The 115343-nt window shown below is 60.2% G+C and carries 94 protein-coding genes, 3 tRNA genes, 3 rRNA genes and 8 pseudogenes (1 of these 108 running past the window's edge); 71 read left to right on the plus strand and 37 right to left on the minus strand.

Annotation, left to right across the window (positions count from 1 at the left end):
• Positions 1-868 precede the first annotated feature (868 nt).
• From B0G74_RS36220 to rrf, 4 genes are all read left to right on the plus strand, one after another.
• Positions 869-2385, plus strand: a 16S ribosomal RNA gene (locus tag B0G74_RS36220).
• A 67-nt stretch (positions 2386-2452) separates the two neighbouring features.
• Positions 2453-2529 (plus strand) — tRNA-Ile (locus tag B0G74_RS36225).
• A gap of 506 nt (positions 2530-3035) precedes the next feature.
• Positions 3036-5921 (plus strand): 23S ribosomal RNA (locus tag B0G74_RS36235).
• Between the two features lie 201 nt (positions 5922-6122).
• Positions 6123-6236: ribosomal RNA gene (gene rrf / locus B0G74_RS36240) — 5S ribosomal RNA — on the plus strand.
• The 16S, 23S and 5S rRNA genes sit together here with 1 tRNA gene alongside, the layout of an rRNA operon.
• Positions 6237-6490: 254 nt before the next feature.
• On the opposite strand, the gene B0G74_RS36245 is transcribed toward rrf, so the two are convergent.
• On the minus strand, positions 6491-6955 hold the full coding sequence (locus tag B0G74_RS36245) for a hypothetical protein (RefSeq protein WP_132381390.1): 465 nt from the start codon (positions 6953-6955) through the stop codon (positions 6491-6493).
• A gap of 434 nt (positions 6956-7389) precedes the next feature.
• The gene (locus B0G74_RS36250; RefSeq protein ID WP_132381392.1) at positions 7390-8238 is read right to left on the minus strand and encodes an FCD domain-containing protein; all 849 of its coding nucleotides are present in this window, start codon (positions 8236-8238) and stop codon (positions 7390-7392) included.
• A 275-nt stretch (positions 8239-8513) separates the two neighbouring features.
• On the opposite strand from B0G74_RS36250, the pseudogene B0G74_RS36255 reads away from it, so the two are divergent.
• The 9 genes and pseudogenes from B0G74_RS36255 (at position 8514) to dhaL (ending at position 18143) form a co-directional block, all read left to right on the plus strand.
• Positions 8514-9721 (plus strand): annotated as a pseudogene (locus B0G74_RS36255) (ABC transporter substrate-binding protein).
• Positions 9722-9813: 92 nt separating this feature from the next.
• Positions 9814-10676: pseudogene (locus tag B0G74_RS36260) on the plus strand (branched-chain amino acid ABC transporter permease).
• Entirely contained in the window at positions 10673-11728 is a 1056-nt protein-coding gene (locus tag B0G74_RS36265) for a branched-chain amino acid ABC transporter permease (protein WP_132381394.1), read from the plus strand. The pseudogene B0G74_RS36260 and the gene B0G74_RS36265 overlap by 4 nt, the downstream one beginning before the upstream one ends.
• Complete coding sequence (locus tag B0G74_RS36270; protein WP_132381396.1) at positions 11725-12492, plus strand: ABC transporter ATP-binding protein; 768 nt, start codon at positions 11725-11727, stop codon at positions 12490-12492. The genes B0G74_RS36265 and B0G74_RS36270 overlap by 4 nt, the downstream gene beginning before the upstream one ends.
• Complete coding sequence (locus tag B0G74_RS36275) at positions 12489-13190, plus strand: ABC transporter ATP-binding protein (protein ID WP_132381398.1); 702 nt, start codon at positions 12489-12491, stop codon at positions 13188-13190. The genes B0G74_RS36270 and B0G74_RS36275 overlap by 4 nt, the downstream gene beginning before the upstream one ends.
• Positions 13191-13223: 33 nt before the next feature.
• The gene (locus B0G74_RS36280; protein ID WP_132381400.1) at positions 13224-14504 is read left to right on the plus strand and encodes a Zn-dependent hydrolase; all 1281 of its coding nucleotides are present in this window, start codon (positions 13224-13226) and stop codon (positions 14502-14504) included.
• A complete protein-coding gene (locus B0G74_RS36285; protein ID WP_132381402.1) occupies positions 14501-15991 on the plus strand; it encodes a M81 family metallopeptidase in 1491 nt (496 codons plus the stop codon). The genes B0G74_RS36280 and B0G74_RS36285 overlap by 4 nt, the downstream gene beginning before the upstream one ends.
• A gap of 78 nt (positions 15992-16069) precedes the next feature.
• Positions 16070-16146, plus strand: a tRNA-Val gene (locus B0G74_RS36290).
• Positions 16147-16439: 293 nt separating this feature from the next.
• Positions 16440-18143: a dihydroxyacetone kinase subunit DhaL gene (gene dhaL / locus B0G74_RS36295; RefSeq protein ID WP_132381404.1), complete on the plus strand. Its 1704-nt coding sequence runs from the start codon at positions 16440-16442 to the stop codon at positions 18141-18143.
• A 179-nt stretch (positions 18144-18322) separates the two neighbouring features.
• Here the strand turns inward: dhaL and B0G74_RS47575 are convergent, their stop codons facing one another.
• The 5 genes from B0G74_RS47575 to B0G74_RS47720 form a co-directional block, all read right to left on the minus strand.
• Positions 18323-18457, minus strand: coding sequence for a hypothetical protein (locus tag B0G74_RS47575; protein ID WP_258194915.1), 135 nt, complete (start codon positions 18455-18457; stop codon positions 18323-18325).
• Between the two features lie 3 nt (positions 18458-18460).
• On the minus strand, positions 18461-19516 hold the full coding sequence (locus tag B0G74_RS36300; RefSeq protein ID WP_132381406.1) for a permease: 1056 nt from the start codon (positions 19514-19516) through the stop codon (positions 18461-18463).
• Positions 19517-19540: 24 nt separating this feature from the next.
• A complete protein-coding gene (gene mnmH / locus B0G74_RS36305) occupies positions 19541-20608 on the minus strand; it encodes a tRNA 2-selenouridine(34) synthase MnmH (protein ID WP_132381408.1) in 1068 nt (355 codons plus the stop codon).
• 129 nt (positions 20609-20737) lie between these two features.
• The gene (gene selD, locus B0G74_RS36310; RefSeq protein ID WP_132381410.1) at positions 20738-21802 is read right to left on the minus strand and encodes a selenide, water dikinase SelD; all 1065 of its coding nucleotides are present in this window, start codon (positions 21800-21802) and stop codon (positions 20738-20740) included.
• Positions 21803-21999: 197 nt separating this feature from the next.
• On the minus strand, positions 22000-22455 hold the full coding sequence (locus B0G74_RS47720) for a beta-xylosidase (RefSeq protein ID WP_342960068.1): 456 nt from the start codon (positions 22453-22455) through the stop codon (positions 22000-22002).
• A gap of 99 nt (positions 22456-22554) precedes the next feature.
• Between B0G74_RS47720 and fdnG the strand changes: the two genes are divergently transcribed.
• The 13 genes and pseudogenes from fdnG to B0G74_RS36380 form a co-directional block, all read left to right on the plus strand.
• Positions 22555-25623: a formate dehydrogenase-N subunit alpha gene (gene fdnG / locus B0G74_RS36325; RefSeq protein ID WP_165924004.1), complete on the plus strand. Its 3069-nt coding sequence runs from the start codon at positions 22555-22557 to the stop codon at positions 25621-25623.
• Positions 25624-25632: 9 nt separating this feature from the next.
• Positions 25633-26565 carry a formate dehydrogenase subunit beta gene (fdxH, locus tag B0G74_RS36330; protein ID WP_132381416.1) on the plus strand — a complete coding sequence of 311 codons (933 nt, stop codon included), beginning with the start codon at positions 25633-25635 and terminating at the stop codon, positions 26563-26565.
• Positions 26552-27208, plus strand: coding sequence for a formate dehydrogenase subunit gamma (locus B0G74_RS36335; RefSeq protein ID WP_132381418.1), 657 nt, complete (start codon positions 26552-26554; stop codon positions 27206-27208). The genes fdxH and B0G74_RS36335 overlap by 14 nt, the downstream gene beginning before the upstream one ends.
• Positions 27209-27318: 110 nt before the next feature.
• A complete protein-coding gene (fdhE, locus tag B0G74_RS36340; RefSeq protein WP_132381420.1) occupies positions 27319-28314 on the plus strand; it encodes a formate dehydrogenase accessory protein FdhE in 996 nt (331 codons plus the stop codon).
• Positions 28315-28349: 35 nt separating this feature from the next.
• Positions 28350-29780, plus strand: a complete 1431-nt coding sequence (selA, locus tag B0G74_RS36345; RefSeq protein WP_132381422.1) for an L-seryl-tRNA(Sec) selenium transferase — start codon at positions 28350-28352, stop codon at positions 29778-29780.
• On the plus strand, positions 29777-31687 hold the full coding sequence (selB, locus tag B0G74_RS36350) for a selenocysteine-specific translation elongation factor (RefSeq protein WP_132381424.1): 1911 nt from the start codon (positions 29777-29779) through the stop codon (positions 31685-31687). The genes selA and selB overlap by 4 nt, the downstream gene beginning before the upstream one ends.
• Positions 31688-31717: 30 nt before the next feature.
• A tRNA-Sec gene (locus B0G74_RS46000) sits at positions 31718-31813 on the plus strand.
• A 345-nt stretch (positions 31814-32158) separates the two neighbouring features.
• Positions 32159-33196, plus strand: a pseudogene (locus B0G74_RS36355) (pyruvate dehydrogenase (acetyl-transferring), homodimeric type); the annotation flags it as partial.
• 96 nt (positions 33197-33292) lie between these two features.
• Positions 33293-34618: a dihydrolipoyllysine-residue acetyltransferase gene (gene aceF / locus B0G74_RS36360; protein ID WP_132383189.1), complete on the plus strand. Its 1326-nt coding sequence runs from the start codon at positions 33293-33295 to the stop codon at positions 34616-34618.
• Positions 34619-34706: 88 nt separating this feature from the next.
• Entirely contained in the window at positions 34707-36455 is a 1749-nt protein-coding gene (gene lpdA, locus B0G74_RS36365; protein WP_132381426.1) for a dihydrolipoyl dehydrogenase, read from the plus strand.
• Between the two features lie 244 nt (positions 36456-36699).
• The gene (locus B0G74_RS36370; RefSeq protein WP_132381428.1) at positions 36700-37209 is read left to right on the plus strand and encodes an Lrp/AsnC family transcriptional regulator; all 510 of its coding nucleotides are present in this window, start codon (positions 36700-36702) and stop codon (positions 37207-37209) included.
• A gap of 198 nt (positions 37210-37407) precedes the next feature.
• Positions 37408-38556: a 3,4-dihydroxy-2-butanone-4-phosphate synthase gene (gene ribB / locus B0G74_RS36375; protein ID WP_132381430.1), complete on the plus strand. Its 1149-nt coding sequence runs from the start codon at positions 37408-37410 to the stop codon at positions 38554-38556.
• Between the two features lie 380 nt (positions 38557-38936).
• Positions 38937-39401: pseudogene (locus tag B0G74_RS36380) on the plus strand (acyl-CoA synthetase); the annotation flags it as partial.
• A gap of 35 nt (positions 39402-39436) precedes the next feature.
• On the opposite strand, the gene B0G74_RS36385 reads toward B0G74_RS36380, so the two are convergent.
• The gene (locus B0G74_RS36385; RefSeq protein WP_243658493.1) at positions 39437-40228 is read right to left on the minus strand and encodes a helix-turn-helix transcriptional regulator; all 792 of its coding nucleotides are present in this window, start codon (positions 40226-40228) and stop codon (positions 39437-39439) included.
• A gap of 248 nt (positions 40229-40476) precedes the next feature.
• On the opposite strand from B0G74_RS36385, the gene B0G74_RS36390 reads away from it, so the two are divergent.
• From B0G74_RS36390 to B0G74_RS36420, 7 genes are all read left to right on the plus strand, one after another.
• Complete coding sequence (locus B0G74_RS36390) at positions 40477-41247, plus strand: enoyl-CoA hydratase/isomerase family protein (protein ID WP_132381434.1); 771 nt, start codon at positions 40477-40479, stop codon at positions 41245-41247.
• On the plus strand, positions 41244-42023 hold the full coding sequence (locus B0G74_RS36395) for a creatininase family protein (RefSeq protein ID WP_132381436.1): 780 nt from the start codon (positions 41244-41246) through the stop codon (positions 42021-42023). Before B0G74_RS36390 ends, B0G74_RS36395 begins: the two co-directional genes overlap by 4 nt.
• Positions 42024-42310: 287 nt before the next feature.
• Positions 42311-43465, plus strand: coding sequence for an LLM class flavin-dependent oxidoreductase (locus B0G74_RS36400; RefSeq protein WP_132381438.1), 1155 nt, complete (start codon positions 42311-42313; stop codon positions 43463-43465).
• Positions 43466-43473: 8 nt separating this feature from the next.
• Positions 43474-44262: an enoyl-CoA hydratase-related protein gene (locus B0G74_RS36405; protein ID WP_132381440.1), complete on the plus strand. Its 789-nt coding sequence runs from the start codon at positions 43474-43476 to the stop codon at positions 44260-44262.
• Positions 44259-46166, plus strand: a complete 1908-nt coding sequence (locus B0G74_RS36410) for an AMP-binding protein (protein ID WP_132381442.1) — start codon at positions 44259-44261, stop codon at positions 46164-46166. Before B0G74_RS36405 ends, B0G74_RS36410 begins: the two co-directional genes overlap by 4 nt.
• Before the next feature lie 164 nt (positions 46167-46330).
• The gene (locus B0G74_RS36415; RefSeq protein WP_243658494.1) at positions 46331-46837 is read left to right on the plus strand and encodes a flavin reductase family protein; all 507 of its coding nucleotides are present in this window, start codon (positions 46331-46333) and stop codon (positions 46835-46837) included.
• Positions 46838-47655: 818 nt separating this feature from the next.
• On the plus strand, positions 47656-47946 hold the full coding sequence (locus B0G74_RS36420; RefSeq protein ID WP_132381446.1) for a DUF4148 domain-containing protein: 291 nt from the start codon (positions 47656-47658) through the stop codon (positions 47944-47946).
• A 79-nt stretch (positions 47947-48025) separates the two neighbouring features.
• Here B0G74_RS36420 and B0G74_RS36425 read toward each other — a convergent pair whose 3' ends face one another.
• Both B0G74_RS36425 and B0G74_RS36430 read right to left on the minus strand, forming a co-directional pair.
• Positions 48026-49192, minus strand: coding sequence for a porin (locus B0G74_RS36425; RefSeq protein WP_132381448.1), 1167 nt, complete (start codon positions 49190-49192; stop codon positions 48026-48028).
• Between the two features lie 75 nt (positions 49193-49267).
• Positions 49268-50617, minus strand: coding sequence for an MFS transporter (locus tag B0G74_RS36430; protein WP_132381450.1), 1350 nt, complete (start codon positions 50615-50617; stop codon positions 49268-49270).
• 834 nt (positions 50618-51451) lie between these two features.
• Between B0G74_RS36430 and B0G74_RS36435 the strand changes: the two genes are divergently transcribed.
• On the plus strand, positions 51452-52243 hold the full coding sequence (locus B0G74_RS36435) for a helix-turn-helix transcriptional regulator (protein WP_243658495.1): 792 nt from the start codon (positions 51452-51454) through the stop codon (positions 52241-52243).
• Between the two features lie 280 nt (positions 52244-52523).
• Here B0G74_RS36435 and B0G74_RS36440 read toward each other — a convergent pair whose 3' ends face one another.
• Entirely contained in the window at positions 52524-53420 is an 897-nt protein-coding gene (locus B0G74_RS36440; protein WP_243658496.1) for an MFS transporter, read from the minus strand.
• 79 nt (positions 53421-53499) lie between these two features.
• Between B0G74_RS36440 and B0G74_RS36445 the strand changes: the two genes are divergently transcribed.
• Positions 53500-54420: a restriction endonuclease gene (locus B0G74_RS36445; protein ID WP_132381454.1), complete on the plus strand. Its 921-nt coding sequence runs from the start codon at positions 53500-53502 to the stop codon at positions 54418-54420.
• Between the two features lie 310 nt (positions 54421-54730).
• Here B0G74_RS36445 and B0G74_RS36450 read toward each other — a convergent pair.
• Positions 54731-54799 (minus strand): annotated as a pseudogene (locus tag B0G74_RS36450) (IS6 family transposase); the annotation flags it as partial.
• A gap of 105 nt (positions 54800-54904) precedes the next feature.
• Here B0G74_RS36450 and B0G74_RS36455 point away from each other — a divergent pair.
• The 17 genes and pseudogenes from B0G74_RS36455 to B0G74_RS36535 form a co-directional block, all read left to right on the plus strand.
• A pseudogene (locus B0G74_RS36455) lies at positions 54905-55120 on the plus strand (IS6 family transposase); the annotation flags it as partial.
• A 447-nt stretch (positions 55121-55567) separates the two neighbouring features.
• A complete protein-coding gene (locus B0G74_RS36460; RefSeq protein WP_132381456.1) occupies positions 55568-56617 on the plus strand; it encodes a porin in 1050 nt (349 codons plus the stop codon).
• A gap of 181 nt (positions 56618-56798) precedes the next feature.
• On the plus strand, positions 56799-57542 hold the full coding sequence (locus tag B0G74_RS36465; protein ID WP_132381458.1) for a GntR family transcriptional regulator: 744 nt from the start codon (positions 56799-56801) through the stop codon (positions 57540-57542).
• Positions 57539-58318 carry an ABC transporter ATP-binding protein gene (locus B0G74_RS36470; RefSeq protein WP_132381460.1) on the plus strand — a complete coding sequence of 260 codons (780 nt, stop codon included), beginning with the start codon at positions 57539-57541 and terminating at the stop codon, positions 58316-58318. Before B0G74_RS36465 ends, B0G74_RS36470 begins: the two co-directional genes overlap by 4 nt.
• A 10-nt stretch (positions 58319-58328) precedes the next feature.
• Positions 58329-59138, plus strand: coding sequence for an ABC transporter permease (locus B0G74_RS36475; protein WP_132381462.1), 810 nt, complete (start codon positions 58329-58331; stop codon positions 59136-59138).
• A gap of 96 nt (positions 59139-59234) precedes the next feature.
• Complete coding sequence (locus B0G74_RS36480) at positions 59235-60248, plus strand: zinc-binding dehydrogenase (RefSeq protein ID WP_132381464.1); 1014 nt, start codon at positions 59235-59237, stop codon at positions 60246-60248.
• Positions 60249-60264: 16 nt separating this feature from the next.
• Positions 60265-60699, plus strand: a complete 435-nt coding sequence (locus B0G74_RS36485) for a PaaI family thioesterase (RefSeq protein WP_132381465.1) — start codon at positions 60265-60267, stop codon at positions 60697-60699.
• Complete coding sequence (locus B0G74_RS36490; protein ID WP_243658497.1) at positions 60699-61598, plus strand: VOC family protein; 900 nt, start codon at positions 60699-60701, stop codon at positions 61596-61598. The genes B0G74_RS36485 and B0G74_RS36490 overlap by 1 nt, the downstream gene beginning before the upstream one ends.
• Positions 61585-63120, plus strand: a complete 1536-nt coding sequence (locus B0G74_RS36495; RefSeq protein ID WP_132381469.1) for a class I adenylate-forming enzyme family protein — start codon at positions 61585-61587, stop codon at positions 63118-63120. The genes B0G74_RS36490 and B0G74_RS36495 overlap by 14 nt, the downstream gene beginning before the upstream one ends.
• 38 nt (positions 63121-63158) lie before the next feature.
• Positions 63159-64754, plus strand: coding sequence for a UbiD family decarboxylase (locus B0G74_RS36500; RefSeq protein ID WP_132381471.1), 1596 nt, complete (start codon positions 63159-63161; stop codon positions 64752-64754).
• A gap of 71 nt (positions 64755-64825) precedes the next feature.
• The gene (locus B0G74_RS36505; protein WP_132383195.1) at positions 64826-65830 is read left to right on the plus strand and encodes an ABC transporter substrate-binding protein; all 1005 of its coding nucleotides are present in this window, start codon (positions 64826-64828) and stop codon (positions 65828-65830) included.
• Between the two features lie 52 nt (positions 65831-65882).
• Positions 65883-66470 carry a UbiX family flavin prenyltransferase gene (locus tag B0G74_RS36510; protein ID WP_132381473.1) on the plus strand — a complete coding sequence of 196 codons (588 nt, stop codon included), beginning with the start codon at positions 65883-65885 and terminating at the stop codon, positions 66468-66470.
• Positions 66471-66606: 136 nt separating this feature from the next.
• The gene (locus tag B0G74_RS36515) at positions 66607-67335 is read left to right on the plus strand and encodes a GntR family transcriptional regulator (RefSeq protein ID WP_132381475.1); all 729 of its coding nucleotides are present in this window, start codon (positions 66607-66609) and stop codon (positions 67333-67335) included.
• Positions 67336-67477: 142 nt separating this feature from the next.
• Complete coding sequence (locus B0G74_RS36520) at positions 67478-68473, plus strand: ABC transporter substrate-binding protein (RefSeq protein WP_132381477.1); 996 nt, start codon at positions 67478-67480, stop codon at positions 68471-68473.
• A 73-nt stretch (positions 68474-68546) separates the two neighbouring features.
• Positions 68547-69821, plus strand: coding sequence for an aromatic ring-hydroxylating dioxygenase subunit alpha (locus B0G74_RS36525; protein WP_132381479.1), 1275 nt, complete (start codon positions 68547-68549; stop codon positions 69819-69821).
• Entirely contained in the window at positions 69814-70317 is a 504-nt protein-coding gene (locus B0G74_RS36530) for an aromatic-ring-hydroxylating dioxygenase subunit beta (protein WP_132381481.1), read from the plus strand. Before B0G74_RS36525 ends, B0G74_RS36530 begins: the two co-directional genes overlap by 8 nt.
• Before the next feature lie 13 nt (positions 70318-70330).
• Complete coding sequence (locus B0G74_RS36535) at positions 70331-71332, plus strand: D-2-hydroxyacid dehydrogenase (protein ID WP_132381482.1); 1002 nt, start codon at positions 70331-70333, stop codon at positions 71330-71332.
• 69 nt (positions 71333-71401) lie between these two features.
• Here B0G74_RS36535 and B0G74_RS36540 read toward each other — a convergent pair whose 3' ends face one another.
• A complete protein-coding gene (locus B0G74_RS36540) occupies positions 71402-72322 on the minus strand; it encodes an AEC family transporter (RefSeq protein ID WP_132381484.1) in 921 nt (306 codons plus the stop codon).
• Positions 72323-72568: 246 nt separating this feature from the next.
• Positions 72569-72817, minus strand: coding sequence for a hypothetical protein (locus B0G74_RS36545; RefSeq protein ID WP_132381486.1), 249 nt, complete (start codon positions 72815-72817; stop codon positions 72569-72571).
• Between the two features lie 305 nt (positions 72818-73122).
• Between B0G74_RS36545 and B0G74_RS36550 the strand changes: the two genes are divergently transcribed.
• A complete protein-coding gene (locus B0G74_RS36550; RefSeq protein ID WP_132381488.1) occupies positions 73123-73569 on the plus strand; it encodes a DUF1772 domain-containing protein in 447 nt (148 codons plus the stop codon).
• Positions 73570-73636: 67 nt separating this feature from the next.
• Here B0G74_RS36550 and B0G74_RS36555 read toward each other — a convergent pair whose 3' ends face one another.
• Both B0G74_RS36555 and B0G74_RS36560 read right to left on the minus strand, forming a co-directional pair.
• On the minus strand, positions 73637-74041 hold the full coding sequence (locus B0G74_RS36555; protein WP_132381490.1) for a GFA family protein: 405 nt from the start codon (positions 74039-74041) through the stop codon (positions 73637-73639).
• Positions 74042-74428: 387 nt separating this feature from the next.
• Positions 74429-75166 carry a hypothetical protein gene (locus B0G74_RS36560; protein WP_132381492.1) on the minus strand — a complete coding sequence of 246 codons (738 nt, stop codon included), beginning with the start codon at positions 75164-75166 and terminating at the stop codon, positions 74429-74431.
• A gap of 399 nt (positions 75167-75565) precedes the next feature.
• Here B0G74_RS36560 and B0G74_RS36565 point away from each other — a divergent pair, with 399 nt between their 5' ends.
• Positions 75566-76369 (plus strand): hypothetical protein, encoded by an 804-nt coding sequence (locus B0G74_RS36565; protein ID WP_132381494.1) that lies wholly within the window; start codon positions 75566-75568, stop codon positions 76367-76369.
• Here the strand turns inward: B0G74_RS36565 and B0G74_RS47145 are convergent.
• Positions 76274-76933, minus strand: a pseudogene (locus tag B0G74_RS47145) (LysR family transcriptional regulator). The gene B0G74_RS36565 and the pseudogene B0G74_RS47145 overlap by 96 nt on opposite strands.
• A gap of 38 nt (positions 76934-76971) precedes the next feature.
• Here B0G74_RS47145 and B0G74_RS46005 point away from each other — a divergent pair.
• The 4 genes from B0G74_RS46005 to B0G74_RS36590 all read left to right on the plus strand — a co-directional run bounded on the left by B0G74_RS46005 (position 76972) and on the right by B0G74_RS36590 (position 79890).
• A complete protein-coding gene (locus B0G74_RS46005; RefSeq protein ID WP_165924005.1) occupies positions 76972-77118 on the plus strand; it encodes a hypothetical protein in 147 nt (48 codons plus the stop codon).
• Positions 77099-78295, plus strand: coding sequence for an MFS transporter (locus B0G74_RS36580; protein ID WP_132381498.1), 1197 nt, complete (start codon positions 77099-77101; stop codon positions 78293-78295). Before B0G74_RS46005 ends, B0G74_RS36580 begins: the two co-directional genes overlap by 20 nt.
• Positions 78296-78387: 92 nt before the next feature.
• Positions 78388-79401 (plus strand): MBL fold metallo-hydrolase, encoded by a 1014-nt coding sequence (locus B0G74_RS36585; protein ID WP_243658498.1) that lies wholly within the window; start codon positions 78388-78390, stop codon positions 79399-79401.
• Positions 79402-79497: 96 nt separating this feature from the next.
• Complete coding sequence (locus tag B0G74_RS36590) at positions 79498-79890, plus strand: carboxymuconolactone decarboxylase family protein (RefSeq protein ID WP_243658499.1); 393 nt, start codon at positions 79498-79500, stop codon at positions 79888-79890.
• A 418-nt stretch (positions 79891-80308) separates the two neighbouring features.
• Here B0G74_RS36590 and B0G74_RS36600 read toward each other — a convergent pair whose 3' ends face one another.
• The 3 genes from B0G74_RS36600 to B0G74_RS36610 form a co-directional block, all read right to left on the minus strand.
• Positions 80309-81592: a cytochrome c gene (locus tag B0G74_RS36600; RefSeq protein WP_243658553.1), complete on the minus strand. Its 1284-nt coding sequence runs from the start codon at positions 81590-81592 to the stop codon at positions 80309-80311.
• Positions 81593-81660: 68 nt separating this feature from the next.
• Positions 81661-83439 (minus strand): GMC family oxidoreductase, encoded by a 1779-nt coding sequence (locus B0G74_RS36605; RefSeq protein WP_132381504.1) that lies wholly within the window; start codon positions 83437-83439, stop codon positions 81661-81663.
• Positions 83439-84164 (minus strand): gluconate 2-dehydrogenase subunit 3 family protein, encoded by a 726-nt coding sequence (locus B0G74_RS36610; RefSeq protein WP_132381506.1) that lies wholly within the window; start codon positions 84162-84164, stop codon positions 83439-83441. The genes B0G74_RS36605 and B0G74_RS36610 overlap by 1 nt, the downstream gene beginning before the upstream one ends.
• A 498-nt stretch (positions 84165-84662) precedes the next feature.
• Between B0G74_RS36610 and B0G74_RS36615 the strand changes: the two genes are divergently transcribed.
• Both B0G74_RS36615 and B0G74_RS36620 read left to right on the plus strand, forming a co-directional pair.
• Positions 84663-84929 (plus strand): hypothetical protein, encoded by a 267-nt coding sequence (locus B0G74_RS36615; RefSeq protein WP_132381508.1) that lies wholly within the window; start codon positions 84663-84665, stop codon positions 84927-84929.
• A gap of 142 nt (positions 84930-85071) precedes the next feature.
• Positions 85072-85260, plus strand: a complete 189-nt coding sequence (locus B0G74_RS36620) for a hypothetical protein (protein ID WP_132381510.1) — start codon at positions 85072-85074, stop codon at positions 85258-85260.
• Here B0G74_RS36620 and B0G74_RS36625 read toward each other — a convergent pair.
• Positions 85242-85496: an H-NS family nucleoid-associated regulatory protein gene (locus B0G74_RS36625; RefSeq protein ID WP_132381512.1), complete on the minus strand. Its 255-nt coding sequence runs from the start codon at positions 85494-85496 to the stop codon at positions 85242-85244. The two genes, B0G74_RS36620 and B0G74_RS36625, sit on opposite strands and share 19 nt — an antisense overlap.
• A 328-nt stretch (positions 85497-85824) precedes the next feature.
• Here B0G74_RS36625 and B0G74_RS36630 point away from each other — a divergent pair, with 328 nt between their 5' ends.
• The 7 genes and pseudogenes from B0G74_RS36630 to B0G74_RS36655 form a co-directional block, all read left to right on the plus strand.
• Positions 85825-86208, plus strand: coding sequence for a response regulator (locus tag B0G74_RS36630; RefSeq protein ID WP_132381514.1), 384 nt, complete (start codon positions 85825-85827; stop codon positions 86206-86208).
• Positions 86209-86429: 221 nt separating this feature from the next.
• Positions 86430-88631, plus strand: coding sequence for a PAS domain S-box protein (locus B0G74_RS36635; RefSeq protein ID WP_132381516.1), 2202 nt, complete (start codon positions 86430-86432; stop codon positions 88629-88631).
• Positions 88621-89295: a response regulator transcription factor gene (locus B0G74_RS36640; protein WP_132381518.1), complete on the plus strand. Its 675-nt coding sequence runs from the start codon at positions 88621-88623 to the stop codon at positions 89293-89295. Before B0G74_RS36635 ends, B0G74_RS36640 begins: the two co-directional genes overlap by 11 nt.
• Before the next feature lie 288 nt (positions 89296-89583).
• Positions 89584-90543, plus strand: coding sequence for an AraC family transcriptional regulator (locus B0G74_RS36645; RefSeq protein WP_132381520.1), 960 nt, complete (start codon positions 89584-89586; stop codon positions 90541-90543).
• Positions 90530-90697 carry a hypothetical protein gene (locus tag B0G74_RS46010; RefSeq protein WP_165924006.1) on the plus strand — a complete coding sequence of 56 codons (168 nt, stop codon included), beginning with the start codon at positions 90530-90532 and terminating at the stop codon, positions 90695-90697. The genes B0G74_RS36645 and B0G74_RS46010 overlap by 14 nt, the downstream gene beginning before the upstream one ends.
• A gap of 51 nt (positions 90698-90748) precedes the next feature.
• Positions 90749-91144: a DUF3331 domain-containing protein gene (locus B0G74_RS36650; RefSeq protein WP_132381522.1), complete on the plus strand. Its 396-nt coding sequence runs from the start codon at positions 90749-90751 to the stop codon at positions 91142-91144.
• 92 nt (positions 91145-91236) lie between these two features.
• A pseudogene (locus B0G74_RS36655) lies at positions 91237-91442 on the plus strand (alpha/beta hydrolase); the annotation flags it as partial.
• A 126-nt stretch (positions 91443-91568) separates the two neighbouring features.
• Here B0G74_RS36655 and B0G74_RS36660 read toward each other — a convergent pair.
• Positions 91569-91862: a hypothetical protein gene (locus tag B0G74_RS36660; protein ID WP_132381524.1), complete on the minus strand. Its 294-nt coding sequence runs from the start codon at positions 91860-91862 to the stop codon at positions 91569-91571.
• Between the two features lie 676 nt (positions 91863-92538).
• Positions 92539-92751: a flagellar transcriptional regulator FlhD gene (locus B0G74_RS36665; protein WP_243658500.1), complete on the minus strand. Its 213-nt coding sequence runs from the start codon at positions 92749-92751 to the stop codon at positions 92539-92541.
• Positions 92752-93205: 454 nt separating this feature from the next.
• On the opposite strand from B0G74_RS36665, the gene galU reads away from it, so the two are divergent.
• Positions 93206-94087, plus strand: a complete 882-nt coding sequence (galU, locus tag B0G74_RS36670) for a UTP--glucose-1-phosphate uridylyltransferase GalU (RefSeq protein ID WP_132381528.1) — start codon at positions 93206-93208, stop codon at positions 94085-94087.
• A gap of 88 nt (positions 94088-94175) precedes the next feature.
• On the opposite strand, the gene B0G74_RS36675 is transcribed toward galU, so the two are convergent.
• The 11 genes from B0G74_RS36675 to B0G74_RS36725 all read right to left on the minus strand — a co-directional run bounded on the left by B0G74_RS36675 (position 94176) and on the right by B0G74_RS36725 (position 109814).
• Positions 94176-95363 carry a polysaccharide pyruvyl transferase family protein gene (locus B0G74_RS36675; protein ID WP_132381530.1) on the minus strand — a complete coding sequence of 396 codons (1188 nt, stop codon included), beginning with the start codon at positions 95361-95363 and terminating at the stop codon, positions 94176-94178.
• A complete protein-coding gene (locus B0G74_RS36680; protein ID WP_132381532.1) occupies positions 95360-96523 on the minus strand; it encodes a glycosyltransferase in 1164 nt (387 codons plus the stop codon). Before B0G74_RS36680 ends, B0G74_RS36675 begins: the two co-directional genes overlap by 4 nt.
• Before the next feature lie 6 nt (positions 96524-96529).
• Positions 96530-97570: an EpsG family protein gene (locus B0G74_RS36685; RefSeq protein WP_132381533.1), complete on the minus strand. Its 1041-nt coding sequence runs from the start codon at positions 97568-97570 to the stop codon at positions 96530-96532.
• 49 nt (positions 97571-97619) lie between these two features.
• On the minus strand, positions 97620-99773 hold the full coding sequence (locus B0G74_RS47150; RefSeq protein ID WP_279388648.1) for a glycosyltransferase: 2154 nt from the start codon (positions 99771-99773) through the stop codon (positions 97620-97622).
• Positions 99770-101971 carry a polysaccharide biosynthesis tyrosine autokinase gene (locus B0G74_RS36695; protein ID WP_347814528.1) on the minus strand — a complete coding sequence of 734 codons (2202 nt, stop codon included), beginning with the start codon at positions 101969-101971 and terminating at the stop codon, positions 99770-99772. Before B0G74_RS36695 ends, B0G74_RS47150 begins: the two co-directional genes overlap by 4 nt.
• A gap of 59 nt (positions 101972-102030) precedes the next feature.
• Positions 102031-102603 carry a low molecular weight phosphotyrosine protein phosphatase gene (locus B0G74_RS36700; RefSeq protein WP_132381537.1) on the minus strand — a complete coding sequence of 191 codons (573 nt, stop codon included), beginning with the start codon at positions 102601-102603 and terminating at the stop codon, positions 102031-102033.
• Positions 102588-104246: a hypothetical protein gene (locus B0G74_RS36705; protein ID WP_132381539.1), complete on the minus strand. Its 1659-nt coding sequence runs from the start codon at positions 104244-104246 to the stop codon at positions 102588-102590. The genes B0G74_RS36700 and B0G74_RS36705 overlap by 16 nt, the downstream gene beginning before the upstream one ends.
• Positions 104247-104292: 46 nt before the next feature.
• Positions 104293-105417, minus strand: a complete 1125-nt coding sequence (locus tag B0G74_RS36710) for a polysaccharide biosynthesis/export family protein (RefSeq protein ID WP_132383201.1) — start codon at positions 105415-105417, stop codon at positions 104293-104295.
• A 113-nt stretch (positions 105418-105530) separates the two neighbouring features.
• The gene (locus B0G74_RS36715) at positions 105531-106913 is read right to left on the minus strand and encodes an undecaprenyl-phosphate glucose phosphotransferase (protein ID WP_132381540.1); all 1383 of its coding nucleotides are present in this window, start codon (positions 106911-106913) and stop codon (positions 105531-105533) included.
• 50 nt (positions 106914-106963) lie between these two features.
• Positions 106964-107908, minus strand: a complete 945-nt coding sequence (locus B0G74_RS36720; protein ID WP_243658556.1) for a helix-turn-helix domain-containing protein — start codon at positions 107906-107908, stop codon at positions 106964-106966.
• A gap of 910 nt (positions 107909-108818) precedes the next feature.
• A complete protein-coding gene (locus tag B0G74_RS36725) occupies positions 108819-109814 on the minus strand; it encodes a helix-turn-helix domain-containing protein (RefSeq protein WP_132381543.1) in 996 nt (331 codons plus the stop codon).
• A 921-nt stretch (positions 109815-110735) separates the two neighbouring features.
• Here B0G74_RS36725 and B0G74_RS36730 point away from each other — a divergent pair.
• Positions 110736-110921, plus strand: coding sequence for a hypothetical protein (locus B0G74_RS36730; RefSeq protein ID WP_132381545.1), 186 nt, complete (start codon positions 110736-110738; stop codon positions 110919-110921).
• Positions 110922-111153: 232 nt separating this feature from the next.
• Here B0G74_RS36730 and B0G74_RS36735 read toward each other — a convergent pair whose 3' ends face one another.
• The 3 genes from B0G74_RS36735 to B0G74_RS36745 form a co-directional block, all read right to left on the minus strand.
• Positions 111154-111399, minus strand: coding sequence for a hypothetical protein (locus B0G74_RS36735; protein ID WP_243658501.1), 246 nt, complete (start codon positions 111397-111399; stop codon positions 111154-111156).
• Between the two features lie 62 nt (positions 111400-111461).
• A complete protein-coding gene (locus B0G74_RS36740; RefSeq protein ID WP_132381546.1) occupies positions 111462-111716 on the minus strand; it encodes a hypothetical protein in 255 nt (84 codons plus the stop codon).
• Positions 111717-111886: 170 nt separating this feature from the next.
• Positions 111887-112114, minus strand: a complete 228-nt coding sequence (locus B0G74_RS36745) for a hypothetical protein (RefSeq protein WP_132381548.1) — start codon at positions 112112-112114, stop codon at positions 111887-111889.
• An 842-nt stretch (positions 112115-112956) separates the two neighbouring features.
• Between B0G74_RS36745 and B0G74_RS36750 the strand changes: the two genes are divergently transcribed.
• Together B0G74_RS36750 and B0G74_RS36755 are read left to right on the plus strand one after the other, a co-directional pair.
• A complete protein-coding gene (locus B0G74_RS36750) occupies positions 112957-115257 on the plus strand; it encodes an EAL domain-containing protein (protein WP_243658502.1) in 2301 nt (766 codons plus the stop codon).
• Between the two features lie 18 nt (positions 115258-115275).
• Positions 115276-115343 carry the beginning of a 3-oxoacyl-[acyl-carrier-protein] synthase III C-terminal domain-containing protein gene (locus B0G74_RS36755; protein WP_243658503.1) on the plus strand. 1075 nt of this gene lie beyond the right edge of the window, so only the first 68 of its 1143 coding nucleotides appear in the window; its start codon is at positions 115276-115278; its stop codon lies beyond the right edge, outside the window.

Genomic DNA, 115343 nt, shown 5'->3' on the forward strand with positions numbered 1-115343 from the left:
CGCCCTTGCCCTTGGCCGTACGGCCCGAGGGCGCTTTGGCGGTGTAGGCGGCGGTTTCGTGTTGCGAATCTTCGCGATCAAAAGGGTTCACGTATTCTCCTCTAGAGGCTTCGCTATGAGACGCAAGACGCGACCGTCAGGCGTTTCGAGCATGGCTCAACATCACCTGAGTGACTCAACGCGGTTGTTTGGCTGTGCTCTGGGAGCAAAAAAGATGAGCCCGCTCGAAGCGGGCCGATAGAAATGTGCGAAATTCGCGCGGCTCGCATTATATACGAGCTTGGGGCTTCGCGCTCATCCTGTGCACATCATTTCATCATGCGCGTTTGTCGCAGGTTCGTCCTTGGGCCGCTGGTCGGGCGTAGAGCGGTCGCCGGTTCGATGCATCTAGGTGCGTGCACATTCGCTGATTTCAAGCTTCTCACTATAGAGAGTTCGGTCGTCCTGACACGACGGGGTCGCGTTTGCACCACTCTCCCTATATATAGGGGACGCCTGTTTCTGGCGTCGATTGGCGTCTGGTCAAAAGAAAATTCACAAAGGGGGTTGACGACGTGTCAGTCGTTCTCATAATCTCGTTTCTCTGCTGCTGATGCAGCGACGCAGAACGAAGCGGTGCCGGGTGGTTGTGAGGTTGACGACGCGCGGCGCTGGTCCGGTGGTGAATGCGTAACCGATCTTTAAAAATTAACAGCCGATAAGTGTGGGCGCTTGATGCGCGACGCGAGGTGGATCTTTCGGGATCTGCTGAACAAGCGAAAGTATCAAGTCTCACACAGTATTAGAGGAAGGTTTGAGCAATCAAATCATCGTCAGTACGTTGAGTGAGCGACCGGTTCTTAAATGAACCGAAAACAGTAACAGGTTTGAACTGAAGAGTTTGATCCTGGCTCAGATTGAACGCTGGCGGCATGCCTTACACATGCAAGTCGAACGGCAGCACGGGAGCAATCCTGGTGGCGAGTGGCGAACGGGTGAGTAATACATCGGAACGTGTCCTGTAGTGGGGGATAGCCCGGCGAAAGCCGGATTAATACCGCATACGATCTGTGGATGAAAGCGGGGGATCTTCGGACCTCGCGCTACAGGGGCGGCCGATGGCAGATTAGCTAGTTGGTGGGGTAAAGGCCTACCAAGGCGACGATCTGTAGCTGGTCTGAGAGGACGACCAGCCACACTGGGACTGAGACACGGCCCAGACTCCTACGGGAGGCAGCAGTGGGGAATTTTGGACAATGGGCGAAAGCCTGATCCAGCAATGCCGCGTGTGTGAAGAAGGCCTTCGGGTTGTAAAGCACTTTTGTCCGGAAAGAAAACCTCGTGGTTAATACCCGTGGGGGATGACGGTACCGGAAGAATAAGCACCGGCTAACTACGTGCCAGCAGCCGCGGTAATACGTAGGGTGCAAGCGTTAATCGGAATTACTGGGCGTAAAGCGTGCGCAGGCGGTTCGCTAAGACAGATGTGAAATCCCCGGGCTTAACCTGGGAACTGCATTTGTGACTGGCGGGCTAGAGTATGGCAGAGGGGGGTAGAATTCCACGTGTAGCAGTGAAATGCGTAGAGATGTGAGGAATACCGATGGCGAAGGCAGCCCCCTGGGCCAATACTGACGCTCATGCACGAAAGCGTGGGGAGCAAACAGGATTAGATACCCTGGTAGTCCACGCCCTAAAACGTTTTGTTGGGATTCATTCCTTAGTAACGTAGCTAACGCGTGAAGTTGACCGCCTGGGGAGTACGGTCGCAAGATTAAAACTCAAAGGAATTGACGGGGACCCGCACAAGCGGTGGATGATGTGGATTAATTCGATGCAACGCGAAAAACCTTACCTACCCTTGACATGTATGGAACCTGGCTGAGAGGCCGGGGTGCCCGAAAGGGAGCCATAACACAGGTGCTGCATGGCTGTCGTCAGCTCGTGTCGTGAGATGTTGGGTTAAGTCCCGCAACGAGCGCAACCCTTGTCCCTAGTTGCTACGCAAGAGCACTCTAGGGAGACTGCCGGTGACAAACCGGAGGAAGGTGGGGATGACGTCAAGTCCTCATGGCCCTTATGGGTAGGGCTTCACACGTCATACAATGGTCGGAACAGAGGGTCGCCAACCCGCGAGGGGAGCCAATCCCAGAAAACCGATCGTAGTCCGGATCGCACTCTGCAACTCGAGTGCGTGAAGCTGGAATCGCTAGTAATCGGGATCAGCATGCCGCGGTGAATACGTTCCCGGTCTTGTACACACCGCCCGTCACACCATGGGAGTGGGTTTTACCAGAAGTGGCTAGTCTAACCGCAAGGAGGACGGTCACCACGGTAGGATTCATGACTGGGGTGAAGTCGTAACAAGGTAGCCGTATCGGAAGGTGCGGCTGGATCACCTCCTTTCTCGAGCTGACGTGTCAACCGCGTTGAGCGCTCACGCTTATCGGCTGTGAAATCAGGACAGACTCAGGGGTCTGTAGCTCAGTCGGTTAGAGCACCGTCTTGATAAGGCGGGGGTCGATGGTTCGAATCCATCCAGACCCACCAAAGTCCTTGTCTGGTGTGGCTGATCGATGATCCCGGGGTAATGCGTGCGCATAGAGAGTTTATCTGCGTATGACTGGGGGATTAGCTCAGCTTGGGAGAGCACCTGCTGTTGCAAGCAGGGGGGTCGTCGGTTCGATCCCTCATCCCTCCACCCAATCCTCAATGCCGGTTTTAACTGCGGCGGACCCTGAAAGGGGTTTGCGGTGTAAGTGAAACAGGCATTGGCGATTGAGCCAGTCAGAGTGATACGCGTTATAGCAACTGCGATATCGGCTGTCGTTCTTTAACAATCAGGAAGAAGTAGTTAAAAGAGATTCACGAAAGCATACTTAGAGATGGGTTGTGTGAGTAGGTGAATCAGGGTTGTGATTGTATCAATGTATTTTAAAGGTGATCGAAAGATTGCTTTGGAATACGGCGCAAACAACGAATACTTCAACCTGTAAGCGATTGTGGCGAGCACATGATTCCCCGTGGATCATGCACGAGGCACACACCCGTTATAGGGTCAAGCGAAACAAGTGCATGTGGTGGATGCCTTGGCGATCACAAGGCGATGAAGGACGCGGTAGCCTGCGAAAAGCGGTGGGGAGCTGGCAAAACGAGCTTTGATCCACGATATCCGAATGGGAAACCCGGCCCGTATGGGTCATCCATGACTGAATACATAGGTCATGCGAAGCGAAACGCGGTGAAACTGAAACATCTAAGTAACCGCAGGAAAAGAAATCAACCGAGATTCCCAGAGTAGTGGCGAGCGAAATGGGACCAGCCTGTACTCTTTATCTTCATTGTTAGTCGAACGCTCTGGAAAGTGCGGCCATAGCAGGTGATAGCCCTGTAGACGAAAACAGCGAGGAAGAACTGGGTGTACGACAAGTAGGGCGGGACACGTGAAATCCTGTCTGAAGATGGGGGGACCATCCTCCAAGGCTAAATACTCGTGATCGACCGATAGTGAAACCAGTACCGTGAGGGAAAGGCGAAAAGAACCCCGGGAGGGGAGTGAAATAGATCCGGAAACCGCATGCATACAAACAGTCGGAGCCTTCGCAAGGGGTGACGGCGTTACCTTTGTATAATGGGTCAGCGACTTACATTCAGTGGCAAAGCTTAACCGATTAGGGGCAGGCGTAGCGAAAAGCGAGTCCGAACAGGGCGTTCAGTCGCTGGGTGTAGACCCGAAACCAGGTGACTCTATCATGGCCAGGATGAAGGTGCGTAACACGTACTGGAGGTCCGAACCCACTAACGTTGAAAAGTTAGGGGATGAGCTGTGGATAGGGGTGAAAGGCTAAACAAACCTGGAAATAGCTGGTTCTCTCCGAAAAACTATTTAGGTAGTGCCTCGTGTATCACCTTCGGGGTAGAGCACTGTCATGGTTGTGGGTCCATTGCGGGATTACTACGCCATAGCAAACTCCGAATACCGAAGAGTGCAATCACGGGAGACAGACATCGGGTGCTAACGTCCGGTGTCAAGAGGGAAACAACCCAGACCGCCAGCTAAGGTCCCCAAATATTGCTAAGTGGGAAACGAAGTGGGAAGGCTAAAACAGTCAGGAGGTTGGCTTAGAAGCAGCCATCCTTTAAAGAAAGCGTAATAGCTCACTGATCGAGTCGTCCTGCGCGGAAGATGTAACGGGGCTAAGCAATATACCGAAGCTGCGGATGCATATTTATATGCATGGTAGGAGAGCGTTCCGTAAGCCTGCGAAGGTGCATTGAAAAGTGCGCTGGAGGTATCGGAAGTGCGAATGCTGACATGAGTAGCGATAAAGGGGGTGAAAGGCCCCCTCGCCGTAAGCCCAAGGTTTCCTACGCAACGTTCATCGGCGTAGGGTGAGTCGGCCCCTAAGGCGAGGCAGAAATGCGTAGCTGATGGGAAGCAGGTTAATATTCCTGCACCATTGTTAAATGCGATGGGGGGACGGATCGCGGAAGGTTGTCCGGGTGTTGGAAGTCCCGGTCGCTGCGTTGGAGAAGGCACTCAGGCAAATCCGGGTGCGCAATTCAAGGGCGTGGCGCCATTCACTTCGGTGAAGAAGCAACTGGAAGTGGTTCCAAGAAAAGCCTCTAAGCTTCAGTTTAACAAGACCGTACCGCAAACCGACACAGGTGGGCGAGATGAGTATTCTAAGGCGCTTGAGAGAACTCGGGAGAAGGAACTCGGCAAATTGGTACCGTAACTTCGGGATAAGGTACGCCCCTGTAGCTTGACTGGCCTGCGCCAGAAGGGTGAAGGGGTTGCAATAAACTGGTGGCTGCGACTGTTTAATAAAAACACAGCACTCTGCAAACACGAAAGTGGACGTATAGGGTGTGACGCCTGCCCGGTGCCGGAAGATTAAATGATGGGGTGCAAGCTCTTGATTGAAGTCCCGGTAAACGGCGGCCGTAACTATAACGGTCCTAAGGTAGCGAAATTCCTTGTCGGGTAAGTTCCGACCTGCACGAATGGCGTAACGATGGCCACACTGTCTCCTCCCGAGACTCAGCGAAGTTGAAGTGTTTGTGATGATGCAATCTCCCCGCGGCTAGACGGAAAGACCCCATGAACCTTTACTGTAGCTTTGCATTGGACTTTGAACCGATCTGTGTAGGATAGGTGGGAGGCTTTGAAGCGTGGACGCCAGTCTGCGTGGAGCCGACCTTGAAATACCACCCTGGTTTGTTTGAGGTTCTAACCTTGGTCCGTTATCCGGACTGGGGACAGTGCATGGTAGGCAGTTTGACTGGGGCGGTCTCCTCCCAAAGTGTAACGGAGGAGTACGAAGGTACGCTAGGTACGGTCGGAAATCGTGCTGATAGTGCAATGGCATAAGCGTGCTTAACTGCGAGACCGACAAGTCGAGCAGGTGCGAAAGCAGGTCATAGTGATCCGGTGGTTCTGTATGGAAGGGCCATCGCTCAACGGATAAAAGGTACTCTGGGGATAACAGGCTGATACCGCCCAAGAGTTCATATCGACGGCGGTGTTTGGCACCTCGATGTCGGCTCATCTCATCCTGGGGCTGTAGCCGGTCCCAAGGGTATGGCTGTTCGCCATTTAAAGAGGTACGTGAGCTGGGTTTAAAACGTCGTGAGACAGTTTGGTCCCTATCTGCCGTGGGCGCTGGATATTTGAAGGGGGCTGCTCCTAGTACGAGAGGACCGGAGTGGACGAACCTCTGGTGTACCGGTTGTCACGCCAGTGGCATCGCCGGGTAGCTATGTTCGGAAGAGATAACCGCTGAAAGCATCTAAGCGGGAAACTCGCCTTAAGATGAGATATCCCCGGGGCTTCGAGCCCCTTGAAGGGTCGTTCAAGACCAGGACGTTGATAGGTCAGGTGTGGAAGCGCAGTAATGCGTTAAGCTAACTGATACTAATTGCCCGTAAGGCTTGATCCTATAACCGGTGTGTTTTGCGATGACCGTCAGTGCTTCAGCACTTGCGCGCATCCCACCCCCGAAAAGGGGAGCACACAGGTTGAGATCGATGTTGTGCCAGAAACAGCACAGCCCAACGCTTTACCCCTGGTGAGCATCACCAGAAACTACTTCTTCCAGATTGGCTGTACTGCTCCACGGGCAGTGCGGCAACCAGTCATGCCTGATGACCATAGCGAGTCGGTCCCACCCCTTCCCATCCCGAACAGGACCGTGAAACGACTCCACGCCGATGATAGTGCGGATTACCCGTGTGAAAGTAGGTAATCGTCAGGCTCCCCCGCAGCAAACAGAAACCCCACCCCGAAAAGGTGGGGTTTCTGCGTTTACGGCGACGGAAAAACGCCCAAAGAACGAACGGGAAAACCGCCCTCACTCCTTGACCACCCGCAGCGCGTTCGCATAGCCCGTCAATACATCTACGCCTTCGTGGCTCACCGCGTCGCGCCCACCCAGTACACTGTGCGCCTCACCAGTCGCATGAACCTCGTCGACGAGGCTTCCCTCGTCGTCTCACATCACGTGATCAATCAAGCCCGCTTACGCGCCGGCGTCTGATACGACATGCCCGCGGTAAACCGATCGAGTCGTTCGCTCGCACCGGTGATCGCCCAAAGGGGCGCGCTGTGCAACTGCCGGTCGTAATTCGTCGCGATCGTCGCAAAAAGCGCGAATCCGGCGTCATCCAGTTTCCAATTGCCGGTTTCACGGCCGATATCGAACACCGCCGATACTGCGCGTTCCGCCGCACCCAGTTGCTCACCGGTCGCCGAGCCGAAACCCGATTCCGCCAGAAAGCCCGTCAACAGCATGATCTGCGTGAGCGTTTGCGCGTCGGTCATGCTGCCGGCGCCGCGGCGCAAGGCGTCGAGTGCCAGATGGACCCGCAGTGCGAGGTCGTCGGCGGTCTGCCGGGCGATCGGCAACAGCATGGCCTTGGCATGCCGGGCACGCGCAGCGCCAGTGTGGCGGGAGAACGGAATAGGTTGTGCCATGAAGGTCCAATGTTTATGCCTGTGCAGATGCAATAACGGCGCGGCTCGCAAAAGATTGAGCCCTCCGTCGTGCACGCCACAGGCGGACCGACTGGAACGCCGACTAGCTGCTGCTTTCGCCACGATCCCCTCTCGCGGGGCCCGGCGCCTGCATCCCCCTAACCTGAGCGCGATGCCTTTCGATCTTCCTTTATGCGAAAGACATTTCACCCACCCGGATCCCGCGCTACGTGGCGCCGATATCGCGAGCGCGCCAAGCCTTCTGCCCTATGCCGGGCGCATCAAACCATTTGCATCGCTTCGTCAGAGCAGACGGTCACCGCTCTCCAAGCAAGACGCCCGACCGGCGTCCATAGCGGAATTGCCCTCGGCTTGAAACCCGCAACTCGCAACCCACCCGCAACCCACCCGCAACCCGCATCGAAACCCCTTCTTCACTCCTCGTCACCCTCATCCGCAGACGGCGCCACACTTCGCGCCCGCACGCGCCGCCGAATCTCCGAATCCAGGATGAGACGTCCACGCAGCTTCCCCTTCATCCGCTTCACATAGCGTGGCGCCTCGGTCATATGAATCACCATCAACTCACGCACCTTCTCCACATCACGCTCACGCGCTGCCTTCGTAATCGCTTTGTGAATCTTGACGTTGGCCTGACCGAACCGCTCATGCTCAGCTTGCGGCGTGTCGTTACGAAACTCGATGAGTTGACGGATCATTTCATTGATCAACTCGCAACTAAAACGCAGGAACGGATTCGGATTCGCCGCCGCGAGGATGTCGTGGAAATTCACGTCCTCCTGACGTTGCCGCACGATATCCTGCCCGCCGTGTGACGAAGCCGGTCGGTCGCAACACGCAATGCTCGCGTCGAGCGCCTCGAAGTCCTGCTCCGTCAGATGCGGCACGGCCCCTGCCGCGAGCTCGGGCTCCAGCAGTTTGCGCACGGTATAGATGTCGTCGATCGATACGTCCTTGAAGAACAGATAGTTTTGCAGAAGTTGCAACGTGCGATCGAGTGGCACTTCCACCACCATGCCGCCGCCGCTCGGGCCGGTGGTCACTTTGATGAGACCTTGCACCTCGAGCGATTTCAACGCCTCGCGGATCGTGCTTTTGCTCACCGAAAAGAGCTGCTGCAATTCCACCTCGCGCGGCAGCCGGTCGCCTGGCTTAAGGTCTTTCTCGGTGATGAGCCGCTTGATTTCTTCCGCGACCAGATCGCCGCGTTTTTGCTGTTTGATCTCAATCGCGGCGCCAGCCTTGGCGCGGTCCATGGCCATATTCGATGCTCCCAGTTTGTCCTGCACGATCGTCGACCGATTCGCCGGCGCAGTCGCAGCCCGGCAGGCTGCCTCGATGCCGCCAGGAATTTTGCCTTATTGACACCCGAATTTATTGTACCTACGATCAAGTCCAACCTATTTATCATGATAAATAGAACAAAGCCGATGCGGTGGAAAACTTCACTGCGGCCAGCAAGCTCAAGTAGTCGTTCGCGCAATGCGTGCAGTTTCGTAGTCGGTCAGTGCGTGTCTCTCTCCTAAGGAGCGTCATTTTGAATCGCCGAAATATGTTGAAGCTGGCCGCGTTGTCGGCCGTTCCGGGGACGTTGGGTTCGCTGGTCGCGCGAAGCGCGTTCGCGCAGGCCGGCACCTTGCAGTTCGCCTGTCCGGTGCCGATGTCGGGTCCATTCGCGGCGAACGGCAAATACGCCGACCTCGGCATGAAGCTCGCTATCGAGCAATACGGCAAGGTGCTGGGTCAACCGCTTGCATATACGGTGCTCGACACGGAAGGCAAGCCCGCAACCGCCGTGCGCCGTGTGCAGGAAATCGCGCAACAGAAGAATGCGCGCTTCTTTGCCGGCGGTATTCTGTCCTCCGAAGCATTGGCAATGGGCAAGGAAGTCCAGAAAGCAGGCGGCATTTTCATCACGACGGCAGGCGCGGACGAAATCACCGGCAAGGACTGCAACGACGCCACGTTCCGCTGGTCCGTGCCGACCTACGGCGCGATCGAGCAGACCGTGCGTCCACTGATCCAGATGATGCCCAAAGCGAAACGCTGGTACACCATCACGCCGCAATACGTGTTCGGCGACGGTTTGCTCTCGGCAGCCAAGGCGATCTTCAAAGAGAAGGGCATCGAGCATGTGGGCAACAGCTACCACTCGCTCAATGAGAAGGAGTTCAGCGGCTACCTGACGAACGCAGTCGCTGCGAAGCCTGACGTGCTGCTGATTCTGAACTTCGGCTCGCAATCGTCCGATACGTTGCGCCAGGCCGTGAGCTTCGGCATGAAGAACAATTGCACGATTCTGATGGCCTGGGCGTCCGGACTCGAGCAATTCGAATCGCTCGGCGCGGACCTGTGCGAAGGCGTCTATTTCGGCGCACAGTATTGGCACGATATCGATTCACCGCTCAACCGCGATCTCGTCAAACGTTCGAACGCCGCATTCAAGGCAAACCCCAACTACAGCCTCGCAGGCTCGTATATTTGCACGAAGATCCTGCTCGACGGCATCGTAAAAGCAGGCAACGTCGATCCGAAGAAAGTGGTCGCCGCCTCGAAGGCATGAAATACGACGGTTTGACAGGCCCGGAAGAAGTCCGCAAAGGCGACCATCAGGTGCTGAAGAACTATTATCTGTTGAAGGGCAAGGCGAAGAACAAGATGAAAAACGCCGACGACTACGCAGATATCGTGAGCTCGGGCCAATCGTTCCTTCCGCTCGACAAGACCGGCTGCAAGATGGCCTGACGCATCCGTGCCGCACGCGAGCGCGGCGTAGCGCGAAAAAATCGCAACACCGCACCGTGACTCCCCTTCGCACCACCCTTTAGACGGACGCCATGAACGTTTATCTCCTGCAGATCGTCAACGGTATCGGAGTGGGGATGCTGTATTTCCTGCTCGCTGTCGGTTTGTCGATCGTGTTCGGCCTGTTGCGCTTCGTGAATTTCGCGCACGGTGCGTTCTATCTGCTCGGCGCGTACTTCTGCTATCAGGCGATGCAGTGGTCGATGAGCTTCTGGACCGCGCTCGTGGTCGTGCCGATCGTGGTGGGCGCGCTTGCGTGGGTCGTCGAGAAACTGATTCTGCGGCACGTCTATGCGCAGCAGCATGAGTTTCATATCCTCGTCACAGTCGGTCTCGCACTCGTCGTACAGGAATGCGCGATCCTGATCTGGGGACCGCTCGGCGATAACGTGGCCGTGCCCGACGTGCTGAACGGCGTGGTGATCTGGGGCAGCTTCGTCTATCCGAAGTACCCGTCTCTTCGTGATCGGCTTCACGGCGATATTGGGCCGCGCTTTTGTGGTGGGTGCTGGAAGGCACGCGGCTCGGCAGCGCGGTGCGTGCGGGCAGCGAATCGACGGAGATGGTCTCGCTGCTCGGCATCAACGTGCTGCGCGTTTTCAGCCTCGTGTTCGCGCTCGGCGCTGCGACTGCCGCGTTGGCGGGCGTGCTCGCCGCGCCGATTCGCGGCGTCGATCCGTTCATGGGTATCGAAGCGCTCAGCATCGCGTTCGTCGTGGTGGTGGTCGGCGGCATGGGTAATTTTCTTGGCGCGCTGGTCGGCGGATTGCTGGTGGGGATCGTGCAAAGCGTGATGAGCACGTTGTGGCCGGAAGGCGCGCGATTGATGATCTATGTCGCGATGGCCGCTGTCCTGTTGCTGCGACCGAACGGTTTGCTCGGGAGGGCGGCATGATCGATACGTCGAAACCTATCGTGCAGAGCGCTTCTTCCGCAAGGGCTCAATCGGGCCTGAAGCATTCATTGCATCGCTATCGTTTCCTGCTGCTGGCGTTGCTGGTCGTGTGCGTGTTGCCGCTGACGCTGCGCTCCGGATCGCTGGCTACTGAAGTGCTCGTGTTCGCACTTGCCGCCCTCGGCTGCAACTTACTGCTCGGGCACACAGGCTTGCTTTCGTTTGGACAGGGCATTTTCTTCGGGCTCGGCAGCTATTGCGCGGGACTGGTCCTCACCAAAACGGGCTTGCCGGTGTCTGTGGCGTTGCTTGCATCGGCAGTGATCGGCGCGGCGGCCGCGGCGTTGGTCGGCTGGTTTTCGATTCGCCAGCGCGGCACGTACTTCGTCATGCTGACGCTCGCGTTCGGACAACTGTTCTACTTCCTCGCCTACACCACGCCCGATCTGACCGGCGGCGACAACGGCTTGCTCGACATCCCGCGCCCGGCGCTCGGACTATTCGGCAAAACGATCGTGCCGTTGACCTCGCCGTGGCAGTACTACGGTTTCGTGGCCGTGTTGTTCCTCGTGGTCTTCTGGCTGTTGATGCGTGTATCGCACTCTGTATTCGGCCGCACGTTGCTCGCGATTCGCGACAACGAAGCGCGCGCCGCCGCGGTCGGCTACGACGTCAAACGTTTCAAGCTGATGGCGTTCGTGATCTCCGGCGCGGTCACGGGTCTGGCGGGCGCGCTGCACGCGCTGATGACCGGCATCGCGCCGCTCTCCAACATCGACTATCACACGAGCGAGATGATTCTCGTGATGACTGTGATCGGCGGCACAGGCAATCTGTTCGCCTCCGTATTGGGTGCCGCCTTCTACGTGCTGTTCGCCGACTGGCTTTCGACCTTATGGCCGCGCTGGCTGTTGCTGCTCGGCATCGTGCTGATCGCCGTCAGCCTGTTCATGCAGCGCGGTCTGTGGGGATTGGGCGAACGCATCTGGCAATCGCTACGCCGCAAATCATCCGCCGACGCAGGCAATGACGCAGACAAGGAGCCCGTATGAGCGAAGCCATTCTGCGAGCGAGTGGCGTTGTGAAGCGCTACGGCAAATTCACGGCGCTCTCCGATGTCACTTTGAACATCATGCCGCGCACGGTGCATTCCGTGATCGGTCCGAACGGCGCGGGCAAAACCACGCTCTTTCACGTGTTGACCGGCACGCTGCCGATCACCGAAGGCAAGATCGTTTTCGACGGCCACGACGTCACGCACGAGCCGGACCATAAACGCGTACGGCGCGGCGTCGCGCGTTCGTTTCAGGTGACGAGCCTGTTCGCCAATCTGAGCGTGCGAGAAAATCTACGGCTCGCCGCGCAAGGTGTCGACGCGGTGCGGGCGTTGAATGCGTGGACGCCGCCGCACGGCGCGCTCACGCATGCGGACATCGTCGACAGCGTGCTTGAGCGGCTCGCGTTGCAGCGGTTCAGCGAGGTGTCGGCGGGCGCGCTGTCGCACGGTCAGCAGCGACGGCTTGAAGTCGGCATGGCGCTCGCCGCGCGCCCCAAGGCGATCTTTCTCGACGAGCCGACCTCGGGCATGGGCATCGACGACCTCGACGACATGAAGCAGTTGATTCGTGGTCTGCGCGACGACTACACGGTCGTGCTGATCGAACACAACATGGGCATCGTGATGGACATCTCCGACACGATCACCGTCATGCAGCAAGGGCGAGTGCTGGTGGAAGGCCGTCCCGACGACATTCGCGGCGACGAGCGCGTACGCAGCGCCTATCTCGGCAACATGATCACCGGAGGCCGCGCATGATTCTCGACGTGCAGCAGATTCACGGCTTCTACGGCAAGAGCCACATCCTGCAGGGCGTGTCCTTGCAGATCAACGATGGTGAAACGGTCACGCTACTGGGCCGCAACGGCGCAGGCAAATCGACCACGCTGAAAGCGATCGCCGGTGTCGTCGCGCCGCAGCGCGGCACGGTCACGTTCAATGATGCCAGGATCAGCGGCCTGCCGCCGCACAAGATCGCGTCGCGAGGCGTCTGCTTTGTGCCCGAGCATCGCGGTATCTTTCGTCTGCTCACGGTCGAAGAAAACTTGCGGCTCGGCGCTCGCAAAGATTCGCCGTGGCAACTCGACGACATCTACCGCATTTTTCCGCGCTTAAAGGAACGGCGTACGAATGGGGGCGCGCAGCTCTCCGGCGGCGAACAGCAGATGCTCGCCATTGGCCGCGCGCTGATGAATCACCCGCGTTTGCTGATGCTCGACGAACCCGTCGAAGGCCTCGCGCCGGTGATCGTCGAGGAAATCGTCGCGCAACTCAAGCTGATTCGCGAGGCGGGCGTGGCGATTCTGCTGGTGGAGCAGAACCTCGAAGTCTGCACGCAACTCGCGGATCGGCACTACATCATCGAACAAGGCGTGATCGTCTATGCAGGCGACAACGCGTCGTTTGCCGCGGACGACTCGATCAAGGACCGTTATCTCGGCGTCGGCGTGGTCTGACGCGCACTCAGTCTTCAACACGAGGAAGCATCGATGCAAGTTCATGAATCAACAACCGTCGCGACGTTCGCCGATCTGCGAGTCGACGGCGCGCGGCTCTGGGACAGTCTCATGCAACTCGCGCGGATCGGCGCCACCGCGAAAGGCGGTGTGTGCCGGCTCGCACTCACGGAGTTGGACCGTCAGGCGCGCGACCTCTTTATCGCGTGGGCGAAGGAGATCGGCTGCAGCGTGCGGATCGACGCCATCGGCAATATCTTCGCGCGTCGCGCGGGTCTGCGTGACGACTTGCCGCCCGTGATGACCGGCAGCCACATCGACACGCAGCCTACAGGCGGCAAGTTCGACGGTAATTACGGCGTGCTCGCGGGACTCGAAGTGTTGCGCACGCTAACCGACGCCAACGTGCAGACGCTCGCGCCACTGGAAGTCGCCGTGTGGACCAACGAGGAGGGCTCGCGTTTCGTGCCGGTGATGATGGGTTCCGGCGTGTTCGCCGGTGCATTCACCCTGGAGCATGCGCTCGAACAACACGATCGAGAAGGCATCACGGTACGTGACGCGCTATCTCAGATCGGATATGCCGGTGAAATCAAAAAACCACATGCGGTAGGCGCCTATTTCGAAGCGCACATCGAACAAGGCCCCGTCCTGGAAGCACACGATAAAACAATCGGCGTGGTGCAGGGCGCGCTCGGCCAACGCTGGTACGACGTGACGGTACACGGCATGGAAGCGCACGCCGGCCCGACGCCGATGGAACTGCGCCGCGACGCGCTGCTGGTCGCCGCCGATCTGATTCACGCCGTCAATCGCATCGCGCTCGATCACGCGCCTCACGGCCGCGGCACGGTCGGCTGGCTCGACGTGCATCCGAATTCACGCAATGTGATTCCAGGCCGCGTGACGCTCACCGTCGATCTGCGCGCCGCCGACGATGCCTCGCTCACAGCAATGGACAGCGCGTTGCGCGCCGCATGCTCGGTAGCAGGCGAGAAAAGCGGCATCACGGTGGACGTCGAACAGGTGGTGTATTTCCCGCCGCAACCGTTCACCGCGGAACTGGTCGGTGCCGTGAAGCAGGGCGCGGACACGCTCGGCTTTTCGTCGATGGATGTGATCAGCGGCGCCGGCCACGACGCCGTTTATCTTGCGAGAGTCGCGCCCGCGGCGATGATCTTCGTGCCGTGCAAAGACGGCATCAGCCACAACGAAATCGAAGACGCACGCGCGGATCATCTCGAAGCCGGTTGCAACGTGCTGTTGCAGGCCATGCTGAGCGCCGCGCAGAAAGCGGGGAGCGCAGACGCATGAAGATCCTTATCGCGCGAATGAATCACGAGACCAATACGTTTTCGCCGGTGGCCACGCCGTTGGCGGCATTCGGCCGTAACGGTCCGACCTATGGCGAAGACGCGTTCAACGACAACAAAGGCATGCAGACGGCGATGGCCGCGTTCATCGACGCAGCCGAGCGTGAGCATGCCGACATCGTAACGCCGGTGTCGGCGTCGGCGAATCCGAGCGGGCCGGTCGAAGCCGCCGCTTACGATGCAATCTGCGAAGCGATCGTGTCGGCCGCGACAGGTTGCGACGCCGTCATGCTCGATCTGCACGGCGCGATGGTCGCCGAGAATTCCAACGATGGTGAAGGCGACTTGCTCGAACGCGTGCGCGCGTTGCTGCCGGATGCGCCGATCGCCGTCGCACTCGATCTGCATGGCAACGTCACGCAAAAGATGATCGACAATGCGGACGTGATCGTCAGTTTCAAGACTTATCCGCACGTCGATATGTATGAAACCGGCGCGCACGCGGCGCGTCTGATGTTCGATCTGATCCACGGCAAGGCGAAGCCCGTGATCGCATGGCGCCAGCCGCCGCTGCTCACGCATACGCTGCGCAGCGCGACTGCCGAAGGGGCGATGAAGCGCGCTGTGGATGCCGCGCGCGCCGCCGAGGCCGACGGCATGCTCGCGGTGTCGGTGCTGTCGGGCTTCTCGCTTGCTGATATCGAGGCGCCGTGCATCAGCGTCGTGGTGGTCGGCAATGGCGATCGCACTCACGCCGAAGCGGTAGCGGAGCGCATCGCGCGGCAGATCTGGAACGAGCGCGAAGACTTCGTGTATCGCAGCGCGCCGCTCGCTGAATCCGTCGCACAAGCCGCCGTGCTCGCGGTGGACGCCGACAAGCCCGTGCTGCTGCTCGATCACGGCGACAACTGCATGTCGGGCGGCACATGCGACACGATGGATCTGCTCGAAGAAGCCTTGAAGCAGAAGCTCGACGGCATCGTTAGCGGGCCGTTGTGCGATCCGCAAGCGGTCGCGGCGTTGATGTCGGCCGGCGTCGGCAGCACGGTGACGGTGACCATCGGCAACAAGGTCGCGAGCGATGCGCTCAAGCCACGTCCGCCGCTTGCCGTGACCGGCGTGGTGCGCGCGCTGACCGACGGCGAGTACGTGATCAGCGGCCCGACGTACACCGGACAGCGCGCCTTCATGGGACGCGCCGCGGTCCTCGACACAGGCACCGTCAAGCTCGTGATGACCGAACGCACGCACGAACCGTGGGACCTCGGCGTGTTCGAGAGCGTCGGCATCGATCCGCGTCGCGCGCGTTTCCTGTTGCTCAAATCACGCATGTACTGCCGGCCGGTGTTCGTGCCGATCGCCGCGGCGCTGGTGGAATGCGACAGCCGCGGCGTGACGAGTTCGGACTATGGCCTGTTCGCTTTCAAGCGCGTGAAGCGGCCGGTTTTTCCGCTCGATACGCAGACCGAGTGGGCATCCACGAACTGAGTGCAACGCGCTAGTCGACAGAAGTGCCGTTAGGGGCTTGTGCTGAGCGTGCGGGTTCTCTATAATTCGCGCCTCTAAAGGCTCGTAGCTCAGTTGGTTAGAGCACCACCTTGACATGGTGGGGGTCGTTGGTTCGAATCCAATCGAGCCTACCAACGCATCCGTGACGTAGACGAAAGCGGCTTCGCTTTCGTCTACTGTCAGGTTCTCGCATCGCCTCGGCGCACAGTTCGTTGTGCCGCTGTCCTGTCAGTTTCTCCCCTCTCCATAGCCTTGAACTCGCCGCAGCGTCGCTCGTGCGCCGCGAATGCCTTCTGCGTTCAACGTTGCCGTATCACGTCGTCTTTCGCCAATGCGCGGTACAGTTAAGCCTTCCTGTTTCGCCACTGAATAAACCTGCCTTCAGCGCGCGACGAAAGCGCGGGCAGCTTAAGAGGAAGCAGACGCAATGAAGAAGCTCATCAACGAGGTCTCCGCGGTCGTCCCGGATATGCTCGACGGACTCGCGGCGCTCAACCCCAATCTCTGCCTGTTGCAAGGCAGCACGATCGTCGTGCGCGCGGATGCCGAGGCCGCAGCGGCGCGCGGCGAAGTCGCGCTGATCTCGGGCGGCGGCTCGGGCCACGAGCCCGCCCACGGCGGTTATGTGGGCTCCGGCATGCTGAGCGGAGCGGTCGCGGGTGAAATCTTCACGTCGCCGTCCACCGACGCCGTACTCGACGCGATCCGTGCGGTGGCCGGTAAGGCAGGCGCCTTGCTGATCGTGAAGAACTACACGGGCGACCGCTTCAACTTCGGCCTCGCGGCCGAGATCGCGCGCGCAGAAGGCATCGCCACGGAAATGGTGATCGTCGCCGACGACGTCGCGCTGACGGCAAGCGGTGATCACGCGGGCCGTCGCGGGCTCGCGGGGACCGTACTGGTTCACAAGATTGCAGGCGCGGCTGCCACGGCGGGCCGCCCACTGGCGGAAGTCGCGCAGATCGCGCGCGACGTGGCGGCTTCGCTCGGCACGATGGGCGTCGCGCTCACCGCGTGCACGGTGCCGGCTGCGGGCAAGCCGGGCTTCGAGCTGGCGGACGGCGAGATCGAATGGGGTCTCGGCATTCACGGCGAACCGGGTGTGGAGCGCGGTGCGATGGAGCCTGCCGCCGCGATCGTCGACAAGCTGCTGGCGAAGATCGTCGGCGATCTGTCGTTGCAGGCCGGTGAGCGGGTGGCGTTGCTGGTGAACAATTTAGGCGGCACGCCGTCGAGCGAATTGAGCATTGTGGCCGGTTCCGCGCTGCGTTATCTGGCGAGCCGCGGCATCAAGGTGGAACGCGCCTGGGCCGGCACGTTCCTGAGCGCGCTGGAAATGGCGGGCATCTCGCTGACGCTGCTGCGCGTGGGCGACCAACGGCTCCGCTGGCTCGACGCCGCCGCGCATACGAGTGCGTGGCCCGCGCTGAGCGGCCGCATCGCGCAGGTTTCCGTGCGGCCCGCGCCTGCCGAACCGGAGCGCGCAAGCGGTGCGACGCTGTCGCGTGAAGCGACGTTGCGCCGCGTGATCGAAGCCGTTTGCGCGTGCCTGCTGAAAGCCGAGCCGGCGTTGACTGACATGGACCAACGCGTCGGCGACGGCGATCTCGGCATCAGTCTTTCGCGTGGCGCGCGCGCGATACTTCAGGAGCTCGATGGCTATCCGGCTGAGACAATACCAGGCGCCGTATTGCGCGGCATGTCGGCGACGCTGCGGCGCGTGGTCGGCGGCACGTCGGGCCCGCTTTACGCGGTGATGCTGGTGCGCGCGGCGGTCGCGCTCGAACGATCAGACGGATCGACGCCGAAGGAATGGGCGGCGGCGTTCAGCGCGGGTGTCGACGGCTTGATGGAACTGGGCGGTGCGCATCCCGGCGATCGCACGATGGTCGATGCATTGAAGCCGGCCGCCGACGCGTTGCGATCCGCTCTCGCGCGCCAGGAGGCATTGGATGCCGCGTTGAACGCGGCCGTCGACGCGGCAACCGAAGGTGCCTCGCAAACGGCGTCGATGCATCCACGGCGCGGGCGCTCGAGTTATGTCGGCGATCGCGCGCTAGGTCACGTGGATCCGGGTGCGCATGCGGTGGCGTTGTGGCTCGCTGCGATTTGCGAGGCGTTGAAGAAGTAAGCGAACTCGCGCAAACGCTCGATTGCGCGAAACAAAAAACGGCTAACAGCAGAGCAGAGGTCTCATGCTGTTAGCCGTGCGATCCGAGCGCCGACGCTCATGTCTCTACAAATAAGACGCGCCGTCGAAATACGCTTCGCGTAAGCGATCCACGCTCACGCTTTCGCATCAGCGCGCGATCATGGACGAAGCAGATCAAACCCAGCCAGCGCAACAACCCCGCTCACCACGATCAGCGCCACCGAATGCTGTCCGAAGTAAAGCAGGCCGGCAGCTGACCAGCACGTCAAAGCAAATGCGGCAATACGTTTCATGCTTTAAAACCCCAACGCGACAGCCAGCAACCCGCTGATCACACCACACACCACGACGGCCAACGCCACGGCCGTCAGCACACGCCGCGGAAACGAGCGTCCGAGCATGGCCATCGACGGGACGCTGATCAGCGGCAGCGTCATCAGCAACGCGCCAGCCGGGCCGGCCGCCATACCGAACGAGAGCATGGCCTGGATGATCGGCACTTCGCCCGCTGTCGGAATCACGAACAGCGTGCCGGCGACGGACAGCGCGACGATCCACAGCAGGCTGTTGTCGATATCCGGTCCGACATGCGGAAACAGCCACGTGCGCGCCGCGCCGAGAATCAGCACGAGCACGATGTATTCGGGAATGAGCCGCAGCGTCATCGTGCCGAGGATTTTCACCCAGCGTGCGAAGGCAGTGCCGGGCACATCGCTGGTGACCAGTTGCGCCATCGCTTCGCGTGACGCTTCGGCTTCCTTCGGCGTAACCATCCGGTTCACCAGATAGCCGAGACCGAACACCATCACGATGCCCAAGGCGAGGCGCAGGCCCATCCACTGCCAGCCGAGCACGAAGCCCATAAAGATCAGCGTGGCGGGATTCAACGCGGTATTGCCGAGCCAGAACGCGATCGCCGCGCCCGGCGCCGCCTGACGCGCCCGCAAGCCCGCCACGACCGGCGCCGCGCAGCACGTGCACATCATGCCCGGCAACGACAGCAGGCCACCCTTCACGACGCTGCTGAAATCGGTGCGGCCGAGCGCCCGCGCGACCCATTGCGGCGGAATCAGCGCTTGCACCGCCGAACCGAGCAGCAGCCCGAGCACCATCGCTTGCCAGATCGCTTTGCCGTAGGCGAGGGCGTAATTGATGGCAGCCTGCCACGACGCCGCCGGCGCGCTCGCCGACGTGCCCATCAGGATGGATTTGCCGATGGAGTGCTGGCTCGCGGCCACGAACGCGCGGTTGTAGTACGGGAACCACTTCACATAGAAGAGGCCGACCACAGCGATCAGCAGAAAGACGATCCAGCCAAGAGCGACTCGTGGTTGTCGAAGGGTTGATTGCATGGTGGTCTTGAACGTTGGTTTTAATCAGTTGACAGCGAGCGCGCTGCTGTCGAGCTGTACGAGCAGTGCTTTTGCCTGGTCGACGACATCGGCGTCGTTGGGGCGGAAATTCCATTGCAATGCGCGCGGCAACTGGACGAAATGCTGGTGGCTGCTGCGCGCATACGCCGGATCGTAGTGACGCCCAATCAACTCGTGCGCGAGCTCGGCACGGCGGTTGTCGTCGACGAGCTTTTGCCAGCCCGTGACACGTTCCCGGCTATGCAAACCGATCATCCGTTGCAGTTGCCCCTTCAGCGAATCGGGATCGTCGAACAGATGGGCGTAGTCGTGCAGCAGGAATGCCGCGCGATCTTCGCGGCTCGAGATCACCTCGACGCAGCGGCCCTGATGAAACGTCTCGAGCAGCGCGAGCGGCAGCGCGACGGAGCCGATGCGCCGGCTCTCCGCTTCAACGAACACCGGCCGTGCCCGATCGAACGTGCGCAACGCGCTCACGAGCAGCGTATCGAAACGCTTCTGCGACGGCTGCGTCACGCCGGCCCAGGCGCCGAGCAGCGAGCCGCGATGCGCGGCCAACGCTTCGAGATCCAGCGTCTGCGCGCCCGCGGCGTGCAGGGCTGCGAGCAGGCGCGTCTTGCCGCTGCCGGTCGGGCCCACCAGCGCGATGTACGAGAACGTCTTCGGCAAGGTGACGAGCGTGTCGAGCGTGGCCCGCCGATACGTTTTGTAGCCGCCATCGAGTTGGCGCGCCTGCCAGCCGATCATATTGAACAGCGTGGTCACCGAACCCGAGCGTTTGCCGCCGCGCCAGCAATAGATCAGCGGCCGCCAGTTGCGCGGCCGGTCGGCGAAAGTCGTTTCCAGATGGTGCGCGATATTGCGCGCGACCAGCGCCGCACCGATCCGCGTGGCTTCGAACGGCGATACCTGCTTGTACGTCGTGCCGACCAGCACGCGCTCTTCATTGCTCAACACGGGCGCGTTCAGCGCGCCCGGAATATGGTCTTCCGCAAATTCGAGAGGCGTGCGCACATCGATGATTTCATCGAAATCACCTGCTTTTTCGAGGCTGACGAGTAGGTTTTTCAAGGAGTTAGGGACAAAACGGGCCGGCGGGAAGGGTGAAATTATCGCACGCGCCGTGAATAGCGGCCGGCGGAGCACTCAGCGCTGTTTCCCGGCCGCGCGCCACGCATCGTTCCTTCTTCCGCTCGCGGCTCAGATGACCTCGACGCGTCCTTCTCCACTGACCATTTCGCCGATCACACACGCCTCGCCGAACCCGTCGGCGCGGAACAGGGCGAGAACCTCGTCGACGGCTTGCGGCGCGCACGAGACCAGCAAGCCGCCCGAGGTTTGCGGATCGGTGAGCAGCGTGCGCGCCGTCGCAGGAAATGAGGAGGGCAGAACGATGTTTTTGCCGTATGCGTCCCAGTTGCGTCCCGACGCGCCGGTAAAAATGCCGGCTTCCGCGAGGCTCACCACGTCTGGCAGCCACGGCAGATCCGCATAGCGCACGCGCGCGGTCAGGTTCGAGCCGCGCGCCAGTTCCAGCGTATGGCCGAGCAGGCCGAAGCCGGTGATATCCGTGAGCGCGTGCACGCCGTCGAGCCTGGACAGGTCCGCGCCCGGCCGGTTGAGCTTGGTCGTCGCGCCGATCATGGCGGCGTAGCCGGCGGCGTCGAGCCGGTCTTTCTTCAGGGCTGCCGAGAGAATGCCCACGCCGAGCGGCTTGCCGAGGATCAGCACATCGCCCGCTTGCCCGCCCGCGTTGCGTTTGACGCGCTTCGGATCGACCACGCCAATGGCGACGAGGCCGTAGATCGGCTCGACCGAATCGATCGAATGGCCGCCGGCGAGCGGGATGCCGGCCTCGGCGCACACGGATTCGCCGCCCTTCAGCACGGCTGCGATCACGTCGTGCGGCAGCACGTTGATCGGCATGCCGACGATGGCCAGCGCCATCAGCGGCTTGCCGCCCATCGCGTAGACGTCGGACAGCGCATTGGTCGCGGCGATGCGGCCGAAGTCGAACGGGTCGTCGACGATCGGCATGAAGAAGTCGGTGGTGGCGACGATCGCCTGCTCGTCGTTGAGTTTGTAGACGGCGGCGTCGTCGGCCGTGTCGTTACCGACCAGCAGATCGGGAAAGAACGGCAGCGGCGCGCTGCGCTTGAGCAGATCGGCAAGCAGGCCGGGCGCGATCTTGCAGCCGCAACCGCCGCCGTGCGACAGACTGGTCAGACGGGGCGAAGCGCTTGCGTGGCTGGGGGTATTGGTCATTGTGGCGGGCATTTCAGGCTACGAATGACCGCCATTATGATGGTTGTTCGTGCAATGCGCAGGGACCGGCGGTCGCCGAAGCGATCCGGACAGAACGCGAAACACGCCGTGCATTCCTCCACGCCTGCCCATAAGGCGCCGCACGGTCGCAATGCGCTTGCCGCAAAAGTGCGACAAAAGCGCGGCAAACTCACTCGCTATTTGTTGCTGCCGGCGCCGGTGCCATAGAGGCCGTTATCGAAGCCGCCCGCGCCTTGGGATTTGTGGCTCTTCCCGTCAGTCTTGCCGCGCGAGTTCGCCGAACCGCCATCTTTTGTCTGAGGCTTGTGCGATTCATGGACTGCGGACGCGGACGAATCGGGCGCCGATCCCATCGAAGAAGTGCGGTTCTCCTGCTGCGACGAACCGCTGCCCTGTGTGATCTGAGCAATACCGTGCGTACTCAGCGCGAGCATCGCGGCACCCAGCGCAAGCGAGACAACGCCGACCGACGCACACGATTTCACTGCGCCGTAAAGATTGCCTGCGAGAGAAGATTTGAGAAGGGGATAGGTCATAAGTGCCCAAAGATCTGGAGTAAGTGTCGGTGCGTGATTCACTGACTCAGCAATAACAATGCCTCGACTTTGTTGAAATCGGCTGTGGCATTTCATATTTAGTTGCACTGTAGAAGGCCTAAGTTCTCGCTGCAGGAATTCATACCGGTCTCTATAATCGTTATCAGTGTCCCCATAAAGAGCCGAGGCCATTCAATGACCCATATGTCCCGGCGACAATTTCTGAAGGTCTCCGCCACCACGCTAGCCGGATCGAGTCTCGCCCTCATGGGCTTCTCACCGACGCCCGCGTTAGCGGAAGTCCGTCAGTACAAGTTGTCGCGCACAACCGAAACCCGCAATACCTGCCCGTACTGTTCGGTAGGCTGCGGCATCCTGATGTACGGACTCGGCGACAACGCCAAGAACGCAAAGTCCAGCATCATCCACATCGAAGGCGATCCCGATCACCCGGTCAATCGCGGCACGCTGTGCCCGAAGGGCGCGAGCCTGATCGACTTCATTCACAGCCCGAGCCGTCTGAAGTATCCGGAGTACCGTGCGGCCGGCTCGAATGAATGGAAGCGCATGTCGTGGGAAGACGCACTCGATCGCATTGCGAAATTGATGAAGGAAGATCGCGACGCCAACTTCGTCGAGACAACGGCAGACGGCAAGAAGGTCAACCGCTGGCTGACCACCGGCGTGCTCGCAGCATCGGCCGGTAGCAATGAAGTCGGTTATTTGACGCACAAGACTGTCCGCAGTCTTGGCATGCTCGCATTCGACAATCAAGCACGTGTCTGACACGGCCCGACGGTGGCAGGTCTTGCCCCGACGTTTGGCCGTGGAGCGATGACGAACCATTGGGTCGACATCAAGAACGCGGATGTGATTCTGGTGATGGGCGGCAATGCGGCCGAGGCGCACCCGTGCGGTTTCAAATGGGTCACTGAGGCCAAGGCGCATCGCAAGGCGAGGTTGATCGTGGTCGATCCGCGCTTTACGCGCACGGCATCGGTCGCGGACTATTACGCGCAGATTCGGACCGGCTCGGACATCGTGTTCCTGGGCGGGGTGATCAACTATCTGCTCACCAACGACAAGATCCAGCACGAGTATGTAAAGAACTACACGGACATGCCGTTCATCGTTCGTGAAGATTTCTCATTTACCGACGGCCTCTATTCCGGCTACGACGCCGACAAGCGCAAGTACGACCAGAGTTCATGGGATTACGAACGCGGCGACGACGGCTTTGCCAAAGTCGATCCGACGTTGCAGCACCCGCGCTGCGTCTATCAACTGATGAAGCAGCACTACTCGCGCTACACGCCCGAGCAGGTCGAGAGCACCTGCGGCACGCCTAAGGAAAAATTCCTCAAGGTGTGCGAGATGCTCGCATCGACGGCTGTCCCGGGGCGCGCCGGCACGATCCTGTACGCGCTCGGCTGGACGCATCATTCGATCGGCGCGCAGATCATCCGCACCGGCGCGATGGTGCAATTGCTGCTAGGCAATATCGGCATTGCGGGCGGCGGCATGAATGCGCTGCGCGGTCACTCGAACATTCAGGGTTTGACCGACCTCGGCCTGATGTCGAATCTGTTGCCGGGTTACATGACGCTGCCGCTGGAAGCCGAACAGGACTTCGACGCCTACATCGCGAAGCGCGCGAGCCAGCCGTTGCGGCCGAATCAGTTGAGCTACTGGCGCAACTATCGCGCTTTCCATGTCAGTTTCATGAAGTCATGGTGGGGCGATAACGCGACCGCCGAGAACAACTTCGGTTTCGATTACCTGCCGAAGCTCGATAAGTCATACGACATGCTGCAGGTCTTCGAGCTGATGAATCAAGGCAAGATGACCGGCTACATCGCGCAGGGCTTCAACCCGCTCGCCGCGGCGCCGAACAAGGCGAAGATCGGCGCGAGTCTGGCCAAGCTGAAGTGGCTCGTCATCATGGATCCGCTTGCCACCGAAACCTCCGAGTTCTGGAAGAATTTCGGCGAGTTCAACGACGTCGATCCCACTTCGATCGCGACCGAAGTGTTCCGTTTGCCGACCACCTGTTTCGCGGAAGAGCGCGGTTCGCTGGTCAGCTCCAGCCGCGTGCTGCAATGGCACTGGCAGGGCGCGGACGGCCCCGGAGAAGCGAAGAGCGATCTCGAGATCATGTCGGGCTTGTGGCTGCGCATCCGCGAGGCCTACAGGAAGAACGGCGGCAAGTATCCCGATCCGATTCTCAAGATGAGTTGGCCGTATGCCGACCCGGAAAGCCCGACGCCTGAAGAGATCGCCATGGAGTTCAGCGGCAAGGCGCTTGCCGACGTCACCGACCCGACCGACAAAACCAAGGTGCTTGCCAAAAAGGGCGAGCAACTGGCGAGCTTCGCACAGTTGCGCGACGACGGCAGTACCGCGAGCGGTTGCTGGATCTTCTGCGGCGCATGGACCCAGGCGGGCAACCAGATGGGCCGCCGCGACAACTCCGACCCGACCGGAATCGGCAATACGCTGAACTGGGCGTGGGCCTGGCCGGCGAACCGGCGGATTCTGTACAACCGTGCTTCGTGCGACGTCAGCGGCAAGCCGTTCGATCCGACGCGCAAGCTGATCGCCTGGAACGGCAAGGCGTGGACGGGCGCGGACATTCCCGACTTCAAGGCGGACGAACCGCCGGAAAACGGCATGAATCCGTTCATCATGAACGCGGAAGGCGTGGCGCGCTTCTTCTCGCGCGATGGTCTGGTGGAAGGGCCATTCCCGGAGCACTACGAGCCATTTGAAACGCCGCTCGGCTACAACCCGCTGCATCCGAACAACAAGGCGGTCGTCAGCAGTCCGGCGGCACGCGTGTTCCCCGATGACCGGGCCGCGTTTGGCACGCACGAGAAATTCCCGCATACGGCGACCACGTATCGTCTGACGGAGCATTTCCACTACTGGACCAAGCACGCGCGCCTGAATGCGATCGTGCAGCCGCAGCAGTTCGTGGAGATCGGCGAGGATCTGGCGAAGGAGGTGGGCGTGGTGGCCGGGGATCGCGTCAAGGTGTCGTCCAATCGCGGGCACATCATTGCCGTGGCGCTCGTCACCAAACGGATCAAACCGCTGATGATCGAAGGAAAGAAAGTCCAGACAGTCGGATTGCCGCTGCATTGGGGCTTCAAGGGACTCGCGAAGCCAGGCTATCTCGTCAATACGCTGACGCCCTCCGTGGGCGATGGGAATTCGCAAACACCGGAATTCAAATCGTTCCTCGTCAAGGTCGAAAAGGCATAGGGAGAAGAGATGGCACTGCAATCACTGGACATCAAACGCCTCTCGGCCACGACCTTGCCTGAACCGCAAGTGCGTGAGCCGGTCACGGGCACGGTCGCCAAGCTCATCGACGTGTCGAAGTGCATTGGCTGCAAGGCGTGTCAGACCGCCTGCATGGAATGGAACGATCTGCGCGATGAAATCGGCACGACAACCGGCATCTACGACAACCCGCGCGACCTGAGCGAGCATTCGTGGACCGTCATGCGGTTCTCGGAATACGAGAACACCGAAGGCGATCTCGAGTGGCTGATCCGCAAGGACGGCTGCATGCACTGCGAGGATCCCGGTTGTCTGAAGGCTTGTCCGTCGCCGGGCGCGATCGTGCAGTACACCAACGGCATCGTGGATTTTCACGAGGAAAACTGCATCGGCTGCGGCTATTGCATCACCGGTTGCCCGTTCAACGTGCCGCGCATTTCGAAGAAGGACCACCGCGCGTACAAGTGCACGCTGTGTTCGGACCGCGTGGCGGTCGGCCAGGAACCGGCTTGCGTGAAGACGTGCCCGACCGGCGCGATCATGTTCGGCACCAAGGAGGACATGAAGCAGCAGGCCGCGGACCGGGTTGAAGATCTGAAGGAACGCGGTTTCCAGAACGCCGGTTTGTACGATCCTGCCGGCGTGGGTGGCACGCACGTCATGTACGTGCTGCATCACGCCGACAAGGCCAACCTGTATCACGGTTTGCCGCAGAATCCGAAGATCAGCGCGATGGTTGCCGTGTGGAAGGGGCTGGCCAAGCCGCTGGCGCTGGCGGGCATTGCGTTCGCGGCCATAGCCGGGTTCTTCCACTACACGCGCGTCGGTCCGAATGAGGTGTCGGAGGCGGATGAAGCCGAAGCCCAGCACGAAGCCGACGAGGCACGCCGTTCGCGGGAGGCATCCAATGAAGCACCCTGAGCATACCGATCTGAAGGACGTGAAGGGCAACAGTCTGATCGTGCGCTACACGCCGAACGAGCGTACGAATCACTGGATCACCGCGATCACGTTCGTTCTGCTGGCGCTGTCCGGCCTCGCCATGTTTCATCCGGCCATGTCGTGGCTCTACGCGATCTTCGGCGGTGGGCAATGGACTCGGATTTTGCATCCGTTCGTCGGCTGCGTGATGTTCCTGTCGTTTCTGATTCTTGCGTTGCGCTTCTGGCATCACAACTATCTCGACAAGGCCGACCTTCAGTGGATGAGGCAGATCGACGACGTGCTCAACAATCGCGAGGAAAAGCTCCCCGCGATCGGTAAGTACAACGCCGGTCAAAAGCTGTTATTTTTCACCATGGTGATCTGCCTGCTGCTGTTGCTGGCGAGTGGCATCGTGATCTGGCGCCGCTATTTCTCGTTCTATTTTCCGATCGAGATCATCCGGCTCGCGGCGCTCGTGCATGCCGCGGCGGCGTTCGTGCTGATCGTCGGGATCGTCGTGCATATTTATGCGGCGCTGTGGATCAAGGGGTCGATCGGCGCCATGACGCGCGGCACGGTGACCTACGGCTGGGCCCGGAAACATCATCCGAACTGGTTCAAGGAAATCATCGGTAAATAGCGGGCCACGCATAGGCAACCCAGGCAGCGCGGATTCCGGCGCGCTGCACCCGAGCCGCCGTCCTTGTTCGATGAACGGCGGCGGCTCCTTAGTTTTCAGAGGTCGATACTGTGGTTCAACGTATTCTCGAAGCCGGCGATATCGAATCGCTCGATCATTCGGCGATTCCGCGCATTCGCACGCCGGAACGGCTCGCGGTGTTTTCCGCCCGCGCCGCGCGGCTGCGCCAGCTTGCGGCGCTCAACAATCCGATCGCCGGCTATTTGCGCCTGATGGCCGTGCTCGCCGATGCGCAGCAAGCCGTGATGACGAGCTTCAAGGCGCAGCCGCCCAGCCCCGAGTTGATCGCGAGTGCGCAGCAGCATTCCATGCCGCTGATTCCGGCGCTTTCCGGCGTGCGCGATCCGGCCTGGCGCGACGTGCTGCGCCAGTTGCTCGACAAGGTGGCAACCGCGGGCCCGCTCACGCCGCCGCTCGAAGCGCTGATTGCCAGGCTGCGCACGCTCGACACCGCCACGCTCGAATTCCAGGCCGACGCAATCTTTGCGCAGCGCTTCGAAGAGGTCGATCCGGCGAGCGCGCCGTTCATCGTGGCCGCGCTGCAAGTGGTGTGGACCGACCTCGCTGCCGACATCGACAAGCGCGAGGTGCCGTACATCGAGACACTCGGCCTGTGTCCCGTGTGCGGATCGCATCCGGTGGCGAGCATCGTGCGTGTGGGCGGCGCGTATGACAATTACCGCTACCTGCAATGCGGCCTGTGCTCGACCGAGTGGCACATGGTTCGCACGAAGTGCTCGAACTGCGATTCGACCAAGGGCATCGCTTATCACACGGTCGGCTCGCCCGATGCCGACGAGGCTACGCGCGAAGCGGAATCGAAGAACGCCGCGCTGAAAGCGGAATCGTGCGACGAATGCCATACTTATCGAAAGATCGGCATTCAGTCGAAGGACTACGATTTCGAACCGTTCGCGGACGATCTCGCCAGTCTCACGCTGGATCTGTTGATGGGGGCGGAAGGTTACCGGCGCGCGTCGCCGCATCCGTGGCTGTGGCCCGAACAGGGTGTCGGTGCGGATGACTCTTCCGGCGAGTCCGACTAGCAGCGAGTGGATGCGACCAGAAAAGGGATGGCCTCGTGAGCGATGTAAGCGGCTCTGAATTGCAGGCGCTGATGGCGCGCGTGCCGTCGGTGGAAAAGGTGCTGGCGTCGGTCGAGTTCGCGGCATTGATCGGCGAATACGGCCGCACCCAGGTGTTGAGCGCGGTGCGCGAAGCGCTCGACACCTGGCGCGCCGGCGCGCAGTCGGGCGATGCGTCTGTGAGCGCGCTCGACGTCGCGCAACTGAAGCGTTCAGTCGAAGCCGCGCTGCGCCAGCGCAACGAGTCGCGCTTGCGCAGCGTTTTCAATCTGACCGGCACGGTGTTGCATACCAATCTCGGCCGCGCATTGCTGCCCGACGAAGCGGTGCAGGCCGTGATGAAAGCGCTCACGCAACCCGCCAACCTCGAGTTCGATCTGGGCACCGGCAAGCGCGGCGATCGCGATGATCTGATCGACGCGCTCATCTGCGAACTGACCGGCGCCGAAGCGGCCACCGTGGTCAACAACAACGCGGCCGCGGTGCTGCTCACGCTGTCCGCGCTGGCGTCCAAGAAAGAAGTCATCGTGTCGCGCGGCGAGCTGGTTGAAATCGGCGGCGCGTTTCGCATTCCCGACATCATGAGCCGCGCGGGCGCGAAACTGCGCGAAGTCGGCACGACGAACCGCACGCATCTGAAGGACTACGAGGAAGCCATCGGCCCGCAAACCGCGCTGCTGATGAAAGTCCACGCGAGCAACTATGCGATCAGCGGCTTCACCAAAGAGGTTGGTCTGGATGAAATCGCGCCACTTGCCCATGCGCGCGGTCTTGCGGTTGCAGTGGACCTCGGCAGCGGCACGCTGGTCGATCTGAGCCAATGGGGCTTGCCGCGTGAAACGACGGTGCGCGAATCCGTCGAAGCCGGCGCCGACCTCGTCACGTTCAGCGGCGACAAGTTGCTCGGCGGACCGCAAGCCGGTTTGATCGTCGGGCGGCGCGATCTGATCGCGAAGATCAAGAAGCATCCGCTCAAGCGCGCGTTGCGCGTCGGCAAACTGACGCTCGCGGCGCTGGAGCCTGTGCTGCAGTTGTACCGTGCGCCGGAGAAGCTCACGGAGCGGCTCACCACGTTGCGCTTGTTGACCCGTCCCGCCGACCACATCCGGCTCGCCGCGGAGCGCGTGCAACCCGCGTTGCAGCGCGCATTCGGCGAACGCTATGCGGTGACGGCGGAGCCGATGTTCAGCCAGATCGGCAGCGGCGCTTTGCCGGTCGACGTGCTGCCGAGTTACGGCCTCGTCGTCAGAATGGCGGACGGCAAACGCGGTGGCCGTCAATTAGTCGCGCTTGAAAAGCGGCTGCGCGAGATGGCGAGGCCCGTGATCGGCCGTATCGCGGACGATGCATTGCGCCTCGATCTGCGCTGTCTCGAAGCCGCCGATGAAGCGCAATTGATCGAGCAGCTGAAGGGCGTGCGCGCATGATCGTCGGTACGGCGGGGCATATCGACCACGGTAAGACGAGCTTGGTGAAAGCGCTGTCGGGCGTCGATACGGATCGCCTCAAAGAAGAGAAGGCGCGCGGCATTTCCATCGAATTGGGCTACGCGTACGTGCCGCTCGAGAATGGCGACGTGCTCGGCCTGATCGACGTGCCGGGCCACGAGAAGCTCGTGCACACCATGACCGCGGGCGCGAGCGGCATCGATTTCGCACTGCTCGTGATTGCCGCCGACGACGGTGTGATGCCGCAAACGCGCGAGCATCTTGCGATCATCGAGCTGCTCGGTATTCGGCAAGGTGCCGTCGCGTTGACCAAGGTAGACCGCGTGGACGCGCAGCGTCTGCGCGAAGTGCACGACGAAGTCATCGCGTTTCTAAGCGGAAGCGTGCTCGAAGACGCACCCGTGTTCGATACTTGCGCGGTGCGCGCCGACGATCCTGGCGTGGCCGCGTTGACGGCGCACCTGCACGCGGCCGCCGCGGCGTGGCGGATGAAGCGTGACGATGGCCTGTTCCGTCTCGCGGTCGATCGTGTCTTCACGCTCTCGGGCCAGGGCACGATCGTGACCGGCACCGTGGTGTCGGGCCGCGTGGCGGTCGGCGACACGATGCTGCTCGCGCCGAAGAATCAACCGGTGCGCGTGCGCAGCATTCATGCGCAGAATCGTCCGGCGCAAAGCGGCCGCGCCGGTGAGCGCTGCGCATTGAACCTCGCGGGCATCGAGAAGAGCGCGATCGATCGTGGCGACTGGATCGTCGATCCGCGGCTTTCGCAGGCGTCGCAGCGAATCGACGTCATGCTGACGCTGCTAGCCGATGCACCGCTTACGTTGGAGCATTGGGCGCCGTTGCACGTGCATCTGGGCACGCAGCACCAGGTCGCGCATGTCGCGTTGCTCGATGGCGACACGCTCGGCGCCGGTCAGCGTGCCCGCGTTCAACTCGTGTTCGAGCGGCCGGTTTGCGCGGTGCCGGGCGATCGGTTCGTGGTGCGCAACGCGCAGGCCAATCGCACGATCGGCGGTGGCCATGTACTCGATCCGTTCGCGCCGTCGCGCAAGCGTCGTTCGGCCGAGCGGTTGGCGTGGCTCGACGCGCTTCAGACGATGCTCGACACCGGCACGCTCGACGCCATCTTCGCGAGAGCGCCGCATGGCTTGTCGCGCTCGCTGCTGGAAAGTTTGACGGGCATGCCGGCGGCGCTCGCGTTGCCGTCCAACACGCGTGTCGTGGAACTGCCAGGCGAGGACGCATTGCTAGTCGCCGACGCGCTTTGGCAAGCGCTCAATACGCGATTGACGACGACGCTCGCGCAGTACCACGAACGCTCGCCGGACGAGTTGGGCCCGGACATCTCGCGCTTGCGACGCATTGCCGCGCCGCTGGTGGACGACGCGCTGTGGCGCGCGCTTGTCGACGATGCCGCGACGCGTGCCGAGATCGTCAAGCGCGGGCCTTGGCTTCATCTGCCGGGCCACACGGTGACGCTCGACGATGCTGATCGCGCGCTCGCGGCTACGTTGCTGCCCGCAGTCAAAGCGGGGCGTTTCGATCCGCCGTGGGTACGCGATCTGGCCAGCGCGCACGGCGTATCCGAGGAGCGTGTGCGTCAATTGATGCGCAAGCTCGCGCGGCAGGGCGAGCTGTTTCAGGTTGTGCGCGATCTCTTCTATCACCCGGAGATGATTCGCGAACTGGCTTCGATTGCGGCTGCCGAGGCGCAAAAGAATGCCGGCACGGTTGCGGCCGCACCGTTTCGCGACGTCACCGGATTGGGCCGCAAACGCGCGATTCAGCTTTTGGAATTCTTCGACCGGGTTGGGTATACTCGCTTCCACCGTGGCCTGCATCTGCTGCGCACGGATAGTCGCTGGCTCGATCTGCTCTGATCATCGGCAACGTGTAGTTCAATCACCGTAGGAAGGCATTCGTGTCCGGTGGCGCGGCTGGGCTTCAAACCCAGTTGAGGGCGTCAGACGCTCTCAGGTCGGTTCGACTCCGGCTGCCTTCCGCCAGTTAAGGCTTCCCGGGTATTCCGATATCTTCCGAAAACGTCCTCCAGATCGCCGATGATCATAGAGCGTGAGTTCGTGATTTCTTTCTCTTCAATCAGTACGCGCGTGTGATCGATGGTGCTTCGAGTCTTGAAGCGCCTTTCACATGCTTTCCCGCCCATAAATTTGCGTCCGCCACGTCAGGCCGTCTGGCTCAAAAAGAAATGCTGTAAATCCGGCGTTTCCCAGAAGAGATTGCAGGCGGCACCGGTTTGCCAGCCCTAAATACGACCACACATTCTGCTGTATCACCCGTAACCTTTGCGCATTCATCACTGAATTCGCATTGCTCTTACGGAGGCCAAGATGACCGATTTATCGACGGGGACACCCTTGATCTCTTCCTTGGGTCAGACACGCACCGACGACGACCCACAGGAAACCGCCGAATGGCTCGATGCGCTGGATGGCGTGGTCCGGCATGCGGGTGCTGAACGGGCGCAGTACCTGTTCGATCGCCTCGCGGCCTACGCTTCGTCCAACGGTATCGGGACGGCGCGCCTGAGTATCACGCCCTACGCGAATACGATTGCCGTCGATCAGCAGCCTCCCTATCCCGGTGACCTGGATATCGAAGAAAAGCTTGCCGCCGCACTGCGCTGGAATGCGCTTGCCATGGTGGTGCGGGCCAATCGCGCCTACGGCGAACTGGGCGGCCATATCGCCAGCTATGCGTCGGCAGCCGACCTGTTCGAAGTGGGCTTCAATCATTTCTTTCGTGCACCGAATGATGCTCACGGCGGCGATCTCGTCTATTTTCAGCCACATTCCGCACCGGGCGTTTATGCGCGGGCATACCTCGAAGGCTTCCTCAGCGAGGCGCATCTTGAACATTACCGGCAGGAGATCACTGGTGAGGGCCTGTGTTCCTATCCGCATCCGTGGCTGATGCCGGACTTCTGGCAGTTCCCGACCGGTTCAATGGGCATTGGGCCAATTAACTCGATCTACCAGGCGCCCTTCATGCGCTATTTGCAGAACCGCGGACTGAAGCACACGGAAGGCCGTAAAGTGTGGGGCTATTTCGGCGACGGCGAAATGGACGAACCCGAGGCGATCGGCGCGCTTTCACTGGCCGCGCGCGAGAGACTCGACAATCTTGTGTTCGTGATCAACTGCAATCTGCAGCGGCTCGACGGACCGGTACGCAGCAATGGCCGGATCATCGACGAACTCGAGGCGCAGTTCACCGGCGCCGGCTGGAACGTCATCAAGGTGCTGTGGGGTTCGGATTGGGACGCCATGTTCGCACGTGATCGCACGGGGGCATTGGTGCGCGCGTTCGCGCACACCGTGGACGGCCAGTTCCAGACTTTTTCAGCCAACGACGGTGCTTACAATCGCTTTCATTGGTTCATCGTGAGCAATCAAAGATCGAATGAAGAGCGTCCAGCTATGTGAAGAGCTGGACGCCGACTGTTGAAACGCTTGCTGCTGGAGATGAATGTGCGGGTGACACGAATAGAAGTGCCGGATATTGGCGATTACAAGAACATCCCGGTAATCGAAGTTCTGGTGGAAGTAGGGCAACGCGTCGAGCGGGAGCAGTCTCTCGCCGTGCTCGAGTCGGACAAGGCGACGATGGATGTGCCGAGCCCGGCCGCCGGTGTGATCAAGGAACTGAAGGTGGCGGTTGGCGACAAGGTGTCTCAAGGCACATTGATCGTGGTGCTCGAAAGCGCGGAGGAGCAGCGCGACGAGGCGGTGCCGGGGCCCACGGCCGCTGCTGCGCGCGATCTCACGCAGCCGAATACGAATGCCGCGACAGTACTGGCGCCCGAACCAACGTCCGCGCCCGCGCCGTTGCGTCGCGCCCCGGTGGCCGAAGGCGAAGCATATCGCGAAAGCCACGCATCGCCGTCGGTGCGTAAGCTCGCGCGCCAACTGGGTGTCGAATTATCACGAGTGCGGGGCACTGGTTCGAAGCAACGTGTCACATTGGAAGACGTCACCGCGTTCGTCAGGAGCGCGATGACGGCGTCGTCCGGCGCGGTTGCCGTCCCTGCGTCGCCCGCCTCGCCGCACGGAGCGGAACTGGGTCTGTTGCCGTGGCCTCGGGGCAATTTCGCGCGATTTGGTCCCGTCGATTCGCAACCACTGTCGCGCATCCAGAAGATCTCCGGCGCCGCCCTGCACCGCAACTGGGTAACGATTCCTCACGTCACGAACAACGAGGAGGCGGATATCACCGAACTGGAGGCATTGCGTACGCAGTTGAACAAGGAATACGAGAAGTCAGGCGTGAAGTTCACGATGCTTGCGTTCGTAATCAAGGCGGTTGTCATCGCGCTGAAGAAATTCCCGACTCTCAATGCAAGCCTCGAGGCTGACAAGCTCGTGTTCAAGCAGTACTACCACATTGGCTTCGCCGCTGATACGCCGAACGGTCTCGTCGTACCCGTCATTCGCGATGCGGATAGAAAGGGGCTTGTCGAGATTGCGAGGGAAATTGGTCAACTGTCGAAGCTTGCGCGGGAAGGCACGCTCAAACCCGATCAGATGCAGGGCGGGTGCTTCTCCATTTCCTCACTTGGCGGTATCGGCGGCACGCATTTCACGCCGATCATCAATGCGCCGGAAGTGGCGATTCTCGGCTTGTCGCGAAGCGCGATGAAACCGGTTTGGGACGGCGAACAGTTCGTGCCGCGCCAGATTCTGCCGCTTTCCCTGTCATTCGATCACCGAGCCCTGGATGGCGCGGAAGCAGGCCGTTTCAACGCGTATCTGGTTTCGCTGCTGGCCGATTACCGCAGGCTGCTGCTCTGACGAAGCAGGCGAGCGATTTCGCACGAGGCGACGATAGAGCTTCTTTCCGCTTGAACAGACATAGGCGAGCGACACAACAAGGGTTTTCATGAGCGCGACAGAAATCAAGGTGCCGGATATCGGCGATTACAAGGAAGTGCCCGTTATCGAAATCGCCGTGAAGGTCGGTGATCGTGTCGAGAAAGAGCAATCCCTGATTACGCTCGAATCCGACAAGGCGACCATGGATGTGCCGAGCCCGGTCTCTGGCGTCGTCAAGCGATTGAGCGTCGAGGTTGGCGATATCGTGTCTGAAGGCACGTTAATCGCGCTTCTCGAAAGCGTCGGCGAGGCAGCGGATGCGGCGAGTTCACCATCGGCTGCTGCAGTTCGGGCGCCGGAAAACGCGTCAGTTCTACCGCAGGGCGGCAGTTTCTCCGGCAACGCGGATATCGAGTGCGACATGCTCGTGCTCGGTTCGGGCCCCGGCGGCTATTCGGCGGCGTTCCGTTCTGCTGACCTGGGTATGAAGACGGTGCTGGTCGAACGTTACTCGACGCTCGGCGGCGTGTGTCTGAACGTCGGCTGTATTCCGTCGAAGGCGCTGTTGCACACGGCGCTCGTGATCGACGAAGCCGAAGCGCTCGGCTCGCACGGCATCACGTTCGGCAAGCCGCAAATCGATCTCGACAAGCTGCGCGACTTCAAGTCGGGCGTCGTCAAGAAGCTCAGCGGCGGTCTCGCCGGCATGGCGAAGATGCGCAAGGTCGAAGTGGTCACGGGCACGGGTTCGTTCGTCGATCCGCATCATATGGAAGTGCAGGTCGAGGGCGGCAAGAAGGTCGTCAAGTTCAAGCAGGCAATCATCGCCGCGGGCTCGGAAGCGGTAAAGCTGCCGTTCATTCCGGAAGATCCGCGTGTGGTCGATTCGACCGGCGCGCTCGAACTGCGGCAGATTCCGCAACGCATGCTGGTGATCGGCGGCGGCATCATCGGGCTGGAAATGGCCACGGTGTACGCCACGCTCGGCGCGCAGATCGACGTGGTCGAAATGCTCGACGGTCTGATGGCCGGCGCGGACCGCGATCTGGTCAAGGTCTGGGAGAAGTACAACAGCAAGCGTTTCGCCAACGTCATGCTGAAGACCAAGACCACGGCGGCCGAAGCGAAAGACGACGGCATCTATGTGTCGTTCGAAGGCGAGAAGGCCCCGGCCGAAGCGCAACGCTACGACCTCGTGCTGGTTGCCGTCGGCCGTTCGCCGAACGGCAAGAAGATCGGCGCGGACAAGGCAGGCGTCGCGGTGACGGATCGCGGCTTCATCGACGTGGACAAGCAGATGCGCACCAACGTGCCGCACATCTTCGCGATCGGCGATATCGTCGGTCAGCCGATGCTGGCGCACAAAGCCGTGCATGAAGCGCACGTCGCCGCCGAAGTCGCACACGGCGAAAAGGCATACTTCGACGCGCTGCAGATTCCGTCGGTGGCTTACACCGATCCGGAAGTGGCTTGGGCCGGCAAGACGGAAGACCAGTTGAAGGCCGAAGGCATCAAATACGGCAAGGCGGTGTTCCCGTGGGCCGCATCGGGCCGCGCGATCGCCAACGGCCGCGACGAAGGCTTCACGAAGCTGCTGTTCGACGAGGAAACGCATCGCGTGATCGGCGGCGGGATTGTCGGTCTGAATGCGGGCGACCTGATCAGCGAAGTCTGTCTCGCGGTCGAGATGGGCGCGGATGCAACGGATATCGGTAAGACGATTCACCCGCATCCGACGCTCGGCGAATCGATCGGTATGGCCGCCGAGCTGTACGAAGGCGTCTGTACCGACCTGCCGCCGTCCAGAAAGGCCTGATCGCCGTCTCAGCGAACGTTTCGCTAGTGTGACGAATAGCGGGTTTTCCCGCGCGCCGACGAGAATGTCTGTTTTTGGTGATAACTCGACTTTTTATCGGAATTTCCCGCGCAGGCAGCTGGCATAAACTCGTTCATCAGGTGCCGTTGTTCAAATACGTGTTGAAGCGGAAGTCGATGTTCTGATCCAAGCGACCGTTCGAACTCGGGGCACCAGAGCCTTTAGCGAAGAGGAGACCCGGGCCATGAACGTTGCGCTGGATAGGATTGACCTCAGTATCTTGAGTGAACTTCAGGAGGACTCGAGTTTGACGAACCTCGAACTGGCAGCCCGAGTCAATCTGTCACCTTCTCCCTGCCTAGTCAGAGTCAGAAATCTGGAGCGTCTCGGTGTGATCAGCCGGCGCGTCGCCGTCCTCGACGCGTCTCTACTCGGCTTGGGCGTCATGGCCATTGTCGAGATCAGTCTCGAGCGGCAGGGCACGCATGCGCGGGAGAGTTTCGCGGACACGGTGAGAGGTATCACCGAAGTCATGGACTGTTTCATGATGACCGGGCAAACCGATTACCTCCTGCGGGTGGTGGCGAGAGATCTCGTCGAACTCGAACACATCATCACACACAAGCTGACGTCCCTTCCCGGCGTGGCCAGCGTTCGCTCGAACGTCGTCCTCAAACGGCTGGCAAACAAAACGACGCTCCCTATCGACACGACACGGCCTATCCAGATTCACGGCCTGGCGCAGGTGTCGTGATTACATCAATCGCCCGGCGAGCGGAAGCGGAAGCCGGCAATAAACCTTTAGCGAAACCGCATGCCGGGATCCGAAAAGGGAGAAGAGACGTGAAGATTTTTTTGCCGGGTCAGCCGGGCGCGACCGAGAGCACACTCATCGGCCGCGAAGCGTACGCAGCGCAGACGGCGCTCGCGTCGGACCGCGTGAGGTGTTCTGATGAGTAACGCTACGTCGACCCGCCAGCCAGCGGATTCGCACGCCGACATCGCGACGGCGTCGGACATTATCGAAGAAGCGCGAGCCGGTCGCATGTTCATTCTGGTCGACGACGAGGATCGCGAGAACGAAGGCGACCTTATTATTCCCGCCCAGTTCGCCACGCCCGACGCCGTCAACTTCATGGCGACGCATGCACGCGGTTTGATCTGCCTCGCGATGACCCGCTCGCGTTGTGAATCGTTGGGCCTTCATTTGATGAGCCGGATCAACGGTTCGCGGCACGAGACGGCTTTCACGGTCTCGATCGAGGCGCGTGATGGGGTGAGTACGGGCATCTCGGCGGCCGACCGTTCACGCACGATCTCGGTTGCCATCAATCCGGAAACGGGGCGCGACGATATCGTTTCTCCCGGGCATGTCTTTCCGCTCATGGCACGTGACGGCGGTACGCTCGTGCGCGCCGGCCACACCGAAGCCGCGGTGGATATCACGCGTCTGGCCGGGCTCGCGCCGGCCGGCGTGATCTGCGAAATCATGAATGACGACGGCACTATGGCGAGGTTGCCGGACCTGATTGAATTTTCACGGCGACATACGCTGAAACTGGGCACCATCGCCGATCTCATCGCGTATCGCCGACGCACGGAAAAGCTCGTGGAGGTCGTTGAAAACGGCAGCTTCACCGAACCGAATGGAAGGCATTGGCGGATCGTCGTCTACCGCAACCGGATCGATCAGGTCGAACACATTGCGTTTGTCATGGGCGATCTGCGGGGAGCCGACCCCGTCCTCGTGCGCATGCATGCCACGGATACCATAAAGGACATCATTGGAGGTCACCACCTCGCGTCACTACGTGGTGCCGCACGTCTGCTGGCGGACGAGAACCGCGGCGTCATAGTGCTGATCCGAGAGTCTCGCCTCACGGCTGTGTCGGACCGTGTGCGTTCGATGATGCATCCCAAGCCCGCCGAGCAGGCACTGCGTGATTACGGAATAGGCGCGCAAATTCTCGCCGAACTCGGCGTGAAGAACATGATCCTGCTCTCCAATCACGAGAGAACGATTGTGGGTCTGGAGGGCTACGGTCTGAACGTGGTGGAGCAGAGAAAAATAGAGCGTGTCAGCGACTATCAGGAAGGTTGAAGCTATCCAGTCGCGCCGCTCATTTCAGAGCGTTTCATGACCAGAAAAACAACTCGAGGAAGAGAGATGAGACACGCAGAAAACCCCGGCGTCTTTGCCGATCGCACGAGTGCCACAGCTGCGGAGCGGCCCGCATGAGAATCACGGCAGACAATCCATATACGGCCGGACTCGAGCGTGACCCGGCGAATTTCATTGCTTTGTCCGCAATGACGTTTCTCGAACGCGCGGCTTCCATCTGGCCGGAGCGCACGGCTATCGTTCATGGCGCGATTCGCCGCGACCGGGCCGAAACGTATCGGCGTTGCTGGCTACTCGCCGGCGCGCTGCGCGGGCGCGGCATCGGCAAGCGCGATACCGTAGCGATTATCGCCGCCAATACGCTCGGCGAAGTCTTTCTTCGCGGCAACAACGTCATGAAGGGCTATCTGAAGAATCAGGACGCCACGGTGGAGGCATTTACCGGCGGGTGGTTTCATACCGGCGATCTCGGTGTATGGCATCGCGATAGATACCTGGAAATCAAGGATCGCTCGAAGGACATCATTATCTCGGGAGGCGAGAACATTTCGTCGATCGAGATCGAGGACGTGCTGTATTCCCATCCCGCTGTTCTGGAGGCGGCAATCGTCGCGCGCCCTGACGAAAAATGGGGCGAGACACCGTGTGCTTTCGTCGCGCTCAAAGACGGTGCGATCGTGACCGAAGCAGACATCATCGCTTTTTGCCGCGAACGGATGGCACATTTCAAGGTTCCCAAGACCATCGCTTTCACGCCGCTGCCGAAAACCGCGACCGGCAAGATCCAGAAGTTCATCTTGCGGCAGCGGGCGCGCCAGCTATGAAGGGCAACCCGGCATCGCCTGGCGCCGCGTCTCGATCAGGGCGAAGAAGCATCCATCTTGTCCACTCGAAATTTACCGGGACTTCGTCCCATGGTCTTCTTGAACATGGTGATGAACGAATTGGGACCTTCGTAGCCGAGTTCTAGCGAAACGGCGTGAACCGATGCGCCGGCCGACAATCGCTGAAGGGCAATGATGATATGCAAACGCTCGCGCCAGCGCCCGAACGTCATACCGGTTTCGCTGAGCACTAAGCGCGCAAGCGTACGTTCGCTCATGGCATAACGGCGTCCCCATTCCGCGATCGTGCTGCGATCGGCAGGATTGTCCAGCAACGACGAAGCGATCTGTTGGAGCCGATGATTGTCGGAGATGGGGAGAAAGACGTCATCGGGTGTCAGTTGCGTGAGCTGATCCAGCAACACTCTGGCGAGCCGGCCCGTCGGCCCTTCCTTGGGATAGTCTGGCGGCAGTCTGGCCAGTGAACGGATGAGCTCACGGATGAGCGGTGTAATCGTAAAGCTACTGCACTCCGTTGGCAGATCTGCTTCGTCCGGTGGAATGAAAATGACATATAGCTTGGCAAGATCGGAAGCATGATTGCTATGAGGAATGCCACCGGGAATCCACACTGCGCCATTGGGCGGGACGATCCACCATCCGTTCGGTGATCGGCACATGACCGACCCTCTCAATGCCACGACCATTTGTCCCTTGCGGTGGACGTGCATCGGCAACTCATCCTCTTTTCCACTCGTCTCGAGAAGGACAGAAATGACCGGTAAATCGACAGAATCCGGGTCGAACGGTTGGTAGTTGATCTTCACCTGGTCTGTGATGACTGGCGAAGTGGGCGTACGGGTGTCAGGCGTTCCTGGTTCCACGGTTCACTCGCTTTCTGCGCCTGATCGGCCTAGGTGAGTTCATGGGTCGCCGCGCTCAGCGCAACATTCGGTGGGCCATCTGCATGACGCGATTTTAATCTGCCGGATTAACGATGGTGCCGACAAATCAAAATTAAATTTTGCCCCCCTGCACCTACACTAATCAGATGAAAAAAGACGAGGCATCAGGTATGAAAACCAACGAACTTATTTGCACTCAGATCGATGCCGACCTCGTGCAGCTGACGATAAACCGGCCACCAGCGAACGCTCTTAGCGGACCACTCATTACCGCATTGATTTCCACCTTCAGCGAGCTTGCTCAGGAAAACGTACCACCTGGAATCGTCCTTACGGGAGCGGGAGAAAAGTTCTTTTGCGCCGGCGGCGATATCAATGAAGTGGCGGACCACGAACTCGCGCTGTCGCGCATGGAAGAGTTCCACGCATTTCTGGGGCAGCTCGAGCAGTATCCGAGTCCATTCGTGTGCGCGGTCAATGGCTATGCGGTGGGCGCGGGATTCGAAATGGCCCTTCACGCCGATTACGTCGTGGCATCGACTGAATCTCGGCTGGGATTTCCCGAGATCAATCACGGCCTTTTGCCCGCGGCAAAAGGTATGCGTCACGCAGCAATCCTGCTTGGTCAACGTGTCGCCCGTTCTTTGCTGTTTTCGGGTGAGCTGATTTCCGTCAGCGATGGGCTCGCCATCGGGGCAGTGGACGCAATATCCACGCATGACGAAGTGCTGCAGGACGCGCTCGCCAAATGCCGGGAGCTTTGCAGCAAAGACCGGCAACTCTTCGCCGCCATCAAGAGAACGCTGCGCGAGAGTTCACAGATGACCGACGCGGCGCTGCTGCAGATGACGCTCGACGATCTCCGTGGATATCTCGGCAATTCGAAGTCCGCCGACGCCAGATCCCAATTTCTGACCCGCAACAGGAAAGCCCAATTGTGAGTAATTTCGAACCACCGGAAACGCTGCATCTCTCGCGCATGACGTATGAGGACGTGTCGTCCGCATTGGCCACGCAGTTCGACGGCGTCATCATTCCTTGCGGAGCAATCGAGCAGCACGGCCCCCATCTACCGCTGAGTATGGATGCCGATCATGCTGAAGCCCTGGCGGTGGAAATTGCCGCATTGCTGGGGCGGACATTGATCGCCCCAACCATACAGGTTGGATGCTCGAAGCACCACATGGCCTTCCCGGGCACGATCTCATTGCAGGAGCAAACCTATACCGCGCTCTGTCACGATTACTGTGTAAGCCTCGCGAAGCACGGATTCAAGCGTATCTACCTGTTTTCAGCCCATGTCGGCAACTTCAATGCTCTTCATGCGATGTTGCCGGGTTTGAGAGAAGCTGCAGGCCCGGACGTTCAGGTTCTTGCCTATACAAATCATCAGGCGTGGCTGCGTGAGTGGCGACTGGCGGTCGAGGAAGCCGGTGGCGATCCGGAGTCGGTAGGTGGACACGCCGACATCGCCGAGACCTCGCTCATGATCCACCTCCATCCCGACAGCGTCCGGCACGGACAGCTGGTGGCCGGCCATGTCGGCTTCATGACGACCGAGCAGTTGAATCTGATGTGGAGGGATGGCGTTGCTTCCATCTCCCGAAACGGCGTGCTCGGCGATGCGCGCGGATCGTCACGCGAGATTGGCGAGACCTGTCTGCATGCAACGGCCAGACTTCTTGCGGCAGCATTTGCGGCGGAATCATCAACGTAGAGAAGGCGGTGCGCCGGCAGCATGATCTGCGGGTATCGATAAGGTAGTGGCATAAAAAGAATAAAAAATGCTGTGGGATCTGCGGCAATATTTATTCACGAAAGCAACGGGAATTCAGAGCCGGAAACGTAGACGAATCGATAAGAATACTTATCGAATTCTTCTGCAACGTTTCGAAATCAGGTGCATTGACGATGTCCATAGTTTCACGGCGAGACACTGACGGAACGTCAGCAGCAATTCGCGCTCGCCATGAATTTTTAATTACGACTGTCAAGGAAGAACAAATGCCATTGAAAATCGGTTTTTGGTCCGAGCAGGAAACACAGGTTGGGCATAGCTACTCGAACAGGCTTCGCGAACTGGTTCGCGAAACACTGCTTGCCGAGCAAATGGGTTTCGATTTTGTTGCTCTTTCGGAGCAGCACTTTGCTCTCGGCGGCGTTTCGAGTTCGGCTCCTGAAGTGGTCTTTGGTTATCTCGCCGCCGTCACTTCGCGAATCAAACTTCGTCCTGCCGTGGCCTTGATGCCCAAAGCCATCAATCACGCACTGCGTACTGCGGAACGGCTGGCGGCGACCGACATCCTGTCCAACGGCCGGATGGAGATGTATTGCGGCCGCGCCAACACTACGATCGCAATGCGCGCCTTCAACGTATCGCCCGACGAAACACTGCCGCAGATGGAAGAAGGCATGGCGCTGCTGCGCAAAGCGATGCGGGAAGACGTTTTCACCTTCGACGGAAAGTATTACCAGGTGCCACCCCGGTCACTCGTACCCAAGCCTTTGCAAAAGCCGTATCCGGTGCTCGGCGTTGCCGCAACCAGCGCGAACAGCCATGCCTGGGCTGGCTCGGAAGGCCTTGCGGTGATGAGCCATGCCATTTATCAGGGATGGGAAAAACAGAAGGGTCTGCTGGACACCTATTGGAAGAACTGGAAGTGCGATGAGACCGGACCATTGCATAAGCCGCGTGCCGGCATGCCGCTCTTCATCGGTATCGGGAAAACCGACCAGGAAGCCAAGGACATTTACGCTGGCCCGATCATGAACTATGCGCGCATCTCTACCGATGCCTATCCGCGGCTCGCCAAACTTGCGGACAACTATGCGTATATGGCCGAAAGCGTACCCGCGATGCAACGCGCCGTCGAAGATTGGGATTACCTTCTGAACGAATCCGCTACCACGGTATGCGGAAGTCCCGATACCGTCATCCGTCAGTTGGAGCAATACGAGAAGCTGGGCATCGACGAGGTGCTGCTGCATATCGACTCGGTACCGCACGAGCAGATCATGTCGGCGATCGAGATGGTCGGCCGTTACGTGATTCCTCATTTCAACGATCGCAACAATATTGTCCGCCCAACGGACGAGTTGCTCGAGAAGATTCGCGCCATGCGCCCACAGGGCTCCAACCCGCAGCCAACTCAAGGATGAAACTACGTATGAACACGTCTTCGCGCTATCAGTATCTGAATGTCGAACAGCGGTCCTCCGGAGTCGCGATTGTCACAATGAATCGCCCGGAAATCCTGAACGCTATCAACTGGGACATGCACGGCGAGCTGGAACAGGTATTCGTCGATCTGGATCACGAGCAATCGGTCAAGGCGATCGTTCTGACCGGTGCCGGCCGCGGTTTTTGCTCCGGCGGCGATCAGAAGTCGATTGACAATGGCGATATCCCGTCGGCAACGCGCGGTGGCCGTCACCTCGTGAGAAACATGCTTGAGGTCGAGGTGCCGATCGTGGCGGCGGTCAATGGGGTGGCCGTAGGCCTGGGTGCCACGCTCGCGCTGTTCTGCGACATGATTTACGCGAGCCCGACCGCACGATTCGCCGATACGCACGTCAACGCCGGTGTCGTTGCGGGCGATGGCGGAGCGGTGATCTGGCCGCTTCTTCTCGGGCCGGTGCGCGCGCGTCACTATCTGATGACTGGCGACTTCGTCAGCGCCGAGGAAGCACTCGCAATGGGCATGATCAACAAGATCGTCGAAAGCGACAAGCTGCTGGAAGCGGCAATCGATTACGCGGAACTTCTCGCGAGCGGTCCACGCGACGCGGTGGTCTGGACGAAGTACTGCGTCAACAAGCTCGTCAAGCAGAATGCCCACCTGCTTCTCGATACATCGACCGCTCTGGAAACGCTAACTTTCAATTCCCCCGAGCGCCGCGAAGCGGTGGCTTCGTTCGCCGAAAAGCGCAAGCGCTTTGGAGACAACTACAAATGACCGCGGCACCGTGGACATCCGGCAGTCAGTTCGCTACCACCACCATCCCGGCCTTGCTGATCGAGCGGCTGAAGGACGACCCTGGGGCGAACGCGTTTTTTCAGAAGCGTGCCGGGGAGTGGATACCCACCACTTGGAAGGGCTACGCGAATGCGGTCTGTTCCGTATCCGCCGCACTCAGGGAAGCCGGTATAGCCAGAGGCGAACGGATTGCCATCATGGGCGACGTCTCCCAGGAGTGGGTCATCGCCGATATGGCGACAATCTGCTCGGGAGCGGTCACGGTAGGCGTCTATTTCACTGCGTCGGTCGAAGAGGTCCGCTACTATCTGGAAGACTCGGGAGCGAGACTCGCGTTTGCAGGCAGTGCCGAACAGCTTCGGATCATCGAAGCTGCCGACCCATCCCGCAAGCTCGTCAAAATCGTGGTGCTCGATCCGAGCTGGCAGAGCACGCCAGGCGGCACCGGCACGAATGTCGTTTCACTGGCCGAGTTCGCCGGGCAATTTGCCGGCGACGAGATCGCCTATCTGCGCGAGCAGTCCGAGCCGGCGAAGTCGACGGATCTGGTGAGCCTGGGGTACACCTCGGGAACTACGGGAGCGCCCAAAGGGGCGATGCTGACGCATCTGTCGATGCTGGCTGGCGCGTTCACATGGCCGACCTTCTGTCCGGCGATACTCTCCGAATCGCAGCGCATGGTGATCCATCTGCCGCTTTCGCACACGGTGGCGCGCATACAGGCCATGACGCTGCCGTTGATGGCGAAGACGGTATCTTACTTCGTCGATGTGTCGGCCGATTTCGCGAAGTGCATTCAGGAAGTCAGACCGACGTCCTATATGGCTCCGCCGCGCTTCTATCAGAAGTTCGCGACCCAGATCATCAATCACGTGAATGGCAGCTCTGATGCCGAGCAGAGAAACTACAAGCTTGCGCTAGGTATCGCGCGGGAAGTGCTGGCCGATCGATTGGACGCGGGCAGCAGCGACCCGTTCAAGGAGCAGCTTTACGCCGCTTGCCGTGAGGTTATTTTCAAGCCCTTGCTGGCCAGAATCGGCTTCGACGATTTGCGCTATCCCTATACCGCGTCCGCTCCGGTGCCACCCGAGGTCGTCACGCTGTTTCAACTATGGGGCGTCAATCTGAAAGAGAACTACGGGCAAACGGAGATGGTTGGCGGAAACCTCGCGCAGGTGACCGACTGGTCGAGGCCGGGCAACTCCGGTGTGCCGCTTGACGATGCTGCATGGGAAACACGCGTGTTGCCGGACGGCGAAATGATCGTTCGAGGGCCGGGGCTGTTCATCGGGTATTGGAATAAGGAAGCCGAAACGAAGTCCGCGTTGCGCGACGGCTGGCTGCATACCGGCGACATCGTGGAAATCGGCGCGGATGGTTCGTACAAGCTGATCGATCGAAAGAAAGAGCTCATCAACACCGCCGCCGGTAAATCCATCAGCCCGGTGCAGATCGAAAACGAGCTTCGCCAGAGTCCGTACATTACGGAGGCAATGGTCATTGGCGAAGGGCGCAAATATCTGACGGCGCTGATCGAAGTGGACGGTACGCTCACCATGGATTGGGCGAGAACGCGCGACGCTTCGATCGCACACTACGCCGATCTGGCGACCTCGGCGATCGTCATCGATCTGATCCGGAAAGAAGTGGAAAAGGCTAATGCGAAGCTGGCGCGAGCAGAGCAGATCAAGGCTTTCAGAATCCTTCCCGAGGAACTCACGCCCGAAAACGGCGTGATGACCGCTACGCGCAAGAAGCGCCGCAAGCCGCTAATGGAGCGCTATGACAGCATTATCGCCAGTCTTTACGACGACGCCGAAGAACAGTTGATCAGAGAACAGCTTGCAGGTTCCGGGCCGGCCGCTTCTGTTCGCCGGCAATAGGCGGCCGGCAATGCAGCTTCCAGCGAGAGCCAACTTGTGGCGCGGCGGAGCTTATGACTGGTGCAACGCCACGGGTACATCAACGCGCCGCCTCATGGAATTACCCGTGACGTTCCGGGCATGAAGCCCGCAACATCATTCCGTCAACCGAGAGAGACCCCGCCGTGATAGCACTTTCCCCTGATCGCACAACCTTCCGCGAGGCCATGGCACGTATCGGAGCAGCGGTAAATATCATCACTACCACGACACCAGCCGGCGACGTCGGCATGACGGTGTCCGCAGTCTGCTCCGTAAGCGACGACCCAGCCACGGTACTGGTCTGCATCGGCCGGTCCAGCCGTCAATATGGCCATTTCAGCACGGCGGGCATCATCTGCATCAACGTTCTTTCCGACGAGCATGAGGTGCTCGCGCCGATCTTCGCGGGCAAGGGAGATATCCAAATGACCGAGCGCTTCACTTACGGCAAGTGGATCCGCCTCGTCACAGGCGCACCGGTGCTGGCAACCGCGGCTGCGAGTCTCGACTGCACGGTGGACCGAAGCGTGGACATCGGCACCCATACGGTTTTCTTCTGCGCCGTACAGGCGGTGCATCTCGGCTCCTCGACATCGGGTCTGGTGTATCACGGGCGCGCTTATCATCGGCTGCCGCAGAAGCAGGCCTGAAACGACAAGGGTGTGTCGCCGCACACCCGCAGCTCACGTTCTCCGGATCAGCATTGCGGCAACGTGCCGCTTTTAGGCGCTTGTCGAAGCGCGGCCAATTAAATAATCAATAGCCGCTGCTCCGGAACGACGATACACGAACCGTGCAGGATCACTTCATGCGCACGCGGTGCGTCGCAATGCTCGTCTGCCCTGCTTTTGAACGCGATCCGGTCAGCGAGGCCAGTGGTCGCGGCATCGCCTGATGGTGATTTCGATGTGAGCGAGCATCCTCATACTCAACAGCCGGACAACGCACAACCGGTGGCGTGCCGCGCGTCTACGTCTGCTTAAGCAGTAACGCATAGCAACGTTGATTAAACCGGAATCCTCGCGCAGTGCTTCAAAAGAACTCTGGCAGTTTTTGCAGATAGGTTGTCATCTTCCACAAATTCATACCTGGTGAATGTAGATAAAGTACTAACCATGGAGACACTTCAAAGCACCTGATGTTCAGGCTCTTGTGCTTCGAACCGGTAGTGAACAAGAGTTCTGCAATGTAGATGACCGCCGTGCTTCATACACCAATGAGGCGTCAGTCAGCGCCATTGACAGATCGCCGGGAGGTCAACCTTAACGTTAAATCAACTGGGGTAACAATCATCGTGAAGCTTATCTTTTCGCAAATAACAAAGGCGATAGTGTCCATGTGCGCCATTCAGAAGCTGGACATCATTGTCTGCAGTTCGGCGGAACAGGAAATCCCCTATGTCATGTTGTTCACCATGTATGGTTTCGTCTGATCGCGGAGCCACGGCCTTAAAAAGAAGGAGTTTTTCATGCGAACAATAGTTGCAGCGGCACTCTGCTTCGTAATGTTGTTTCCGTTAGCCGCGAGCGCCGGTGTCGACGATGCAAGCTGCTCCGCAGCGGTGTCGACGAACGGAAAGACGCGTGCCGAGGTACGGGCTGAACTCGTTCAGGCCGAACGCGACGGCTGGATTCCGACCAACTCGAGCAGGCAGCGGGCCTATCCGCCCGATCTGGCACAGACTCGCCGGAATCAGGATGTCTATGACGCTGGCGCCGGTGCGACACCGTACTATCAGGCGTCGAACCAGCAACCTTGAGAAGCGACAGTGGCGTCGGCATATCGGTAGTGAAATTCCGCTGCGTACGTCTGTCAAAGCGTTTGGCGGGCGATAGTTCTTAGAATTTATGTCGAATAGCCAGCCGATAAACCATCTGGTGGTTATTCGACGAATCTCCGGATCCGCCAATGTCGGCGACCGCCAGCGCGCCCGTCGACGATGTGCCAGAAGCACGTTGCCAGCCGCCCGAGAAGTACACGTCGGTACGCTTTGACAGCAGATAGTCCAGGATGAATGCCAACTGATTGTAGTGCTGGTTACCGACGGTATTGCCTTGTGCCGTGGTGACGCTCCGCGCGTTCATATAGTCGTAGGCAAAGCCGACGGAAAACGCCGGCGTGACGCGGTAATTCAATCCGATGTCATAGTTGTTGAAGATAGCTGTACCGTTCATGAACGCCGCACCCAGATTGGCGTACTGAACATTCGAGTATGAGGCGCTTATTGCCGCGTTGCCGATCGTGTAGGTCGCCGCGATGACGGCGTCCTGGTAGGCTTGTGCGACCTGATAGGCCGAGTTAAGTGAGAAGGCCAGCAGATTGAACCCGCTTGCATACCCGGTGAACCACCCGTTACCCGGCGTCGATGTCGGATGTTTGAAGTAATCGAACGCCGCGCCGATCTGAAGCGGACCGTGTGTGTAACCGGCGCCGAGCGAATAGCCCGACGTCGAAGTGAAGTCGCCGGGTACGCCGCCAAGGCTGTATTCAACGCCAAAGGAGAAGCCGTGGAAGTCCGGGCTCATGTAGCGCACCGAGTTATTGAATCGCACGCTGTTACTGGTGTTGTCGAAGTCTCCCGGATGCCCGCTCGGAAGATCGCCAACCGCTGCGGCGCCGGTGAGAAACTCGGGGAAGTACCACACCATGTCGTATTGACGGCCGGCGGTGAGCGAACCAAACGTGTCGCTGCTCAGTCCGACGAAAGCTTGCCGGCCAAACGCCGTGCCGCCCTGGGCAAGTTGTCCGTTGTTCACATTTATGCCGGACTCGAGAGTAAAAATCGCCTTGAGACCGCCTCCCAGATCCTCCTTGCCAGTCAGCCCCCAGCGGCTGCCGTCAATGCCGTCCAGAGAATCCATGTAGACGGCTTTGCCGCCGCCCAGGTTTGTCTGGTAATGAATACCGTTGTCGATCTCGCCATAGAGCGTGACGCTGCTTTGGCTATGCGCGACGGAACTGGCGAGCCCCACGAGCGAACCGACAATGATTTCGATCTTTTTCATAAGATATCCACGTTTCAAAGGCAATACAAAAGAACAGCCCACCCTGTGGTCATCGATTCAGGGCGTGGTGACAGGTCAGGCTGAAAAAGATCTCTTCAGGTCTTTCTTCGTCACGGCATAGCAAGCGCCCATCAAGGCCACGCAAGCCGCTGCAACGAGTATGGGAGCTGCTGCAACGCGAAACATCGCATCGGCCGTCCAGTTGTTTGCGTACAGGACGCCCGCGAGGTAAGTACCACCCGCGGCGCCGAGCCGACCGAATCCATAAGCCCACGCAACGCCCGGGGCGCGCAACTCGGGGCTATAGAAGAGCGTGCATAGTGCGATGGCGCAGGTTTGTCCGCCGCTAATGCAAAAGCCGCAAAAGAAGATCGTCGTAAGTAAAGCCAGATGCGATGAGCCGATCGCAATCGAGATCGCGTACATCGAGACGGCGCCGCCGACGTAGACCGCGGACAAAATCCTGTAAGGACTGGTGCGGTCCATGATGGGCCCCATCAGAAGACTCGCCACCATGCCGCCGATGATCACGGTGATGGTCGCCCACACCACTAGAGCGGGCGGGAACGAGATGGACGCGAGAACCGTCGGCAGCCAGCTCTGCAGAAAATAGAAGGTGGCCAGATTGATGGCGAATACCGCCCACAGCAGGAACGTTCCCAGGCGGAACTGCGCGGAGAACAGTCCAAGCACGCTTGCATCCACAGCCTTCTCTTCGTGGGTAACCAGTTCGGTCTCCGATTGCAGGATGAAATCGGGAAAGAGGCGCCGGGTGGCATGAAGCAATTCAGTCTGGCCGGAATTTCTCGACAGATAGGCCACCGATTCCGGCAGTAGCGGGATAAGCAGCACCGTCAAGCTGAGTGCCGCGAGGCCGCCCAACCACATGGGACCTTGCCAGCCAAACCGCGGAATCAAAGCGCTACTGCAGAGTCCCGCGAAGATAAACCCCAGCGCGTAGCCCATGTAGACGAGAATGACGAAAGTCGCGCGCGTTCTTTTCGGGCTGAATTCCGAAACGAGGCCGACCGCACAAGGCGTGGCCGCTCCCAGGCCAATGCCTGTGAGGAACCTCAGGGCGATCAGTTGCGGCACGCTCGTCGCGAATACGGTCAGGACCGTGAACAGCCCGAATGCAGCGGTTGCCATGAAAGCAATCTTCTTCGTACCGAAGCGCTGGGTCGCGAACGGAATGCCGAAGTTGCCGATCAGCAAGCCGAAGAAGACCGCTGAGAAAATCGCACCGAACACCGCCTTGGGCAGCTGCCATTCCTTCGCGAGAACGGGAACGATGAAGCTGATGACCTGGGTGTCGAAGCCATCGAACAGCATGAGCAGCGCACAGAAGGCGACGATGAAATACTGCCTCCTGCCGATTCTGCGATCGTCGATCAGATCGTAGACGTTGATTTGCCGTAGTTCCATATTGTGCTCCTCGCGCTAAAGGGAAAGGTTTATTCTCGGTATTTCATTTTGTTTGCCGGTCTTAAAAGGGGCGGTGCCGCAGTCGTAAAATCAGGTCAAATAGAACGGGTTTGCAGAATCACTATTTAATGTGATCAATACGTGCCTCATTGATGAGGCCAATTTATTCTTCGGATAGATAGGTGCTACAGATTCAACTGCCGACGACCTTGTCGTGCCAGAGCGAGCTCCCTGCGCTATTGCGCGGCGCTATTTTCTGTTCTGAATTTCGTATCGGAAAAACCGATCTGTCTCGTTTGCTTTATTTATTCGTCGTTCCGGATTTCATTGTTTAATGAAATCCGGAACGACTGGACCACGAAGTCATTTGCTTGCACGGAGAAATATTGCCGCAGTTCGCGCAGCATTTTTTATTCTTGTGCTGGTGCTGTGGGGCGCCACTCGGCAGATTGTGCGGCGAGAGCAGTCAATCGAAGCGCAATTCGCGGTCGGTGGCTCGCTCAACCCCGCGGTGGCGTCCGCGTCGATCCGCTTGACGCCACCTTGGCACTCTTTGGACTCGCAAACCGCGCACTGCTTCTGGCCCATGCTGCGCGATGCCCGTCGATAAACATCGGTCAGCTTCCAGCCTCGCGCGCGGGAGCGCGAGGCTTTGAGCGAGCAGGTCGAGGCGGCGTTTGAGCTTGGCATGACGCACTATGCCGACTCATTCTCTGCATGAATTTCACTACAATGACTACATGTCGCTAAAAAATGCCAGATATGGATCGTTACGTTAGCCTTCCTGATTATGCAGATCCCGACGCGATCGATCGGCCTGCGGTGGCGTTACGCATGCACCTCGACGAGCATGCCGCGGAGATCCCGGTGCACAGGCATCGAAAAGGGCAACTGGTGCTCGCGCTGCACGGTGCCGTAACCTGTCAGGTGGCGGGCGCCTACTGGATCGTCCCGCCGCAATGCGGAGTCTGGATTCCCGGCGATATGTCGCACAGCAATCATGCAACGCCCAACGCCCAGCTTTGCTATCTGTTTGCAGAGCCTGGTATCGTCGACCTGCCGAAAGATTGCTGCACGCTGTCCATTTCCCCCATGGTGCGGGAAATGATCCTGCATCTCGCGGGAGCGCCGCTCGACAATGAACAGGATGACCATGCCGACCGGCTTGCGCGCGTGCTGCTGCATGAGCTGACGTTGATGCCGGTCGAGCGCCTCTACCTGCCGGTTACCGATCATCCGCGAATCCGCCAGATGGCGGACGCGTTGAACGCCAATCCCGGCGATCGCAGCACCATTGCTCAATGGGCTAAACGTCTCGCCATGAGCGAGCGTTCGTTGGCAAGACTCGTTGTCAGTGAAACGGGGTTGACGTTTGGCCGCTGGCGACAGCAGTTGCAATTGCTTGTCGCGGTGCGTGAGCTTGCCGGCGGAGCTTCCGTGCAACGTGTGTCGGACGAGCTTGGCTATGAGTCGGTGACCGCTTTTATCACCATGTTCAAGAAAGCGCTCGGGCATTCGCCGGGACGGTACTTCGCCGCGCTGTCGCGCACGCAGTCGGAGGCGGTGCTCGTGTCGGGCGCTTCGACTGACGCGGACGGCCCAGCGGATACGGCAGCCCATGTGTGAAATGACGAACCGCCGCACAGCGCGCCGCTTGAAATGCCCGGTTGGGGCTTGAGGAGAACCGATGCTCCGTTATTCAGATGATGAGCACGACGCATATGCGCAGAGCTTCGAGCGTGATGACCTCGTAGTTTTAAAGCAGCATTTCCCGAAGGGAACGCTGTCCACCGGATAAACACAGGGAGCTACGCTGTGATTCTTCGGTAGGGCCGATGTGGATCAGTTGCGTAGCCGAACCACGAGGCATTAGGCGCGAGATCCAGTTTTCGTCGTCAGGATCGCGCTAAAGCGCCCGGTCATTCGAGCCTGCCCGCTGCATGCCGGTCCGGCGGGCAGCACGCCGTTGGCCACGCTCCGCTTGGTCGGCCTGCAACACTCGTCGTCCCGTACGCGTGGAAAGCACAAGCACGATGGCCAGCACACCCGTACCGAACAGGTAGCTCGGCGGAATGAAGCGCGCGTCTGTGAAGCGCGCTACCAGGGAGATATAGAAAGGCGCCAGTCCGCCAAACAGCATGACCGACGTGTTGTACGAAATGCACACGCCAGTGGAGCGCCCCCGCACGGTGAAAATCTTGACCAGCATTCCGGGATGCGCGGCGCCTTGCAGCGTCAGGAACAGAATGCCGACCACGCGCACGATCATCAGTCTGCTTTCAGCGGGCTCGGCCAGCAAATACGCAAACAGCGGGAACACGCAGATCAGCCAGCCCACGATAAAAAAGAAGAACAGCCGATACGCGCCAACACGGTCCGCCAGCATGCCGAACACTGGCGAGAGGACGCACGAGACGATGCTCGTAACAAATATCCCTTGCAGCGACGAAGTGAGCGACAGATGCAACTGAACCTGTGCATAGGTCGGCAGATACGCATTCCACACATAATTCAGCGACGTCCCGGCGATCATCACGCCCATCGCGCACACTACGGCATCGCCCTTCTCGCGGACAAACTCGCGTAGCCGTTCGCCGGTGGGTGCCCGCGCCGCGGGGCGCGCCTGCATCCGGTTGAATTCGTCCGATTCGTCGACACCACCGCGATCGTCAAGAATCAGTTGCTCGCCGCACTGGCCGGGTAACGCCTCGTATCGGTCGAACGCGACAGAATGATCGTCGGCCCGTGTTTTGCCGTTGCTGGGCGACCCGGCAAGAACGGGTCCCCGCGAACAGCCTCGCAATTGTTGCGTAGACTGTGGGCATCGGCTGCGGTTGCTTCTGGACGACCAGGTCTGGTCTGCGACTCATGAGGAAATTTCTATGAGCACGGCAAGGCGACATGTTCCATCAAACATCCCACCGTCGCTAATGCGTTGCGAACTTCCCGGGTGGCGGTATCGCATCGAGGACGAGGATGATGTTCGTTGTGTTTATTGCGGTCATGCGATGGACGATCACTATGACCTTAATCAATGGAGCGTCTCGTTTGAGGACTATGCATCTATTCACGAACAAGCTATAAGAGATCCAGAATTTCCCGGTCCACCCCTTGGACACCCTCACGTAGTGCTTCGGGGTGACATTATTGAAAGAAAGACATGCCTGCACATTTGCCCTTTTTGCGGGTGGTGGATTGCAGAAGATCGAGCTGTCCTGCCCGCGATGCAGTGGCAGCATTGGGTGGTGACTTTGGCCTCGATGTCGATTTTGCAGGACCTGGCGCTCAACGATATTGACTTGCCCCTTCAAGAAGTGCGACGCTATTTGATACGCAAATTCGAAGCCAGAGCGTCTATTCATCCGCGGCTCTTTGAGTTGACCGTTGCGAGTGTTTTAAGCGACTTTGGTTACAAAGCGACTGCAACGGCTTATTCAAACGATGGAGGAGTTGACGTAGTGCTAGACGATGATTCTGGAGGAAGGATAGGTGTCCAGGTGAAAAGACAAAGAAGATCGGTGGAAGTGGAGCAAATCAGGGCGTTCCTGGGAGCATTGATAATGGGGAATTTTACGGCCGGTATATTTGTATCGTCTTCCCGCTTTCGCAGAGGCGCAATTCGTGCAGCACAGAAATGTTCGGAAAGCATTATGCCGATCGAACTTATCGATGCAAATCGCTTCCTTGATATGCTTGGGTCAGTCCAGTTGAAACATAAGCCAGTGCCGGAAGATTGCGGTATTACCCGGACGGAGCCTCTGAAATTTCATTGCGTCAACTACAGTCATTTAAATACGCTCTGACACCTGGGCGTCCAGGATGGAATCGCTTCAAGCCGATGGCGTGCAACAGCTAAACATGGGCAGTTGCTCGGCTCAAGTGCCGTGCCACCACCTGCAAAGCGTTCTGCGACAACGCTCGGAAGATGACCTTGCTACTCACGCGGTGACATCAACCGCTATCCGAGACGACCCGTACGGTCGCAAAGTGGTGACAGTCTGAAACAGGTCGGACAGCGCCATTGACAGCAACGTGCGAGGCGAAGCAACCGTTTGAAAGCGGCATATTTTAGTCACGAAAGCAGCGTCAGAATGTCAAAGTTGAAACTGAAGCTCGCCGTCGCCGCTTGATCGCCCGATGGTCCTGCTCGACGAGGTTGTTGAGATATTTGGATTGACGGATGCTCCCTTGACCCAGCTGTGCGCTTCCGCGCCAGCGAGGAGCAAGACTTGACCTATCCTCTGTGAGGCAGTTCGCAAATGGCCTCGACAACTTTCTGCTCATAGAAGTCATCAGCCGACGCGCGAACGCGAGCGACGCATGCGTGGCTTCCGCGATCCTGAACGCACGCAGGTCTTCTTAGCCAGCTTCGGTCCGATCCGTCAGCACTTCGCGCTCAAGCGACACCTGCTACGCACCTCACTCTATCGCAAACAGCTCGCCGCACGCTTCACCACCAGGCATCGTTTCACCGAGGCCACCCAAGTTCCGTCCATTTTCTGATCAAGCGTGTGTCCTGTCCGCTATGTGTCGCGCGCAATTTAACGTGACAGCGCCCCAACGATTGCCCCCCAGTTGTTGCCCGGCTTTTAGGCGATGTTCACGTAATAGCCCGCCCAGTAGCAGCTCCGCGTGGCGGTCTCTTGCCGTGCAGTTCAACCTGCAGCAGCGAGCCACTCACCCGACACCGCGCGGAAAAATAGTGAAGCCTGATCGAGAGGGCGCGATCCGCGCGTAAGCATCTCACGCTTGAGATGTCCAGAAATAGTTGTTGTGCTTCTCTTTTTTGTCGTTCTAAAGTCAGTCGTCGATCGCTTACCGGTTATTTGTAAGCACCTCACGGATGTGCGTTTCTTCTACGCGTCACATGGAAATATCAATCGACAGAGCATTTCACGACGAGATGTTTAGTAATCCGACATTAACCATTTACCGAAACGGAAATTTGAAATGCGCAAGATGGCTTTGGCTTGTTCTGCAGCGCTCGTTGCACTCGGCACCGTGACAATGACGCCGGCCCGAGCCGATGTCACGCTGTACGGTATTCTCGATACGTACTTGGGTTACACGAACGCAGGCGGCAAAGGTGAACAGACTGCGATGCAGAGCGGCGGTTTGTCGGCAAGCCGCATAGGGATCAGAGGAAGTGAAGATCTCGGCGGCGGCCTGCGTGCGACGTTCGACCTAGAGAACGGCATTCTCACGAACTCCGGGGCCGCGACAGATTCCACGCTCGCCTTCAGTCGCAGTGCGTGGGTCGGTCTCGGCACGCCGTATGGCGAATTCCGTTTCGGACGCCAGAACTCGGTGCTGCTGCTGATGCACAGCAAGTTCGACGCATTTTCGGGCGGTACGTACGGCTCGTTTCTTCATAACGCTTCGACGTTCGCATTCCGCTACGACAACATGATCACGTACTGGTCGCCAAACGTCGCGGGATTCACGTTCTCCGCGGGTGCGAGCCTGGGCGGTCAGACGTCGCCGCATGACGCGTTGAACGCCTATGTCGGTTCGATCGATTATCAGCGCGGGCCGCTATACCTCGGCGTCAGCCACGCGGAACAGAATGGCGCGAACGGAAAAATCAATACGAAAACGACGTTCGCCGGCGGCAGCTATCAGTTCGGCAGTCTGACGGGTTATTTCGGCTACTACCGCGGCAACAACCTCGGCTCGAACACCGCAACCAATGTCGAAGGCAAATATCACAGCGTCTATTCGCTATCGACGACGTACAACCTCACGCCCGCGCTACGACTCGCGGCCGGCATCGGCTACGCGCAGGACAGCTCAGGCCAGCATAACAACGCGGGCGAAGTAAGCGTTGGCGCGTTTTACAGCTTGAGCAAGCGGACGCTCATCTATGGAACGCTTGAGCGGCTCGTGAACCGTCACGGCGCGACCTATGCGCTGATCGCCAACGGCCCCATCACACCGAACACGCCGGCGCGTGGAGACGGGGTGACGGGCGCACAGCTCGGGATTCTGCATTCGTTCTAAGGGCATGAGCGCGCCGTGAGCGCCATGCATATATGGCATGCGATAGGGCTCAACGCATTGGCTGAACAGCTCAGAAGTCACGTTTTTTTTCCGTGCATTTTTTTAATGGCTGTTCTAAGTTAACTCATCACCTGCCCACGCAGATCCACGTGAGCAGCTTACGAGACGAAGGAGAGGTGTCGTGAAAGATCCTGCAGCTCCGACGGTGGAATTGATCGACTGTTCGAACGAAGCAAAACTTCTCAGTGAGCGGGCGTGTTCGGCGATCCGTCAGGACATTCTGTCCTGCGTAATCGAACCGGCCGCCACGCTGACGGAAAGCGCGCTGACCGCACGCTACGGCATCGGCAAGGCAACCTGCAGGGTGGCGCTGCAGCGTCTCGCGCAGGAAGGCTTTGTGCGCATCGTGCCGCGTCAGGGTTACGTGGTGACGCCGATTACGTTGAAGGACGTCGAAGAAGTGTTTGCGCTTCGCCTGGAACTCGAACCGCTATCGGCGCGCCTCGCCGCAGGCAAGGCCGATATCGACCTGTTGAACCGGCTGGAGCGCGCGTGTCGCAACGACGATACGTCGCTTGGCATCGGCAGCCGGATCGGCATCTTCATGGACGCGAATGCCGCTTTCCATATGGCGATCGCCGAATGTTCCGGCAACAGCCGGCTGGTTCGCATGCTGGGTGGCCTGCTCAACGATATGGCGCGGCTCGTGTCGCTCGGCTTCGGCGTGCAGAACACGAAGCCGGAGATCCGGCATGACCACACGGCGATGATCAGCGCGCTCGCGAGCGGCGACGGCAAGCGTGCCGAGCAGATCGCGCACCGGCATGTGGCGACGTTCCGCGACATGACGATGGAAAAGGTCATGGCGAGCCTGCGCGACACGCATGCAGGCGCACCGATCGTCCCGTTGCGAGGCGCACGATGAACGCGGTAACTACCCAGGCCATGTTCGAGAAGGCTGCCACCGCGCGCAACGCGGTGGAAGTCGAGCACGTCTCGAAGCACTACGGCAGGCTGGCGGTGCTCGAAGACATCAGCCTGACAGCGCCTTCGGGTTCGGTGCTAGCGATCGTCGGCGCGTCCGGATGCGGCAAGAGCACGTTGCTCAACATCATCGCGGGACTGGTGCAGGCGGACCAGGGCGACGTGCGGATCGACGGAGTTGCCGGCGAGCCGACTCACGATACACGCGTGGTCAGCTACATGTTCCAGGAAGACCGCCTGCTGCCTTGGCGCACTATCGTGGCGAATACGGAGTTCGGTCTCGAAGCGGGCTCGCTCAACGCCGAACGGCGGCGCGAACGCGCGCTGGCCGCGCTGAAGATGACCGGCCTTGAAGGATTCGAACACGCTTATCCGCACGAACTCTCGGGCGGCATGCGTAGCCGGGTGGCACTCGCGCGCAGCCTCGTCGTGAAGCCATACATCCTGTTGATGGACGAGCCGTTTTCCAAGCTCGATCCGCAGATGCGCTCGCAGATGCACGCGGAACTGCTGCGAATCCGCGAGCAGTTGAAGATGACCGTCGTATTCGTCACGCACGACGTGGAAGAAGCCATCATCCTCGCGGAGAAGGTGGTTGTCCTGCGTCCGCGGCCGGGACGTGTGCGCGATGCGCTGATGATCGACCTGCCGCGCCCGCGCGATCCACTCGCCGCCGAAGTTGCGGAAACGGTGCGCCGCGTGCGCGCCCTCATTTAAGGACGTTGCGATGTCTTCTGTTTCGACCGCCAGTACTGTTTTTCCCGCACGGTTTGGCCGCCTGACCCGCTTTGCGAAAGTCGCCGGTCAACGTCTTTCGCTGCTCGCCATATTCTTGATCCTGTGGTGGCTGGCGGCGCAACGCGTGCCGGCCTTCATTCTGCCCGGCCCGGGAAAAACGTGGAACGCGCTGCTTGACCTGATCGCCACCGGCACCTTTGCCGAGGACCTCGGCATTACGCTGTACCGCGTCGTTGCGGGCTTCCTGCTGGCCGCGCTGGTCGGCACGCCGCTCGGCATCCTGCTCGGCGCGAACCGGCGCCTCGGTAGTTTCTGCGAGCCGGTGCTGTCGGTGGTCAACACGGTATCCGCCGCGATCTGGGCCATCTTCGCGTTGATCTGGTTCGGTATTTCGAACGGCACGACCATCTTCGTCGTGTTCATGGAAGCGATGCCGCTGATTCTTACGAACGTGTGGCAGGGCGCGCAAAGCGTCAACGCCGAATACGTAGAACTTGCCCGCAGCTTTCAGATGTCGCGCAGCAAGGTGATGACCAAGATCTATCTGCCCACCGTGCTGCCGTATTTCTTCTCCGGTGCGCGCCTTGCGTTCGGCTTCGGCTGGCGGGTGTCGCTGGTGGCGGAGACGATCGGTTCGTCGAACGGCGTCGGCTACCGGCTGCGTCAGGCGGCGGACCTTGTTCAGACCGATCAGGTGTTCGCATGGACGCTCACCATGGTCGTGCTGATGGTGGTGCTCGAGTACGGCATTCTCAAGCCGCTTGAAAACCACCTGTTCCGCTGGAAGAAACGAGCATAAAGAATGGCTCGCGGCGCACTGCTGCCGCGCCGCGGGCTGAAGTAATCGAAATTTACGAAGAAGTAGCGCGTTTGCATTCTATAAATAGGAGTACATATGAGCGGTACGATGAAGGCTTTGATTCTCTCTGAACACGGTGACGTCGACAAACTCCATGTCGGCGAGCTACCGATGCCGAAGGCGGTGCCGGGTCACGTGGTCATCCGCGTGCGCGCGTCGTCTTTCAACTATCACGACGTCTTTACGGTGAAGGGCATGCCGGGCATCAAGGTGCCGCTGCCTGTGGTCATCGGTCTGGATATGGCGGGAGAGATCACTGAGGTTGGCGACAACGTCGAAAACTGGTCGGTCGGTGCGCGCGTGCTTGTCAATCCGCTCAACAAGAAGAAAGGTCTGATGGGCGAAATGCTCGACGGCGGCATGGCGCAGTACTGCCTCGTCAGCGCGGACCAGTTGATCGCAATGCCAGAAGGCGTGACCTTCGAAGAAGCGGCGTCTTTGCCGGTCGCCTACGGTACAGCGCACCGGATGCTCGTCACGCACAACACCATCAAGCCGGGCGATCGTGTGGTCATTCTGGGTGCGAGCGGCGGTGTCGGAACCGGCTGCGTCACGCTTGCCAAAATGCTCGGCGCGGAAGTGATCGCGGCCGCCGGCAGCGCGGACAAGGCTGAACGGCTCAAGGCCATGGGCGCCGACCACGTCATCAACTATCGCGACACCGATTTCTCGAAATGGGTCATCGAGAAGTACGGCAAGCCGCAACGCCGGAGCTATGAAGGCGGCGCGGACGTCGTGATCAATTTCACCGGTGGCGATACGTGGGTGCCGTCGCTCAAATGCATCAAACGCGGCGGCAGTCTGCTCGTCTGCGGCGCGACCGCGGGCCACGATCCCAAGGAAGACCTTCGCTACATCTGGAGCTTCGAGATTCGCGTGATCGGTTCGAACAGTTTCTATGACGACAACCTCTCTGCACTGATGGAATTGATCCGTACCAGGAAGATTGCAGTGCAGATCGACAAGGTGTTGCCGCTCGAACAGGCCGCCGAAGGCCTGCGCATGATTCGCGATCGGGAAGTGCTCGGCAAGATTGTCGTTACCCCATAAAAATACGGAGACTCGAATGGCTGATAACCAGCAACTTACTGCGGAGCAGGTTCAGGCAATGCTCACGCGCGGTCCTTATCATCAGTGGCTCGGTCTGCGTGTGCTCGAAGTCGGCGACGACTCAATCGAAATCGCCGCGACGTGGCGCGAAGAGTGGGTCGTGAACCCCGAACGCCGCTATACGCACGGCGGCATTCTTGCCGCGCTGGTCGACCTCACGGCCGACTGGGCGCTGGTGTCGAAAACGGGCCGCGGTGTACCGACGATCGATCTGCGCGTCGACTATCACCGCGCGGCGATGCCCGGCGACCTCATCGCGCGCGGCAAGGTCGTGAAGTTCGGCAGCGCGATTTCGGTTGCGGAGGCGCATATCTATGACCAGTCCGGCGCGCTGCTCGCAAGCGGCCGGGGCGTCTATTCGACCGCGCCGGCACCCGCGCCGAAGGCATGATGAACACGGCGACATCGACGCTCGACCATGTCGTCGTGAACGCGATGTTCGAAACCGACGCCGCGGCGTCGTGTTTCGAAGCGCTCGGCTTCGCGCTGACGCCGCGCGGCTATCACTCGCTTGGCTCGGTCAATCACCTGATGATGTTCGATGGACATTATCTCGAACTGGTTGGCCTGCCGCCCGGCGCCACCACGTTGCGACGCGAGATTCTCGAAAGCCGTCTAGGTATAGACGGTCTCGTGTTCAAGACGGATGACGCGCAGGAAACCTATGCGCGATTGATCGACGCCGGCGTGCGCGCCAGTGAACCGCAGTCGTTCACGCGACCCGTCGATATTGAAGGCGTCGAGCAGATCGCCCGTTTCAGGACGACCCGGCTCGCGGCCGAAGAACTGTCCGCCGGGCGCGTCTATTTCTGCGAGCACCTGACGCCGGAATGGGTCTTCCGTGCCGAATGGACGAAGCATCCGAACGGCGCGCAGCGCTTGAGGGAATGTGTGATCGTGAGTGACGATCCGCAGCACGAAGCGCGCCGTTATGCGCTGATCGCTGGGGAGTCGGATCTCAAATCGCCGTCCGCCCGGCACTCGCGCATTGCGTTGGGTGATTTCGATCTGGACTTTGTCGATGGCGCGGCCTACCGCGCGCGCTATGGCGACCTCGTATGTAACGCAGCTGGGCGCGACAGCTATTTTGGCGCGGTCGTCGTCGAGGTAAGCGACCTTGCCGCGATGCGTGCACGTCTGGACGCGCTCACGTCCCATGCCGACGAGAGCGTCGTGCGACTGATGCCGTCGGCCCATGCGCAGAGTGACGCATCGTCCGTAGCCGTGCTGTTAGGCGAACTCAATACTGTCATTGAATTTATCGGAGCAGTTGAACATGCCCACGCCTGAGAATCTCGGCGATCTGATCGAAGCCGACGGCGATCCGTGCAAGCTTGCAGTGATCGCGCTTGGGGAACCGGATGAAACAGGTTGCGCGTGGCACGATACGCGCATGACCTACGGGGAACTCGACGCGCTGGCTGACGGCGTCGCGCGTGCACTGGTGCAGCGCGGCCTGAAAGTCGGCGAACGCGTCGCCATTCTTGCGGCGAATCGCGCCGAGTATGTCGCGGCGCTGCTCGGTATCATGCGCGCGGGAATGGTCGCCGTGCCGGTCAACTACAGGTTTCCGCCCGCGCTCTCCACTTTTGTGATCCGCGATAGCGGTGCACGTCTGGTATTTTGCGACGCCGCGCGACTTGCCGATTGCCCGGACGATCTGCCGACAGTCGTATTCGATTCGACCGGAGAGGAAAGTTTCGCTTCATTCGTCGAACCGGGCCCGTTCGAGACTTTCGTGCCGACGCCCAACATGCCGGCAATGTTTCTCTATACGTCCGGCTCGACCGGCAAGCCGAAGGGCGTGATGCTCTCGCACGGCAGCCATCTATGGGTGGCGGGTACGCGTGCGCGCGCGCAGCCACCGGCGGCGCATCGCTTTCTGGTGGCCGCGCCGATGTATCACATGAACGCGCTGACGCTCGTGCTGATGTCGCTGTACGGGAACGGTACGGTCGTGCTGCTTCCGCAATTCACCGCGCGCATGTACATCACGGCAATCGAGCGCTATCGGGTCACGTGGCTCACCTCCGTCCCGCCGATGATCGCGATGATGCTGCGCGAAAGGGAGTTGCTTGCGCGCACGGATCTTTCGTCGGTGCGCTTCATCCGGATGGGCTCGGCGCCAGTTAGCGAGAGTCTGCTTGCGCAAATCGCCGAGGTACTGCCGAATGCGAAGCTCACTAACGTCTACGGCACGACCGAGGGCGGGCCGATCGTGTTCGGGCCCCATCCGCAAGGGATCGAACCGCCTTTGCTGTCGGTCGGATATCCGCATCCCGAAGTGAGCGTGAAGTTGCTCGACGCACCGCCGACAGGTGTGGCGACCGGCGTGCTGGCTGTAAAAAGCCCGGCCGTCATGCTCGGCTACCACAACCGGCCGGACCTGCCGCTACCGGTGACAGCAGATGGCTTCTATATAACGGGCGACGTATTTCACCGCGACGAAGAGGGCTTCTATGCGTTCGTCGGCCGTGCGGACGACATGTTCGTGTCGGGTGGCGAAAACATCTTTCCTGGTGAAGTCGAGCAGATGCTGGAGACACACCCGGATATTGTCCAGGCTTGCGTGGTACCGGTTGCCGACGACATCAAGGGAACCAAGCCGGTGGCGTTCGTCGTGCGGCGCGCGGGCGCGTCGCTAACGGAAGAGCAAGCCAAACAGCACGCGCTGACTCATGCGCCCGCATACCAGCACCCGCGACGCGTGTGGTTTGTCGATGCATTGCCGCTTGCGTCGACGAACAAGATCGATCGCGCCGCATTGAAAGCGATAGCGCTTGCGTCGTTGCAGGATAGCGAGACCGCATAAATGAAACCGACACGACATTCAACATTATGGAGTTCAGTATGAACGAGAACTTTCGCGAGTTCCTGGAACGGCTGCGCGCGGCACAGCAACTGATCGATATACGGCAGCCCGTCGACATCCGCCACGTGGGCACGCTCGTCGACCAGAGCGACAAGGCGCTGCTGTTTCATAACGTGATCGGCTACGACATGCCGCTGCTGTCGGGCATCATCCGCACGCAGGAGCGCGCGATGATGGCAATGGGCTGCGACAGCTACTCGGAAATCGAGAAGATGCTGGCGCATGGCATCCAGAACCCGATTCCGCCTAAATACGTCGCCACGTCGGCCACGAAAGAAGTGATCTACAAAGGCGACGATGTCGATCTGTTCCGCCTGCCCATTCCGATGTCTTCGATTTTCGACGGTGGCCCGATGATTACCGCGGGTATCGTGATTTCGCGCGATCCGGAGTACGGCCTGAACAGCGGCATCTATCGCTTCATGGTGAAGGAAAAAGCGCTGAGTGGCATCGACATCGTGACGCCGAACAATATGCGCATGTTCGCGCAGCGTGCGTATGAACAAGGACGTCCGTGCCCGATTTCCATTTCGATCGGTAACCACCCGATGGAAATCATGGGCGCCGGCTATCGCGCGCCGATCGGTGTCGATGAGATGGCGATCGCGGGCGGCATTCGTGGCGTGCCGGTCGAACTGGCGCCTTGCGAGACCGTCGATCTGCCGTATATCGCCGACTCGGAAATCGTGATCGAAGCAGAAATCCTGCCGACGGGCTGGACGCAACCGGAAGGCCGTTTCGGCGAATTCACCGCATTGATGGGCGGGCTGCACTGGAATCCGGATGTGCGGATCAAGGCGATCATGCATCGGCGCGATGCGATGTATTACTCGCTGCACATGCCGTGGGAAAACACGTGGCTCGCGGCACCGACGCGCTATCAGGCGATTCGCAGCGCGCTGCGCACGGCAGGCGTGCAGGTAAAGGACATCAACGTAACGTTGGGTGGCCGCGCATTCTGGCACGCGGTTATTTCGATCAGGAAGCAGGCCGGCGAAGGCAAGAACGCGCTGCTGGCGGCGCTGTCGGTGATGGATCTGAAGCACGTGGTGGTCGTTGATGACGACATCGACGTGTTCAACGGCGAACAGGTCGAATGGGCGATCGCGACGCGCGTGCAGGGTGACCGCGATCTGATCGTGATCCCCGGCGCACGCGCGAAGCCGCTCGACCCGAGTCTGCCGGTGATGCCGCCTGGCATGGTGCCGACGGGCGCCAAGGTCGGTGTGGACGCAACGATCTCGGAAGGCATTCCGCACGAGCGCTATGAGCGCATTTCGTACGCGTACGCAGACACGGCGAAGATCGCGGACTACGTCGGCGGCAAGGCCGATACGGTGCATGTGTCGGAGCCGGAACAGGTGGAGGCTGCCGCAGCCGAAGCGATCGCGCTCATCGGCGACACGCCGCTTTACTACACCGAACTCGCCGAGCGGCTGTCGAAATACGACTTCCGCACGCTGGCGCGCGCGCTCGGCGAACTGCATGAACGCAAGCAGTTGTGGAAAACCGCGGAAGGCAAGTTGTGCGTGCGCGGTTCGCGCTTCGACGCCGTGCCGCCGACGCGGCGCTGATTGCCGCGATGTCCTTCAGTGCGCTGCGCAGGCCGGCAGCGCTCCATTCACCCCGTTGATGAGCTGACGTGATGCAACCTTACCTGCTTGCAAGGCGTGTGCTGTTCGCCGCCGTGATTTCCGTGCTTGCGCTTTCCGCGCAAGCCGCGCCGCTGCGCATCGGCTACTGGACGAGTGGCGTGAGCCTCGGCCTCGGCGCCGTGCTGGAAACAGGCGACTTCCTGAAGAAAGCCGGCATCGACGACGCGCGTTTCGTGCACTTCGCCGAGGTCAACGCGCCGGCGAGCGGACTCGCCGCCAACGTGATCGACGTGAGCTTCAGCGTGGCGGGCGCGAGCGCGTTCAGCATCGCGGCGACCGGCGTGCCGGTCAAGATCTTCGGTGCAACAGCGCCGGCCGATGTCACATTTGTCACACCTGCCGACTCGCAGATCCAATCGATTGCGCAGTTGCGCGGCAAGAAGATCGGTATGTCACCGTCGGGAAGTTCGGTCGCGCTGATGACGGCCGCGGTGCTGAAAGCGAACTATGGCTTCAACGCCGGCGATTATTCACTGGTGCCGGGCAACGAGGCACGTCTCGCGCAGTTTCTCGTACAGCATCAGGTCGACGCCGCGGCGCTGCGCTCCGTCACGGTCGCGCAATTGACTGAAGTGAAGACGCGGCGTCTGGGCACGCTGGTGGAAGAATGGCACAAGCTGACGAAGTCCGATGCGATGCCTTATCTGGGTGTGGCTGCGGCGCGCACGGAATTGATCCAGCGCGATCCGCAATCCGTCGCGAAGCTGATCGTTGCGATTCACAATGCAATCGCCTGGGGCAACGCGCATCCGGACCAGGTCGCGACGATCCTGCAGAAAGTAGCGAATCTGCCTGCAAGCGACGCGCAGATCTATGCCGCGCATTGGGCCGAGCTGAACAGCATTTCCTTCGAACCAGTCGATATCGATACGCTCAAGCGCGAGCAGCAGATCTTCGCGGCGAGCGGCGCGATCAAAGGGACGCTTCCTTCCGATGTATTCGTCACCGGGCCGTACGAAACGGCAAAGAAGATCATAGCGGGTCAAAAGCCATGATGACGTGTTTGCGCGGGCAATGGCCGCATCCGGTGGACAACGGAGGTATCGCATGAAATCCCAATCCGCCGCACGGCGACGCCTCGTGGTCGGTATCAGCGGCGCGTCGGGTGCGATCTACGGCGTGCGTCTGCTGCGTCTGTTACGCGAGTTGGAGGTCGAGTCGCATCTGGTGGTCAGCCGTTCGGCGCAGGTGACACTCGCACAGGAAACGCAAATGCGGCTCGCCGATCTGCAGGCGCTCGCCGACGTCAACTATCCGAACACCGATATCGGTGCGGCCATTTCGAGCGGCTCGTTTCGCGTCGACGGCATGATCGTTGCGCCGTGCTCGATCAAGACGCTGTCGGAAGTGGCCACCGGCTGCACCAGTTCGCTGCTGTCGCGAGCGGCAGACGTGATGCTGAAGGAACGTCGCCGTCTCGTGCTGATGGTGCGCGAAACGCCGTTGCATGCCGGTCATATCCGCAGCCTCGCCGCCGTCACGGACGCCGGTGCGATCGTCTATCCGCCAGTGCCGGCGTTCTATGCGCTGCCGGAGACGCTCGATCAGATGGTCGATCATACGCTCGGGCGCGTGCTTGACCTGTTCGATATCGAATCACGAACCGTACGCCGATGGAGCGGCACTGCCGGCTGATACGCGGTGTGCTTTTTTGTGTCCAGTTTACTTCCCTATATGCATCTCCTAGAATGCGTTGAGGTTGGTGAGGTGCCTACAGAAAGACGTAAGCATAATACACAGCCATTCCAGGATAGAGCGCACGGGGGGCCACATGGAAGGAAAAGTAATTTCTGGGGGCAAGGCGGCGGCCGAGGGCAAGTTGTTGGGCGAGTCGACTTATCTGGCGATGAGGCAGGCGATACTGTCCTGTTCGCTGAAACCGGGCAGCATGCTGACGGAGGCTGCGCTGATGGATCAATACGGCGTCGGCAAGTCGACATGCCGGCTGGCGCTTGCGCGTCTCACACACGAAGGGCTGGTACGTTCGGTGCCGCGACACGGCTACGTCGTCGTGCCGGTCACGCTGAAGGATGTCGAGGAGGTGTTTGCGCTGCGACTCATTCTCGAACCCGAAGCCGCGCGGCTCGCGGCCGGCAAGGTGGACGCGAAGGCGCTGATGCGGATCGACCGCACAGCGCGCGGCAATACGGCGTCGAAGAATCACGGCAACCGGATCGGCTTTTTCCTCGATGCGAACCGTGAATTTCATCTGGTGATTGCAATGGCGTCGGGCAACGACCGTCTGGTGCGCAGCATCTCGGTGCTGTTCGACGAAATGACGCGACTGGTGGCGCTCGGTTTCAGCGACGAAGACGACAGCCCGGAAATTTCCGACGATCACCGCCAACTGGTCGAGGTGCTGGCGGCAGGCGACGGCAAGGCAGGCGCGCGCATTGCGCGCCGGCACATCGAGAAGTTTCGCGACATGACGATGGAGCGTGTGCTCCGCAGCATGAAACAGGACTTCGAGCACGCGCCGCTGGCAGCGATCGGCAAGTGATACGGAGGTTCCGCCTTTGCTTTCAGGCGGAACCTCTCGATGGATGGTTGCACCGTGCTTCATGTTTTGATAAGGACATTTAGTAATCCTTTAAAGACGATGCCAGGGAGACCGACGGCGTCGCTATTTCAGGCAAAGCACAATGAAATCATTTCGTTCCGTTATAAAGGCACTATGCGCACTCGCGTTAGTCGGCGTGTGCCTCACCAGTGTGTATGCGGCGCCGTTGCGAGTGGGCTACTGGACCAGTGGCACTAGCCTCGGTTTCGGTGCCGTGCTCGAAGCGCAGAAGTTCTTTGAGAAGCAGGGCCTGCAGGTGCAGTTTGTCCACTTTCCGGACGTGAATGGACCGACCACCGCGTTGGCTTCGAACGCGATCGATCTGGCATTCGGCACCAGCCTCGCGGGGGCATTCAGCCTGAGCCAGCAGGGTGTGCCGGTCCGGATGGTGGCCGCCACGCAGATCGTCGACGCGGAAATCGTCGTGCTTGCCGATTCGCCCATCCATTCCGCGGGTGAACTGCGCGGCAAGAAAATCGGCATGTCGCCAATCGGCAGTGCGACCACTGGTGTCGGTACCGCCGTGCTCGACGGCAATTACGGACTCAAGCTTGCCGACTATCGGCTGGTGGCGGGCGATGAGCCGCGTCTTGCGCAGTTCCTCGTTCAGAAGAACGTGGATGCCGCCGTCATGCGTCCCACCACGGTGGCGCAAGTGCCGGACAGTGCGCAGAAAGTCCGCGTGATCACGACATTGTCCGATCAATGGAAACAGATGACGAAGGCGAGCACACCGCCCTATATCGGTGTCGCCGTGATGCGCAGCGAGTGGCTTAAGGACAACTCGGCGGATGCGGTGAAGGTGCTCGCGGCGATGCGCGAGGCGCTGGCCTTCGGCGCGGCCAATCCCGACGCGGTCGTGGCGATACTTAAGAAGGCCGGCAACATGAGCGACCAGGGAGCGCGTTTTTACGGCGACCACTGGACGACCATGAATACGGTCTCGTTCAAATCGGGTGACATCGACACACTGAAACGCACATTCGAAGTTTTCAAGGCCGCCGGCACGCTGAAGGGCGAGCTTCCCGCGGATCTCTTCTATCAGAAGCCTTATCTCGACTCGGAAGCAGTCAAATGAGCGGATATTGGGAATGGGCCCGTGGCCGCTGTGGCCACACCGGAGTACGGGCCTTTATCAACGGAGCAGCAATATGACGGAAAAGTGCGACGGTACGGTCGCGACCATTGGATTTCCCGCTAGTCGGATCCGCTGGCCGGAAGAGGGCATTACGCGCGTGCCGCTACGTGTGTTCTCCGATGCGGCGACCTACGAGCGCGAGCAGGATGCCGTATTTCGTGGGCCCACATGGAGTTTCCTCTGCCTCGACATCGAGATTCCAAAGCCGGGTGACTACATAACGACCAAGGTCGGTCATACCTCGGTAATTGTTGTGCACCAGCAGGACGGCACCATTGGTGCGCTTGTGAACAAGTGCGTGCACAAGGGCTCAGTGCTTTGCTATGAAGCGCAGGGTCACCGCAAGCGTCCGAACTTCGTTTGCCCCTATCACAACTGGGTCTATAACTTCGACGGTGAACTGACGAGCGTCGCATTCGAGAAGGGCGTGCAGGGTAAAGGTGGTATGCCCGAGGATTTCGACAAGTCGAAGTTCCGTTTGACGAAGCTGCGCGTGGAGACCATCCGCGGCCTTGTGTTCGGCTCATTCTCCGACGAGGCCCCTGCACTGAAGGACTATCTCGGGCCAACGATGGTGCGGCACATGGAGCGCACGCTATATGGACGCGTAAAGATACTTGGCCGCTATAGCCAGGTGATGCACAACAACTGGAAGCTCTACGTCGAGAATAGCCGCGACAACTATCACCCGAGCCTGCTGCACGCGTTTTTCTCGACCTTCAAGATCAACCGGCTGTCGGCGGAAGGCGGTACGTTGCAGGATGAAGACAGCCGGCATCACATCACCTTTACGAAGCGCTATACCGACATCGGCGATCAGGCATACGACTCCGGTGTGATTCGTGCCATGCGCGACGATTTTGGTCTGAAGGATCCTTCGCTGATCGATCAGTGGATGGAGTATCCCGACCAGATCACGAACGCGATCCAGAGCATTTTCCCCGGCTTCGTGCTGCATCAGATCATGAATTCGATAGGCGTGCGGCAGGTGGTGCCGCTTGGCGTGGATCGATGCGAACTGATCTGGACGGTGCTCGGTTTCGAGGAAGACACGCCGGAGCAAACGCTCATCCGGCGCAAGCAAAGCAATTTGGTCGGCCCCGCGGGTTATGTGTCGATGGAAGACGGCACGATCGGCGCGTTCGTCGAAAAGGGCATTCGCGGCGATCTTGACGACGCTGCGGTGATCGAGATGGGCGGCAAGGGCACCGGTCCGATGGCGACCCGCGCAACCGAAACCTCGGTGCGCGGCTTCTGGAAATTCTATAGAGAGCTGATGGATGTCTAGTGTTGCGCGCTATCCTGACCTGGAGGTCAGCACCCAGACGGGCGCGTGTATCGCACGCCTGATGACCCACTATTGCAGTTCGATCGACAATGGCGATCTCGGCCGCTGGCCGGAGTTCTTCACTGAAGATTGCACTTACCGCATTCTCACGCGCACCGATTTCGAAGCGGGCCGCGATTTCGGTATCTGGTTCTGCAACACGCGCGGCATGCTGCTGGATCGCGTCAGTTCGATCCAGTCGGTCAATGTGTTCGAGCCGCATGTCTACCGTCACGTGCTTGGGCCGACCGAAGTCGTCAGCGTCGAAGACGGGCTGATCGGTTGCGAAACCAGCTACATGGTCGTGCGAACCGGCTATGAAGGTGGGATGGTCGTGTTTAGCGCGGGGCGTTACGTCGATCAGGTCGTTCTCGCGGGCGGCCGCGCGTTGCTGCATGAGCGCACGGTCGTCACGGATTCGTGCCGCTACGACACGCTCGTTGCACTTCCTCTCTAAGGATGTTGCCCGGATGACCGAGCCCACTCGCCGTTACCGGCTGCACCTCGAAAGTCAGCGGCGTCAGTCGCCACCTTTCCATCTTCATGAAACCGTGTGGCAGGCCGCCTGCGTGCGGCATCCCGATCTCGCACAACGCATCGATGTGACGTTCGGCTGGGACGGCGAACGGTTCGCGCGTCCGCTCGACGACGTCGACTTCCTGCTGGCGTCGAGATTTCCGCATGACGTGGTGAACGACGCGCCACGTCTACGCTGGATTCACACGACGGGCGCTGGCGTCGATCATCTGATGCCGCTCGATCGCTTGCGTCCCGACTTGATCCTGACGAACAGTAGCGGCGTTCATAGTGAGAAAGCCTTCGAGTACACGCAGATGGCATTATTGATGCTGAATGCGCAACTGCCGGCCGTGTTTCAGGCGCAGCGGGCGCATCGCTGGGACGTGCGGCTGACCACATCGATTCGCGGCAAGACGGCGCTGATAATCGGCTTCGGCGATCTTGGCATGGCGGCGAGCCGCGCGGCACGTTTGCTTGGCCTGCGAGCGGTTGCCTTGAACCGGAGCGGCGCCGCGCCGACGGCGGAAGCGGTCGATGTGCTCGCAACGATCTCCACACTCGACGACTGGCTGCCTCAAGCCGACTTCGTCGTTGTCACCGCGCCGCTTACGCCCGCGACGCGCGGTCTTCTTTCCGCCGAGCGCCTCGCCCGCATGCGGCCCGGTGCGGGCATCGTCAACCTGTCGCGCGCAGCGCTGATCGACTATGCCGCACTGTTCGAGCGGCTGCATTCGGGCGAGTGCGGCGGCGCGCTGCTCGACGTGTTCGACCCTGAACCCTTGCCGACGGAACATGCGGCGTGGAACGTGCCGGGACTCGTCGTCACGCCGCACATTTCGTGCGATGCGCCCGATTACAATCTGCGGGTGCTTGAACTCTGGCTGGGCAACTTCGCGCGATTCCTGCGCGGCGAGCCGCTGACGAACATCGTCGACCGCACACGCGGTTATTGACCCGGAAGAAGTTCGACATCTCGGTTATCACGGTCCGAAGAAAGGTTCTGCGACCATGGCGACTCCGCGCTACAAAACGTAAAGCCAGGCGAGCAGCGTGACGACTGAAAACAGCGTAGTCATCGAGATCACTGCGCCCACTACGGCCTTTTCGACGTCGTATTCAACCGCGAGCACGTACGCGCTCTTGGCGGTGGGCACGGCAGAGCACACGACGGCGGCGACGGTCGCAGTCCGGTCGAGGTCTGCCGCAAGGCAAAGCGCGTAGACCACGAGCGGCATGATGGCCAGCTTGAGCGCCGTCAGCAACGCATAGAGACCTAGCCGCTCGCGCAGTTCGGCGATTGTTAGATCAAGTCCAATTGCGAACAGCGCGCATGGCGTCAACGCTTCTCCGAGCACCGTGAGAAATGACGTGACCGGTCCGGACAGTTCCGAACCGAGCATCGACCAAAGCAGTCCGAAAATCGTGGCAAGGATGACGGGATTGGTGGCGATCTGCCGCAACAGCGCCGCCGTCCGTATGTTGCGCGATGTATCGTATCGTCCGATCTCGAGCAGCAGTACCAGTATCGGAAACATGATGGCGCCGACGAAGACGGTTGCAATCGCAGCCGCGAGCACGCCCGGTGGGCCAAAAAGCGACTTCAATATAGGGAGCGCAACGAATCCGGTGTTTGTCATCGACACGGCAGCAGCCAATATTCCGCTCTTTCCGACGCCTGCGCCCCACGCGATTCGTACAAACATCATCACAGCCACAAAGCAAATCATGGAACCGCCGCCGAACGCAGCAAGAAAGCGCCAGTCAAGGAGCGAGTGAAGCGACTGATCGGCGATCGTCAGGAAGACCAGGGAGGGCATCGCCACGTAGTAGGCAAAGCGCATCAGCGGTGCGGCCAGCGCGCGCGGCATGTAGCCGGAGGCGCCGGCAAACCATCCCGTTAGAATGATGGCAAAGATCGGAAGTATGGTGCCGGCGAGATGCATAGTGACCTCCCATAGCTATGGGACTTGGGCGCATCAACGCTCATCCCTGACTGGGCGTCATTATCCGAGAAAACCTGGCGCGACGCGCGGTGAAGTCGCAATTGATCTCCCGCTAAGACCGGGCCGCTGACCGTCGACATTTTTCACGAAGCGAATAACTCGGATTCGCTGCATTGCATCTGGGCGGACTGCATGGCGATGCCGTTTCGTTTTTTGTCCGTTGCTTTGCCGGACACGCGACGCAGTTCAAGCCGCAAGCAGATAACCGGTCATCGACGGTTGCGCGATCCGGGGAGGAAATACGCACCAGCGGCCGTCATCGTGCCGAAAGAAAAAGATTGCACGCGAGCCGGCCGGAGCCGACGCCTCGACATGCACGTAGCGGCCGCCGTCAGCACGCATACGACCGAACTGAACCACGCGGATCCGCACCGGCGGAACGGGTGCAAGCCACTTTTCGACCACGTAATGCAGGGACTTCTCGGCGGTGTTCATGACCCTCTCCTTCGACCTCGCCCCGGTCACGCTGCCGGCGGCTCGAGCGCTGCAAGCGAGGCACGACGTGAGGGGTGACTAGAGAGTAGGATCAGCTTGAAATTTACGATAGTTAATGTTTTTCATGGTAACGATAACCAATAGGTTATGCATTTTTCGACCCGACCAAATCGGGGTGCCGCGAACCTATCAGGCCATGCATCTGCGACCGGAGGCAGGCGGCCACACGTTGCGGGTCTTTGGAAAGGCCTGAGGTATGCATCAATCAGGATGTTCATCGGCCATCGCCCTCTAGGGAGGCTTGCATGCTGGGAGTTGCGCAATTCATCGCCACGCTGGGATGTACCGTTTTTTCTGGGGCGGCGATCTACATCAGTCTCGTCGAACATCCAGCCCGGATGCAATGCGACACCAGGACGGCTGCGACGGTCTGGGCGCCGAGCTACCGTCGGGCGACGATCATGCAAGCACCGTTGGCCGTTTTGAGTTGCATTGCCGGTATCGTGGCATGGTGGCTCGGGGGAACCGCAATATGGCTAGTCGGTGCGCTACTCATAGGCAGTGTCGTACCGTTCACCTTGATCATCATTAAGCCCACCAACGCGCAGTTATTAGCGCAAGGGCGTGATCTCCCATCGGCTGAAACGAGGGCGTTGCTCGAGAAGTGGGGCAGACTTCATGCAGTGCGCAGCGTGTCGAGCCTTGCCGCATCGCTGATCTTTCTGACGGCCGCATTGATGCAGCACGTGTGAGCCGCAGGCGTCGTGAACCGCCCGAGCCGTCTGGACCGAACGGACTTTCGAGAGTCCGCGAAGCGGGCTACGCGCCGTCCTGATACTTCGGCAAGTCGTCGCTCAACGAGAGGCCAGGAAACATGCTCGCGCACCACACGTGCCATGACGGACGGACTCTTGTGGGATCGTCGAGCGTCGCGTAGTTGATTTCGACCGTTTGCGGCGCCGCCGACTCGCGATACTCGAGTTGCGTACCGCAATGACCGCAGAAGCGCCGTTCGCCCCAGATGCTCGACTTATACACCCGCGGCTCACCCCGGACGTACTTGAACTCGCCAATCGGCACCGACGCGGATGCGGTCACCGCTGCGCCGGTGGTCTTCTGGCACAAGCGGCAGTGGCAAAAGCCGGCGTCGGTCGGTACAACGGTGACCTGATAGCGGATGGCGCCGCATGCGCAGCCTCCTTCCAATACGTTGTCGGTCTTCATCCTCGTCTCCGCATGTTCTGTCGCGAACGTCTTCAAGGATACGACGCAGGCGCGGGCAATGCAGGCGTATGAGTAATGCAGCCATATCGGCGGCCCGCCGCTTCATTCGAGTGTCGTCCCGGCATGTCCCGGAGCGCCCAATCGACAATGCCCGCTCCCTTGCGATCGTTCGACGGCCCGCGATCGCACGAATGGTTTTCTGGTTGACCGCTACGAGCCGATAGGTACGAGCAGCTTTCGCCGGATCCGCTGGTTGATCCCTCTTTTTCACCGCGCGTCGCGATACGGTCTGGCGTTGAATGCAGCGGGGACGTCGCCCGTCTCCGACGCTCACTCCCACAAATGCAGAGCTATTGACGCACTGGGTTTCTGCGGAGCGCCAAATGCTTAGGCGGTGCCTAGGCGCGATTCGGCAATCCGCTTCAGATCATCGGGGGTTGAAGCAGATCCGGCCAACTGCTCAAGCAAGTCCGCGGCTCTCTTTTCGTCTTTGGGTCCACCATCGCCAAGCGTCAAACTCGTCGCCAGGTTAAGTATCGACCGGGGCAGTCCTCGCGAGGCCAAAGCCTCAAGGAGGTGACGAGCCACTTCGGGTTCCCGGTTTCGGTTGCCGCTTAGCAACTCATCAGCAATCGTTTCTACAAACCTCAGCGAGCTTTCGTTTTCCGTTCTGTGTATGCCGGTCACGAGCGCTTGCTCGAAGTGGCCAACGGAATGCTGCCCGGCGTGAGCCAACGTGCTAAGCGCCTCTTGAAAACTCAGATCTTCCTTCGAACCGGCAAACGGCGTTTCTGGCGCGTTGCGACCTTCTTCGTGCGCGTGCGCGGCCGATGGTTGCCACCATCGAACAAAGTCGTCCGCGGATTCGCCCTGAAGATCAACTGACGATGCGAGCAATTGCGACACCTGATAGACGCGTCTCTCGGTTAGCGTCGCGCTGTCACACGCCTCGTCGAGCGCGGAAGCTGCTTTGCTGCCCAGCTCGCTGTGGAGGTCGGTCCAGTCTCTATAGCCGAAGACTTCGGAGGTCACCTGGCGCGCCTGGGATTCCTTTAGAGAAAGGCGATATTTGAGTCGATTGGCGGCCCGCGTCGGGATAGACGCGTTCTGGAAGTAGATACGCATGGCTTCGGTCCGAGTATCCGTGCCGACGAGCCTTCACAGCCGGCACGGAACCGAAATGAACTGTGAGGCGGCGCAGGGGGCGTGATGCCCCGTCAGAAAAAATACCGTTGGTTTCGCATGCAGTCAATCCCATTCTAAGAAACAGGCATTTGCGCGATAACGCCCAATCTGAGCGCCAAGCGGTGTTCAAGATAGAAACGGCAGCATTGAATGGCCGCTTTACATATACCTGATGGACCGTCGTGGGTCGATGTTGATCTGTCGGGCCGGTCGCTGCTGAGCCAGCAGGGCTCTGCCTAGCTTGATTGGAGAGGGCCGATCCAACGGTTTGAACGATCGCCATGTCGTCCGCGGAACAATCCGCAACTTGGAACTATACTGGGGCACCTGGAGGTTTCAATGACCGATCACGACAGACTGCATCCACTACGTCCACTCCTGAAAAATTGGGTTTGGGAGCATGGTCGAATCGGGACTCGCTATTTGGACTGCGTCGATGGCGAGATCAAGTTTGATGAAGGCAAGAAATCGCATTTCGCAGCCGAGAAATACACCTACGTGCCCCTTGGTAAGGACGCTCAAGACGATGTATCTGTGGATGGGCCTGCGATCCAGGAGGCGGGACTTGCGCGGTTTTTGCGGGCTGCGCAGTTGGGCAAGCCAGAGGAGGCCGGTTCTGTAGCGGAGGTTCAACGCGCAGTGCAGGACTGCATTGAACTCGGCCTGTTCAGCGCATATCAATTGGCGGCGCGAGAGGCATTTGCCCGCTACGCGCAGGAACCCATGTTCGAGGACGAGATCCGCGCGGCGGTTGTCGACGACATCCGGCGTAGTTACGCCGGCATGCCGGAACAACTGGCGCTGTACGATTTCAGTGTGCTTTACGGCTTGCCCACGCCGCTGCTTATCAGCGAGACACCCTTCATCGACTGGCGCGTGCGCGCCAGTCCGGCGCTTCCGTTTGTATCGCTTCCACTGGGACCGTACTGCCTGCTTGTAGGCGCGCCATCGGGCAGGCGAAGCCGAATTGGCTCGGTGGTCTGGAAGGCAGCCGCCGCGATGGGCCCGTTGAAGGACCACAACCGCCAGATTGCGGGGCACGCACGTCTATGGCTGGTGGCGACTACCGATGACCAACTCGTCGCTGCACAAAACCGCATTGCTGCGGCCCTGGGTTCCAGGCAAGACGATACGAAGCGCTAACCGCCGCGAAAAAGGAGACGTCGGCGGCGGGTGACTGTTGCTGGATGATCCCGCTGAGCGAATTCGCCTTGATCGCAATTTGGGGTTTGACGCGTTGCGCCTGGCAATAGCGGTCTATATGTTCACGTGTCGAAGAATCGCTGCTCAGCAGCACGAGCGATTCCTTTTCGAACTCACGAATGGATAACGGGCGTCGTCGGGTTGCGCAAGAAGGGTCTCGACGCGATCCCGGTTCATTTCCGTAACGCTGAGATTGATCCTCGAATAGCGCGCGTTGAAGTTCTCCACCAACGGGCCAATCAAAGAGGCGGTGAGCGACGGCGTCATCGCCAATCGAAGATCACCGCGAGTCAGTCCCTGCACCTCATGAGTGGCCCGCCTTCCGGCATCCGGATCCTGCAGTGCACGGCGGGCGTACCGTGCATAACCTCTGCCTGCATCAGTGAGCCGGATTGTGCGTCCTGACCGCTCCAGGAGTTGCGCACCCATTGCGTATCCCAACTGCTTGATCCGTTGCGACAGTGTTGGAAGTCGCGAATGTGCCGCAGTAGCAAGACGCCTCAACTATAGGAGATGCTTATTGGTCGAATAGTAAACCGATCTTGGACGCTATAGCCAACGCCCATCATTATCTCGTCAACCCCTGGCTTGAGGCGATGACGGTGCAAAAGCTGATCGACGGTTTTCCGACCACACCTGACGCGGCCCCCACTCGTGACAAGGACATTCATGTCTGCCCGAACACCTGATCTGACGAGACGGCTGACGCTACTGTTTGCGCTTGCTTCCGGCGTCATTGTCGCGAACATCTACTATGCACAGCCGCTATTGGCCGCTATTGCGAGTACCTTCGGCTATAGTCCGGCCCGGGTTGGCTTCCTGGTTACGCTCACCCAGCTCGGCTACGCGTGTGGCTTGCTATTGATCGTGCCACTCGGCGACGTATTGAATCGGCGCACACTCATCGTATCCTTGCTTCTGCTCACGGTGCTCGCGTTGCTCGCAGTAGCTCTGAGCCCTGACTTCAAGCTGTTTGCCGCGGCAAGCATGCTACTCGGTGCCACCTCGTGCGCTGCACAGTTGCAAGTTCCGTTCGCCGCTTCGCTCGCATCAGACGACGAGCGTGGGCGCGTAGTCGGCACCGTGATGAGCGGTTTGCTTCTCGGCATCCTGCTGGCGCGAACAGTCTCCGGAACCATCGCGCAATTGGCGGGCTGGCGCATCGTTTATGGTGTCGCCGCATTTTTGATCCTGCTTCTCACCTTGTGCCTTTTGCGAGCATTGCCGCAAGACCGAAGAAGTGATCAAGCCTGGCGCTATCGTCAGTTGCTGCGGTCTCTGCTGACACTGCTGGATCAACACCCAACGATCGGCCTGCGCTCACTGTATGGCGCTCTGGGCTATGCCTGCTTCAGTATCTTCTGGACCGCACTGACATTTCTTCTCAATGCCGCTCCCTACCACTACTCCGAGGCGAAGATCGGAGTGTTTGGTCTGGCCGGTGCCGCTGGTGCGCTCGCGGCCGGCTCGGCGGGGCGTATGGCAGATCGCGGGCATGGACATCGTGCGACCGGACTTTTCAGCAGCGCGATTCTGGCGTCGTTCGTGTTCATTTACCTTGGTGCGCACTCGCTGACGTCATTGATCGTTGGCGTTCTGCTTTTGGACGTGGGCGTACAGGGCTTGCACATCTCCAACCAGGGTGTGATCTATGCACTCGCTCCAGACGCGCGGAGCCGAATCACGACCATTTATCTGACCTGTTATTTCTTTGGCGGCGCAATCGGTTCAAGTGCGGCTAGCGTGGCTTATTACAAGGCGGGCTGGTCAGGAGTTTGCGTTGCCGGTGCCTTTTTTTCGGCCCTATTGATCGGCAGCTGGTTGGCGGCGCATCGGCAGCAATGCCGCAGGCTCTGCCTTCAATGAAGTCGGGCAGTTCACAGTTATCGCGAAACCGGCTATCCCCATACTCGACACACATGCAGACGATTGAGTCTGCTCAACGAAGGCGAAGAACCATGAATACGTTTTTCAAGTTAGCAGAAAGATCAGGCGCACTTTCCAAACTGTTGTGTGTAGCGATCGTCATTGCTGCCGGTTTACCGTTGACCTCTACGGTAGCCTTCGCCGAAACCGGCAGTCAGTCTTCGTCAAGAAAGGACGCCGCGCCAGACGACTATTTTCATACCGGTGCGGGCGCCCGGTATTTACGCCGCGCCGATGGGGATATCGTCGTGGAACCCCTGCGCGGAAATATCACCGTCCTAATGGGTTCGGGCGGCAACATTACCGTCCTGTCGGGCAAGGAAGGCAAGTTTCTGGTTGACGCGGGCATCAGCAAATCGCAAGAAAAACTGCAAGCCGCGCTCGACAAGACCAGTCCCGCGCCGCTGAAATACGTGGTGAACACGCATTGGCATTGGGACCATACCGATGGCAATGCGTGGATGCATGCAGCTGGCGCCACCATCGTTGCACACAAGAATACCTTGAGGCATCTGACCGAGACGACGCATGTCGATGCCTGGAATTGGACCTTCGATCCGGTGCCGGCAGGCGCGCGCCCGACGCTAATCGTCAATGATGAAAAGACCTTCACCTTCGCGGGAACGAACATCGAAGTGGAAAACTTCGGTCATGGCCATACCGATGGCGATCTATGGGTGTACTTCGAAAACGCTGACGTACTAGCGCTGGGAGACACCTTCTGGAACGGAATCTATCCGTATATCGACAATGAAGACGGCGGCAACATCGACGGTGCGATCCAATGGGCCAACAAGGCTGTGGCATTTGCGACAGACCACACCATCGTCGTTCCCGGCCACGGCGCAGTGGGTACACGCGCCCAACTAATCGAATTCCGCGACATGTTGGTCACGGTACGCAACAACGTTGCAACCTTGAAATCGCAAGGTAAATCATTGGAAGAAATTATTGCCGCCAAGCCGACGGCGGCCTTCGACGCCAAATGGGGGAATTTTGTGTTCAACGGCAGTCAATTTACGAAGATGGTCTACGACGGCCTGTAATAAGACGTATCCAATTCTTGGTTTGCCGCTGGGTTAAAGGTTCCCAATTCATATATTGGAATTGGCGGCAATAGTCCGGTTGCGCTGGAAGCCGTATTGAACCTGGAAGCCTCGCTCAAGAAAAGCAGCTTGAGCGCTACCGATATCGAAGTCGTCAAACTGGTCGTCAGCCAGACGACCGGCTGCGACTACTGTGTGGCCGCACACACACTGATGGGAAAAAGAATAGGTCTGGGCCGCGAAGACATTCTGGCGTTGCGTCAGGCGCAGCCGTCGGGCGATGCGCGCAATGATGCGTTGGCCAGGTTTACGTTACATCTGATCACCACCAGCGGCACGGTTCCTGCCGATGTGGTGGCGGCAGTCAAAGAGGCAGGTGTCACCGATACGCAAATTGTCGACGTCACAATGGCGGTGGCAAGCATTGCTTTCACCAACCTGTTCAACCGTATCAACGACACTACGCTTGACTTCCCTGCCGCGGATTAATACGGGAGGTAGCTCTCGCGACGGGCTGGAGCTACACGTGAAGGGATTTTTTAAAGGTCCCTTCTTCGGTTTGCACCGGAAAGTGAGCGCGACTTGAGGAGCTTAAAGAAGGCCTCAAAGTCGCAGATGAGATTTCTTTCGGGCGGCCGATCATACGGGCGATTCATCACCGCAGGGGGCACAGGATCGGCAATGGTTTGTCTCAACTAGACATTGCCGGAATCGCGATGGGAACGCGCATGCCGATGTTGCTTCACGGTGTAGCGAGGCAGATCGTACGGCATCACCAAATGAAGGATTGGTTCGCGGGATTACATGGCCAGTGCGTAATAGCGTGGCACGGCGACAAAACCCATCGACAGCGCGTGCCTCGCGACGCGTCCCGAAGCGGGGGCACGCCACTCAAGGCCGCGTGCGATCAATGACTCAAGGCGGCGCCCGGCGGCATCTCCGGCGCGTGCACCGTGACGGTCTTGCGGACTTTCGCCACATCCGTCGCGCTGACCATCGGCGCCGCGTTGCCCCAACTGTTGCGCACGAAGTTGGTCACATCCGCGACTTCCTGATCGTTCAGGCGCCAGCCGAAGGCGGGCATCGTGAACGCGGAGGGCGCGGTCTTCGTGCCTTCGAGCGTGCTGCCGGTGAGCAGCACGTGAATCAGCGAGGTCGCATCCTTGCCCTGCACGACCGGATTGCCGCCCAGCGCCGGAAACACGCGGTTGTAGCCGCGACCGTCGCTGCGGTGGCAGGCCGTGCAGTTGTCGCGATACACGGCCGCGCCCGGCGCGGTGGCGTCGCCCGTGCGCAGCGCGCGCGCGGCCATGTCGTCGTACGCGTAGGGCGTTTCCTTCGGATCCGTCGACGGCAGCGTCTTCAGATAACGCGCAATCGCAGTGAGGTCGGCGTCGCTCATGTGCTGCATGCTGTGCTGCACGACGTCCGTCATGCCGCCGAAGGCCGCACTGTGTTGCGTGCGTCCGGTCTTCAGGAATTGCACGAGATCGGCTTCGCTCCACGCACCGATGCCGGTGCGCGGATTGCCGCGCAGGCTCGACGGAATCCAGCCGTCGATCGTCGCGCCGCCCGCGAGAAACGCCGGGCCGTCGAGGTCGCTCAATGCGCGTTCCTGCATCGTCGCCGCGCGCGGCGTGTGGCACGCACCGCAATGGCCGAGCCCTTGCACGAGATAGGCGCCACGCGCGATAACCGGATCGGCGTAATGCTTCGCGTCGAACGAAACCGGTCCGGGCGCGAACAGGTGACGCCAGATACCGAGCGGCCAGCGCATCGACAGCGGCCAGACGATATCGACCGGACGGTTCGTCTGGTTCACCGGTGCGACGCCTTGCGTGAAGTACGCATACAGCGCGTGCATGTCGTCTTCGCTCAGGCGTGCATACGACGGGAACGGCATGGCCGGATACAGCGTATCGCCGTTCGGCTTCACGCCGGCGCGCACCGCGCGATCGAACTGCGCGAAGGTCCACGCGCCGATCCCGGTGTTGCGGTCCGGCGTGATATTGGTCGAGTAGATCGCGCCGATCGGCGTGTCGAACTTCAGGCCGCCCGCGAAGGGCTTGCCGGCAGGAGCGGAGTGACACGCGATGCAGTCGCCGGCCCGCGCGAGATATTGGCCGTGCGCGATCAGTGCCGCGTCGTTCTGGTTCTGTGGCGCTGCCGCGTGCGCCGCCAGTGTGGTCATGCCCAGCACAGCCGCCGCGCCCACGCGTTTCATCGCCCGCATGAGGCGCTGGATATCGGTCGTCTTCGTCATACGCTCACCAGCGGCCCGGGGTTCTTCAGATACTGCGTGCGGATCGCCCGCGCCGACCAGTAGGCCAGCGCCGCGACGAGGCCGGTCGGGTTGTAGCCGATGCCCTGCGGAAACGCCGACGCGCCCATCACGAACACGTTGTGCACGTCCCAGCTTTGCAGGTAACGGTTCAGCACGCTCGTCTTCGGATCGGTGCCCATCACCGCGCCGCCCACCAGGTGCGTGGTCTGATAGCGGCGCGAGTCGAAGTGCGCGCCGAATTCGCGCGTATAGACGTTGATCGACTTCGGACCCATCTGCTGCGCGATCTTCTGCATCTGGCCGGTCACGTAGCGCGCCATCCTGATGTCGTTGTCCTTCCAGTCGAAGGTCATGCGCAACAGCGGCTGGCCGTACGAATCGCGGTAGGTCGGATCGAGGTCGAGGAACACGTCGCGGTACGACATGTTGCTGCCGTGCGCGTCCATCGAAATGGTGTGCGCGTAGTGGTCCTTCACCGACTTCTTCCAGTCGGCGCCCCAGTTCGGCGTGCCGGCGGGCGTGGCGATGCCGCTGACCGGCTTGGTGCCCGCCTGGTTCACCCACAACGGCGAACCGCCGACGAAGCCGAGCGGGCCGTGATCGAAGTTGTCGGCGTTGAAGTCGTCGACCGCGACGCCGTTGCCGCCCGCGCCGATGAACGGATTGGTGAAGGTGTCCCGGTCGAAGAACGCGGTGATGGTCGAGAGGTTCTGGTACGCGAAATTGCGGCCGACCACGCCTTCGCCCGAGACCGGGTCGTACGGCTTGCCGATGCCCGACAGCAGAAGCAGATGGACGTTGTGATACTGGAACGCCGCGACGATCACCAGATCGGCCGGCTGGAACACTTCGTTGCCGGCCGGATCGACATACGTCACGCCCCTGGCGCGTTTTTTTGTGTCGTCGAGTTCGACGCGCAGTACGTGGCAGCGCGAGCGCAGTTCGAAGCCCGGCGACTGCTTGAGCGCGGGCAGAATGTTCAGGTTCGGCGACGCCTTCGAATACATGTAGCACGCGTAGCCGCTGCAGAAGCCGCAGAAGTTGCACGGACCCATCTGCACGCCGTACGGGTTCGTGTACGGCCCCGACGTATTCGCCGAGGGCAGACGGTACGGGTTCAGCCCGAGTTCACGCGCGGCCTTGCCGAAACGCTCGGCCGAATATGTGTTCAGTTGGGCGGCGAGCGGGAAGTTGTCGCTGCGCGGCGCTTCGAACACGTTGCCGTCGCCGACCACCTTGCCGTTGACCTTGTACGCCTGGCCCGAGGTGCCGAACACCTTCTCGGCGAAGTCGAAATGCGGTTCGAGTTCGTCGTAGCTGACGCCGTAGTCCTGGATCGTCATGCCTTCGGGAATGAAGCGCCTGCCGTAGCGTTCCTCGTAGTGGCTCTTCAGGCGCAGCTCTTCCGGCGTGATGCGGAAGTGCACGCCCGACCAGTGCAGGCCCGCGCCGCCGACGCCTTCGCCCGGCAGAAACGCGGCCAACTGGCGATACGGCAAGGCGGTATCGTTCGGCGCATGGCGGATCGAGACGGTGGTCTTCGAGAGATCGAGGAACAGCTTCTTGCGCACGTTATAGGTCAGCTCGTCGATGGTGTTCGGATACGCGCCGTCCGGATAGGTGTCGCGATATTCGCCGCGTTCGAGCGCGACGACCTTGAGGCCTGCTTCGGTGAGTTCCTTCGCGAGAATCGCACCGGTCCAGCCGAAGCCGACGATCACCGCGTCGACGTGCGGTTTGGTTTGGGTAGACATCAGGTGCGCTTTCCTTCGATCGACACGGGGCCATACGGATAGGCCGCGCCGTTCTGATTGACGAAGTCCATGAAATCGGCGCGCGCGCCGGGAAAGCCGATCATCTTCCAGCCGCCCATGTCGCGATTGCCGCCGTGGACCGGATCGCAGAAGTAGCCTTCGCGGGTGTTCTGCAGCAGTTGTCCGAAGAACACCTCGGCCGGCACGTCCGCGAGATCGACCTTGCCTTTCTCGAGCGCGCCGAGCACGGTGTCGCGCGTGGCGGCGTCGAGCGCGTCGAAGGGGTGTGCGTTGGTCTTCAGGCAGTACGCGTTGACCGCCGCGATGCCGAGGCGGTACAGATCGCGCGGCACCAGCTTCAACTGATAGCCGAGTTCGGGCGCGCCCTGCGTGAACGGAGCCTGCATGTACCAGAGCGCGCCATGCGCGTACGGGGTCTCCATCTGCCGGTCGATGAATTCGGGCACGCCCGCTTCGACGGCGCCGGGGCCTTCGCTGTCCGGCGGAATCAGACGGTCGACCGCGGCGTGAATGAACGCCCATTCCTTCGCGTCGAAGAAATGCGGCTTGTAGTCCGCGCCGGACGCGCGGTCCGCGTTCGCGTTCGAATCTGGCGCGGACGTGCCGGACGACTTCAGATCGCACGCGGCGAGCGTTCCTGCCGGAACCAGAGCGACGGCCGAGCGAAAGAAGCCTCGGCGCGACATAAGGGGAAATGGAGGCATGTTGTTCGAGTCCGCAGGTCGGGCCGCAAATGCGCTCCCGGACAGTCATTGGATTGCGTCAGCAATGATGTTGGCACCGGCTCCAGAAGTACCTACTATCGGGCGCGGTACGAATCAGTCCCGCTGTGCGGGGATGCACGCGATGCCTAGGCAATGACATACCAGCGGCTGGAGCATTGAACGCTCACCGAGCTGGGGTTCACTTCGGGACACTACCTTGTCTTCATGATAGTGAGCAGGATGAAGAACCGCTATTACATAAAGCTGGAGTTCGCGCCGTTCGCCGGTGGGGCAGGCGGGTGGCCCGCGCGTCTCGCGCGAGCGGGAAGACGTGGATGACGTCGAAGCCCCGGAGGGGCGGCTCGGGGATTGGGGTGCGGCGGTTGGTCAGCGTTGTGGCAGGCGAACGGCGGCCCCTTTCTGAATATCAGTCAAGAGGCCGGGCGTGCTGTCGCGAACCGCTCAAACAGCATACGGGGCAGGACCAGTCCGACGGTCATGGCCAAGCCCCTGTTCATCTCCGGCGGCTCTTCGGTCGGCCAACTCGACCTCGGCGCGACGCCCGGTCCGAACCACTTGCCGACCGGCGTTCGCAAGCACTTCTCGCCGGAACCCATCCCGCTCTCCTCTGACCGTGGCGTCGCCACCAGCGTTACTCATGGTAGTGAGCGCGACACGGGGTGGCTATTACATAAAGCTGGAACCTTGGGGCGACGGCGCTGCGCATCGCATGTCTTCGATCAACCTATACAGATGGATGAGTGACCCATGCGAATGCACCATGTAGATGGCCGTTCGTAGAATGGTTTTGGACGCGCGTCGCGCGTACCTTTAAATCGTGACAAACGATTCATCCGCGGCGCGAGGATATCGTCATGAACAGGACAGCGAAGATCGGGAGACTGCAATGGACATCGTCAAGCTCGCAACAGACTCAGGCCTGCTGGTCGTACTGGACGGCATGATCGGCAAAACGGAATACCGCAGCGTGCAAGGCTCTCTCGCTGCGCTCGAGCGCTTCGCCGATGCAGTCGGCAAGCAGATGGCGACACACACGCATTGCGCAAAGCGGGACGCTCAGCCGCAGCGGAAGTGATCGATGCTCTGGCCCGCCGCCACTGCGCGGCGCAGCCACTCGGGCATCTCGCCGAGACCCGTCCACACGTTGCCGTACGCATCGCGATAGCGAATCATCCGCTCATCCTCGACATCGCGATTGAGCGCGTGTTCCAGCGCTTCGATCGTGATCTCGCTTTCCATCATGCGACGCCTGAGCCAACAGATCAGCCGCTCGCGCGCTTCTCCTTCAAGACGTTCAATGAGTGTCGGCATAGGTCGCTCCTGGGCGTGGATTCTATTGTGCGGATCGAGAAGAGTGGGCCGCGAATGCATTATCGATCTCGCCAATGTAGCGGCTTTGCCCCAAGCATCGTTTAGTGAAGGCACGCCCGACTTCGAATACGCACGACGGGTAACGGCCGGCACTAAACGCATGCGCCGCGCGACGCCGACATGCGGCCTTGATTCCAACTTTCCCGGCCTTCCCTATACACACATATGATTTTCGCGGCGGGGTTTTGTCCATAAGATAGAAACACCTGAACGGCGGACAAGACAACAACGTGCCGTCGTAACCGCATGTATGGCAGAGGATAGTCGCTTGCATACCCATCGGATTGTTTCCATCATCGACGACGACGAATCCGTCCGCATCGCCACATCGAGCCTGGTTCGTTCACTGGGTTGGGACGTCCGGCTCTATGCGTCGGCCGAAGATTTCCTCGCCGCCGGCCAGATCGGAGATGTCGCCTGCGTCATCTCCGACGTGCAGATGCCGGGCATGACCGGGCTCGAGATGCAGCGGCGTCTGCTCGACGGTGGGGTTGCGCTGCCGATTATCTTTATCTCAGCCTTCGCGTCGGAAACGGTGCGCCGCCAGGCCCTGGAAGACGGAGCGATGTGCGTGCTGAGCAAGCCTGTCGATGGTGCTGCCGTGTCGCGTTGCCTCGAAACGCTCCAGGCCGAAGGCGGCGAGCTTCATTGAAGCCCGCTCGCGGCGGACCTCAATAGTTGAATTTTAAAAAATTCGGATAAAATAAGTATCGGATTATGAGTCGGCGTCCTGCATGTCTGACTTTGATGTGCCGTGCTTGCGGCACAAGACAGGGTTCCGGTGCTAGTCAACGAACGTTTGCCTGGAATGCCTATGCCAACATCGCGCCGTTTAGTCCCCCGCCTTCCCGCGCGGCGCGTTCAATCGTCGTCATGATATTCCGCTCGCGTGCCGGCGAACCGCTGCGGCATGACGCGCGCGTGCTGTCCGTTCTCGCGGCCGTCATCGCGCTGGTCGTCTTCCTGATCGACGCGTTCACGCCACTCGATATCGCGATTGCCGTGCTGTATGTGGTCGTGGTGCTGCTCGTCGCATCGACAGGGTCGCGGCCTGCGGCGATCCTCACCGCGTGGAGCTGCGCGGCGCTCACGGTGATTGCGTTTGCGATGTCACATGACGAGCACTACTCGGGCGGCGCGCTGGCGCGCTGTGCCGTCAGCCTGCTCGCCATCGCCACGACGTCGGTGCTGGCGTTGCGCAATCAGAAGAACACCGCAACGCTGCAAGAGCAACTGCAGTTGCTCGATCTGACGCATGACGCAATCGTCGTGTACGACATGAACGATCTGATCACGTTCTGGAATCACGGCGCGGAAGCGCTCTACGGATGGACCGCGCAACAGGCAATCGGCCAGCCGATTCATGAATTGACGCAGACCCATTCCTCAGTTTCACTCGACGAGATTCGCAGTGAGATGTTGCGTTCGGGCCGCTGGCAAGGTGAATTGCAGCGCGTGCGCAATGACGGCACCACCGTCATCATTTCGAGCCGTTGGGCCCTGTGGCGCGATGCGAAGGGTAAGCCGCGCGCCGTGCTCGCCACCAACAACGACATCACTGTCCGCAAGCAGATGGAAGGCGAGTTGCAGCGCCAGAAGGACGAATTGCGCGCGACGATCGATGCGATTCCTGGCATGGTCTGGAGTTCGTCGAGCGACGGGCGGCTAAGTTTCATCAACCGGCGCTGGAACGAACTGGGCGTGACGCTTGCCGACAATGATGGCGATATCTGGCGCTCGATCGTTCATCCCGACGACTACCCCGCGGCGCAGCACGCCTGGAACCAGGCCATTGCCACGGGCATGCCGTTCGAAAACGTCTCGCGCATCAGGCGCAGCGATGGAGTGTACCGATGGATGCATATCGGCGCGGAACCGCTGCGCGATCATGCCGGCAACATCTTGCGCTGGTACGGCGTGAACACCGATATCGAAGAACGCAAGCAGGCAGAGCAGGCGCTCGAGCGCAGCGAAGCGTTCCTCTCCGACGCCCAGCGCCTGAGCCGCACCGGCAGTATTGCGACGAAACTGCCCGACGGCGAAATGTGGTGGTCCGACGAAACGTATCAGATCTTCGACTATGCGAAGCACGTTACGCCCACTTTCCGGCTGATCCTCGAGCGCTCGCATCCCGAAGACATCGCGCTCGTCAGGCAAGCTTATCAGCAGAGTCTCGCGGGCGCGCAGTTCGTCGACATCGAACATCGCCTCGCGATGCCCGATGGAAGCGTCAAATATGTGCACTACGTCGCGCATCTCGCAGCATCGCAGTCGGCGCATCCCGAGTACGTCGGCGCGCTGATGGACGTGACGGAAGGGCGGGTGGCGCAGGAAGCACTCGACCGTTCGACGGCCGAACTCGCGCACGTGACGCGCGTGACGATGCTCGGCGAACTGGCCGCGTCGATCGCGCACGAGGTCACGCAGCCGCTCGCGGCGATCGTCACGTGCGGCGACGCCGCTCTGCGCTGGATGAATCGTCCGCAGATCGATCTGAAGGAAGTCGGACAGTCCATTAACCAGATGATTCGCGACGCGAGGCGCGCGAGCGACGTGATCCGCCAGATCCGGGCGATGGCGCAAAAGCGCGACCCGAGTCAGGCGATACTCGATCTGAACGCTATAGTGAGAGAATCCATCGAACTGGTGCGACGCGAACTGGATGGGCACCGTGTCGAAGTGGATGCCGATTACGCATGTCCGCCGCCGCAGGTGTGCGCCGACCGTGTGCAATTGCAGCAGGTCATCATCAACCTCGTGATGAACGGTGTGCAGGCAATGTCGGGCATCACGGGACGGCCGCGGGAATTGCGCATCCGCACGCGCCGCTTCGATGCGCGGCACGCACAGGTGGTCATAGAAGATTCCGGCACGGGCATCAGCGAAGAGAACGCCGGGCGGCTTTTCAACGCATTCTTTACAACGAAGGCGGAAGGCATGGGAATGGGATTGTCGATCTGCCGCTCGATTGTCGAGGCGCACGGTGGCCGGATCTGGGCGGAGTCGCAAGAGGGAAAGGGTGCAGTGCTGCAGTTCATTCTGCCGCTCGATGAGGGAACCTGTCATGAGCAGTGAAACAGGCAACACCGCGACTAACTCGATTGTCTATGTCGTCGACGACGATAACTCGATGCGTGAAGCGGTCGGTATGTTGCTGCGCTCAGTGGGTTTGCAGGTTGAACTGTTCGCGTCCGCAGATGAATTTCTTGCGTTCCAGATGCCGGATGTGCCGAGCTGTCTGATTCTGGATGTGCGGCTCAAAGGGCAGAGTGGCCTTGCCGTGCAGGAACAGATTGCGGCGGGCGCAGTGCGTGTGCCGATTATCTTCATGACCGCGCATGGCGATATTGCCATGTCGGTCAAGGCGATGAAGGCCGGCGCGATGGACTTTCTCGCGAAGCCGTTTCGCGACCAGGACATGCTGGACGCCGTGGCGACCGCGCTCGGCAAGGACGAAGAACGGCGCGAAGCGGACCGCTCGGTCGCGGATCTGCGCCGCCGCTACGCATCGCTCACGCCGCGCGAGCGCGAAGTGATGGCTTTTGTCGCGAGCGGCCTGATGAACAAGCAGATTGCCGCTGAAATGAAGCTGAGTGAAATCACGGTGAAGATTCACCGCGGTCAGGCCATGAAGAAGATGGAGTCTCGCTCGCTTGCCGATTTCGTGCTGAAGGCGGAAGCTCTCGGCGTCAAATCGCCCCAAGGCACCACCACGCCGCCGCGCGTTCAGCGCGGCTGAACCGCGCGGGCATCTTTGTCTCCTGAACGGCGAAAATCGCATCGTCGTTCGTTTCTCGCTCGAATCCCTGCAATGCGACGCCTCCGCGCGCGGACGGACGCGTCGCGCGGCTATTTCATCTGCGCATGTCCCGCCCGCATTAAACCTTCATATAGGTTGACCCAACCATTTGGCGTCGTAGGCAACCGTATGTACGGCTAGGCGCGCGAGCTCCGTTTGATTAACTTTGAGTCATCGCGGTGCAAGTGTTTCGACCGCAGGCAGATCACTCTATCGGACGGACATATCATGACCAGCTCGCTGCTCTCGTATCCTGAACCCGGTGCCGACATTGCGCCGCAACGCATCGCCAGCTCGATCGACGCCGAGCATCAATGGCGCAGCCCGCGCGCGCATCAAGCGCAGCCACACCGGCAGCGCGGCGATGTGCAGGTGTCGCGCTGGACGCGCAATATCACCACGCCGCTCGAAGTCGTCAGTCACGGCAACGGGTCCGATCACTGCATAGGCCTGGCGCTGAAATGCGTGTCGCTGACCTTCAATCACGCGGGCCGCAGGCTTATGCAAGGGCGGGTGACGGCGGGTGTGGTTCAGGTGACGGCGCCCGCGGTGTCCGTCAGCGCTGTGTTCGAGTCGTCCGTCGACGTGCTGCATCTGTTCGCGTCGCAACAAGTTCTCGCGGAGTGCTACGAAGATCTGTTCCAGCAGCCGCATGCGGGCGACATCGTGCTTGGCGACCCGAAGCTGGTCCGCGATGCCGCACTCGATCGGCTTGGTCAGGCGCTGGTCGTTTCACAGACCAGCGACGCCGCGTTGGGCAAGGTCTTTACGGAGAGTGTCAGCCTCGCCATCGTGTCGCGCATTGTCGCGCGTCAATTCACTGCATCGAACGCGCAGAACCGTGAGGCGGCCGCGCTGCCGCAGTGGCGCATGAACCGCGTGATCGAGTACATCGACGCGCATCTGTCCGAGTCGATTGGTCTCGCCGACATTGCCGCGAGCGCCGGCCTCACCCGCATGCATTTCGCCGCGCAATTCCGGCGCGCGACGGGCCTGCGTCCGCATGAATACCTGCTGCGCCGCCGGATCGAACACGCACAACAGCTGTTGCTGAGCTCGAAGCACAACGTCTTCGATGTCGCACTGAGCTGCGGCTTTCGCTCGCAAGCGCATTTCACCACTGTGTTCAAACGCTTTGTCGGTGAGACGCCTTGCTGTTGGAGGACGAAAGCGAATGGCGCTCGATAAGCAGGTTCAGTCATTTCTCAGGATCAGCGAGGCGTTTCTAAAGCACACCGGCGATTCATTGTCCGTCAACGACGGCCCTAAAGCCGACGAAACCCTTGTGACGGTCTACGCGCACGGCGAAGCGCTTTGTGAATGCGTCGACGCGCTGCGATAGATCCCCATACAAAGCCATTCAACCAGTTAACTCTTCAACCGGAGTCGCGACATGCTGGCAAACGCAAATTTGATTGATCCGTGGATGCAAACCATTGGCCTGTTGTCCGTGCCTGCGAGCGGGTCGAAAGACCGCGGCAGTGGGTTGAATGAAGGCACCCCGGCGCGTCACGTGGACGACACGGCGCTTCACTGCGTCACGGTGAGCTTGCTAGACCGGCCGACGTCTTCGACCGCGACGATCTCCTGGCGCGACTCGACGCGCTGCTGCTATGGCGACCAGGTCTGGTGCGCGTCGCGGGCTCGGACCGAGGGCGTCTGCGCGATGAGCGGGCGCCCGATTCGTCGCGGCGACGCCGTGTACAAGCCGCGTCCCTGCCGGCCTGCGCCGCGCAATGCCGACGCAATGATCCTGACGTCCGCTCTCGACGACGCAACGCGAGCCTGATCTCGCTTCTTTTTCGCGCGGCTTGCGCTGGTTGGACGTCGTCGTGCTCGCTGGCGTTGCCACCGGGCTCACCTCGCGTGCGTGCGATATCTCTGGCGCTGCCATTCTTCGGCTTCAACCGGCCGGATGCGAAGGTGTCGCAAGGCACGATCGACTGGTTCTGGTTGGCCGGTATGCAAGTGTCGATCGAGCGCGCTTACGATTGCATCCGATAATCTAAGCTAGCGCGCCGCACGGCATGTTCACGACGCATGCGGATCGGGTGAATGCGGACTCGCTGGAATTCCTGCAGTCGTAAAGCACAGATGAAGGCTGGCGATTCTCTGCGCGAGTATCGCCAGCTTTTTTATCGAGCGATTGTGTTCTTACCGTGTGGCGGATGATGGGCCTCAATCCGCCCCATCGACGCCCACTCGCGGCACCATTACGTCCAGTACTTGAAATCCGTGATCGTCCGCAGATAGCCGGGCGTAGGACGGGGCGCGCGCGTATTGGCGTCCGTGCGGTGGCTGCTCTGCTTCCACGAATGAACCGGCGATTGCGCGTGCGCCCGGTTATCGGTGGCGATGCGTTCGAGCGGCAGTTGCACGTCCGTCCCGACAGTCATGACCGCCCGCATCAGGCTTGGTCCCTGCAGCGCGCACGATGCGCCGATCGTCAGGCAAGCGGCTGCGGTGAGGTAGCCGGTTCGGAACCACCGAAATCTGATCGCGTTCATCGTGTGTTCTCCGCGGTGCGCTCTGGAGTACATGCAGGGCGCGCAAGGATGGGATTGGACATGCGATCGAGTATCGTCGTGTGGACCGGTAGTTTCTTTCGCGCTTGCACGCTGCTTTGTCTAATCGCATCCGCAGGCGCCGACCGGTCAGCCGCGCACCTCTTTTGGCAGGGATGTTCGCACTCGTGCGTGCGGATAGAGACCGTGTGATTGCGATAGGGCCACGGTTAAAGGCACGCTCGGCGAGCCGCCTTCAGGAGACCGGCATGTGTTTCGATATCCGGCGACGACGGCTTCAAGATGATGATGGGCGGGGTCGTCGATACGGCCTCTGACCTGACGGATCTGAACTTCGCCGCGATGGGGAATGTGATGGGTATCAGAGGCGTGCTCGTCGAGCATCGGGGGGAACTGAAAGTCGCTGCTCGACGCATTCACGCATCCCGAGCCGGCGCTCGCCAATGTCGTGGGCGCATGTCAAGAACTCGTGATGCCGCCTGTGACGACTATCGACGAGGCCTGCCGCTTCGGGCTATTCATGTTGCGCGCAGTAATCGACGGGCGAGGCCAGCGGATTGCCAACCGCGCGAAGGTCAATCTGTTGCGGTAGTGATTTCGTCGGCACGCGTCCTGCGGCCGTGTCGTGATGCATTGGCGTTTGGATAGCCGGCAGGTGTCACGCCCGGCCCGGCGCCGCGTCCGCTCGGAATTGGCAGATCAGGTCCGAGCTATCGGCGAGTATTTCGATCTCGGCCTGCGTCAATGAGCAGATCCGTGTAGCCATAGAATCGGACAGACCGAGTGCGCGCTTTGCCTGCGCCCGGTCTTCCTTGAGCATTCGCTGCGCGAGCAGGAGGTACGATTGGTTAAATGCGGCGATCGCCTGCAAGCTATCTGATTTCTTGGTCAATGGTCTATCTTGCATGCGAAGGTTGACGTTTCATCACCGATCGTTTCCCGGTGATATGCTTTTGCTAAAGCTTACTCGCGCGCATATTCCCGTTTGTGACAAAACCTTGATTCATTCCGCCAATACGCCATATCAACAGTCACTGTTTCACCGGTCCATTTACAGCCAAAACGTTTTTGGCTGTAAATGCCGCCGCTGGTAAATGACATTACTGTAGCGTTCGGTCAATTGATCAGCGTGATCCGACAAGACCACACCCGACTCGACTAATGGAAGACGATACTTGTGCGGGGTTGCCATTCTCGGCAAACCCGAAAGGCCTCGGTTAAACCTGCCCGGCTTCTGGATTCTTTCGGGCAGGTTCTTTTTACGGACCGAGCACCGACATTTCCGGATTAAAGCCTGATCATTCCACACGCGAGATTCAAGTCCCATGCTTAAAGTAACGAAAGCCGTTTTTCCCGTGGCGGGGCTCGGTACCCGCTTTCTTCCGGCAACTAAAGCCAGCCCGAAAGAGATGCTGCCCATTGTCGATAAACCGCTGATTCAATACGCCGTCGAAGAAGCCATCGCAGCAGGTATCACCGAAATGATCTTCGTGACGGGCCGCAGCAAGCGCGCCATCGAGGACCATTTCGACAAGTCGTACGAGATCGAGGCGGAACTCGAGGCGCGTGGAAAGGAGAAGTTGCTTTCGCTCGTACGCAGTATCAAGCCGAGTCATGTCGATTGCTTCTATGTTCGCCAGGCCGAAGCGCTGGGTTTGGGGCATGCCGTGCTATGCGCGGAAAAGCTCGTTGGCGACAGCCCGTTTGCCGTGGTGCTGGCCGACGATCTGCTGGATGGCAGGCCACCTGTGTTGCGGCAGATGATCGATGTGTTCGACCATTACCATACGTCGGTATTAGGTGTCGAAGAGATTGCGCAGGACGAGTCGAAGTCTTATGGCGTCATCGACGGTAAGCAATGGGAAGAGAATATTTTCAAGCTGTCGGGTATCGTCGAGAAGCCGGCACCCGCGGACGCGCCCTCGCGCTACGGCGTGGTCGGCCGCTATGTGCTCAAGCCACGGATTTTTGAGCATCTGCGCGCATTGCGGCCGGGCAGCGGAGGCGAGTTGCAACTGACGGATGCAATCCAGTCGTTGCTAAACGATGAGCAGGTTTTAGCCTATCGGTATGACGGCGCGCGTTTCGATTGCGGCAGCAAGCTTGGCTACCTGAAGGCGACGGTGGAGTTCGCGCTGCGCCATCCCGAGGTGTCGGCTGACTTCGGCGACTATCTCGCCGCCCGCATGACGGAGCTGCAAACATAAAGGATACCGAGCGGCGGGGCTGTGCCTCGCCGCAAGGAACAAAACCGGTGCGGCGTCAGATAGTGTCGTCGCACCGTCCCACAAGGCCTCAAACAGCGCCGGCGCGTGTCTGAATGTTGCCGATAGCGGTGATGAACTGCGTGAACTGGTCGAGATGCCACCCGGCGCTCGAATACCGCTGCTCACGGCTGCCGTGTGAAAGAAGCTCAGTGACATGTCTAACGCACACGTCGTCCGGCGGCTGTGGTTCTTGTGGTCCCGGCAATGCGTTGTCCAGCAGAAATTCCGCGCACTTGCGCTGATAGCAGAACAGCATGATAGGGACGTCATACACAAAACTCACGATCGCGCCGTGCAGTTTCGAGGTGACGACGCATGTTGCCGAAGTAAGCAGATCAACCACCTCGGTAATCGAATCGCCGTACTGAAAGCGCCCCACGGAAACGTTCAATGGCGAGAACAGGCGAGCAATGTCTCCTGTTACCGCGACGCTTTCGTCGTCGAGCGAGACGAACAGCACCTCGTCGACGAGGCGTTGGCTGTCGACTTTGGTGAGTATGGCGAGCACGGCATCCATGTATTGACGCAGATGAATGGACACGACCAGAGTACGTCGATCACCGCTCCTGCGCTTTGGCGTATAGAGAGCAGGCAACGCGAAAGCGAGGTCCTTGAGATTGACAGGTGCCAATCCCGTTGCGTCTGCGACCGCGCGGACCGACGCTTCGTCGCGGACCGCGATGCACGGGATCGCTCTAAGAACGCTCGCAAACGCGTGGCGCCGCTCCGCCGTTGCGAATGGCCCGACTGATACGCCAAGCGCGGCGACGGGCCTGTTGAACCGTCGCCCCGCGTTGACGATCAGCTTTGCAAAGGGTAGTGATGCGTGGGCGCCGAATAGCGAGCCTCCGCCGAAGATCGCTGCCCGCGCACGCATGACAGCAGCCACATAGGTCACTGATCGCGCCGCCGCACCCATTGCGCCAGGACGCCCCCACAATGCCCGGGCAAGCGGCAAGTGGAACCGATGCGTCAATTCTTGCGCGGGCGATGCACCTACTATCAGCGGACGAATCCCCGGTGCTCTGACCGATATCGATTGCAGCAAGTATCCGAACAAATCGTCGCCGAAGTTGTGCCGCCCATAGAATCCAAAGAAAGCGATGCGTGTCTCGCGGCGGATAAACGCTGGATGGACGTCGCCGTGTTGCGACTCGCGAGCAGAGCGAGGGCTTGATGCGGCTGTGGGCGGCGCTTCGGTTTCGGGCACGCTCATTTCAGGACCTCATGTGAAAGTGTGTGCGTCACGGCCGGCAAGCGGCGGCCTGGTACCGGCGTCAGCAATCGCCGGTAGGCTCCCACGTAAGCACGGAAAAACTGCGTGTCGCCGAAGCGGGCACGCGCGTGCGCAGTCGCAGCGGCACCCATCCGCTGACGGAGTTCAGCGTCGTCGATCAACTGGCGGGTGTAATGTTCCAACTGTTCATCATCATTCGCGAGGAAGCCCGTGACGCCGTGGACGATGACATCGCGGTTGCCGACAATGCGGCTGGCTACCGCCGGAAGCCCGGCGGCTTGTGCTTCGATTAGTGCGATCGGCATGCCTTCCCATAGCGAAGGCAGAACGAAGATGTCGGATTGCAGAAGTCGTCGCCGAAGGTCCCCCGCGGGAATCCAGCCAGTCAACTGAATCACGTCGCGATCGATCCAACGGTCGATTGCGTCGGCTTCGCCATCGCCGATCCACACGAAGTGCGCGTTCGAGATTCCCGCAATGTTTTGCGCAAGACGCGTGAATCGCCAAGGAGCCTTTTGATAGGTGACCCGCGCCGACGTGCATACGACCACGGCTTCGCCTGCCTGTCTGTGACCGCCCGGATCGAACCCATCGAGTTTCACCGCATTCTCGACCAGACTTGTGCGCTCCGCACCCAAAAGCAGCATTCGTGCATAACGCAATTCGCTCTTCGAACAGGCAACGATGTGTCCACCCGTCGCATGCAGCATCCGCTCGATCAGCAAAAACAGCTTTGCCTTGAGCGGCGAAATGTCCTCCTTGAGAAAGGCGAACCCGTGTGGCGAATAAATGGTATGCGCCGTGATGCCGAGGAAGCGTGCCGCGATCCGCCCCAACGCGGCGGCTTTCGACGAATGAAGATGAACGATGTCCGGCCGCTCCCGAAACAGAGCGATGAGGAGCCGGAACACGCTGACGATATCGTGGGCTCCGATGCTGGTGTGCATGTCGACGACCTGACGATGCACCCTCGGATCGAACAACTGATCCAGCTTCGCAGTCGGCGGCGTGTCTTGCCGCATGGAATGCAGCACGACGACCTGGTCACCTGCGGCTGCCTGACGATTGGCCAGTAGGGCAACGCAATGCAGCACGCCGCCGCCCAGAGCTTCCGTTACGTGTACGATTTTTTGTCGCATGATCGCTTACCCTAGTTCCTGGATTGCTGGAGCCATCTGATAAGGCAAGAACGGTGATTCCCCGTGTCCTTCTTCATCAGTCATGTTGTGGATGCGTCCCGCGAGCGCGATCAGTCCAATGAGGAATAGCCACGTCGCCAGATTTGTCTGCATGCGTCCAGTCGGCGGAGCGAACTGACGCCAGAGGACGACCAACATCAGGTTCACGAGGATCAACTGAAAGCGGATGCCCGCGTAAGTCACCTGGGTCATGCCGTAAAGCACTGCCGCCAGCAACGCGCAGATCAGCCAGCCGATAGGTGGAATGGCGAACTGCCGCCGGTACACGATCATCACGCCCAGCATCAGCATCTGGATCATCAGAAAGAGCAGTCCGGACGACGCATTTGGGGCCGCTATGCCGGTGTAGAGACTGGTCTTGTCGGCGAAGTAGTCCGGCATCAAAAGTGAACCGCCGATGACGGCAACCGCAACGCCGACAAACATCAGCGTGTGTCCGCGCCGGGTCGTCGCAATGAAAAGCAGGAACAGGAGCGCTGAAGAGAAATGCACGCAGGTGCCGATCAAAGCGTAAATGAAGTATCGAAGCGGCTTCTGGTGTGGCGAAACGCGGGTCGCGAGCAGGAAAATCGCTGACGCGAGACCGAATCGCATCACATTCATGGTCAGCTCGTAGAACATGCCGGGCACGAGCACCAGTCCACCGAACCAGATGCCAAAGCGGCTACGGGAAATGGACCACAGCAACAGCAGCGCAGTTGTCATCGAAATGCTGTTGACGACGAACCGCGGGTCGGGATCAATGGCCCAGAGAAACTGCGCATACGCATTGAATAGCGGCTCGGCGCCATAGCCGTTGCCTTGGCCGAGGTCCGTGAACGCCTGGTAATACGCAGCCGTGTCAGTACCGCTATGGCCACGCAAAACGGCTAGAGCGACCATCGGCAACGCACACGTGAGAACGACGGCAGGATTGGTGCCGCCATAGGCAATGCACAGCGCCACGCCGAAGTAAAAGATTAGTAGGGGAACGAGGTAGTAAGTCATTCTGAACGCCTCGCCGGTTGGTGCTGTGCGCTGGATGCGGGTACTTTTCTCACGTAAATCTCCGCGACAGCACGCAGCGCCGAAAATACTTGGCGGCGCTCAACAGGGAAAAACATAACCATTCGACGTTGCTGATGACTCTGCGTCTGCGGAAGTGGAGGTAGTTATCCTGTTCACCTTTCTGGATTTTCCAGAGTTGAGCGCTCAGGCCGGTTTGCGCACCGAACTGCGCCTTGTAGACGTATGAAAGGGCGACCGGAAACAGGTAGGCCTCGCCTTGCTCCACCAGAACAGCCTCAAGCAGCATGAAATAGTCTTCAGCGTGCCGCTTCTTCTCGTCGAACCGGGCGCCGACATCTGCGCGCATCAGAATGCTGGACGGCGTGAAGCGGTTCGAGAACAGGATGCGCTGTCGCGACATGCGGCGCGGCGCGACGGCAGAAGGCCATGGTTGCGATTCGGGATGCTCGCCGGGCTCGAGTTGCGCCACAGGATGGCCAGTGATCGCCGCCTCCGGACGAGCACGCATCCATCCGTACTGGATCTCCATCTTGGCGGCATGCCAGCTGTCATCCGAGTCGAGAAACGCGATGTAGGGCTGTGTTGCAACCGCCCATGCGGCATTACGCGCTGCACCCGGTCCAGCGTTGCGAGGTTGCGGCAGTACGCGGATCCAGTTGGCTGGATACCTCAGCGCCAGTTGGCCGAGAAGGTCGAGTGTGCCGTCGGTGCTGCAATCGTCGACGAGGATCAGCTCACGTGGGCGGCACGTCTGCAGGAATACCGACTGGACGGCTCGCCCGATCGTAGCGCGGCAGTTGAAACATGGAATGATCACGCTTACCGGAATCTGTTCGGATAGCAAGGAGGACGCAATCTGGGCATCCTGCTGAACGTCGGCGACCGGTGCCGGCTTGCGCCGTGCACCGGCCAGGAAACGACGGGCGCACAGCACGGACAGCGCAGCCCAGACGACCTCGCCTGCGACCGACGCAACCGCGGCGCCGACGATGCCTGCGAGCAACACGCCGATCACGCCAGCAATGACGCTGAATAACAACGCAGCGAAGGCGCAGCGGTTACGCACATGAATCAGATTGCGGGTCGTCATCACGGAAGAGGCGCTGACGGTCAGGAATCTGAATGGCGTGCTCAGCGTCATGAGCATCACTACATTCACTGATTGCTCGTATTGCCTGCCAAATACCAGTGGGATTGCGAACGGCGCGAGCAATGCTGCGACGCCGGCCAGTGCGACACCGGAGGCGAACATCCATTTGTTGCCGTCCCGGTACACTCGTTCGAGACGCTCGTCGCCCGACGCAGCCCAACGATGAAGTCGCGGCATCAGGAGCTTCTGGAACAAAACGGTTGGCAACAGATAGAGCGCGGTCAGGATCGTCACGGCGACGCTATAGACGCCGACATCCTGCGACGTGCCGAGGTGCGAGACGATCACCAGCCCGCTTTGTCCGTACGCATAGAAAAGGAGACTGGAGACGCCAAAGGGCATGGCGTTGAGCCAGAGTTCATGGATCGACGGCGTTGGCAAATTCCCGCTCATCCGTCGCGCTGCGGATTTCGCCCCATGTCCAATCAGTTCCACAGCACCACGCCGCAGCGCGGAGACCGACCGCCAGGCGCACAGCGTTACGATTGCGCCCATGCAGCCGAAGCCGAGCGCAATCGCCTCGCTGCTTGCCCCCAGCTGCCAGCAAGCCAGCACCAGTACGAGACGTCCGGCATGCTGCAGCGCCTGCCACATCGCGACCCGCCCGAACTTCTCTTCGAGCTGCAGTTTCGCCGAGGCCATTTCGATTACGCCCTGCGTCAATACCACGGGGAGCATCGACAGCAGCAGTTGGCTGGTGCGCGCGTCGGCCGTGCCGACCCATGCCCAGAGCGCGGCGGCGACGAGGCACACGAGCGCGCTGCGAGTGATGAAACGAACCGATGCCTCCATCCAGCGCTTTGCCGCCCAGCCTTCGGTGCCGTAGGCCTTTAGCCAGAAGGACGGCACGCCGAAGCCGACCGCCGGGGCAATGATGGTCACGACGGCGAGCGCGGCGGCGAACTGTCCGTACTCCGAAGGTGACAGCGACCGCGCCAGCATCGCCTGTACGGCGAACGCCAGCCCGGCCGATCCCAGCGTGCTGACGGAGAGCAAAGATGCCGCCCAGGCATCGCGGCCTCGCTGCGTCATTGCGCGACCTCGTCCAGCACGGGGCGAGGATCTTTGCTTCGCGAGCTCGCGTAGCGATAGCTTCCGTAGGTCGTGCCATACCGGAATCGTCCTGCGTGCCGATCGATCCCGTTGAGTACCACGCCTTTCACGTCGACGCCGACCTGCCGCAGGCGGCGCGCACATTCTTCGAGTTCCGCCGGCTTCGTGATGGAGGCGCGCGCCACCAGGAACACATTGCCATTGGAATAGGGCGCAAGAATGGCGGCGTCGGGTACAGGGAGGAGCGGTGCGGTGTCGACGATCACCACGTCGTACCGCGCGGAGAGGGTCTGGAAAAGATCGGACACGCTCGGGCTGCTCAGATGGTCGGCAGCATTGGGCGGCATCGACCCGCTTGGGAGAAAGTCGAGCGTCGAGCGCTCGACGTTGCGGATCGACGCGTCGAGCCCACTGGCACCGGCGATCACGTCAGATAGCCCAACGGCCGAGTGGCAGCCATAGGCACGGCTCAGTCCGCTGCGTCTAAGGTCACCGTCGATCAACAGGACACGTTTGCCGGTCCGTGCGAGAACCGCGGCCACGTTCGACGCGATAAACGATTTACCGATGTTGGGTGACGGCCCGGTGAACATCACGACTTTGTTGCCCGAGTCGGACAGCGAAAACTGCAATGCCGTACGAAGACTGCGCAAGCTCTCGATCGCGGGGTCGGCCGGATCGACGAACGCCAGTGGCCGTCGCGGGGGTGTTTTTCGACGCAAGTACCCGGACAACCGGAAGCCACTGCGGTTCGCCATCGGCACCACGGAGAACACGCTGAGATCGGTCTGTTCTTCGATCTCGTGTGAATCGGAAATCCCACGGAACAGCAGATCGCGGATGAACGCGGTAGCGGCCGCTGCAAACACGGCGAGCACGACCACGACGAGACACAACACGGGGCGCCACAACCGGATCGGCTGGTCGGGCAACAACGCGTTATCGAGAACGCGGACGTTCCCGATCCGTCCCACTTCCAGAATCTGCAACTGTTCGATGTTGTTCAGCAAGCCGACGTAGAGGTCATTGCTGATCTTGACGTCACGTTGTGCCGTCACCACCCGACGTTGGGTCTCCGGCAGACGATCGATGCGTTGACTGAACCCGGCCGATTGCGCCTGCAGCACCTTGATCTGGCGATCGAGCGCGACCACCGTTGGATTCGTCGGCTCAAAGCGGGTCAGCGCCTCCGCGCGCTTTTGCAGGAGTGTGCTGACCTGGGTCTCATTGTCGGCGGATTGCTGCAGGATGGCGCGCGCCTCACCGTCGAGATCCACCGATCCCAGCTTGCTTCGAACCGCGGCATAGGCACTTTCGGCGGCATCGAGTTTCGCACGCAAGTCGGGTACCTGGCCGCGCAGGAAGGTCAGCGATCGCGCGGCCTGCTCCGCCTTGCGGTCCTCGTTCTGGCCGACATAGTGGCGGGCGATATCGTTCAGGATTGCCGTGATCAGCACCGGGTCGCTGCCGCGCAGCTTGACCTGAAGAACATTGGAATCCTTGCCCAGCTCACTGATGGAAAGACTGCGTTGAAGCTTGTCGATCGTCTCCAGACGCGATTGCCGCGTGAGCTTGAAGCGCGCGCCAGCTGCCGCGCGGATCGCGCTCACGTGCAAGGTGATCGGACCGTCGTCGCTGACAAAAGTCTCGGTCTTGCCGATCCGGCCGACAACGTCCTGTTCGAGGCCGGCGCCCGAAAGCCGGTAGCTTCCGGCGCCCAGAACCGTCAAGCGGTACTGTTCTCCCTCGAATCCGGTTGGAACGTCGAAGCGCTGGACGCTTGCGCTCTCGTCACCCCACGTGTATCCGCCCATGCCGAGGAAGCCAGGGTGGGACAGCCCCTTGCTGGATCGCGCGATGGCGCGACCGATGAACGGAAAACGCGCGGGCTCCGCCTCGATATCCAGACGCAGGTTATCGACGGCCGAAGCCACGACAAGCCGCGACTGGAGCACCTGCATTTCCGTGTCGGCGGACGACTTGACGTCGAGCATCGACGAAAGATCCTGGCCCAGCAGCGACGACGCGGTGGTTGCGGCAGAGCCCTCGTCGACCTGAGTGATGATGTTGACCTGATATTGCGGATCCGATAGCAGTACCGCCGCGATGCCGAGAATCGAGACGGTTCCGAAAATCCACAGCATCATGCGGCGATAGAGCATGAAGACATCGAGCATCGCCGCCAGGTTGAACTCTTTCTCAGTGGCGGCTGCTTCGTGCGGAGCATACGGCGGGTTCACTGTGCACCTCCGCGAACGCAGACCGCTTCCGGATAGACGCGGTTGCCTGCTGGTTCATTCAGGATTTTCAGTCGCCGTACCCAGTAGTCGATACCGTCTGTCAATGCCTCGCGACACGCGCGGAATGCGGAGATGGGCATGCCCATCGGATCATCGATATCCGCATCGTCGAAGCCGCGTATCGAGAAGATGCGGCCGCGCATCAGCGGATAAAGCGACTGCAGGCTTCGCGTCTGTGCTGCGGTCATCGTCAGTATCAGCTCCGCGTCGTTCGCGATCTGTCGGGTCAACTGCGTGGCGCGGTGCGCTTGGATGTCGATGCCCATTTCGGAAAGTACCGCGACGGCCTCGGTCGCCGCCGGTTGTCCCACCTCGGCCGCCAGACCGGCGGAACCGACGCGCAGACCTTCGACGCGTTGCTGAAGAAGGGCAGCAGCCATCGGGCTGCGGCAAAGGTTTCCGTGGCAAACCATTAGAACGTTGGAAATCATCTGGGTGTTCTTTCTTTGTGTTGAGACGTTGCTGACTCGAATGGGCGTTCGCGCATTCAACGTCATGACGAGCGCCATACCGCGAGTTCGTTGATCTCGAGCTTTCCCGTCCAGCCGGTGAAGGTCGTCTTGAGGACAGCCTGAACGGCGCCGGCTGGAACGGCTGCTTGTGCAGACGGAAGTTCATTCGCCGCGCTTTGCGATTCACTCACGCTCAGCGGAACGCCCCCTGCGGCAAAAAACTGGAACGCGAATGCCGTGCGGCCCGTTATGCCCGTCGCTGTGGCAGTACACGCGGCCAGAACGGTTTCGCCGGGACTGACCGGGAAAGGTGTACGTGTGATCACCGAGAATGGCGCGTTATCCTGATCGTTCGATGCCAGCCGCAAGGCCTGCCTCGAGCTGGCCACTGCGCTGTTTCCGGCAACCGTATCCGAAGCGACGATTTGGCCTGCAGTCTGACCGGGCGTGGCGACTGACATGCTCCAGTGCGTGAGCGCGTCCACGCGCGTGCCTGGGCGATCCAGCGTGAAGAGACTGTCGGCGTTGATCACGCTTCCCCGCCACGGCAGCGCCTGAACCTTCTGGAAGCTCATGGCGGTCACCGACTCGACGGGCACCTCGTCACCGATCAACGCCGTCAACGCCCCCTGCGGTGGAGACTCGAAACGCCACTCGACGCCGGAGGCGGAGAACTTCGCGGTGCCCGCGACCAATTGACGAGGCGCATTGTTCAGGTCCTTGCGCTTCCAGCGTCTCGGCAACACGATCGAGTCGCGGAACACGGTGCGAAGATGCTTACCCGAAGCCGTGGCGTTGACCAGCAGTCCGTCGATACCCTCGATGTGACAGTGGTTGAGCGCCACCGTGCCAAAACGAGCCTGACGGCCGAAATACACCACGTCGCCGTTGAAATCGAACGAGCAGGCATCGAAGACAAAATCCATGCTGTCCGAGTTGATGTCGACGGCACGCGCGGACCCGGCAAACGTGCAATCGACGAAGGTCATCCGTTCGCCGCTATTCACGCTTCTGCCCACCCCCGCAGCCACGTAAATGCCGTTCTCGCGGTTCTGTTCGAACCGCGACGAGAACCACGCGGTGAGGTACGTATTGAGCGGATCGATCCGGAGCGCGCCACGCCAGCCCGTGACCACGACATTGCGGCCACCCGCGTCTCGCACGGCGCCCGAAAATCCGGCTTGCCGGTTGCCCATCACGATGCCCCATCCTTCGGCCCGCGCCTTCCCGGGACCAAGTATCGAGATCGTGCCGCCTGTGCCGTCGAGGAACGGCGAGCGGTCACCCGGAAAACGCAACTCTGTCGCGGGAAGCGTGGTTTCGTTTCTGCAGGTCAAGCCGTCCCAACCCACGGGCAACTGAGAGAAGTCGAGCAGGACGCCGCCCACCGAGCACAGCTTGATCCAGGGCGCGGTGTCGATCGTCTCCGTGAGTACGTATCGACCGGCCGGAATCATCAAGGCCGGTAAGCACGACGTGTCGCGCGTGCGCAGTGCGATATTGCGCACGTAGTCGATCGCGCGCTGGAACGTGCCGGTGTCGTCCGTCGCACCCTTGCCCTTGGCGGCGAAGTCACTGATCCAGCGAAATCCGCTCGGTGATCGATTCTCAATGGATTCGCCCCACCCACGCGAGACAGCCGTGGCGCCCAGTATTGCGGCGCCGGCTGAGAGACCCATTGCGGAACGGCGATTCACCATGACCGCACCGTCATGCGCTGGCTTCGGAGAAATCGCAATGTCATGGTCATTTCGTCACCAACCCCGCCGTAAGTCCGGCGTTGATACCAGGAAGCAGGAGGCTCAACACGCGGCTGAAGCGAACCAGCCCGTTTCCGTCGACGTAGACGATGTCCTTCGGTTGTAGTTCGAACCGATTGGCGAGAATCATCGAGACGGGCGACGCGGCGTCGAGGTGGAAGACACGTGCGTCCTTGCCGAGCCCGCGGATCACATACAGTTGCGCGGCGTCCGCGGTGGTCGAACTGATGCTGCCCGCCTGTGAAAGCGCGTCGCTCAGCGTCAACTGACCGCTGCGTAGCGGCAGCGCGGTAATGGGTTTTGTCACTTCACCCAGCACGAACACGCCGTTTTCTTCTCTGGCGGAGACGCGAATCAGATCGCCGGGACGCAGCATGATCTTCGAAGGGTTCAAACCGCGCTGCAGCATCCCCGTGAAATTGATGTCGTACGACTGACCGTTGCGAGTCAACGTAATGCGGCTCTGATCCGCAGCCGCGCTGAACCCGCCGGCATGACTGATGGCGTCGTACAGCGTCGTCGGAATATCGTTGATGGATTGCGCTCCCGGCGTACGTACTTCGCCGTCGACGTACACCTGCTTCGCGCGAAACGACGCAATACGCACCGTCACCTGAGGATCGTGGAACGACTTGCTCAGTTCCGCCGCAAGCTTGCGTTGGACTTCGTCGACTTTCATGCCCTCGACGTGAATATTTCCGACGAAGGGAAACCGCAGATAGCCTGTGTCGTCGACGACGAATCCCGGCGGCGGGTCGTAGGTGCGCGCGTTCGCAGGTGGCTGCGCGCCCAAAGCCGCAGCCAGTTCCGGGTGGTCCCAGACCGTGATCTGGAGCACATCGCCGGCACCGATCGTATAAGCCTGGCCGCGGCCGAGCAGGGCGCTGGCGCTGGCATCGTTACGACGCTCAGCTTCACTGCGGATCTCGTCGATTGACGACAGGGTCACTTCGGTCATCGGTACGGGCAATTGCTCGGCCGGCGCTTGCTCACTCGCACTGGTTATCGGCAACGTAGACGCTTTTTGCATTTTCATGCCGGGCGCAACCGAACAGGCGGACAAGGCGAACTGGAGCGCCGCAATCCATGCAACCCGATTCATCGAAAACATGTTGACACCGCCGCGACGCAGCGCGTTGGACCTGACTTTCAATTGCTTCACTCCGATTCCTTTTTATTGGGCTCGCCGACCTCCTTCTCGCGGTCCGCGGCTCCCCACGATGACTAGTACGCCTGCTTGCTTAAGAACCCACGGACCACCGTGCGTAGCACGATCTTGATATCCATCCAGAACGATCGATGACGCAGGTAATACAGGTCATACTCGACGCGGCCTGCCATCTTCTCCAGCGCGTCCGTTTCGCCTCGATAGCCGTTGATCTGCGCCCAGCCGGTAATGCCCGGCTTGATGCGATAGCGGTCGAGATAGCCCGAGATCAGCGGTCCGTACAGGTCGTCGTGTTCAAGCGCATGGGGACGAGGACCGACGATCGACATTTCGCCGCGCAGGACATTGATGAACTGCGGAATCTCGTCGAGACTCGTGCGGCGCAGGAAGCGCCCTACGGGCGTGATACGGTTGTCGTTGCGTGTCGCCTGACGCACTACGCCACGCTCTTGCGCATGAACTCGCATCGAACGAAACTTGTAGATTGAAAACGGCCGTCCCTTCAGGCCCTTGCGGCGTTGCCGGAAGAAAACCGGACCCGGCGACGAGAGCTTGATGGCGATCGCGATCGCCACGAATAGCGGTGCAAGCCCGATCAGCGCAACCAGTGCAAAGGCCCTGTCGAAGATCTCCTTGCCCGTCATCGCCTTATCAGAAATGGCCGACGGAGAAAGACTGAGCGAGGGGATGTCGAGTGTGCCGAGCGACGCGACGCCGGCGTACAGTCCGAGCGGCATGAAGTCCGGCATCAGCCGAATTTCCACCAGCGTGTTCTTGAGCGCTTCGATGCAATGGGCCGCCGCGGCGTGGGCCGACAGCGGTAACGCGAGCCATACCTCGTGAATGCCGCCGGACTCCGCTAGCCCTGCGAGACGGGCCAGTTTGGTCTGGCCGTGCTCGCCCATGGCGGAGCCGGGTCGGTCGCCGGCGTCGTGCAACTCGACAACTTCCGCGACGCGGAAATCCGGGTGATTGCTGGAGTCGACCTTCGCAACGATCAGCTTGAGGTATTCGCCGTTGCCCACGACGACAATGTTACGGGCGCGCAACCCGACAACACGCGGGGAGGAACGCATCGTGGAGGCGATCACTCGCCATGCCGCGAGCAGTACGACGCCTATGCAGGTCCACCATGCGATCCAGGACACCAGCGTCTCATCCTGGTGCTGAATGGACAGCAGGAGCAGCAAGCCGGCGAACTGCAGGGCCAGCCATGCCGGCAGAACTCGGGTCCCGAGGCGATACAACGAGCGCATGGGCGATACGGCGTAAACGCGAACAATCGGCAAAAGAGCCGCTGACGACATCAGGATAACGATTGCGAACAGCAACTGAAGTGGGCCGCTTTCGTGGCCCTGCGCAGGAGCGATATGGGCTGCGATGACAGCCGCGAGCGCAATGCACCCGCTATCGATCAGGCGTGCGACAGCTTGTTTCATGAGAATCTCCGTGGAGCCGGTTGAGGAAGCAGCCAGCTATCGCTCGCTTCTTACGAAACGGGGCGGCGTACCCGCTTGACGGCGGGCGGTTCGGACGACCCGTTATCAGCCAACCGGTTGCGCTCATTGGTCCGATACTCTGTCGGTGACATTTGCAGGTGCTGGCGGAACAGCTTGGCGAGTCGGTCGCCACTACCCAGACCCGTACGACGGGCGATCTTGTCGGCGGGCAGGTCGGTATCGACCAGCATGTGGCAGGCTTTTTCGAGGCGGACCCGCAGGACGAACTCCGTCGGCGTCACGCCGATCTCCTGTTTGAAGCGGCGCAGGAAATTGCGTTCGCTCATTGCCACAGCCTGAGCGGCATCCGCAATCGATATACGGCTCTCGCTGCTGACCCGCAACTGATACGCTGACGTGCGAATCAGGTCACTGGCGCGCGCCTCGCGGGAATTGAATACTGAGTGGGTGAACTGTTTCGGCGTGACGGGCAGCAGGTCGTGCGCGACCTGGCTGGCCGTCTCGTAGCCACAATCACGTTTGACGACGGACAACGCGCTGGTTAGCGCGACACTAGCGTCGGCGTCGATGCCGGCGGTTCTGGTTGCGGACAGCGCACTTGCGGTCATGGCACCACCTGCCATCTCAGTCACTGCAACATCCTTGGGTTCGAGTCGAGCCATTTCGAGAACGCCATTACCTCCGCCGATCCCCTGCACCACCTCCGCATGCGGATAGGCGTGACGTAACCACGAGAGCAGCCGTTCGTCGCTTTCGACGGGTGCGCTCACGGCTCCGAGCGCAAACAGCGCATGAACATCTTTCGCGTAGTGGGAGTCGACCGCGTCGGTCCAGATCAGCACGCCCGAGGACGAGCGTATGGCTCCGCCGCTGGCGGACACGAGACGCAGGTCGTAGTAGTTGTGTAGCGCGTTGTCCGGATGACGCAAACGGTTGGCGAGACTGAATGTCTCCGCCAGGCGCCCCATATGAATGAGCGAAAAACCTTCGAACAGGAGAATCACAACCTGTCTGCGGCGGCGCGCCAACCCCACGCTCCCGCCCATCATGAGATGAATTGTTTTCCTCGTTATATCAGTCGCACATTCCATACCGCTGGCCCCCGGCACTATTAGCGAAAATGAGTTTTCTGCAGCGCATCATATTCGCGGGGGTGCTCTGATCAGACAGGGGCGTCCGATTCAACCATGCTCTTGGCGGATTTGATCAAGAACATCCAGGCTGGTAATTTTTTGACACGAAATGCATCGATTTGCCGCTGACGAACGCCAAGAAATTCATATTGGCTTCATATCCGGCAATTGAATATCTGGCGCGCGGTATCGGCGCGAAAGAGGGCGCCGTGTCGCGATAGTCCGCGTCTGGAGCCTCATTGCCAGCTGACTCAAATGCGGTCAAATCATGGCGAAATGACGATATATCAGGGGGTGTCGCGAGTGTGGGTGGTTAACCGAGTTATACACATTGCATCATTTCGGTCGCTATAGCAGGTTCAGCCAGCTCTTTTTCTATGTGAAAAGTTCGCGATGTGAAAAGCAGTGGTGAATTAATGCTCGCTATTGCGCTAATTGCAGTTCGCCACTGAGACCCGAAAGGAAAAAATAGACCCGAAAACATTGGCATCAATTGCTGACTATTTTGGGTGTAATTTGTCGGGTGCGCTCCCATGACGGGTGTCGATCCGTATCGCTTGTGCCGGCCGTATCGATGCATCGGATTGCCTGGTGGCTGGCTAAGGGCACTGCACCGTCGCAGGGCTATCGGCAATCGAAACAGAAGCGGCGGGCGTCGGTGGAAGCAGCCCGGAATGAGCTCGGCCGCTTCTCCGCAAGGCGGATCACCGTGCGCAGGTATTCGCTTTCAGGGGCGCGCCACGCTGCGCGCTCAGCTCAGGCTACTCGGAGAGGCTTCTTTGCTCAGCCGGTAATCGGTGGGTGTGGTCGCCAGATACTTTCTGAAAAGCTTAGCCAACTGACCGCCGCTGCCAATTCCGCAGCGCCGTGCGATTTTGTCGATGGGCAAACGCGATTCAATGAGCATCTGACAACTCAGGTTCAGACGCGCGCGAAGCAGATAGTCAGAGGGCGTCATACCGATCTCGTTCTTGAAGCGCCGCAAGAAGTTGCGCTCGCTCATGGCTGCGAGACGCGCCGCGTCGTCGATTGAGATGGGACGATCGACGTTTGCCTCCAGCCACCGGGCCGACGCCATGATCTTCTCGCTAACCTGCGGCGCCCCGCTGCGGGCGACGGAAGAGCTGAAAGGAGTCTTATGCGGCGGCGCGACGGACTCGGCAACCTGACGCGCCAGTTCGGGCCCGAGGTCTTCTTCTACGATGTGCAGTGCCGTGCGCACGGCCGCGGGCGTGTCGCCTTGCGACCGTGCCGGACCTCGGTCGCACGCTTCGGAGCCGCTGCGCAGCAGCGGGCAATAGCGGCTTGGAAGCCCAGCCGCTTCCAGAAGCAGCCGGCCCTCAGCGATTGGGTGAACGATTTCGCTGAACGGATGCCTGTGGCGTAGCCAATTGCGCAGGCGCTCATCGCAGCGTGCCTCTTGCGCGCCCGCGCCGCCTGCGATGAACATCAGATGCGTGTCGCTCGTGCCTTTGTGTGAATCGACGCTGTCCGTCCAGACGAACACCGACGACGAGCTCGCAATGCGGCCACCCGCAGCCGAAAGCAGCGAGACGTCGTAGCGCGCGCGGCCCGATCGTTGCGACGCGGCGAGCGCGTTCGCCTTATGGAATATTTCGATGAGCGCTGCGACCTTGGGCAGCGCAAAACCATTGAACAGCACTATGTCGACGTGAGTCGTCGCGTTCACTTGCGCCGGCACCGCACTTTGCCGCGAGCTGAGCGGCGGAATATGTACCAGCCCCATTGGTTCTTTACCCCGGAATGTTGTGGCCTGTAAAGCCTCTCTCAAGACCCTGTAATTCTTTTGTCGAGGCCTGTTATGCAAATGATACAGGCGCCATTATTATAGGCTGAATTAGTCAAGACATTGGCAGTGGAGACATTGAGTGGGTATGGGAGCACCGAGTTGGGGCACGCGTTTAAACGGAAAAAATTCGAATACGTCGAGACGATATCCTGGATAGACTGAGACGGAATGTATAGGGAATCTTCAAAAATGATTTATACCAGGCACGAGAAAAAGCCCTATTCGAGGTGTTGGTACCCGTGCAGCGCGCGCTTGGGTAATGCCGGGTAAGTATTCTATCTCGCTGTAATTCCGAATCCCGTCTCACGCAATAACAGAATGAGGAATCTGTCTTTGTCTGCGGCTTCGACGCGCGTCACCAGGCCTGCGGAAAAAGCGTTGTCATGGCGTAACGATTCTGAATTGGACGAGGTTGCATTCTTCATCCTCGTTTGAGACCGGTGCGCAGAACGCCATTGACGCGAGGAAACCTATGGCCGGTAGCAATTCGTCAAGCGCGGTCGAAACGGTGGTGCCTCTTCGGACAGAATGTTTCCGATAGCCGCCGCTCGGAGGAAGATCGAGCCGGGATTGATAGAATCGCACCGGCCGTGCACACGGCCTCATCCTGATTTCGATTTGCTGTTGCGCAGCGATTGTCAGACTCCAATTGATCCGGAATATTCGGGGTAGGGCTTTCCAGAGTCATTTTTGAAGGATGACACCCGTATCATGTGGACGCGCCACGCGGTGCGTTCGCCGCACGGGGCTGGTTGCGGCCGTCAGATTCAAGCGGGATTGTGTCAAGGCCAGTCATACATTAAGCAAACGATTGCGCGAGGGCCTAAATAAGTCGGCCGCGCAGCCGATAACCCGTTCATGCACAAACAACACATTAAGACAATCGTTGATGCCGCCAGCGAAACCGCCGATAGCATCGTCGGCGCGCGGCAGTGGAGAACGGCCGAAGATGCGAGCGCGATGCACGATGTGATCTTCTGGGACATGATCGCCAAGCAATTACCCAATGTAAGCATTGCCGATCTGCTTTCAATCCTGAATTAGACGCAAAGCGCGGGTTGTGGCCGGGCATTCCGCGGTGGATTGAGCAGTGACATAAGACGGTTCGATAAAGGAGACGAAAGTGTTCGTTCCGGTTCACCGTTTTCCGATTGGCGGATCACTTGCACAGTGAGCCGCTATTTTCGCTTCAAATTAGAACGCACAAGATACCGACGAGACGTTTTGCCATTCGGACACGCGGTTGGCCCCATAGCGGGGCGGCGAAATCGCGCGACTACCCATCGTTGAGTCCCATCACTGAAAAAATTTTGACGACCGCTCCTTGCCTGGGTGGGCGTCCCCCTTGTTGTTGATTAAAGACTTGCACGGCGCGCATCATCTCGTCCCAGGAAAGTTTTCGATAGGCGCAAATGTTGTACGTGATGCCGTGTTGCTGGTCTTTGACAAAATTATCAACGCTCGGTAGCTGCATGGTTTCCTCGAATGCGGCGCGCGATTTTTTGTCCGCCGGAGCGGACATCTCTCAACCACGGCGATGGTCAGCAGACTCTCTGCAAGACCTCGGCCCGCGGACGCCGCTCACTAAGACACAGCCGGTGGTTCTCTCAGGTCCTGAATGACCAGCGACGCAGACAGAAATACGTCTTCAATCGCTGCAGCGTACTCGCCCGCCGAATCGCGACTCTGTTCGTCCATCGGATGGAACGTGGCGCTGCGTCGGATTGCACGTCGCATACGCTCCAGTTCGTTGATTGTGGGAGATGTCTTGGCGAGCAGCGCTGCGATTAGCGTCTGATACGCGAGAAGTTGCATCCGCAGCTGTTGAATGTCTTCCATCAGTGACTCTTTCATAAAAGTGAAGCGTTCTGGAACAGGGCGGTCATGTCCCGGGATTGCGGACACTCCTCTTTTAGTGCCTGCTGTGTGGTGAGCCGGTACACATGTACGGGATTCAGGCTGCGTGCATCAATAAGTTGACTCTTCCCGCTGCGAGCTCACGAGCGATCCTAAGCAACCGTGTGAGACAGACCGAGAATGACGGTTAGTGAGCCTGTTTTATCGTAATCGAAGAGCCGTGACTTCACTCGCAGAACGCCATCGAATCCCAGGTCGTCGACCTTCATTGTTACGTTGTCGCCGACAAGGGGAAGTTGGTGTGCTGCCCGTGTACCGGTAGTACGGTATGTACCAAAGCCACCGGTGTACTCATACACGTAAGTTACTTTCTCATCCATGTGCGCCCCGCTCGTGTGGATCAGCAGTTCTATTCGCTGGAAGTCTCGCACAACTGCGGGCGATTTCGCTTGATGCCCTCGGGTAGCCTCGAAGGGGGCTGCGATCACATCGATGCGATTCGTGGGGCGCTGCGAAAAGATGGGAAGCCTTGTCTATAAAGACGAAGGCGGGAATGACCGTTTCATATTGCATGGCGATTTGACTTGATGGGTAATTGGCTCGGGTCCAAAACACCTCATGGCGTGGCGGATGCGGCCATGCTTTTGGCAGTTCTTCCCAACAAATACCGCGGTCTGGTCAATTGCCGGTTGGCTACGGCGAGGGAATATTGGTATCGAAAGTGGCAATCAAAGACTCTGATACATACGGGCCGATGTGCGGTTGCCCTGCAACTGGCGAGAGAATGGGGAGTATCGACGAAAAAGAACCTGCCGCCCGAGGGAGCGGCAGGTTGTAAGATCGAGGGGTGGGGTTTGCTTGAGAGAAGCCCCCTCGAAAGACCGGCTTTGAGTTTAATCGCCCGAGGGCGGCAGCGGACTCAGGCGGCGGATTGGATCAAGTTGTTGACTGAACAGGACGTGAAAATAGCGGGCCGGTGCAAATTACGGGCGCGAGTGAGAATATGACCGGCCGTTCGAACCCGTGGTCCAGTCGCAGTTGACGTAGACGGAGCCCGCCCGACGCAACATCCCCCCACAAAAGCATAAAGTTATCCCCCACTCTGCCGTTAGAGCAGAGGGGACTACGCGCCGCCGCACTAACGCGGCGCGGCTCGCGGAAGCCAAGCCCCGGATGCAAAAAAACAGTCGCATAAGACTGATACGAAAAAGAGAGAGGGCCGATGACTGGTGTCTACAATCCCTTACTGGTCTGCCTGTCGCTGGTGGTCGCATTCCTCGCGTCCTACACGGCGGTGGAGCTGTCCGGTGGCCTGAACGCGCTCGCGAGCGCGAAACGGCGGCCGCTATGGCTCGTCGGCGGCGCGGTGTCGATGGGCGTCGGCATCTGGTCGATGCATTTCATCGGCATGCTCGCGTTTTCGCTGCCGATTCCGATTGGCTACGATTTTTCCATTACCGCGGCGTCGCTGTTCCTCGCGATCAGCGTGTCGTTGATCGCGCTCGCCACCGCGAGCCGTGGCACGCTGTCGCACAGGCGCCTCTGCATCGCGGGGACGATCATGGGCTTCGGCGTGGCGGGGATGCACTTTACCGGCATGTACGCAATGCAGATGTCGCCGGGAATCGAATACACGATCTGGAAAGTCGCGCTTTCCGTGGGCGTGGCGATCGCCGCGTCGATAGCGGCGCTCTGGCTCGCCTTCACGCTGCGTGCATCGGACGCCGGGAACCTCGTCGTCAAGCGGCTGGGCGCGGCCTTCATCATGGCCATCGCGATTACCGGCATGCACTATTTCGGCATGAGCGCGGCCAATTTCGCCGCCGGCAGCCTGTGTCTCTCCGGTGAGAAGTTCGACGCGAACTGGCTGGCGCTCGTCGTCACGGCGACGTCGTTCACCGTGCTGGTCGGCACGCTCGCATTGTTCGGTTTCCATACGAGCAGCCTCTCTCTTTCTCTGAAGCGCGCGAACCGGCAACTGCATTATCTCGGCACGCACGATGCGCTGACGAACCTCCCCAACCGTCAGCAACTCGCCTTGCGCATTGCGCAGGCGGTCGCCGAATGCGCGCGCAGAGAATCAATGTTCGCCGTGCTCTTCATCGACCTCGACGGCTTCAAGTCGATCAACGATTCACTCGGCCACGGCGTCGGCGACGACTTGCTCCAGGTGTGCGCCGAGCGTCTGCGTCAGGACTTGCGCCATACCGACATGGTCGCGCGGCTCGGCGGAGATGAATTCGTGATCGTGGTGGAGAACGTGGCCGATGCGTCGTCCGCGGCGGCAGTCGCCAATGGCGTGCTGCGGCGGCTCGCCCAGGAGATCGTCGTCGACGGACTGCCGCTGCGCGTGAGCGCGAGCATCGGTATCGCGTTCTATCCTTGCGACGGCGGCAATGCCGACGAACTGCTCCATAGCGCGGACGCCGCGATGTACGCCGCCAAGCAAAGCGGACGCAACACGTTCCGCGTGTTCGAGCCGCAGATGAACCACACCGCGCTCAAGTCGCTGATCCTGCAACGCGATCTGAATCGCGCCTTGAGCGACGGCGAACTCAGCGTGTCGTTCCAGCCGAAGTTCAGCGTTGCCTCCCAATCGGTGACGGGCGTCGAGGCGCTGATCCGCTGGCGTCATCCGGAGCTCGGCGAAATTGCTCCGCTCGAATTCATCCCGCTCGCGGAACGCTCGGGTCTCATCGTCGAGATCGGCGACTGGGTGCTGCGTGAGGTCTGCCGCAACATCGCGCTGTGGGATGCGCAAGGGCTGCCTGCGATTGCCGTGGCGGTAAATCTTTCGCCGATCCAGTTCAACGTCCCGGACCTGGTGGCGCGTATCGACGCGCTACTCGATGTTGCCGGCGTCGATCCTTGTCGTGTGATGTTCGAGATCACGGAAACCACGGCGATGCAGAGCATCGAGAAAACGAGCCGGACGATCGAAGCGCTGCAAGCGCGCGGCTATACCGTGGCCATCGACGACTTCGGCACGGGATACTCGAGCCTCGGCTATCTACAGCGGTTCAGGTTCGACCAGATCAAGATCGACGGCTCGTTCATGCGCGACCTCGACTCCGCCGGTCACCGCGGCAGCGCTTTGCTGTCCGCCGTCGTGACGCTCGCGCGCGCGTTGCAGATCGAGGTCGTGGCGGAAGGCGTCGAGACGGAGTCGCAGTTCCGCACGCTCAGCGAACTTGCCTGCGATCAGATGCAGGGTTTCCTGTTGAGCCGGCCGTTGCCCGCCGCTGAGTTTCTCGCGTTCCTGCGCGGCGCCGCAGACCGGGTTGTCGCCCCCGGGAGCGCCTGCCCGCGTCCGCGGGATGAAGGCGGATGCCGGTCCATTGTCGGAGACCGGGCCGGACGACCGATTCGCGGGGCCGCCAATCGCTGCGTTCCCCGAATACCGGTACACCCTGGTTCCCGCCGGAACTACCCTCCAACGCCACCACCGGCGCGCCGGCCCTTCCCGACACCCCAACACCCCCGATCCCATTGGCAACACGCCAAAGCGGGACTTTTTTCATGAATTGCGGTGGACGCGTTAATGTACCAGCGCCGCGAGGCCGGGTATCTGGCGTCCCAGATACTCGCCGCCATAGGCGCAAAACGTAC

Origin of the sequence: Paraburkholderia sp. BL9I2N2, assembly GCF_004339745.1 — a bacterium.
Taxonomy (GTDB): Bacteria; Pseudomonadota; Gammaproteobacteria; order Burkholderiales; family Burkholderiaceae; genus Paraburkholderia.

Bases quoted from the DNA above. Each gene is read 5' to 3' on its own strand.
- B0G74_RS36425 (WP_132381448.1), bottom strand. From the start codon at position 49,192: ATGAAAAAGATCGAAATCATTGTCGGTTCGCTCGTGGGGCTCGCCAGT.
- B0G74_RS36710 (WP_132383201.1), bottom strand. From the start codon at position 105,417: ATGTTTTCGATGAATCGGGTTGCATGGATTGCGGCGCTCCAGTTCGCC.
- B0G74_RS36300 (WP_132381406.1), bottom strand. From the start codon at position 19,516: ATGCAATCAACCCTTCGACAACCACGAGTCGCTCTTGGCTGGATCGTC.
- B0G74_RS36705 (WP_132381539.1), bottom strand. From the start codon at position 104,246: ATGGTGAATCGCCGTTCCGCAATGGGTCTCTCAGCCGGCGCCGCAATA.
- B0G74_RS36695 (WP_347814528.1), bottom strand. From the start codon at position 101,971: ATGCTCGATGTCTTCATGCTCTATCGCCGCATGATGCTGTGGATTTTC.
- B0G74_RS46010 (WP_165924006.1), top strand. From the start codon at position 90,530: ATGGCGCTCGATAAGCAGGTTCAGTCATTTCTCAGGATCAGCGAGGCG.
- fdxH (WP_132381416.1), top strand. From the start codon at position 25,633: ATGGCACTGCAATCACTGGACATCAAACGCCTCTCGGCCACGACCTTG.
- B0G74_RS36675 (WP_132381530.1), bottom strand. From the start codon at position 95,363: ATGAGCGTGCCCGAAACCGAAGCGCCGCCCACAGCCGCATCAAGCCCT.
- B0G74_RS36565 (WP_132381494.1), top strand. From the start codon at position 75,566: ATGACCGATCACGACAGACTGCATCCACTACGTCCACTCCTGAAAAAT.
- B0G74_RS36275 (WP_132381398.1), top strand. From the start codon at position 12,489: ATGATTCTCGACGTGCAGCAGATTCACGGCTTCTACGGCAAGAGCCAC.
- B0G74_RS36620 (WP_132381510.1), top strand. From the start codon at position 85,072: ATGGACATCGTCAAGCTCGCAACAGACTCAGGCCTGCTGGTCGTACTG.
- B0G74_RS36580 (WP_132381498.1), top strand. From the start codon at position 77,099: ATGTCTGCCCGAACACCTGATCTGACGAGACGGCTGACGCTACTGTTT.
- dhaL (WP_132381404.1), top strand. From the start codon at position 16,440: ATGAAGAAGCTCATCAACGAGGTCTCCGCGGTCGTCCCGGATATGCTC.
- B0G74_RS36560 (WP_132381492.1), bottom strand. From the start codon at position 75,166: ATGCGTATCTACTTCCAGAACGCGTCTATCCCGACGCGGGCCGCCAAT.
- aceF (WP_132383189.1), top strand. From the start codon at position 33,293: ATGAATGTGCGGGTGACACGAATAGAAGTGCCGGATATTGGCGATTAC.
- B0G74_RS36475 (WP_132381462.1), top strand. From the start codon at position 58,329: ATGTCTTCTGTTTCGACCGCCAGTACTGTTTTTCCCGCACGGTTTGGC.
- B0G74_RS36435 (WP_243658495.1), top strand. From the start codon at position 51,452: ATGCACCTCGACGAGCATGCCGCGGAGATCCCGGTGCACAGGCATCGA.
- selD (WP_132381410.1), bottom strand. From the start codon at position 21,802: ATGACCAATACCCCCAGCCACGCAAGCGCTTCGCCCCGTCTGACCAGT.
- B0G74_RS36530 (WP_132381481.1), top strand. From the start codon at position 69,814: ATGTCTAGTGTTGCGCGCTATCCTGACCTGGAGGTCAGCACCCAGACG.
- B0G74_RS36555 (WP_132381490.1), bottom strand. From the start codon at position 74,041: ATGAAGACCGACAACGTATTGGAAGGAGGCTGCGCATGCGGCGCCATC.
- B0G74_RS36535 (WP_132381482.1), top strand. From the start codon at position 70,331: ATGACCGAGCCCACTCGCCGTTACCGGCTGCACCTCGAAAGTCAGCGG.
- B0G74_RS36390 (WP_132381434.1), top strand. From the start codon at position 40,477: ATGAAAACCAACGAACTTATTTGCACTCAGATCGATGCCGACCTCGTG.
- B0G74_RS36470 (WP_132381460.1), top strand. From the start codon at position 57,539: ATGAACGCGGTAACTACCCAGGCCATGTTCGAGAAGGCTGCCACCGCG.
- B0G74_RS36245 (WP_132381390.1), bottom strand. From the start codon at position 6,955: ATGGCACAACCTATTCCGTTCTCCCGCCACACTGGCGCTGCGCGTGCC.
- B0G74_RS36735 (WP_243658501.1), bottom strand. From the start codon at position 111,399: ATGTCCGCTCCGGCGGACAAAAAATCGCGCGCCGCATTCGAGGAAACC.
- B0G74_RS36585 (WP_243658498.1), top strand. From the start codon at position 78,388: ATGAATACGTTTTTCAAGTTAGCAGAAAGATCAGGCGCACTTTCCAAA.
- B0G74_RS36500 (WP_132381471.1), top strand. From the start codon at position 63,159: ATGAACGAGAACTTTCGCGAGTTCCTGGAACGGCTGCGCGCGGCACAG.
- B0G74_RS36680 (WP_132381532.1), bottom strand. From the start codon at position 96,523: ATGCGACAAAAAATCGTACACGTAACGGAAGCTCTGGGCGGCGGCGTG.
- B0G74_RS36520 (WP_132381477.1), top strand. From the start codon at position 67,478: ATGAAATCATTTCGTTCCGTTATAAAGGCACTATGCGCACTCGCGTTA.
- B0G74_RS36700 (WP_132381537.1), bottom strand. From the start codon at position 102,603: ATGGCGCTCGTCATGACGTTGAATGCGCGAACGCCCATTCGAGTCAGC.
- B0G74_RS36420 (WP_132381446.1), top strand. From the start codon at position 47,656: ATGCGAACAATAGTTGCAGCGGCACTCTGCTTCGTAATGTTGTTTCCG.
- B0G74_RS36410 (WP_132381442.1), top strand. From the start codon at position 44,259: ATGACCGCGGCACCGTGGACATCCGGCAGTCAGTTCGCTACCACCACC.
- B0G74_RS36250 (WP_132381392.1), bottom strand. From the start codon at position 8,238: ATGGCCATGGACCGCGCCAAGGCTGGCGCCGCGATTGAGATCAAACAG.
- B0G74_RS36610 (WP_132381506.1), bottom strand. From the start codon at position 84,164: ATGCCTCCATTTCCCCTTATGTCGCGCCGAGGCTTCTTTCGCTCGGCC.
- B0G74_RS36740 (WP_132381546.1), bottom strand. From the start codon at position 111,716: ATGGAAGACATTCAACAGCTGCGGATGCAACTTCTCGCGTATCAGACG.
- B0G74_RS36285 (WP_132381402.1), top strand. From the start codon at position 14,501: ATGAAGATCCTTATCGCGCGAATGAATCACGAGACCAATACGTTTTCG.
- B0G74_RS36600 (WP_243658553.1), bottom strand. From the start codon at position 81,592: ATGACCACACTGGCGGCGCACGCGGCAGCGCCACAGAACCAGAACGAC.
- B0G74_RS36370 (WP_132381428.1), top strand. From the start codon at position 36,700: ATGAACGTTGCGCTGGATAGGATTGACCTCAGTATCTTGAGTGAACTT.
- B0G74_RS36495 (WP_132381469.1), top strand. From the start codon at position 61,585: ATGCCCACGCCTGAGAATCTCGGCGATCTGATCGAAGCCGACGGCGAT.
- ribB (WP_132381430.1), top strand. From the start codon at position 37,408: ATGAGTAACGCTACGTCGACCCGCCAGCCAGCGGATTCGCACGCCGAC.
- B0G74_RS36270 (WP_132381396.1), top strand. From the start codon at position 11,725: ATGAGCGAAGCCATTCTGCGAGCGAGTGGCGTTGTGAAGCGCTACGGC.
- B0G74_RS47575 (WP_258194915.1), bottom strand. From the start codon at position 18,457: ATGAAACGTATTGCCGCATTTGCTTTGACGTGCTGGTCAGCTGCCGGC.
- selB (WP_132381424.1), top strand. From the start codon at position 29,777: ATGATCGTCGGTACGGCGGGGCATATCGACCACGGTAAGACGAGCTTG.
- B0G74_RS36460 (WP_132381456.1), top strand. From the start codon at position 55,568: ATGCGCAAGATGGCTTTGGCTTGTTCTGCAGCGCTCGTTGCACTCGGC.
- B0G74_RS36550 (WP_132381488.1), top strand. From the start codon at position 73,123: ATGCTGGGAGTTGCGCAATTCATCGCCACGCTGGGATGTACCGTTTTT.
- B0G74_RS36525 (WP_132381479.1), top strand. From the start codon at position 68,547: ATGACGGAAAAGTGCGACGGTACGGTCGCGACCATTGGATTTCCCGCT.
- B0G74_RS36545 (WP_132381486.1), bottom strand. From the start codon at position 72,817: ATGAACACCGCCGAGAAGTCCCTGCATTACGTGGTCGAAAAGTGGCTT.
- B0G74_RS36430 (WP_132381450.1), bottom strand. From the start codon at position 50,617: ATGGAACTACGGCAAATCAACGTCTACGATCTGATCGACGATCGCAGA.
- B0G74_RS36280 (WP_132381400.1), top strand. From the start codon at position 13,224: ATGCAAGTTCATGAATCAACAACCGTCGCGACGTTCGCCGATCTGCGA.
- B0G74_RS36715 (WP_132381540.1), bottom strand. From the start codon at position 106,913: ATGAAACAAGCTGTCGCACGCCTGATCGATAGCGGGTGCATTGCGCTC.
- B0G74_RS36640 (WP_132381518.1), top strand. From the start codon at position 88,621: ATGAGCAGTGAAACAGGCAACACCGCGACTAACTCGATTGTCTATGTC.
- B0G74_RS36685 (WP_132381533.1), bottom strand. From the start codon at position 97,570: ATGACTTACTACCTCGTTCCCCTACTAATCTTTTACTTCGGCGTGGCG.
- B0G74_RS36745 (WP_132381548.1), bottom strand. From the start codon at position 112,114: ATGGATGAGAAAGTAACTTACGTGTATGAGTACACCGGTGGCTTTGGT.
- B0G74_RS36650 (WP_132381522.1), top strand. From the start codon at position 90,749: ATGCTGGCAAACGCAAATTTGATTGATCCGTGGATGCAAACCATTGGC.
- B0G74_RS36485 (WP_132381465.1), top strand. From the start codon at position 60,265: ATGGCTGATAACCAGCAACTTACTGCGGAGCAGGTTCAGGCAATGCTC.
- B0G74_RS36540 (WP_132381484.1), bottom strand. From the start codon at position 72,322: ATGCATCTCGCCGGCACCATACTTCCGATCTTTGCCATCATTCTAACG.
- galU (WP_132381528.1), top strand. From the start codon at position 93,206: ATGCTTAAAGTAACGAAAGCCGTTTTTCCCGTGGCGGGGCTCGGTACC.
- B0G74_RS36490 (WP_243658497.1), top strand. From the start codon at position 60,699: ATGAACACGGCGACATCGACGCTCGACCATGTCGTCGTGAACGCGATG.
- B0G74_RS47720 (WP_342960068.1), bottom strand. From the start codon at position 22,455: ATGAAATGCCACAGCCGATTTCAACAAAGTCGAGGCATTGTTATTGCT.
- B0G74_RS36635 (WP_132381516.1), top strand. From the start codon at position 86,430: ATGATATTCCGCTCGCGTGCCGGCGAACCGCTGCGGCATGACGCGCGC.
- B0G74_RS36400 (WP_132381438.1), top strand. From the start codon at position 42,311: ATGCCATTGAAAATCGGTTTTTGGTCCGAGCAGGAAACACAGGTTGGG.
- B0G74_RS36730 (WP_132381545.1), top strand. From the start codon at position 110,736: ATGCACAAACAACACATTAAGACAATCGTTGATGCCGCCAGCGAAACC.
- B0G74_RS36725 (WP_132381543.1), bottom strand. From the start codon at position 109,814: ATGGGGCTGGTACATATTCCGCCGCTCAGCTCGCGGCAAAGTGCGGTG.
- B0G74_RS36750 (WP_243658502.1), top strand. From the start codon at position 112,957: ATGACTGGTGTCTACAATCCCTTACTGGTCTGCCTGTCGCTGGTGGTC.
- B0G74_RS47150 (WP_279388648.1), bottom strand. From the start codon at position 99,773: ATGACGCAGCGAGGCCGCGATGCCTGGGCGGCATCTTTGCTCTCCGTC.
- B0G74_RS36510 (WP_132381473.1), top strand. From the start codon at position 65,883: ATGAAATCCCAATCCGCCGCACGGCGACGCCTCGTGGTCGGTATCAGC.
- B0G74_RS36335 (WP_132381418.1), top strand. From the start codon at position 26,552: ATGAAGCACCCTGAGCATACCGATCTGAAGGACGTGAAGGGCAACAGT.
- lpdA (WP_132381426.1), top strand. From the start codon at position 34,707: ATGAGCGCGACAGAAATCAAGGTGCCGGATATCGGCGATTACAAGGAA.
- B0G74_RS36480 (WP_132381464.1), top strand. From the start codon at position 59,235: ATGAGCGGTACGATGAAGGCTTTGATTCTCTCTGAACACGGTGACGTC.
- B0G74_RS36405 (WP_132381440.1), top strand. From the start codon at position 43,474: ATGAACACGTCTTCGCGCTATCAGTATCTGAATGTCGAACAGCGGTCC.
- B0G74_RS36265 (WP_132381394.1), top strand. From the start codon at position 10,673: ATGATCGATACGTCGAAACCTATCGTGCAGAGCGCTTCTTCCGCAAGG.
- B0G74_RS36660 (WP_132381524.1), bottom strand. From the start codon at position 91,862: ATGAACGCGATCAGATTTCGGTGGTTCCGAACCGGCTACCTCACCGCA.
- B0G74_RS36615 (WP_132381508.1), top strand. From the start codon at position 84,663: ATGGCCAAGCCCCTGTTCATCTCCGGCGGCTCTTCGGTCGGCCAACTC.
- B0G74_RS36515 (WP_132381475.1), top strand. From the start codon at position 66,607: ATGGAAGGAAAAGTAATTTCTGGGGGCAAGGCGGCGGCCGAGGGCAAG.
- B0G74_RS36605 (WP_132381504.1), bottom strand. From the start codon at position 83,439: ATGTCTACCCAAACCAAACCGCACGTCGACGCGGTGATCGTCGGCTTC.
- B0G74_RS36445 (WP_132381454.1), top strand. From the start codon at position 53,500: ATGAGCACGGCAAGGCGACATGTTCCATCAAACATCCCACCGTCGCTA.
- B0G74_RS36505 (WP_132383195.1), top strand. From the start codon at position 64,826: ATGCAACCTTACCTGCTTGCAAGGCGTGTGCTGTTCGCCGCCGTGATT.
- B0G74_RS36625 (WP_132381512.1), bottom strand. From the start codon at position 85,496: ATGCCGACACTCATTGAACGTCTTGAAGGAGAAGCGCGCGAGCGGCTG.
- B0G74_RS36645 (WP_132381520.1), top strand. From the start codon at position 89,584: ATGACCAGCTCGCTGCTCTCGTATCCTGAACCCGGTGCCGACATTGCG.